This is a genomic window from Changpingibacter yushuensis (assembly GCF_014041995.1).
GTDB lineage: Bacteria > Actinomycetota > Actinomycetes > Actinomycetales > Actinomycetaceae > Changpingibacter > Changpingibacter yushuensis.
This window is the reverse complement of record NZ_CP059492.1, coordinates 2,247,598-2,362,940: the sequence shown is the minus strand read 5'-3', so window position 1 is coordinate 2,362,940 and position 115,343 is coordinate 2,247,598. Positions and strand designations below refer to the sequence as shown.

The 115,343-nt window shown below is 57.1% G+C and carries 85 protein-coding genes, 3 pseudogenes and 2 other annotated features (2 of these 90 only partly in view); of the genes and pseudogenes, 47 read left to right on the top strand and 41 right to left on the bottom strand.

Annotated elements, in window-relative coordinates:
* The 3 genes from H2O17_RS10235 to xylA all read left to right on the top strand — a co-directional run.
* A protein-coding gene (locus tag H2O17_RS10235; protein WP_182049576.1) for an ROK family transcriptional regulator crosses the window boundary here: on the top strand, positions 1-144 show its end. Its footprint begins 1,089 nt before the window's first position; the window shows 144 of its 1,233 coding nt (coding positions 1,090-1,233); its start codon lies off the left edge, out of view; it ends in the stop codon at positions 142-144.
* Positions 145-412: 268 nt separating this feature from the next.
* Positions 413-1,765 carry a xylulokinase gene (locus tag H2O17_RS10230; protein WP_182049575.1) on the top strand — a complete coding sequence of 451 codons (1,353 nt, stop codon included), beginning with the start codon at positions 413-415 and terminating at the stop codon, positions 1,763-1,765.
* A 124-nt stretch (positions 1,766-1,889) separates the two neighbouring features.
* Positions 1,890-3,236: a xylose isomerase gene (xylA, locus tag H2O17_RS10225; RefSeq protein WP_182049574.1), complete on the top strand. Its 1,347-nt coding sequence runs from the start codon at positions 1,890-1,892 to the stop codon at positions 3,234-3,236.
* A 186-nt stretch (positions 3,237-3,422) separates the two neighbouring features.
* Here xylA and H2O17_RS11850 read toward each other — a convergent pair whose 3' ends face one another.
* Together H2O17_RS11850 and H2O17_RS10215 are read right to left on the bottom strand one after the other, a co-directional pair.
* Positions 3,423-3,668 (bottom strand): substrate-binding domain-containing protein, encoded by a 246-nt coding sequence (locus H2O17_RS11850; RefSeq protein ID WP_182049573.1) that lies wholly within the window; start codon positions 3,666-3,668, stop codon positions 3,423-3,425.
* 45 nt (positions 3,669-3,713) lie between these two features.
* Positions 3,714-4,625: pseudogene (locus H2O17_RS10215) on the bottom strand (IS110 family RNA-guided transposase); the annotation flags it as partial.
* 468 nt (positions 4,626-5,093) lie between these two features.
* Between H2O17_RS10215 and H2O17_RS10210 the strand changes: the two are divergent.
* A pseudogene (locus tag H2O17_RS10210) lies at positions 5,094-6,316 on the top strand (IS3 family transposase).
* Positions 5,366-5,495, top strand: a sequence feature (AL1L pseudoknot). (Overlaps the previous pseudogene by 130 nt.)
* A gap of 556 nt (positions 6,317-6,872) precedes the next feature.
* Here the strand turns inward: H2O17_RS10210 and H2O17_RS10205 are convergent.
* A complete protein-coding gene (locus H2O17_RS10205; RefSeq protein WP_220456765.1) occupies positions 6,873-8,144 on the bottom strand; it encodes an IS3 family transposase in 1,272 nt (423 codons plus the stop codon).
* A 217-nt stretch (positions 8,145-8,361) separates the two neighbouring features.
* On the opposite strand from H2O17_RS10205, the gene H2O17_RS10200 reads away from it, so the two are divergent.
* The 9 genes and pseudogenes from H2O17_RS10200 to H2O17_RS11845 all read left to right on the top strand — a co-directional run.
* Positions 8,362-9,753 carry a cation:proton antiporter gene (locus H2O17_RS10200; RefSeq protein WP_281363050.1) on the top strand — a complete coding sequence of 464 codons (1,392 nt, stop codon included), beginning with the start codon at positions 8,362-8,364 and terminating at the stop codon, positions 9,751-9,753.
* Positions 9,754-10,676: 923 nt separating this feature from the next.
* Positions 10,677-11,780 (top strand): substrate-binding domain-containing protein, encoded by a 1,104-nt coding sequence (locus H2O17_RS10195; protein WP_220456764.1) that lies wholly within the window; start codon positions 10,677-10,679, stop codon positions 11,778-11,780.
* 5 nt (positions 11,781-11,785) lie between these two features.
* A complete protein-coding gene (locus H2O17_RS10190; protein WP_220456763.1) occupies positions 11,786-13,363 on the top strand; it encodes a sugar ABC transporter ATP-binding protein in 1,578 nt (525 codons plus the stop codon).
* Entirely contained in the window at positions 13,360-14,301 is a 942-nt protein-coding gene (locus H2O17_RS10185) for an ABC transporter permease (RefSeq protein ID WP_182049569.1), read from the top strand. Before H2O17_RS10190 ends, H2O17_RS10185 begins: the two co-directional genes overlap by 4 nt.
* A gap of 79 nt (positions 14,302-14,380) precedes the next feature.
* Positions 14,381-16,477: an alpha-amylase family protein gene (locus tag H2O17_RS10180; protein ID WP_182049568.1), complete on the top strand. Its 2,097-nt coding sequence runs from the start codon at positions 14,381-14,383 to the stop codon at positions 16,475-16,477.
* Between the two features lie 43 nt (positions 16,478-16,520).
* Positions 16,521-17,279 carry a hypothetical protein gene (locus H2O17_RS10175; protein ID WP_182049567.1) on the top strand — a complete coding sequence of 253 codons (759 nt, stop codon included), beginning with the start codon at positions 16,521-16,523 and terminating at the stop codon, positions 17,277-17,279.
* A 200-nt stretch (positions 17,280-17,479) separates the two neighbouring features.
* Entirely contained in the window at positions 17,480-18,493 is a 1,014-nt protein-coding gene (locus tag H2O17_RS10170; protein ID WP_182049566.1) for a LacI family DNA-binding transcriptional regulator, read from the top strand.
* A 134-nt stretch (positions 18,494-18,627) separates the two neighbouring features.
* A complete protein-coding gene (locus H2O17_RS10165; protein ID WP_182049565.1) occupies positions 18,628-18,939 on the top strand; it encodes a transposase in 312 nt (103 codons plus the stop codon).
* Positions 18,900-19,029, top strand: a sequence feature (AL1L pseudoknot). Its footprint overlaps the gene before it by 40 nt.
* Positions 18,939-19,448: pseudogene (locus tag H2O17_RS11845) on the top strand (IS3 family transposase); the annotation flags it as partial. Its footprint overlaps the feature before it by 91 nt. The gene H2O17_RS10165 and the pseudogene H2O17_RS11845, both read left to right, overlap by 1 nt.
* 102 nt (positions 19,449-19,550) lie before the next feature.
* On the opposite strand, the gene H2O17_RS10160 reads toward H2O17_RS11845, so the two are convergent.
* From H2O17_RS10160 to H2O17_RS10135, 5 genes are all read right to left on the bottom strand, one after another.
* On the bottom strand, positions 19,551-20,621 hold the full coding sequence (locus tag H2O17_RS10160) for an acetylxylan esterase (protein WP_246311237.1): 1,071 nt from the start codon (positions 20,619-20,621) through the stop codon (positions 19,551-19,553).
* Between the two features lie 81 nt (positions 20,622-20,702).
* The gene (locus H2O17_RS11560; RefSeq protein WP_220456762.1) at positions 20,703-23,903 is read right to left on the bottom strand and encodes a beta-L-arabinofuranosidase domain-containing protein; all 3,201 of its coding nucleotides are present in this window, start codon (positions 23,901-23,903) and stop codon (positions 20,703-20,705) included.
* Positions 23,904-23,908: 5 nt separating this feature from the next.
* A complete protein-coding gene (locus H2O17_RS10145) occupies positions 23,909-24,721 on the bottom strand; it encodes a carbohydrate ABC transporter permease (protein WP_182049564.1) in 813 nt (270 codons plus the stop codon).
* 3 nt (positions 24,722-24,724) lie between these two features.
* On the bottom strand, positions 24,725-25,753 hold the full coding sequence (locus tag H2O17_RS10140) for a carbohydrate ABC transporter permease (RefSeq protein WP_182049563.1): 1,029 nt from the start codon (positions 25,751-25,753) through the stop codon (positions 24,725-24,727).
* Positions 25,754-25,870: 117 nt separating this feature from the next.
* On the bottom strand, positions 25,871-27,163 hold the full coding sequence (locus H2O17_RS10135) for an ABC transporter substrate-binding protein (RefSeq protein ID WP_182049562.1): 1,293 nt from the start codon (positions 27,161-27,163) through the stop codon (positions 25,871-25,873).
* Between the two features lie 528 nt (positions 27,164-27,691).
* On the opposite strand from H2O17_RS10135, the gene H2O17_RS10130 reads away from it, so the two are divergent.
* Positions 27,692-34,057: an Ig-like domain-containing protein gene (locus tag H2O17_RS10130; protein ID WP_182049561.1), complete on the top strand. Its 6,366-nt coding sequence runs from the start codon at positions 27,692-27,694 to the stop codon at positions 34,055-34,057.
* A gap of 67 nt (positions 34,058-34,124) precedes the next feature.
* The gene (locus H2O17_RS10125) at positions 34,125-37,712 is read left to right on the top strand and encodes a family 43 glycosylhydrolase (RefSeq protein ID WP_182049560.1); all 3,588 of its coding nucleotides are present in this window, start codon (positions 34,125-34,127) and stop codon (positions 37,710-37,712) included.
* A 251-nt stretch (positions 37,713-37,963) separates the two neighbouring features.
* On the opposite strand, the gene H2O17_RS10120 is transcribed toward H2O17_RS10125, so the two are convergent.
* From H2O17_RS10120 to H2O17_RS10100, 5 genes are all read right to left on the bottom strand, one after another.
* Positions 37,964-38,293, bottom strand: coding sequence for a hypothetical protein (locus H2O17_RS10120; protein ID WP_182049559.1), 330 nt, complete (start codon positions 38,291-38,293; stop codon positions 37,964-37,966).
* Between the two features lie 45 nt (positions 38,294-38,338).
* Entirely contained in the window at positions 38,339-38,923 is a 585-nt protein-coding gene (locus tag H2O17_RS10115; protein WP_182049558.1) for a hypothetical protein, read from the bottom strand.
* A 283-nt stretch (positions 38,924-39,206) separates the two neighbouring features.
* On the bottom strand, positions 39,207-39,911 hold the full coding sequence (locus tag H2O17_RS10110) for a hypothetical protein (RefSeq protein WP_182049557.1): 705 nt from the start codon (positions 39,909-39,911) through the stop codon (positions 39,207-39,209).
* A gap of 87 nt (positions 39,912-39,998) precedes the next feature.
* Positions 39,999-41,780, bottom strand: coding sequence for an immunoglobulin-like domain-containing protein (locus H2O17_RS10105; RefSeq protein WP_182049556.1), 1,782 nt, complete (start codon positions 41,778-41,780; stop codon positions 39,999-40,001).
* Between the two features lie 192 nt (positions 41,781-41,972).
* Positions 41,973-42,995: a LacI family DNA-binding transcriptional regulator gene (locus H2O17_RS10100; protein ID WP_182049555.1), complete on the bottom strand. Its 1,023-nt coding sequence runs from the start codon at positions 42,993-42,995 to the stop codon at positions 41,973-41,975.
* 319 nt (positions 42,996-43,314) lie between these two features.
* Here H2O17_RS10100 and H2O17_RS10095 point away from each other — a divergent pair, with 319 nt between their 5' ends.
* The 5 genes from H2O17_RS10095 to H2O17_RS10075 all read left to right on the top strand — a co-directional run bounded on the left by H2O17_RS10095 (position 43,315) and on the right by H2O17_RS10075 (position 48,743).
* Positions 43,315-44,322 (top strand): alcohol dehydrogenase catalytic domain-containing protein, encoded by a 1,008-nt coding sequence (locus tag H2O17_RS10095; RefSeq protein ID WP_182049554.1) that lies wholly within the window; start codon positions 43,315-43,317, stop codon positions 44,320-44,322.
* 28 nt (positions 44,323-44,350) lie between these two features.
* Complete coding sequence (locus H2O17_RS10090; RefSeq protein WP_182049553.1) at positions 44,351-45,220, top strand: transketolase; 870 nt, start codon at positions 44,351-44,353, stop codon at positions 45,218-45,220.
* On the top strand, positions 45,220-46,173 hold the full coding sequence (locus tag H2O17_RS10085; RefSeq protein ID WP_182049552.1) for a transketolase family protein: 954 nt from the start codon (positions 45,220-45,222) through the stop codon (positions 46,171-46,173). The genes H2O17_RS10090 and H2O17_RS10085 overlap by 1 nt, the downstream gene beginning before the upstream one ends.
* 77 nt (positions 46,174-46,250) lie before the next feature.
* Complete coding sequence (locus H2O17_RS10080; protein ID WP_182049551.1) at positions 46,251-47,654, top strand: MFS transporter; 1,404 nt, start codon at positions 46,251-46,253, stop codon at positions 47,652-47,654.
* A gap of 33 nt (positions 47,655-47,687) precedes the next feature.
* A complete protein-coding gene (locus H2O17_RS10075) occupies positions 47,688-48,743 on the top strand; it encodes a zinc-dependent alcohol dehydrogenase (protein ID WP_182049550.1) in 1,056 nt (351 codons plus the stop codon).
* Between the two features lie 123 nt (positions 48,744-48,866).
* On the opposite strand, the gene H2O17_RS10070 is transcribed toward H2O17_RS10075, so the two are convergent.
* From H2O17_RS10070 to H2O17_RS10035, 8 genes are all read right to left on the bottom strand, one after another.
* Positions 48,867-49,790: a ribokinase gene (locus H2O17_RS10070; protein WP_182049549.1), complete on the bottom strand. Its 924-nt coding sequence runs from the start codon at positions 49,788-49,790 to the stop codon at positions 48,867-48,869.
* Between the two features lie 148 nt (positions 49,791-49,938).
* Positions 49,939-51,084 carry an ABC transporter permease gene (locus H2O17_RS10065; protein WP_182049548.1) on the bottom strand — a complete coding sequence of 382 codons (1,146 nt, stop codon included), beginning with the start codon at positions 51,082-51,084 and terminating at the stop codon, positions 49,939-49,941.
* Positions 51,081-52,127 (bottom strand): ABC transporter permease, encoded by a 1,047-nt coding sequence (locus tag H2O17_RS10060; RefSeq protein WP_182049547.1) that lies wholly within the window; start codon positions 52,125-52,127, stop codon positions 51,081-51,083. The genes H2O17_RS10065 and H2O17_RS10060 overlap by 4 nt, the downstream gene beginning before the upstream one ends.
* Positions 52,124-53,737, bottom strand: a complete 1,614-nt coding sequence (locus H2O17_RS10055; protein ID WP_220456761.1) for a sugar ABC transporter ATP-binding protein — start codon at positions 53,735-53,737, stop codon at positions 52,124-52,126. Before H2O17_RS10055 ends, H2O17_RS10060 begins: the two co-directional genes overlap by 4 nt.
* 120 nt (positions 53,738-53,857) lie before the next feature.
* Entirely contained in the window at positions 53,858-54,871 is a 1,014-nt protein-coding gene (locus tag H2O17_RS10050) for an ABC transporter substrate-binding protein (protein ID WP_220456760.1), read from the bottom strand.
* 137 nt (positions 54,872-55,008) lie between these two features.
* Entirely contained in the window at positions 55,009-56,517 is a 1,509-nt protein-coding gene (araA, locus tag H2O17_RS10045) for an L-arabinose isomerase (protein ID WP_182049546.1), read from the bottom strand.
* Positions 56,518-56,555: 38 nt separating this feature from the next.
* The gene (locus tag H2O17_RS10040; RefSeq protein WP_220456759.1) at positions 56,556-57,263 is read right to left on the bottom strand and encodes an L-ribulose-5-phosphate 4-epimerase; all 708 of its coding nucleotides are present in this window, start codon (positions 57,261-57,263) and stop codon (positions 56,556-56,558) included.
* Positions 57,264-57,585: 322 nt separating this feature from the next.
* Positions 57,586-58,599 (bottom strand): LacI family DNA-binding transcriptional regulator, encoded by a 1,014-nt coding sequence (locus tag H2O17_RS10035; RefSeq protein WP_182049544.1) that lies wholly within the window; start codon positions 58,597-58,599, stop codon positions 57,586-57,588.
* 394 nt (positions 58,600-58,993) lie between these two features.
* Between H2O17_RS10035 and ptsP the strand changes: the two genes are divergently transcribed.
* From ptsP to H2O17_RS10000, 7 genes are all read left to right on the top strand, one after another.
* Positions 58,994-60,697, top strand: a complete 1,704-nt coding sequence (gene ptsP / locus H2O17_RS10030; RefSeq protein WP_182049543.1) for a phosphoenolpyruvate--protein phosphotransferase — start codon at positions 58,994-58,996, stop codon at positions 60,695-60,697.
* Between the two features lie 201 nt (positions 60,698-60,898).
* Complete coding sequence (locus H2O17_RS10025) at positions 60,899-62,572, top strand: formate--tetrahydrofolate ligase (protein WP_182049542.1); 1,674 nt, start codon at positions 60,899-60,901, stop codon at positions 62,570-62,572.
* A gap of 323 nt (positions 62,573-62,895) precedes the next feature.
* Positions 62,896-65,610: a pyruvate, phosphate dikinase gene (gene ppdK / locus H2O17_RS10020; protein WP_182049541.1), complete on the top strand. Its 2,715-nt coding sequence runs from the start codon at positions 62,896-62,898 to the stop codon at positions 65,608-65,610.
* Between the two features lie 358 nt (positions 65,611-65,968).
* The gene (locus H2O17_RS10015) at positions 65,969-66,193 is read left to right on the top strand and encodes a FeoA family protein (protein ID WP_182049540.1); all 225 of its coding nucleotides are present in this window, start codon (positions 65,969-65,971) and stop codon (positions 66,191-66,193) included.
* Positions 66,190-68,415: a ferrous iron transport protein B gene (gene feoB, locus H2O17_RS10010; RefSeq protein WP_182049539.1), complete on the top strand. Its 2,226-nt coding sequence runs from the start codon at positions 66,190-66,192 to the stop codon at positions 68,413-68,415. Before H2O17_RS10015 ends, feoB begins: the two co-directional genes overlap by 4 nt.
* A gap of 509 nt (positions 68,416-68,924) precedes the next feature.
* Positions 68,925-71,825 carry an FAD-binding and (Fe-S)-binding domain-containing protein gene (locus tag H2O17_RS10005; protein ID WP_182049538.1) on the top strand — a complete coding sequence of 967 codons (2,901 nt, stop codon included), beginning with the start codon at positions 68,925-68,927 and terminating at the stop codon, positions 71,823-71,825.
* A 153-nt stretch (positions 71,826-71,978) separates the two neighbouring features.
* Positions 71,979-73,472: a hypothetical protein gene (locus tag H2O17_RS10000; protein ID WP_182049537.1), complete on the top strand. Its 1,494-nt coding sequence runs from the start codon at positions 71,979-71,981 to the stop codon at positions 73,470-73,472.
* On the opposite strand, the gene H2O17_RS09995 is transcribed toward H2O17_RS10000, so the two are convergent.
* From H2O17_RS09995 to H2O17_RS09985, 3 genes are read right to left on the bottom strand one after another with little or no spacing between them, the layout of a single operon-like run.
* Positions 73,458-74,492: an alpha/beta fold hydrolase gene (locus H2O17_RS09995; RefSeq protein ID WP_182049536.1), complete on the bottom strand. Its 1,035-nt coding sequence runs from the start codon at positions 74,490-74,492 to the stop codon at positions 73,458-73,460. The genes H2O17_RS10000 and H2O17_RS09995 overlap by 15 nt on opposite strands.
* Positions 74,493-74,528: 36 nt before the next feature.
* Entirely contained in the window at positions 74,529-75,752 is a 1,224-nt protein-coding gene (gene metX / locus H2O17_RS09990) for a homoserine O-acetyltransferase MetX (protein ID WP_246311236.1), read from the bottom strand.
* 57 nt (positions 75,753-75,809) lie between these two features.
* Positions 75,810-77,114 carry an O-acetylhomoserine aminocarboxypropyltransferase/cysteine synthase family protein gene (locus H2O17_RS09985; RefSeq protein WP_182049534.1) on the bottom strand — a complete coding sequence of 435 codons (1,305 nt, stop codon included), beginning with the start codon at positions 77,112-77,114 and terminating at the stop codon, positions 75,810-75,812.
* 590 nt (positions 77,115-77,704) lie between these two features.
* On the opposite strand from H2O17_RS09985, the gene H2O17_RS09980 reads away from it, so the two are divergent.
* Positions 77,705-79,084 (top strand): C40 family peptidase, encoded by a 1,380-nt coding sequence (locus tag H2O17_RS09980; protein ID WP_182049533.1) that lies wholly within the window; start codon positions 77,705-77,707, stop codon positions 79,082-79,084.
* Positions 79,085-79,392: 308 nt separating this feature from the next.
* On the opposite strand, the gene H2O17_RS09975 is transcribed toward H2O17_RS09980, so the two are convergent.
* Entirely contained in the window at positions 79,393-79,896 is a 504-nt protein-coding gene (locus H2O17_RS09975) for an inorganic diphosphatase (protein ID WP_182051037.1), read from the bottom strand.
* Positions 79,897-79,975: 79 nt separating this feature from the next.
* Between H2O17_RS09975 and H2O17_RS09970 the strand changes: the two genes are divergently transcribed.
* The 16 genes from H2O17_RS09970 to lysS all read left to right on the top strand — a co-directional run bounded on the left by H2O17_RS09970 (position 79,976) and on the right by lysS (position 95,698).
* Positions 79,976-81,340 carry a D-alanyl-D-alanine carboxypeptidase/D-alanyl-D-alanine-endopeptidase gene (locus tag H2O17_RS09970; RefSeq protein ID WP_182049532.1) on the top strand — a complete coding sequence of 455 codons (1,365 nt, stop codon included), beginning with the start codon at positions 79,976-79,978 and terminating at the stop codon, positions 81,338-81,340.
* An 83-nt stretch (positions 81,341-81,423) separates the two neighbouring features.
* On the top strand, positions 81,424-82,353 hold the full coding sequence (locus tag H2O17_RS09965) for a zinc-dependent metalloprotease (RefSeq protein ID WP_182049531.1): 930 nt from the start codon (positions 81,424-81,426) through the stop codon (positions 82,351-82,353).
* A gap of 9 nt (positions 82,354-82,362) precedes the next feature.
* Positions 82,363-83,412 (top strand): tRNA lysidine(34) synthetase TilS, encoded by a 1,050-nt coding sequence (tilS, locus tag H2O17_RS09960; RefSeq protein ID WP_182049530.1) that lies wholly within the window; start codon positions 82,363-82,365, stop codon positions 83,410-83,412.
* A gap of 17 nt (positions 83,413-83,429) precedes the next feature.
* A complete protein-coding gene (gene hpt / locus H2O17_RS09955) occupies positions 83,430-83,984 on the top strand; it encodes a hypoxanthine phosphoribosyltransferase (RefSeq protein WP_182049529.1) in 555 nt (184 codons plus the stop codon).
* Positions 83,985-86,093 (top strand): ATP-dependent zinc metalloprotease FtsH, encoded by a 2,109-nt coding sequence (ftsH, locus tag H2O17_RS09950; RefSeq protein WP_182049528.1) that lies wholly within the window; start codon positions 83,985-83,987, stop codon positions 86,091-86,093.
* The gene (gene folE / locus H2O17_RS09945; RefSeq protein ID WP_182049527.1) at positions 86,086-86,676 is read left to right on the top strand and encodes a GTP cyclohydrolase I FolE; all 591 of its coding nucleotides are present in this window, start codon (positions 86,086-86,088) and stop codon (positions 86,674-86,676) included. The genes ftsH and folE overlap by 8 nt, the downstream gene beginning before the upstream one ends.
* A 10-nt stretch (positions 86,677-86,686) precedes the next feature.
* Positions 86,687-87,553, top strand: a complete 867-nt coding sequence (gene folP / locus H2O17_RS09940) for a dihydropteroate synthase (RefSeq protein WP_246311235.1) — start codon at positions 86,687-86,689, stop codon at positions 87,551-87,553.
* Positions 87,550-88,404 (top strand): 2-amino-4-hydroxy-6-hydroxymethyldihydropteridine diphosphokinase, encoded by an 855-nt coding sequence (gene folK, locus H2O17_RS09935; protein WP_182049526.1) that lies wholly within the window; start codon positions 87,550-87,552, stop codon positions 88,402-88,404. The genes folP and folK overlap by 4 nt, the downstream gene beginning before the upstream one ends.
* A complete protein-coding gene (locus tag H2O17_RS09930; protein WP_182049525.1) occupies positions 88,404-88,943 on the top strand; it encodes a DUF3180 family protein in 540 nt (179 codons plus the stop codon). Before folK ends, H2O17_RS09930 begins: the two co-directional genes overlap by 1 nt.
* Positions 88,944-88,952: 9 nt before the next feature.
* Complete coding sequence (locus H2O17_RS09925; protein ID WP_182049524.1) at positions 88,953-89,441, top strand: PH domain-containing protein; 489 nt, start codon at positions 88,953-88,955, stop codon at positions 89,439-89,441.
* Positions 89,438-90,934, top strand: a complete 1,497-nt coding sequence (locus H2O17_RS09920; RefSeq protein WP_182049523.1) for a PH domain-containing protein — start codon at positions 89,438-89,440, stop codon at positions 90,932-90,934. Before H2O17_RS09925 ends, H2O17_RS09920 begins: the two co-directional genes overlap by 4 nt.
* Positions 90,935-91,009: 75 nt before the next feature.
* A complete protein-coding gene (locus tag H2O17_RS09915; protein WP_182049522.1) occupies positions 91,010-91,522 on the top strand; it encodes a glutathione peroxidase in 513 nt (170 codons plus the stop codon).
* A gap of 105 nt (positions 91,523-91,627) precedes the next feature.
* Complete coding sequence (locus H2O17_RS09910; RefSeq protein WP_182049521.1) at positions 91,628-92,569, top strand: Rossmann-like and DUF2520 domain-containing protein; 942 nt, start codon at positions 91,628-91,630, stop codon at positions 92,567-92,569.
* 105 nt (positions 92,570-92,674) lie between these two features.
* Positions 92,675-93,520 carry a pantoate--beta-alanine ligase gene (gene panC, locus H2O17_RS09905; protein WP_182049520.1) on the top strand — a complete coding sequence of 282 codons (846 nt, stop codon included), beginning with the start codon at positions 92,675-92,677 and terminating at the stop codon, positions 93,518-93,520.
* Entirely contained in the window at positions 93,513-93,971 is a 459-nt protein-coding gene (gene panD / locus H2O17_RS09900) for an aspartate 1-decarboxylase (protein ID WP_246311234.1), read from the top strand. Before panC ends, panD begins: the two co-directional genes overlap by 8 nt.
* Positions 93,972-94,171: 200 nt before the next feature.
* Positions 94,172-95,698 (top strand): lysine--tRNA ligase, encoded by a 1,527-nt coding sequence (gene lysS / locus H2O17_RS09895; protein ID WP_182049519.1) that lies wholly within the window; start codon positions 94,172-94,174, stop codon positions 95,696-95,698.
* Positions 95,699-95,813: 115 nt separating this feature from the next.
* Here lysS and H2O17_RS09890 read toward each other — a convergent pair whose 3' ends face one another.
* The 11 genes from H2O17_RS09890 to glpA all read right to left on the bottom strand — a co-directional run bounded on the left by H2O17_RS09890 (position 95,814) and on the right by glpA (position 108,632).
* Positions 95,814-96,443 carry a uridine kinase family protein gene (locus H2O17_RS09890; RefSeq protein ID WP_246311232.1) on the bottom strand — a complete coding sequence of 210 codons (630 nt, stop codon included), beginning with the start codon at positions 96,441-96,443 and terminating at the stop codon, positions 95,814-95,816.
* Positions 96,444-96,450: 7 nt separating this feature from the next.
* Entirely contained in the window at positions 96,451-97,287 is an 837-nt protein-coding gene (locus tag H2O17_RS09885) for an SMP-30/gluconolactonase/LRE family protein (protein ID WP_182049518.1), read from the bottom strand.
* Positions 97,277-97,903 carry a LutC/YkgG family protein gene (locus tag H2O17_RS09880; RefSeq protein WP_182049517.1) on the bottom strand — a complete coding sequence of 209 codons (627 nt, stop codon included), beginning with the start codon at positions 97,901-97,903 and terminating at the stop codon, positions 97,277-97,279. Before H2O17_RS09880 ends, H2O17_RS09885 begins: the two co-directional genes overlap by 11 nt.
* Positions 97,903-99,450, bottom strand: a complete 1,548-nt coding sequence (locus H2O17_RS09875) for a LutB/LldF family L-lactate oxidation iron-sulfur protein (protein ID WP_182049516.1) — start codon at positions 99,448-99,450, stop codon at positions 97,903-97,905. Before H2O17_RS09875 ends, H2O17_RS09880 begins: the two co-directional genes overlap by 1 nt.
* Before the next feature lie 2 nt (positions 99,451-99,452).
* Positions 99,453-100,238 carry a (Fe-S)-binding protein gene (locus tag H2O17_RS09870; protein ID WP_182049515.1) on the bottom strand — a complete coding sequence of 262 codons (786 nt, stop codon included), beginning with the start codon at positions 100,236-100,238 and terminating at the stop codon, positions 99,453-99,455.
* 14 nt (positions 100,239-100,252) lie between these two features.
* Positions 100,253-101,926 carry an L-lactate permease gene (locus H2O17_RS09865; RefSeq protein WP_182049514.1) on the bottom strand — a complete coding sequence of 558 codons (1,674 nt, stop codon included), beginning with the start codon at positions 101,924-101,926 and terminating at the stop codon, positions 100,253-100,255.
* 230 nt (positions 101,927-102,156) lie between these two features.
* The gene (glpK, locus tag H2O17_RS09860; RefSeq protein ID WP_182049513.1) at positions 102,157-103,680 is read right to left on the bottom strand and encodes a glycerol kinase GlpK; all 1,524 of its coding nucleotides are present in this window, start codon (positions 103,678-103,680) and stop codon (positions 102,157-102,159) included.
* Between the two features lie 64 nt (positions 103,681-103,744).
* On the bottom strand, positions 103,745-104,482 hold the full coding sequence (locus tag H2O17_RS09855; RefSeq protein WP_220456758.1) for an MIP/aquaporin family protein: 738 nt from the start codon (positions 104,480-104,482) through the stop codon (positions 103,745-103,747).
* Positions 104,483-104,569: 87 nt separating this feature from the next.
* A complete protein-coding gene (locus tag H2O17_RS09850) occupies positions 104,570-105,835 on the bottom strand; it encodes an anaerobic glycerol-3-phosphate dehydrogenase subunit C (RefSeq protein WP_182049512.1) in 1,266 nt (421 codons plus the stop codon).
* The gene (gene glpB, locus H2O17_RS09845) at positions 105,832-107,007 is read right to left on the bottom strand and encodes a glycerol-3-phosphate dehydrogenase subunit GlpB (protein WP_182049511.1); all 1,176 of its coding nucleotides are present in this window, start codon (positions 107,005-107,007) and stop codon (positions 105,832-105,834) included. The genes H2O17_RS09850 and glpB overlap by 4 nt, the downstream gene beginning before the upstream one ends.
* Positions 107,004-108,632 (bottom strand): anaerobic glycerol-3-phosphate dehydrogenase subunit GlpA, encoded by a 1,629-nt coding sequence (gene glpA, locus H2O17_RS09840; protein ID WP_182049510.1) that lies wholly within the window; start codon positions 108,630-108,632, stop codon positions 107,004-107,006. Before glpA ends, glpB begins: the two co-directional genes overlap by 4 nt.
* A gap of 97 nt (positions 108,633-108,729) precedes the next feature.
* Between glpA and H2O17_RS09835 the strand changes: the two genes are divergently transcribed.
* Both H2O17_RS09835 and H2O17_RS09830 read left to right on the top strand, forming a co-directional pair.
* On the top strand, positions 108,730-109,734 hold the full coding sequence (locus H2O17_RS09835) for a sugar-binding transcriptional regulator (protein ID WP_246311231.1): 1,005 nt from the start codon (positions 108,730-108,732) through the stop codon (positions 109,732-109,734).
* Positions 109,731-110,231: an amino-acid N-acetyltransferase gene (locus H2O17_RS09830; RefSeq protein ID WP_182049509.1), complete on the top strand. Its 501-nt coding sequence runs from the start codon at positions 109,731-109,733 to the stop codon at positions 110,229-110,231. The genes H2O17_RS09835 and H2O17_RS09830 overlap by 4 nt, the downstream gene beginning before the upstream one ends.
* A gap of 65 nt (positions 110,232-110,296) precedes the next feature.
* Here H2O17_RS09830 and H2O17_RS09825 read toward each other — a convergent pair whose 3' ends face one another.
* The gene (locus H2O17_RS09825) at positions 110,297-110,716 is read right to left on the bottom strand and encodes a hypothetical protein (RefSeq protein WP_182049508.1); all 420 of its coding nucleotides are present in this window, start codon (positions 110,714-110,716) and stop codon (positions 110,297-110,299) included.
* Positions 110,717-110,720: 4 nt separating this feature from the next.
* Complete coding sequence (locus tag H2O17_RS09820; RefSeq protein ID WP_246311230.1) at positions 110,721-111,563, bottom strand: HhH-GPD family protein; 843 nt, start codon at positions 111,561-111,563, stop codon at positions 110,721-110,723.
* A 130-nt stretch (positions 111,564-111,693) separates the two neighbouring features.
* Here H2O17_RS09820 and H2O17_RS09815 point away from each other — a divergent pair, with 130 nt between their 5' ends.
* Positions 111,694-112,635 (top strand): hypothetical protein, encoded by a 942-nt coding sequence (locus H2O17_RS09815; protein WP_182049506.1) that lies wholly within the window; start codon positions 111,694-111,696, stop codon positions 112,633-112,635.
* Positions 112,636-112,792: 157 nt separating this feature from the next.
* Here H2O17_RS09815 and radA read toward each other — a convergent pair whose 3' ends face one another.
* The 3 genes from radA to H2O17_RS09800 form a co-directional block, all read right to left on the bottom strand.
* On the bottom strand, positions 112,793-114,169 hold the full coding sequence (gene radA / locus H2O17_RS09810) for a DNA repair protein RadA (protein WP_182049505.1): 1,377 nt from the start codon (positions 114,167-114,169) through the stop codon (positions 112,793-112,795).
* A 177-nt stretch (positions 114,170-114,346) separates the two neighbouring features.
* Positions 114,347-115,006 carry a potassium channel family protein gene (locus H2O17_RS09805; RefSeq protein ID WP_182049504.1) on the bottom strand — a complete coding sequence of 220 codons (660 nt, stop codon included), beginning with the start codon at positions 115,004-115,006 and terminating at the stop codon, positions 114,347-114,349.
* A 64-nt stretch (positions 115,007-115,070) separates the two neighbouring features.
* A protein-coding gene (locus H2O17_RS09800; protein WP_246311229.1) for a TrkH family potassium uptake protein crosses the window boundary here: on the bottom strand, positions 115,071-115,343 show its end. The gene runs 1,137 nt beyond the window's last position; only the last 273 of its 1,410 coding nucleotides appear in the window; the start codon falls outside the window, past its right edge — the gene reads right to left on this strand; the stop codon is at positions 115,071-115,073.

Genomic DNA, 115,343 nt, shown 5'->3' with positions numbered 1-115,343 from the left:
GTCATTGAGAGAGAGTTGGATCGGCGGATCGTTGGGCGGACGAGCAACGACATCAGGCTCCTGGCGGCGCCGGTTGAGGCGTATCCAACCGCAAAGGGCGGAGCGCTGAAGGCGTTGCAAACTGTTCTGGAGATGCATGCCTGAGAAATCTGTGATTTCTCGGTATTTCTGAGGGTGGCACACACGCCCAAAGGTGACGTAGGTTACAGTCAGTGTCTCGTTTGTGCGCAGCCTCGAAGAGATGAAACGTACTGGTCCTGTTCTTTAGTTGTTGACACGGAGCTCGCTGCATCATAGTTTTGTTGTGTAGCAAAACAAAGACCCGAGGGAGTGGGGCTCTGTGGAAGAGTCCACATGGATCTATGTGCGAAATTCCCGGTCTTTTTCATCATCAGCTCAATGAGGAGTAATCATGAACCAGCATCGCCCATTCGTCGCGGGTGTAGACTCTTCGACCCAGTCTTGCAAGGTCGTCATTGTTGATCCGTCAACCGGATCTATTGTTAGGCAAGGCAAGGCATCGCATCCAGACGGCACTGAGATCGATCCGAAGTACTGGTGGGATGCGTTCCTTTTGGCGGTCGAAGAAGCCGGTGGGCTCGACGACGTCGCAGCCATATCGGTTGGGGGGCAACAACATGGAATGGTCTGCCTGGACGAGTTAGGTGAAGTCATTCGGCCTGCCCTCCTGTGGAACGACACGCGATCCGGCGGATCCGCCAAGGACCTGATTGTGGAACTTGGTGAAGGAGATGTGGAACTAGGAGCTGCTCGATGGGCAGAGCGGACCGGATCAGTTCCTGTTGCGTCTCTTACGGTCACAAAACTGCGTTGGTTGGCCGATCACGAGCCGGAGAATGCCAAGAGAATAGCTGCTGTTTGCCTGCCGCATGATTGGCTTACATGGAAGATCATGGGGGCGACGTCGCTGGGGGATCTCGTGACAGATCGTTCGGATGCTTCGGGAACAGGCTACATGAGCAACACTGCGCCAGAGTACTCTCAGGACTTGCTGGGCCTGGCTTTGCATCGTGATGTTGCCGATGTTGCAGGCATTGCTTTGCCGCGCATTCTCGGGCCGTGGGAAACGGCTGGATGTGGGGATCCCGCGCGAGGCTGGGAATCAATTCTTGTCTGTCCCGGGTGTGGTGACAACGCTGGTGCAGCTCTGGGACTTGATCTCAAACCCGGAGAAGCGATGCTTTCACTTGGCACGTCAGGGGTGGTAGCTGTGATCAGCGACCACCCGGTTTCTGATCCAACTGGGCTGGTAACTGGATTCTCAGATGCCACTGGGAATTGGCTGCCCTTGGCATGCACACTCAACGCATCCCGCATCATAGATGCGATGGCACGCATGATCGGAGTGGATTACAAGGAATTTGACGAGCTGGCATTGTCGGTTCCTGACGCTGCTGGTCTCAGTTTGCTGCCGTATTTCGAAGGTGAGCGCACGCCCAACCTACCTGATGCAACCGCGACGCTTTCCGGGATGACGTTGGCAAATACGGATCCGGCCCATGTCGCGAGGGCTGGTGTTGAAGGCCTGCTCAACCTTATGCGTGGCGCCTTGGACGCCGTAGGCAACCTAGACGTGCGTGTCGAGACGGTCCATCTGGTTGGCGGCGGCGCGAAATCTTCCGCAGTCCAAGAGTTGGCGGAGTCCATGTTGGATGCGCGGGTGACTTTGCCTGAGGCAGCTGAGTACGTGGCGTTGGGGGCGGCGCGCCAAGCGGGTGAGGTCTTGAAGGCTTCCGGCCGCTGATCGCAGTGTGGATTGCTTGCGCAGGGGTTTGCAGGAATCAAAGTACTGCTATATTGTTTTATTAGGAAACAAAATATGAAACACGACGCGAAAGCGGCGTTAATGCACATGGAGGTGCAAGAAGATGAGTGATCTGTGGAATGTTGACGCCATCCCATTTGTTGGCAAGGCATCAAAAGTTCAGGGATTAGGTTTCCGATACTACGAGCCAGAGCGGATCGTTGCTGGAAAACCAATGAAGGACTGGCTGCGTTTTGCGGTGGCATACTGGCATACGTTCGACCAGCGGTTGGTTGATCCCTTTGGTGACGGCACCGCCCAGCGTCCATACGACCGTTTCACAGATCCGATGGATCAGGCGCTCGCGAAGGTTGATTACACCTTCGAGTTCTACCGCAAGCTCAATGTGAAGTACTTCTGCTTCCATGATCGTGATCTGGCCCCAGAAGGGGACACTCTGCGCGAAACCAACGCAAAGCTCGATCGCGTGGTGGATCGGATTGCAGAGCTACAAGCAGAGACCGGTATTACGCCACTTTGGAATACCAGCAGCCTCTTTACCAACCCGCGGTTTGTTTCAGGTGCAGGCACATCACCGTATGCAAAGGTATTTACATACTCAGCTGGGCAGCTTAAACACAGCCTGGAGATTGCTAAGCGGCTCGGGTCAGAAAACTATGTGTTCTGGGGTGGACGTGAGGGCTATGAAAACCTGTGGAACACGGATCTTCGCCGCGAGCAGGAGCACATGGCACGCCTGTTGCAGATGTCCGTGGACTATGCAAAGGAAATCGGACTGGATGCGCAGTTCTTGATCGAGCCCAAGCCAAAGGAGCCAACCACACATCAGTACGACTTCGATGCGGCCACCACGATTGCCTTCCTCAAGACCCATGGACTAGATGACCACTTCAAGTTGAATCTTGAAGGCAACCATGCAAATCTTGCTGGTCACACCTACCAACACGAGATTCGTGTGGCACGCGTAGCGGGGATGCTCGGTTCACTCGATGCAAACCAAGGCGACAAACTCATTGGTTGGGACATGGATGAGTTCCCGTCAGACCTGTACGAGACCACTGCTGTGATGTGGGAAGTTCTTGACGAGGGGCAAATAGGCCCTCATGGAGGGTTGAACTTCGACTCCAAGCCTCGCAGGACATCCTTCACTGCGGAAGATCTGTTCCGCGGGCACGTGGTGGGCATGGACACTTATGCAGCTGGCTTGCTAGTGGCTGCCCAGATGCATGAAGATCGCTTTATTGAGGATCTCGTTGGTGAGCGGTACAGTTCCTTCGATGAAGGTGTTGGTGTGAGTATCGAAAATGGTGATGCGAACCTGAGCACACTGGAAGAACTGGCATTGGATGTTCCACAGTCTGAACTCCTTGCTGCAACGCACTCCGACCATTTGGAATCGGTCAAGGGGACAATTAACAACTACATCGTCGATACACTCGGTCAAGCGTAACAATTGTGGGCGAGGTGTGTTTCTCGCTCGCAGCCTAAATCTTGTGGCAACTTTCTGTCAGCCGCACGCAACACATCAGCGTGCGGCTGACATTTTTTGTGGCGCGGACGGGCCATTACTTGGGAGCGGGGCCAGTGGAGCCACGTATGATGAGGTACGTCTCGAGCTTCATTGGAGCTGTGGGCATTATGCCGCGCGACGGTCGGCAAGAGTCCTAATTGCGGCCGACCCCATGTCTCTCAGCGGCTGATGAATGGAGGTGAGTCGTGGAGCAGATGATTTAGCCAGAGCGGTGTCGTCAAAACCCACAACCGATATGTCCTCTGGGAAACGAAGCACCTTCTCACGGACACCTGCTAGAACGCCCATTGCGGACCAATCCGAGCCGGCGAAGAAGGCCGTTGGGTGTTCATCGTCGGGGAGACTGAGCAATGTGCGTGCGGGTTAAAGGCCTGGGGGGTGTCCCTATGTTGTTTGTCAAGCGGCTAGGGCTGTGTCGGGGGTGTCGTAGAGGCTGCCGTCTCTGAGCATTGCGTAGAGGACGGTGAGTCTGCGGTGGGCTAGTGCGATGACGGCTTGGTTGTGGCGCTTTCCTTGGCTCCGTTTACGGTCGTAGTAGGTGCGACTGGTTGGATCTTTCCGGATGGCTGCGAATGCGGAGAGGAACAACGCGCGTTTGAGTCGTTTGTTTCCGGAATGACTTACACTCTCGGATTTGATGGATGTTCCTGATTGCCTAGTAGTGGGTGCTAGGCCGGCGTAGGAGGCGAGCGCGACAGAACTGGTAAAGGTTTTGCCTGCCAGCTCGGCAATGATAATTGAGGCGGTCCTGATCCCAATACCGGGCATCGAGGTCAGGACCAAGAAAAGAGGGTGATGAACAACGATCTGTTCAACTTCGCGGGCGACGTCAGCTCGTTGAGCATGCAAATGTGTCAGTTGGCGTGCCAGATGAGGTATCACAATGCCGGCGGCCTCGGTTCCTGTCACGGTGACTGTCTGCTTCGCTAAAGCAACGAGGATTTCTTCGGTCCACGCACTGTGGCGGCGGGCTCCGTGTTTCTTCAGCTTGACATCGATTCTGGCTCGCCCGGCCTTGCGAAGTCGGTCCGGAGTGGGCCACCTGGAGAGCATGTCAAGGATCGCATCATGCTCAAGACGCGGACCAAGCACCTGCTCCAGAGCCGGATGAATCTGAGTGAACAGGCCTCGGATCCGGTTGGAAACCTGATTGGCCTGACGAGACAGGTCCAGATCGAAACCGGTTAACATTCCCAGAGTGGCTTCATCAAGATCTGCTTCAGTGAGATCCCGGAGAGTGCGTGGCAGGCTGCGAGCAGCATCAGCGATGATGAACGCATCCTTCTCGTCAGTCTTCGCATCCCCTGGTTCACATTCAGTCGATCAGGTCCAGACAGTAAGCCTCACATCCACGTTAGGACAGGCATCCACACTGGTGCCAAGCCCCTTATCAGCGATCACCCACCGTCAATCGACTCTGGTGGCAACACCCCCGGGATCATTGAAGAGACAGGGGCACAACACCATGCCAGAGCGACTGACCGACAAGCCCAATCATTCCCAACGAAAGGACCCGTCAACAAGGTAACGGGTCAGGACTGTTTTCCGTATCTTTTCGGGAGGCTTGTATGAGGGTTGTGTATTCGGCTGAGCAGAAGCGTGTGGCTGTGGCGACGTTTCGTAGGTTGGGTTCGTATGTTAAGACGATCCGGAAGTTGGGGTATCCGTCTCGTCATGTGCTCCATGATTGGGTGCATCAGTCTCGTCGAGGTGAAATGTCTCTGGTTTGATAGAGGGTGAGCGGTTGATCCCGTATCAAGGATAGGACACTGAATTATGCCAGCATCATCGAAGTATCCTGAGGAGCTGCGTGTAAGGGCGACTCGGCTTGCTGTGGAGGCCCGGAAGGATCCCGATACCCGTAGCGGGGCGATCACGCGAATCGCGGAGCAGTGCGGGGTGCACAAGGAGACACTGCGAACCTGGGTCCGCAGGGCCGAAGAGAGCGAACTACCTATCGGTAGTGAGGACACGACTGCCAGGATTCGCCGGTTGGAAAAAGAGAACCGGGAACTACGCCGGTCTAATAGCATCCTCAAGTCCGCTGCGGCTTTTTTCGCGGCGGAGTTCGACCGCCCACAGAGCTAATCGTCCGTTTCATCGACGAGCACAAGCATCGCTGGGGAATCGAACCGATCTGCCGCGTCCTCACGGACGATTTCGGTGTCAAGATCGCCCCATCGACCTACTACGCCCACCTCTCACGGCCGCCATCGGCGCGGGCTGTGCGTGATGGGGAGTTGAAAGAGCAGATCATGACCATCCACGCTCATCCCCGTATGCGGGTGTACGGGATTCGCAAGATCCATGCCGAGTTGAATCGTCAGGGCACTGTCGTTGCACGGTGCACCATCGAGCGGCTATGTCGCGAGCTTGTCATCCGTGGTGTGGTGCGGGGAAAGTATCCCCGCACCACACGGCCAGCACCGGAAACACTACGGCCAGCCGACCTCGTCAAACGTGAATTCTGCGCTGATGGGCCCAATAGAATTTGGGTCGCAGATATAACCTATGTCCGAACGATGACAGGCTGGGTGTATGTCGCTTTCATCCTCGACGTGTTCTCTCGAATGATCGTTGGCTGGCAGACCTCAAAACGTATGTATACGGACTTGGCGCTCGATGCGTTGAAGATGGGACTGTTCGCCCGCCGTCGGGCAGGTCAGAACGTCACCGGGTTGACCCATCACAGCGACCGCGGAGTCCAATATCGAGCCGTGCGCTATACCCAAGAACTCGAACAAGCTCGCGCTGTGGCGTCCGTGGGGTCCAGCGACTCCTATGATAATGCGATGGCCGAGGCTCTGAACTCGTTGTACAAGGCGGAGTTGATCCATCTCGATGGTCCCTGGGAGGGTATCGATGACGTCGAGAAAGCAACCGCCGAATGGGTTGGATGGTTCAACAATGAGCGTATCCACTCCATGCTGAACTACAAGACACCCACCGAGATCGAAACCGAATACTGGACCACCCAGACCGCGAACCTCGCGGCCTAACAAACGATCACACGCCCACCCTCCACAAAACCCGAGACTTGACAGACTATTTCACAGAACGCACCTGGGCGAGAGACGTCCCTGCCGGCCAACGTCGGAAGAATCAAACATGGTGGTACACCCATGAACGTGACCGTAGAGTCTATCGTCGCTTAGCCTCCCTGTACGGCAAAGGTCACCTGTTTTCTTTCCTTGAATTCGAGCCAGCCCGGGAGCGGACCACCAACCCGTTCGAGTCTTTCAACAACAGTCTCCGACTCGTATTGCTCTATCACCGGGGACTATCCCAGCCCCACATGATCGCTGCGATCGATTGGTATTGCTACCACCACAGCGAATTCCCTACGCCTGCGCGCCAGATACTGACTGATTGGGATCAAGCCGGAAGACCCCAACGACAAGTCATCCCCGAAAAGACACCACCAGCCACACCCGACGGACCGCAACGCTACGGCACCGCCCTCACCGCCGAAGAAGGCCTCTGGGCCCGAAAAGGATGGGCCGGCAGATCAAAATAACACCCACAACACGCCCAGACATTACACACTTTTGGGGGTCAGGACTGTTTTCTGGATGGTTCTGGTTTCTCCATTTTGTCACGGTTTTCTTGGATGGTGCCTCCAAGGGATGTTTTCAAGCGCTCTGTGTTATAGAAGATAAGGTAATCATTGATTGCCGTCTCGAGCTGTGCGGCACTGGTCCAGGTGTGACCGTAGAACATTTCCGTTTTCATACGTCCGAAGAATCCTTCACAGGCCGCGTTATCGGGACTACATCCCTTCCTTCCCATCGAGCGGGTGATCCCAGCAGCCTTCGTGGTCTCGATCCATTCAGCGCTCCGGTAATGTCCACCACGATCGCTATGAATAATCAGTGGGATAGCTTCCTTATCATCACGTAAAGCGTCGTGGCGCTCGGTAGGCAAACTCGCGATCGCAGCTTCCAGCATCGACTGCGTCATCACCTTGTCCGGTCGTCGACTCGTCTGCCACGCCACCACTTTCCCATCACAGCAATCAATCATCGGGCTGAGATAGACCTTGGCGTCCGAAGCAGCAAACTCACTGACATCAGTGAGCCATAGTCTGTCAGGCTCATCAGCATGAAAATTCCTCTTGACGTGATCATCTGGGGCCGGGCTTGTCTCTCCCTCATAACTGGAATAGCGACGCTTGCGGTGAGCGTAATAAACCGGGATCTGATGTTCTTTCATCAAGCGACGAACAACCTTCTCAGAAACAGTCACCCCAAGACGCTTGAGTTTGAGCCAGACCCGTGCAGAACCATACGTAAAGCCCGAATCGCCAGCAATCTTCTCAATCCTGCCAGCGAGCTCGCCATACTTGTCGGGACGTTCAAGCACACCCCGACAATAGTGGTAGCTACTGGCCGAGATCGCGCACGCCTCCAGCAGCATCACGAAAGGAAGACGAGCACGCAACCGGTCAATGATGCGTGTCTTGTTCAGGTTCGACAGTTGTCCCGGGATGACGCCCCCGTCTTTTTTTACCAGATCAAGCTCGTGTTCCAACACATGCTTTTCCACTAGAAGCCTGGCCGCCAAACGACGCAACTCGTCAGGATCATCCGGCAATGACTTCTCTAGTTGAGCTCGAGTGGCTAACCCATCAGCCTCGCGTTTCTCACGTCTAGTCATCAGGGCCCGCTCACCTTCTTGGTTCCATAGCCGCATCCACTTATACAACAGCATATGGTTAACAATGCCGAGATCCCCAGCAATGTCTTTAACTGATTGGCCAGCATTCATCCGCTCCACGGCGCTCAACTTAACAGTCCATGGATAGTGGCGGGCAGGCTGCCTCTTCACGACCGGTTTGCGACCTCGACGAGACTGATGCACCCAATCATGGAGCACATGACGAGACGGATACCCCAACTTCCGGATCGTCTTGACATACGAACCCAACCTACGGAACGTCGCCACAGCCACACGCTTCTGCTCAGCTGAATACACAACCCTCATACAAGCCTCCCGAAAAGATACGGAAAACAGTCCAGACCCCCTTTAGGCCTTTAACCCGATCGTGTTGGGTGCCGTCTTGAGCCCAACCGATGCGGTTGCGACGTCCATCGTCAAATCCACGGGGGTCTCACCGCGAATAGTTGCCATCCTTGAGGGTGAAGGGCTTCTCAATGATGCGACTGCATTGGTCATGCTTCGTACGGCAATTACTGCTGCCGCGACCGCCTTCAGCTTGTGGGGCGTGGTCGGGATGGTCGTCTACTCTGTTGTGATGGCCGCAGCGATCGGCTACGTCGTCGGGCGATTGAATCTGTGTGTGCGGCGAAACCGGACAAATACGATTGCGACGACGACGCTCTCCCTCGTCGTTCCGTTTGTTGCGATGGTACCGGCCGAGCAATTGGAAGCGTCGGGCTTGGTGGCGGCAGTAGTTGCGGGGCTAGTAAGTGGACAAGGCGCTGCAAAGCACTTTTCTCCGCAGCAACGTACCTCAGATGCCCAAACCTGGGCAACCATCGAATTCATTCTTGAGGGCGTTGTCTTCCTGACGATGGGGCTCCAGTTCCACACGCTTCTAGAGGATTTACCCACCCACAACTTGGAAGTAGTCGGCAGGGCCGTCGCGATTGCATTGATCGCTCTTGTGGGTAGTTTGGCTATTCGTGCGTTGTTTGTTGCGCCTTTGTTGGCAATACTCCGGCGGCGCTCACTGCGTCAATCCAAGATGAAGCCAAAGCTGGAGCTCTTCCAAGAGGTTCTTGCTGGCGACGGTGTGAAGGAGGCCCTTGAGAGCGTCAGACAGACGGGGGAGCTTCCTGACGGCGCAGTGACGAACCAGCAACGTGCTCAGCTTGAGGAGCACCTGCCAGGGCGATACACAATACGCCGGCGATGGTTAACTCGAACGCGCAAGCGAACTTTGACCATTGGGCAGTTACGGAGCCGATTGACCCGCACGCTGGCCGATACTGAGTACTTCTTGGCTTCACCGCTAACGGAGCGCGACGGCGCCGTCGTCGTATGGGCGGGTATGCGCGGCGCGATAACGGTCGCGGCGGCACAGAGCCTTCCGGCCAATACACCTCAACGGTCCTACCTTGTTCTCATTGCGTTTCTCGTAGCAGGATTCTCGCTCCTCATTCAAGGCGGGACACTCAAGCAATTCGTGGTATGGGTGAAACCCACGCCAGGATCTTCTCCAGAGCAAGTCCAAGCAGATGCAGACGACCTTCAATCTCTTCTCGACGCCGCTGCTGAGGAATACATGGAACGGGCACAGCCCAAGGATGACACTGAGCTGGGTACGATTGTTGCTCGACGAACCCAACTACTTCATATCCGCGACGATCACACCTTTGAGGCGTCATTACTGCAGAGCGCCCTAGCGAACCTGGATGCGCAGCAAATAGTGCTCGAAATGCAGCAGGCACCATTCCTCAACGCCGGTGACTAGTGGATACAGTTCTTATGGGTGACGGTCGTGCTATTCGTAATGCCGCCGTGGTGAAGAGTTGGGCGATATACGAGGTTGTGGTGGCCTAGTAGATTGTTGCTGGGCTATATCCACGGCGCTACTGTCTGGTTACTCGCGTGTCTGCCAAGCAGTGATCTGCTTCGGCAACCATTGCGCGAGGAGTTTGGCTCGACTCTTTTCAAACGGTTGTGTTATCGTGTCGATTTTCGCGGGTTTCGGGTGGGCAAGGCTCGCGCTCGAGCGCTTGCTTGGTGTGGTTGGTATTAGCTGGTGTCAGGGAGTTCTGGTTCGCGGTGATCTCGCGGCCGGACATCGGGCATTGCGTCCCGCCCGCTGGGCGATGGTGCGTAGTGAGCCGTAGGTTCGTACCTCAACACGATCACTGTGCGTTCTTTCTGATTTAGGTAGTGACTGCTGATCTATTCCGGGATAGCCATGTATTCATGGAAACAGTCGTTAGCGGCTGTGTCGTTCCTACGGATGGCGAACGTGCGGACCAACGGATCATAAACGTGCGGACCAACGGATCATAGATGAGCGCAGGATTCCCTCATGGCATGCACAGATGAGTGAAAGCGCAGGGATGTTGTCATGCTCAGCCACGAATTCCAGTTCGGAGTCAAGTAATTCCTCTTCTCCACGCGATTGCCGACCAAGTGTGAGCCTACTCACACCCATCCATTCGGAGATTGTTGGTGTGTAAAATCATATCCACAGTCATGAAAACCTTTTCATCGGGTCTTATAAGTGACTGTGCGGATAGTGACAACAGTGAACGTTGTTAAGCGCTGAGTGTTCTTTTCAGTATTGCTCGGCGAGATTTAAGGAGTTATGCAATGGGGCATTTTCGGAAAATCAGACCTTTGACGGCCATAGTATGTGGCACAACAATAGTGATGAGCATGGCAGCTTGTTCTGGCGGGGGAACGACTTCGTCGAGCGCAGATTCTTCAGAAGTTAGCGCGCAGGCTCTCGAGGTTGCCGAGCGGGCAGTTGAAGGCAAAGTGATGTCAACGGGTGCAAATGGTGAAGAAGCGGCTTCTGCGGATGTGGCGGATCTTACCGACGACGAAATCCAGCAGATTAAGGATGCTGGGCTTACTGCGGCACTTGTTTTTCACTATGATGGCAACGATTGGTATAACGCACAGGTTGCCGGCATTGAAGCAGAGGCAGAGAAGCTCGGCATCGAAATCATCTCGATAACTGGTGCTGATTTCAAGCCAGACAAGCAAGTTACCAACCTTGAGACTGTCCTCGCGCAGGATCCGGACATTATCTTGTCGATTCCCACTGATGCAACCGCCACGGCAGATGAATACAAGAAGGTTGCCGAATCTGGCACGACTTTGGTCTTTATGGATCAGCCAGCAAACGGCCTAGTCGCTGGTGAAGATTATGTGTCGGTGGTTTCAGCGGACAATTACGGCAACGGTGTAGCGTCCGCTCACATCCTTGCCGAATCTATCGGTGGAGAGGGCCAGATTGCGGCGATTTATCATGACGCAGACTTCTTCGTGACCGAGCAACGCTACGAAGGATTCAAGAAGACTATTGAGGAGGATTATCCCAATATCGAGATTGTTGCCGCTAAGGGAGACGATGGAACGGTCGACAATGCTCAGCAGGACGCTGCGGCGATCATCCAACAGAATCCTAATCTTAAGGGATTCTGGGCTCCATGGGACGTACCAGCTGAGGGTGTTATGGCCGCAGCGCGGGAATCCGGGCGCACCGATCTCATGATTTCAACTATTGACCTCGGTAACTCTATGGCTGTAGCTATGGCCCAGAATCAGCTTATCGTTGGAACGTCTGCACAGAGGCCGTACGACCAAGGAGTTACGGAGCTGGCAATCGCTGCTGGTTCGCGCGTGTTAGGCAAGGAATACCCATCGTATGTGGCACTACAAGCCCTTCCTGTGACTAGCACCAATCTTGCTGACGCGTGGCAAACGATCTACCATGCAGATCTTCCGGATGATGTTGCGGATTTGATGAAGTAGCTGATATGGAACGACGAGCAAAGACGGCAGATGCTAAAGACGACTCTGCGTCAATTCTGCCAATTGTGGATATGCGCCATATTTGCAAGCAGTTCGCAGGCGTATCTGTTTTGGACGACGTCTTCTTTGATGTGTTTCCCGGAGAAGTCCATGCCCTCGCGGGAGGCAACGGTGCAGGAAAATCTACGTTAATGAAGATTCTGCGAGGTGTCTACTCGCGGGATGCGGGAACGGTGCAAGTTGATGGTCAAGAATATGATTCTCTGACCATCGAGGCAGCGCGCACGGCTGGGGTTGGGATGGTTTTCCAAGAATTCTCGCTGGTGCCGACCATGACTGTAGCGGAGAACATCTTCATGGGTGCGGAAACGTTAGACCATTCTGTCTTCCTAGACAAAAGAGCGATGATTGCACGATCACAGGAACTACTCGAGCGACTAGGCGTAGATGTTGAACCAACCACAGAAGTAGGCACTCTCTCAACCGGATACTGGCAATTGACGGAGATCGCCAAGGCGATCAGAGCCAATACTAAAGTGCTGATACTAGATGAACCGACAGCGGCACTCTCAACGGCCGAAATTCGAAAGCTATTTGACATCATTGAGAATCTCAAGACTCAGGGTATCGCTGTTATCTACATATCTCATCGTATGGATGAGATACGGCAGATTGCGGACCGTATTACTATCCTCCGCAACGGCAAGAACTACAAGACTCGGTTACTAGCCTCAATTACCGATGAAGAGATCATAAGGGGGATTGCCGGAAATCGCGCGTCAGTTCTCGCGAAACGCGAATCTATCAGCGGAAAATCAGGTCTCTTACTCGATATGTGTGACGTTAGTACGGACCATATCTCCAACGTCACCTTGCATATTAACGAGGGCGAAGTTGTCGGACTTGCGGGGCTGATGGGCTCAGGAAGAACTGAGGTTACGCGCGCACTTTTTGGAATCGACAAGATTACTAAGGGCACTGTCAAATTGAAGGAGATGAAGTATAGTCCGTCAGATCCTCAAGCATCTATCAATTCAGGAGTTGCTCTTGTCCCGGAAGACCGACGCAAGCAAGGGCTGATTGTTAGCCACTCAGTCCAGGAGAATCTGACGCTGAATCGCCTACGAGAGAGCCGTTCATATGGATTGTTGTCCAATAAGAAGATCAAAGCAATGGCTGAAAGCCTTATGGATAGATTCGCAATCAAAGCTGACCGTGCCACTGGTCCGGTGTCCCGGCTTTCAGGAGGTAATCAACAGAAAGTGGTGATCGCTAAGTGGCTTGGTCGAGAGCCGGATCTCCTCATTATGGATGAGCCAACTGCGGGCGTCGACATCGGTACTAAGACCGAGGTGCTGAAAGAAGTTGTTGGATACGCGGATCAAGGAAAGGGAGTGCTATTCATTTCATCAGAATTTCCAGAGATGATTTCCGTATGTGATCGCTACTACATCATGAAGGCTGGGACCGTGGTGGGTTCTGTCGATGCAAATGAAATTGATACTGAAGAAGATTTAATGCTTGCGATCACACATGCGGGTTTAAAGACTGGAACGGGTATTGGTAGTGAGGACGAGCTATGATAACGACACTCAAGAAGTTCGACTTCCGAAAGAATATCGTATATGTCGGTGTTGTATTGATCTTCATCTTCTTCTCGATCTTCCTGTCAAGTAAAGGATTCACCAGCGGTTCGAATCTTCTAAATATTTTGCGTCAATCTTCCATTATCGTAGTGATGGCGATGGCCATGACGTTCGTTATTGGCGCTGCGGAGATAGATCTATCAGTTGGTTCCATTGCCGGCCTCTCATCTGTCTGTACCGCAATGGCCATTGCGAATTACGGGATAATTCCAGGTGTTCTAGCGGGTCTCGCGGTTGGCATTATGTGTGGTTTCGTTAATGGATTTCTCGTTGCGTTCGCGAGAATTCCGTCGTTTCTCGTGACGCTTGCGATGATGGGTGTAGCAGTCGGAATTGCGCAATGGATAACCGCTTCTGCTCCGCAACCTATTCTCAACCAAAGCTACAACTTCATATTCGGTGGAGGGGATATCGGGGAGTTCCCTGTGTTGATTATTTGGGCCCTCGTCTTCCTGGTATTTGGTGTTTTGGTCCTGAGCAGAACACGGTTTGGCAAGTATACGCTCGCCGTGGGGGCCAACCCGATTGCTGCGAACTATTCCGGGATTAAGGTACCCCGAATTCGATTCGCTGTGATGATGGCATCATCGGTCTGCGCGGCCATAGCGGGAATGCTTTACGCAGGGCGCTTGCAGTCTGGCCGGTATCAGTGGGGCAACGGGGATGAGATGAATGTCATCGCGGCTGTCATTTTGGGCGGTACTGCATTGTCGGGTGGTCGAGGTTCGGCCGCTGGGGCTGCCGCTGGTGCAGTCCTGATGGCGATGATCAACAACGGCCTTGTCTTGGCCGGACTATCGAGTCCGCAACAACAAGTGGTTCGCGGCATCATCATTGTGCTAGCCGTCGTCCTGGCCAAACGAAGTGACGACTAGACGTGCTTGATCTCGCACACATGCAGACCATTTAAGGTTCGAGTTCAAAAATGAGTTATTACACTGTGAAAGGATTCTCATGACGATATGTAACGATAGAGTCGTTCAAATCAGCAATTCAGCACTCTGTGTCAACGGTGAAGAAAAGGAAATGTACGGTGGCGCTGTTCACTACTGGCGCCTCGATCGAGACAAATGGGAGAAGATTCTCCAAAATGTAGTTGACTTGGGGTTCACGATGGTCTCGATCTATATTCCATGGGAAGCCCATGAGATCTCGCGTGGAGTCTTTGATTTCGGTAATGTTGACGCCCGCACAGATATTGATGCTTTCTTGACTCTTTGCGAGTCTAAGGGACTGAATATCGTAGTACGTCCTGGACCGCAGATCAATTCAGAAATGACTTGGTTCGGATATCCAAAGCGAATTTTGGAGGACCAACGATTTATTGCTCGTAATGCTAGTGGTGCACGAGCTGTTCTGAATCAGGTTCCTAAACCCATTCCGGCTCTCTCGTATGCGGTCGATGAATTCTACGATGAAGTCGCACTCTGGTATGACGCGATTTGTCCGATCCTCGAGCGGCATGCTGTTAACAATGGAGGAGGCGTTGTTGCTTGTCAGGTCGACAATGAAATGGCGTTCTTCTTTGGAATAAACGCCTATTCGGGCGACTATTCTGATGCCTCACTAAAGATGTACAGGAAGTTCCTTCTCAGCAAGTATGGGTCGGTTGAGCGTGTCGAACGGGCATACGGCGTGGAGGAACTTGATGACCTAACGGACTTCGACCCTCCACGTCGTTTTGAACGTTCGGATCGTAAGGCAATAGCATGGTATTCGGATTGGGCCGAGTATCGGGAGACCTATCTCGTCGATGCGATGGCGCGGTTGGCTGACATGCTAAGGAGCCGCGGTCTTGACCAGATCGCTCTCTTTCATAATTACCCTCATCCACTGGGTCCAGGTGGGGCAGCGTCAGGATTCACACATCCGTTCAACATGCCGAAGCTTGAAGAGAAGCTCGATTTTGTGGGGTTTGACATATACTCCCGCAAGCACCTCTATAACCATATAAAGACAGTGGCGTCTTATACTGTCGGCACATCTCGATTCCCCTACATCCCTGAGTTTATTGCAGGTGTTTGGGCTTGGTACCTGCATCCAGGGGATGAATCGGACGAGGAGTTTGTCACGAAGGCTGCCCTGATGCAAGGTATAAAAGGATTCTCGCGCTACATGCTGGTTGAACGCGACAAATGGCTCTTCTCCCCAATTCGTCGCGACGGCACGGTACGGCCAATGGCACATATGCATACAAAGATGAACGAAGTCCTGAAAGGGCTCCAGTTTTCTCAACTGAAGCGACGGTCTGATGTTTTACTGCTCGCCAACAGGGAATACGACCGTTTGGAGGCATCATCGGTACTGGTCTCTTTTCCGGGTGACTTCTTGGAGACCCCGTCAGGATTCTCCGAGTATCCGAATCGACTCACAACGGCTGATGAGAAGTTCGGATTCGACAGCTATCCGCTGCGCGAAAAGAACGAGTACTTTGGAGCTTTCCATGAGTCGCTATTGGAAAACGGAGTCGGGTACCTGATCTCAGATACCGATCTCAACTCTAATAGGTGGAGTTCATACGCCGCAGTTGTTCTAACCACAGAGGATTGGCTTGATGCTGAGACTCAGAGGGCACTTGCTCAGTATGTAAAGCGCGGTGGGACAATTGTTATCGGCCCGAAGGTGCCCGGACTCGGCCATGATCAAGAGAAGTGCACGGTCCTGGCCGAAGAACTTGGTTTGAGTGTGGGACGGGTCCAAGAAACCGCGACCATCAAGGTGGAAGAGGGACACGTCATCCTCGTCGGCTCGGTCGAACAGGCAGAGAAAGTTGGTGAGCTGATTGGTCAGACAGTACCAGTAGCTCAGTTCTTTAGCACTGATAGGAGTCTTGACGTCGTTGTCCACGATAACGAGACCGCGCCGAATCGGAAAATTGTGTTCGTGTGTAATCCAACGAGTCGGAGCGTTAGCGCACGAATTGGAATCCAAGACACAATAAGGTCTGCCGAGGAAGCATGGGATCACAAGTCACTTCTTGTGACAAATGGCGAACTTGACCTTAAGTTGGATCCGTATACTATTCAAATCTGCGATTGTACGGTTGCCTGATCAAAATAGAAAGGGAAATGCCTTGCTAGCACAAAATGTTCTCATGGAGGATATTGACAAGGACCAATGGGCACATGCCCAAGATCTTTTGCTTGAATCCTCGAAAGAAAAAACTCGCATCATCGTTCTACACGATAATGGCGTTATCCGTAAGATTGAGCGTACAGACGCAAAAACAATCGTCAATGCGCCAAGTCTGATTTCCGATGCGAACGCGCAGGCTCGGACCCTGTATGAAGCCAATCGTGATGGGCTCGATTTCGTCGCTATATTCGAACGCCATGCTTTTGACGAGTACTTCTCACGAATGCAAGACTCATGGTTGGCCGATGAACCTCTGGATTCATTTGTGAGTAGGCAATACAAACTGCTCGACGAATATCCGGAGACCATGGTGACATATCCTGGCCCAGCCAAGCACCAGATGGGTTTGCAGTTTCGACTTGGAGTAGGTCGAAATGAGGCGATCGTCCTCATTAACAAGTGGGTAGCCCCAAACACATCTGTTCTTCTTGGGATATATGACCAAGGTGCTCTGTGGGCCAGCATTGTGTTATCGTTTGACGAGACCTTGAACATTTCTGTGTTGACTACAGTGGACGCAGAAAGGGTAGATATCGTGGGTGATATGACGTCGGTGGCTACTAATGCGATGGACTGGCTTACGAGTACATACAGTTCGCGCGCTACAGCATTGATCTGGACGAGGGATGCCTTCGAGCGGTTTCGACACGCAGATGACAAAGAGAGTGTAGTTAGGAAATCGCTTTCTGATGATACGGCGATTTTTCTGAAGTGTTAATAATGGCGCGTGGTGGTGCTTCGCTTGATTTGTTGTGAGGTACCACCACGATGCCTTTTGCCTTTTGTCACCCAACACCTACATATTCATTTACTTTTGCAACAAGGACACAGCGCCTTCAAAACTGATAGATCTAGCGCCACAGTACAGCAAAAACGACTGCGTCATGTTTGACTGTGGTGCCTTATAAGAGGAATAAAATGCCGAGAAGCGAGGACGCGGTTGGTGGTGTGATTGGGGTGGCAAAATTGGCGGGGGTTTCGCCATCCACTGTATCGAGAGTTCTCTCAGGATCAACTAACGTTAAAGCCGCAACACGTGTCAAAGTGGAAAACGCGATTGATGAGTTGGGATACCAGCCGAATCGGTTCGCTCAAGCATTGATTACGCATAAGTCGGGAATCATCGGAGTTATGGTTGACGATTCAATCCGTTACGCTACGTCCAATGTACTGGTCCAAATAGAGTCACATGCGTCTCGGATGGGATATGTGACTGTCGTACAAACAATAAGTTTTCCTTTTGCTGGCAAAGTTGCTGAGATCATGGGCAGATTTGAATCTGTGATGATCGAAGGCCTGATCGTTATTGCTCCACGGGCTGGACTTAGTAACATACTTCAGCCATACGCGACGCAGCTTCCGATGGTTCTTATAACTACGGAAGAAACTACGTCCATTCCGACTGTGTGTGAGGACCAGTATCAAGGGACACGTCAGCTAATGAAGATGCTTTACGACGCTGGGCATCGGTCGATCTGGCATGTTGCCGGGTCCCAAGACTGGTTTGATGAACAGGTGCGTCGCCGTGCGTGGGAAGACTTTGTCGCCGAAGAAGAGCTAAGCGACAATTCGCGGCTTATACAATGTACTTGGGATGCGCAGAGCGCGTACGATGCTATCTTGGTTGAAGACATGAGCAATCGCCCAGATGCGATCTTTGCTGCATCGGATAATTTGGCTGTGGCGGTGTTGGCTGCTCTCAGGGTGCGTGGTCTGAAAGTGCCATGGGATGTTGCCATTGTCGGTTTTGACGACAATGATTTTTCGGCATATGTAGCTCCAGGATTTACGACGGTAGTTCAAGATCTAAGTCGTGTGGCCCAAGAGTGCGTTCGCATCTTGCTTATGCGGATTGATGGTCAACAGGTAGCGAGAAAGACCCTCTTGGGAACGACAGTCAGGGTACGTGGATCACACATTTCTGCGGCATAGATTTGCAATAGTTTCTTATTGCCATGGAACGAGCTGTGCTAGTCGAATGATACCGTTTTTCATGATGAGTGAAATGTCTCTGGTTTGATAGAGGGTGAGCGGTTGATCCCGTATCAAGGATAGGACACTGAATTATGCCAGCATCATCGAAGTATCCTGAGGAGCTGCGTGTAAGGGCGACTCGGCTTGCTGTGGAGGCCCGGAAGGATCCCGATACCCGTAGCGGGGCGATCACGCGAATCGCGGAGCAGTGCGGGGTGCACAAGGAGACACTGCGAACCTGGGTCCGCAGGGCCGAAGAGAGCGAACTACCTATCGGTAGTGAGGACACGACTGCCAGGATTCGCCGGTTGGAAAAAGAGAACCGGGAACTACGCCGGTCTAATAGCATCCTCAAGTCCGCTGCGGCTTTTTTCGCGGCGGAGTTCGACCGCCCACAGAGCTAATCGTCCGTTTCATCGACGAGCACAAGCATCGCTGGGGAATCGAACCGATCTGCCGCGTCCTCACGGACGATTTCGGTGTCAAGATCGCCCCATCGACCTACTACGCCCACCTCTCACGGCCGCCATCGGCGCGGGCTGTGCGTGATGGGGAGTTGAAAGAGCAGATCATGACCATCCACGCTCATCCCCGTATGCGGGTGTACGGGATTCGCAAGATCCATGCCGAGTTGAATCGGCAGGGCACTGTCGTTGCACGGTGCACCATCGAGCGGCTATGTCGCGAGCTTGTCATCCGTGGTGTGGTGCGGGGAAACTATCCCCGCACCACACGGCCAGCACCGGAAACACTACGGCCAGCCGACCTCGTCAAACGTGAATTCTGCGCTGATGGGCCCAATAGAATTTGGGTCGCAGATATAACCTATGTCCGAACGATGACAGGCTGGGTGTATGTCGCTTTCATCCTCGACGTGTTCTCTCGAATGATCGTTGGCTGGCAGACCTCAAAACGTATGTATAAAGATACGGAAAACAGTCCTGACCCCCGATCGTCCTATAAGCCCCACTCTATTGCTCTTGCTGAATCTCCACATCTCCTGTTGAGGCTATGGTCAGGCGCGATCTTTCCAGAGATTGTTCAACCACTCGACTTGCTTGAGCCAGTGGTAAAGCTGGCCGCCTTCGTGTCCGTTGAACTCATAGACCGAAATGGCTTTGTTGGATCCTGCCCATGAGTTGAAGGCAGTGAACACAGTCGAAGGATGCACTGTCTCATCGCGGAGTCCCACGGAGAACAACGCTGGCACCCGGGCGCGCTTCGCGAAGTTCACGGCATCGAAATAGGAGAGTGTCGCAAATGTCTGCGCCACTTCGCCGCGGTGAATACTCAGGTAATCCGCAACTTCGTTGTAAGGAATCCCAGTTTCTAGTTCCACAGACCTTCTGAAATGACAAAGAAATGGAACGTCCGGCATCACTGCAGCCACTTTGCTCCCAGACAAGCTGGCCGCTGCGATGGCGATTCCGCCACCTTGGCTTTCTCCGGATACACAGACTCGCTGTTCGTCTACGTATGGCAGGTCGGCAACAACATCGACGAGCCTTACTGCGTCTGCGAAGACCCTACGGTAGTAATAATTCTCAGGAGAGTCGATCCCGCGAGTTACAAAACCACCCAGAGATGGACCGCTTCCGTGGTTGTCCGGAGTGACGCCTGGTGCGCTGCCCCAGCCGCTTCCTTGCCCACGAGTATCCATGACCACATGTGCATATCCGCACGAAGCCCAGTGAAGGTGTTCCGCAGCTGCGCCACGGCCGCGACCATAGCCTGCAAACTCAATGATCGCGGGAAGGTGGTCTCGATCATGAGGGCGTATGATCCAAGCGCGAATCGGTTCGCCACCGAAGCCTCTGAATTCAAGATCCTCAACAATCAGTTCTTCTATGGGCCCGGCGACGGGCTTTGCCGTCGCATGTTGTGAAAATGAGTATGCAGAGGTGAGTGTGGATTCCCAAAACGCATCGAATCCTGCTGGCTCTGCCACTTGCGGACAGTAGGTCCGCAGATCCTCGAGTGGAATGTCGGAAAACGGCACTATTCTTCCCTTCTCATAGCTGTCATCGCCCCGGCGATGTGCACGATCCGTGAGGCCTTTGGCTTCGTATCGAACCACTCGTCTCATCGTCTCCTATCATCGCATTGGATAAGAGCGTTCATACGGAATGTTCAACAGGAGAACGGCTTTGCCGAGGTGGCTGCGGGGCTACGCCACTGTGGAACCGCGCACAACCAGCTGGCTGGGCAGTACTTCGATGCCTTCACTCTTGTGCCCTTCAATTGCCCGCAGCAGCAGGTTGGCTGCGTGGCGGCCCAGGTTTTCCAGATTCATGTCGATGCTTGTGAGGGGCGGGCGTGCCCCGTCGGCAACGCTTTCCCAGTTGTCGTGGCCCACAACGGCAACGCAGTCGGGCACCGATATTCCAAGGTCCCGCAGTGCGTCTAGGCAGCCGCGGGCAATCTGGTCCGAGCCGCAGATGATCGCGTCGATGCCTTCGTCGGAGCTCTTTGACGATCCTGGTCTCCTCGAGATGCCGTGTTGCTCCATGAGTGCGCGGGTTGCACCCCGACCCCAGCTTTCGGTCCATGCTCCGTATATGGCCTGACCGCCTACGATGCTGAGCCCGGCATTGGCCAAGGCTGCGGCCGCTCCCGTGACGCGATCCACTGCGGCGCCGTATCCCGAATCTCCTGAAATTACGGCGATGCGGCGGCGTCCGCATTCAAGAAGGTGCTCCACCGCGAGCCTTCCTGAGACGCGGTTGTCCACAGTGACCGACATGTCGTGTGGGTCATCCGAAGGTGCATATGCATAGACCACGGGAACCGAGAGCTGGCCAAGTGAAGAACGCGGGTCCGGCCGAGCGCCCACGACTATCAGGCCATCCACCCGATGCCCGAGCAAAGCGTTGATGTGGTATTGCTCGCGGATGGCGTCGCCACGAGAATTGCACAGCAGCACCGAGACGCGCCCCACACCAAAGGCGTCCTCAGCACCCATCATGATGGGGTTTGCGAAGCGCCCCTCAAGATCATGCGTAATCATTCCAACGGTGCCGGACTGTCCAAGTGCCAGACTCTGAGCTTGTCGATTTGGGTGAAAGTCGAGTTCCGAAGCTGCAGCAAGCACTTTCGTCTTCGTGGCATCGCTAACGGCCTGCCGCCCGGAAAGTGCCTTCGACGCGGTGGAAATGGAGACCCCCGCAAGTGCGGCGACTGCTTCCAGCGTTACGCGGTTTGAGGGTTTTGTGTTGTTATCGCTCGTCAAACGCCCACGCCTCTCCTGACCCATCGCTGTTCTCCATTTCTTTTCTATGCTGGCAGGGCATGGTGTGCTCTGCCTTCCTGGGCTCTGATCATGGTGTTCGGTACCGTTTATGGCTGTGGTACCAACCATAATGAGATTGGCCAGTTCGAATTGTTGCAATTGTTGGAATTGCAACGACTTTGTGGTTGGGACCCAGACTCTCATTGTGGTGGAGCCACTGTTTGCCCACGCCCAATACGGCGAGAAGACAACCTCTGCATGCCGCAGTTCCACGTGTGGAACTTCCCGCGAATATGCGCCTCGTTGGGCCGGGGGACCTCCCGCGATCAAGCCGTGAGCAACGAGGAACTCATTCTCAGGCCTCACCTCCTGCGAGGGATCGACGTACAAGTGTGCCACGTCCGTCCCGCTAGGTTGTTCGACCGACTGAACGCACATCACCAACGGCCCACGTTCGAGTGCCACACAGCCCCGAACTGCGTCAATGCGCGGATCGGGATAGGTGAACCGTGCAGTGATCGGAATGTCGAGCACCACGGAATCACCCGTACGCAGATTCCCGATGACGTGCGCCGGCCCAGCCGCCAAACCGCTTTCAGACGTTCCATCCGAGTGGGAAATGGCGACGCTTGCGCTCTCGGCCCAACGGGGGATACGCAACGTGAGGTTCCACGGCTGTGAAGGCGCATCCACAACGTGGATCCTGATGGATGAATCATTCGGATAATCGGTTTCCACGCGCAACGCCACAATGCCACCACTGGGCAGTGGCATCCGGATGTTGCCACTCATGTACTGGATTATCTGGATTCCATTGTCCGACGACGTCGCCACGTAGCTGGCGAGTTGTGCGAGGGTCCGGGATACATTTGGCGGGCAGCAGGAGACTTCAAACCATGCGGAGCGTTGTGCGTTTGCTGCGCGTGGGCTCCATTCTTCCGGATCCGTCGGGTGGTTTGGTTCGCGCTGGTGGAGCGTGTTTGCGTAGAAGAATGACCGGCCATCACCCGATGGGGACGTGGCAACAATGTTGTACAGCACCCGCTCAATCACATCGCCCCATTCCAAGTTTCCTGTGGCAAGCAGTAGCCTCCACGCGACCATGATTGAACCCACCCCGGCGCAGGTCTCGCAGTAGGCACGATCGGCTGGAAGCTCGAAATCATCTCCGAAGGCCTCATCCTGATGGTGTGAACCCATTCCTCCGGTAATGTAGGTGCGCCGCGCCAGTGCCCATTCGTACTGGCGTGTGACAGCCTGCAACAGCTCGGAATCGCCCGTCTCAATGGCGGTGTCGATTGCTCCGGCAGCCAAGTAGAGTGCGCGCACGGCATGCCCCTCAAGGGAATGCATGTCACGAACTGGTGTTTCGTCTTGAAAATAGGTTCGCCCGAATTCGATGTCAGGGAGTGTGTGGTGGCCGCGGCGCTCGATGAAGAGGTTGGCCTGACCGAGATACCTTTCCTCTCCAGTCGCGCGGTAGAGCTCGACCAGTGCCACTTCGATCTCAGGGTGGCCACACACAAGCTGGAGGCCGGATTCGCCGAACGTGGCGCACACGTGGTCGGCCACCTTGATCGCAAGTGCTGCCAGCGGATCGGATGCCGTATGGCCTGTTCTCAGCCGTGCCACCCCTGCCTGGATGAGGTGCCCGTAACAGTAAAGTTCGTGACCCCACTCCATGTCCGAGTATCGCGGCGCCTCACCGGGGTGACCGTACTTGGTGCTCAGGTATCCATCTGGTTCAAGAGCGGGAAGGACCCTGCCAAGCAAGGCGTTGATGGTCTGCTCGATCTCGTCGCTCGGTTCGCGTCCGGATTCCCAAGCGAGTGCTTCGAGCACTTTGTAGACGTCGGAATCGGCGAATTCCCTGCCAACGCGGGATTGGGCCACTGTTCCGGCCACGACGGCGTCGAAGTTGGACAGCGTGCCGAACTTTTCCAACCACTTGACCTCGTGGGGAAGAGTGACTGTGCGATTGAGGGACTGCCGTTTTCCCCAGAAGCCACCGTCGATTTTGATGGAGTTCATGCTACCTGGACGCAGAGGAGTGGCCGCGATGGGGTCAACTGGGGTTGCCGCCTGAGTGTTTCCTCGCGCAGGTACCTGGCTGGTTCTGGTCGTTGTGTTGTCGATCATGGGTGTCAGCCTTTAACCGCGCCGGAAGTGAAGCCCTTGACGTAATACTTCTGCAAGGACAGGAACAAGATCATCGCGGGAATCGTCAGCACGACAACTCCAGCAGTGGTGACGCCGTAGTCGATCACGCCCATGACCTGCTGACGCATGTTCACCATGGCAAGCGGCAGTGGGGCTTTATCGGAGCTAAGGAGGTAAAGGGAGACCATAAAATCGTTCCAGGCGAAGAGGAATGTCAGCAGGCCAACGCTCACGAGTGCGGGCCGCACAGCGGGCACGGCGACCTTCCAGAAGGCCCGGAATGGCCCACAACCATCGACCATTGCGGCTTCTTCAAGTTCCCGTGGCACTCCGGAGAACGCGTTGCGCATCATGAATGTGCCGAAGGGTAACTGGAAAAGAGCGAGGATGATGCCCACTCCGATGAGTGAGTTCTGCATGTTGATGTCCTTCATCCACACGATGAGTGGTATGAGGAGTGCCGCGTAGGGAACCATCATGACGGAGAGCACCAGGAGGAAGCTCGCGTTCTTGCCTTTGAAGTTGTATCGGGCGAAGGCGTAGCCACCCGTCGTCGTCGCAATCAACACGGCTAGGACGGCAACCACCGAAACTGCCAGAGAATTTCCAATGTAGGTCCAGATGCCCGAGCCGTAGTTGGCCAACGTGGAGTAATTGGCGAATCCAAACCCGTCGGTTTGAGCCGTGCCCGGGTTGGGTGCGACCGAGTTGTACAGCGCCCACGCAAGCGGTGCGATAAAGGTGAGGATGAGGAGGGTAGTGAGAAGATAGTAGAAGCTCTTCTTTGCATTTTTCATCTCTTAGTCCTCCTCGTCGTTGACGCCCATGGATTTGAGCATGAAGAAGTTGATGACCACCAGGGCCACGAGGACGATGACCGAGAGCGCTGCGGCCATACCCAGATCCTTCTTCGTCTCGAATGCGTACTTGTAGATGAGCTGAACCACAGTGACTGTCGAGTTATTGGGCCCACCCTTCGTCAGTACGTAGAACTGATCGAATGCCAGCAACGAACCCGTGATGGACATGATCCACGTCATCGCCAGGGTGGGTTTGAGGAGAGGCAGCGTGATATTCATAAAGGATTGGAAGCGGTTGGCCCCGTCAATCTTGGCAGCCTCGTAGACGTCGGGTGGTATCGCTTGGAGGCCAACCATAGTCAGCAGCATGTAATAGCCCGAGAATCGCCACACCACGAGGAAAACCGTTGCCCACAAGGCTCCATTGGGAGAGCCCAGCAGCGACGCGTTTTGTTCCATGAGTCCAAGCTTGGCCAGAATCGAATTGAGCGGGCCCACCTGGGGCGAGTAGAGGGCGTAGAACAAGAGCGACGACGACGCAATACCAAGAGCCGACGGCAGGAGAATTGCCGTGCGGATGATGTTGTTCCAGCGCCGCGATTCTTGAACTAACATCGCCAGCCCCAGTGCGATGGGCATGATGATGAAGGTGGTTGCAAACGTGTATTTCAGTGTGAACCAGGCCGAGTCCATGAGCAGTGGGTCAGCAAAGACTTTGTGGAAGTTCTCCGGAAAGTTGACGTCCTGCTGGCCTCCCATCAACGTCCACTTGGTGGCTGCCATGACAAAGACGAGCACAATCGGCGCGATGAACAGTAGCGCAATGATGAGGAGCGTGGGTGAGACAAAGGTCCAGCCGAGCCGGTTGCCAAGCACTTCGGATCGGGAGGGTCCTTTCACGATGCCCTGATGGCCCCGAGATGCGCGCACATCCTCATGTTCCTTGACTGCGTTGGGTACGCGCCTGGGTGGGGCCAGCCGCTCGCGCAGCCCTTGTCCCTCCGTACCCGATGGGCTCTTTCTTACCATGATGTCGTCCATGTCTGTCATGAGCTGCGCCGGAGGTTGTCCTCCGGCGCAGCTCCTTGGGGATGGTGTGCCGACACGCCATGCAGGAGGATACAGGCGTGCTGGCGTTTGGTGCGGCTACTGGCCGAGTATTGCCGTAATTGCGGCGTTGTCGTCTGTCAACGAGTCATCGTCGCCCCACACTGCATTCTGAATAAGTAGTTGCCACGGGCTACCTGCGGCGTTGAAGGCTTCGTTGAAGTTGACCGAGGCCGGCGTGCGTCCGTTTTCGATCACAGCGTTGGCAATCTGTGTGCGAGGATCGGCGTCGGCGTATCCGTTCTTGAGGACGGATAGGTTGGCCGCGGTGTCATTGTTGTCGGCAAAGACTTCCTGCTGGGCGTCATCGGTCATGAGCCATGAAAGGAAGTCCCAAGCACCGTCAACGTTCTGGCAAGAGGATGAGATGCCGATTGCGTCGCCACCGAGGAAGGTTGACGAGCCACCGGTGGAGCCGGGAATGCCCGAAACGCCGATCTCGAAGTCTGCGGTATCGAAGAGTCCCGATACGGAAGTGAACGGGTAGGGCATGACGCCCACGTTGCCTTCCGCGAACGGGGCAGTCCATGTTGCACCCGTTTCTTCTTGCGAACCTGCGCCCAAACCGTTGGTGGTCTCGGCGAGCTCGCGGTAAGCGTCAAAGACTGCTGCTGCGGAATCCGAGTCAAGGAGTGCTTCAGTGCCGTCAGCGTTCATGACTTCTTCGCCGTCGGCCCAGACCGAGGGGAAGAGTGTGAAGACCAATGCGCCACCTGACTGCCCGGACAAGTACGAACCCGAGACGCCGTCCTTGTTGAGTGCCGCCACGGCCTCGGCCTGATCAACAAACTCATCAAGGTTGGTGGGGCCCTTCTCCGGATCGAGGCCGGCCTCCTGGTAGAGATCCTTGTTCCAGACGAGCACCGAGATGTCCTGAACGAACGGCAAGGTGTACTTGGAGCCTTCGTAGGTTCCTGCTTCGATATGGCCGACCGCGAGGTCGTCGAGGTTCTCGAGGCTATCGATCTTGTCGGTGATGTCTGCGAAGACGCCCTGTTGGGTCCAGTAGGGAACGCGTACGACGTCGCCGGCAAGCAGACATGGCAACGTGTCGGTCTGGACAGCGGCGCCCACCTTTCCTTCGACGTCGTCGTTCGGAAGAATCTCAAGCTTGATCTGTGTATCGTGGTTTGCGTTGTAGGCGTCTACGGCATTCGTGGCTTGACGCTCTAGCGGAGCGCGGCTCCACATCGTGACTTCTCCGGAATCTCCGGATGTTGCGTTTGCTCCATCAGAATTATCGTCTGAACCGCATGCAGCCAGACCAGTGACCATGAGCGCAGCGACAGCTGCGACGGCGGCACCTCGCCGTGTCGGCCGAATGTATGTCATTTCTGCTCCTCAAACTTCTTTGTTTTGTCCAAGCAGTGCCGTGCGTGACCCGGCGGTTGTGTGCGGGGAGCAACGTTGCTCGATTACGATCACTACTTGCGAAAGAACGAAAGCGCTTTCGTTACGAAACTTACACGATTATCGTGCCGATTCAACCGAGTATCGCAGCATTGAGTTTTCTGGATTTCTACCAGTTTCTGAGGCGTGTGCAGCATGTTTTTAGGTCCGCGTTCTATAACGGCGGCGCTTTCGCACCGGGCTGTGGTGCGCTAAGGGCGTGCGGGGTAGTGTGCACCACTTGTCCTGAAAACGAGGTGTTTGAGCCATTGGTGACGCGTGCGGCGAACCTTTTTCCGCCGAGGAAAACGTTTTCCAGTGAAGTGGCATGAAAAGATCTGTGAAATCAATAGGTGATATGACATGGGGAAACGAGTTTCGAAAATGCAGAAAACGCTTTCGCACAAAAGCTAGCTGTGTTCCAATGTATCGCGACCGATGGGGTTCGACTTTCAGAGTGGAGAGAAGACAGTGACATCAGGCGGAAAGCAGTGGCTCAGGCGAACGGTGGGTGTGGGACTTGCCGCACTCGTCGCGCTGGGCGCTACAAGCCCAATAGCAAGTGCAGTTCCCGACGACGAGAAGCCGCAGAGTTCTCTGGGGTACCCAACATTTACAGGTGACGCTAACCCTGTTCCTTCAACGGGTGTTCAGTACACCCCAGAATCCAGCTATCTCGGAGCCGTGTTCGATGAAGACGTGGCCAACGGAGCTGGTACCAGCACCGAAAAAGACTTTTGGATGGATCGGATGCTCGCTCGCACTGGTCCAATGTACGACTCCACCGAGAACGCCGTTGCGTTCACGAGAGGGCGAGCACTCTTCATGAAGACCCACAGACCCACCGCCCTTGGGTGGTCGGGAGATGTGGCCTATTGGGAGTCAGCCGGAAAGGGCGATGGCTTCACGATCACGGTCAAAGTGAATGGCGCCTCGGTAACGTTGAGTGAGAAATCCTCAGAGCGTAAGCAGACGCCCTCGTACTTCCACAGCGTGTTCGAGGGGAGCGGTCTGCGAATTGTCCAGAACAAGTTCATCACGGACCAGAACGTCATGGTGGCGAACTTGGAGATTTCTGGGTCTGCAGGAGCTGTGGTCACTCTTGAGGCCGCTTCGCCGCATGCAACCCAAACGGTGGGCGATGAACTGAAGGGACAGGAGCAGGCGCTCAATAACATCACCACCCTCTACCCGCAGTTCTCCGGTGACGGTTTTGCTCCATCGGGCGCAAAGCTAGCTGGAACCTTTGAGATTCCGGCATCCGGAAGTGTTTCCACCAAGCTTCAGTTGGGCTTCATAACGGAGGAGAACCCTGAGTCTCTGACTGAGTATGAAGAGGTTCGTGCTGCCACACCCGCCGCTGCCTACACGAATCACGTGACCACCTACAACGAGTGGTGGGCTGAGAACATCGTGTACTTGGAGACTCCTGAAGCAAACATTGATAAGACCTTGTTCTATCGGTGGTGGCTGCTGCGATACAACACGTTGGATGCAGACGTATCTGGCAACGACTACCAGTTTCCTACAACGATGGAAGGCGTCCTGGGATACAACAATGCCATTGTCTTGACAGCCGGGATGTTCATTGACGATCTCAAGTACTTACGTAGTCCCGAGTACTCTCTCGGTACGGCGCTCTCTGCAGGCGAGACCTCAAAGAGCTACAAGTTTGTTGATAATCCGGGAGACCCCGCCAACTGGTCCAACTCATACACTCAGTACATTACTGAGGCCGCGTGGCGGGCCTACGAAATGCATGGCGCTCCCGGCGAAGTGGGAGAGACCCTCGCCCGGCACTCAGAACATGACGTGACGGGATTGCTCGATGCTTACGACTCCAACGATAACGGGCTGATTGAGTACAGCTGGGGAGCCATGACAGGCAACGACGCCGACGCCGTCTCTTTCCACTGGCGGTCCGGTTCGATGGACCGAACTGAAAGTGCATACCTCTACTCAAATGCTTTGGCAGCTGCTGATTTCTACCGAATTGCTGGTGACACGGACGGTGAGGAACGCATGACGAACCTCGCGCAGCGCGTGCGCAGCGCCGTTCTAACCTACCTGTGGGAAGACGAGACGGATACGGCAGACGAAGTTGGACTAACGGGTAACCTGCTCAAACATCGCATGGTCTCTGACGGTGCGCTTAATCCATACAAGGAAACCAACAACTACTTTCCGTACGCTGTAGGTCTGATGCCGCAAAAGGGCGATGCTGATTACGACGAAAAGTATGTTGAAGCTCTGCGCCTGTTTGCGGATGCTGACCAATACCCGGTGTTCCCCTTTTTCACAGCGAACCAGGTGGACAAAGCGGTCTCCCCTGAGGAAGGGTCCAACAACTTCTCGGTTATTAACTCGACAGTCTTGTTCCGAATCATGGCGAGCGCATTGCGTGATTATGACTCGGACTACATCACACCCGAGATGTACAAACAGTTGCTCTACTGGAATGCCTGGGCACACTACCAAGATGGTGACAATCGTCTTCCAAATCAGAACGAGTTTTGGGCCAACGGAAGTGCTGAGGACGGCGGCAGTATCGGATACCGATCATGGATTCACCACACGATTCTTGGCACAACCAACTTCGCGATGATTGAGGGGCCAATTGGTTTCCAGGCGCGCGACGACGACATGCTGGAGCTTAACCCGATCGACATTGAGTGGGACTACTTCACTGCGAACAACATCAGGTACCACGATTCTGACGTGACCATTGTGTGGGATAAAGACGGATCGCACTATGGCGGGCCCGCCGGCTACTCGGCGTACATCGACGGTGAACGCGTATTCACTACGGACACCTTGACCGGACTGATCTATGACCCAGAATCTGGAACTGTTGAACTGAGTGATGATTCCACTGCGACCGTGACCTACGAAAAGGCAAGTGCTCTGTTGAGCGCCACAGAGGTCACCTACGATTCCGATTCACGGATCGTGGATGTTTTCGCTAAGGCTGGAGTGGCAATTGCGCCGGACACAGTTGGCTCGACAAATGTCGCACGTGGTGCCTCGGTCGAGGCGTCATTTGAAGCAACGGGTCGTGAGGCAGAAGCTGCAGTCAACGGCACAACAATCAATGAGCCATTCTGGGGAACCGCGGGAAGTCCAAACTCAGACGATAGTCTCGTAGTCGATTTCGGATCCACACAGGAAATCAACGAAACGAGGGTCTATTTCTACCGGACGTCGTCGTCGGCAACGGTATCTGGCTACGCTGCTCCGCAGTATTACCTCATTGAATACTGGAATGGCAGCGAATGGGTTGCTGTCCAGAACCAAGCGCGCACACCCGTGTACGCCACCGCAAACTACAATCGTGTTCAATTCACGCCGGTTGAGACGTCGAAGATCAGACTCACGGTCAAACATGCGGCTGGTAAGGCTACTGGCGTGAAGGAAATCCAGGCAATGAGCACTAGTGCTGAATTGCCAGAATCTACCAATGCGGCGCCAAAGGTCCAAGCATACGAGGACTCCACATACAGCGCTGCGAACAAGGCGCGGCTGGTGGGAACGGTTTCGGACGACGGCTTACCTTCCGGCACCTTGACGACCAAGTGGACGGTAGTCTCTGCACCGGTTGATGGTCAGGCAGTGTTTGCCAACAGCTCATCAGAAACGACGGATGTGCTGTTCACAGCTGAGGGTGATTACGTCCTGAGGCTCTCCGCAGATGATGGCGAGCAGACGAGTTCCGTTGACGTAGCCGTAACCAATGCGGGTGGCGAAGCTTCGAAGACCAATGTGGCTCCGGAAGCCACGGCGGCCGCTTCGAAAGTCACCGGCTGGAACAGCGTGGCGGCCGTCAACGACGGAAATACAACGTTCCCGGTGGCACAAGAGTCCGACGCCTGGGGAACATGGGGCATGACTGCGCCCTATTGGATGACCCTCACATGGGACAAGGAGCAACGAATTGACGAAACCGCAATTCTGTTCCACGACGATGGCGGCGGAGTGAGGACTCCGGCAAGCTGGAAGATCGAATACCTAGACTCGTCTGGTCAGTGGAAAGACGTCGGCAACGCAAGCGCGTACCCGAATGTTCATGGACAACTCAATCACGCGACCTTTGACGCCGTGAGTACCACCTCTTTGCGAGTGGCAATCACGAAGCACAACGATGGCTATCCCGGAATCGTCGAATGGGAAGCGTACGCACAAGAGCCAGTTTCGGTTCAATCGACGAACGTTCGTACGAGCATCGGGACTGAACCGGCCCTACCGAACACCGTGGAGGTCACTTATTCGGATGGCTCGTTGGTAAGCAGGCAGGTCAGCTGGCAGGAGATCAATGCTAACGATCTCGAACGAGAAGGCAACTTCGATGTGTACGGCTCTGTAGCGGGCACGTCAATCCTTGCGAAGGCCACGGTGTGGGTTCGCGCAACTGATGCCGTTCAGGTGAATGTTATTGACCCAACTGCAGTGACGACGAAGGTCGGCGTGGCTCCGGCAATGCCTCAGTCTGTGAATGTGCTCTACAACGACGGTTCCCGTGAGACTGTTGCGGTGGAGTGGGATGCCATCGACGCCGCTTCGTGGGCGAATGCCGGGGAGTTTGAAGTGCTCGGTTCAATTGCCGGTACTGACAAACGTGCTTCTGGCACCGTGACTGTGGTGGGCACTGCGGAACCAGTGGTGGATCTTTCGGCGTCGTCAGACCCGGGAGAATCCGGATGGTACGGCTCGAGCGTCGACGTCTCAGCAACGGCATCTGATCCAGAAGGTGCAGATCTTCACGTCCAAATTCAAGTTGGCGGTGTGTGGCAGGACTATGCCGGCCCTGTGACGATTTCTGCGCAAGGGCAGAATGAAGTACGCGCACGGGCCACTGCTGCCGATGGGCGTACATCCAAGGACGCAGTCCTGACAGTCTCAATCGATTCGGCGGCTCCCGTCGTGGCGCCAAGCTTCAATGAGACGACGCGGTATATGAGCATCTCGGCCACGGATTCAGCGTCCGGGGTTGACACAGTGGAATACCGCATCGGCGAGGGTGGAGACTGGGAGGCCTACGAGAAGCAGTTTGTGGTGGATCAGGCTGGCACCGTGTACTTCCGTGCATCGGATAAGGCGGGCAATACGAGTGATGTGACATCACTCGATGTTGGCGTGGCTCCAGATGGATGGCGTAAGAATGTCGCTCCCGACGCTGAACCTACCGTCTCTGCTGTCACTACGTGGAACTCCGCCGCCGGTTTGAACGACTTGCGCGATCTGACCAGCGGAGGACAAACAGGTGCGTGGGGAACGTGGGGATTGAGTGGAGATACACAAACTGCTCAGCTGACGTGGGACCAACCTCAAACGGTCGATACCACGAGGATTCAGTTCTTCGACGATGGCGGCGGTATGGATCTTCCCGCCAGTTGGAAGCTTGAGTACCTCGATTCATCAGGGGACTGGGCTGAGGTGCCGAATGTTTCAGGCTACCCAACTTCTGAGGATGAATACGTGGAGGTCACTCATGACCCGGTTACTACCACTGCGCTGCGGGCCGTGTTGACAAAGTCGAGCAGCGGTTACGTAGGCATCATCGAATGGGAGGTTTACGGTCCAAACGTCAATCCAACAATCTCCGTACCTGCTGCCAATCTCGCACCTAGTGATTCGTTCCAGGTTTCCATCGCACATGCCGTGCCAGATAGTACCTACGAACTGACCCTCCAGCCGGGCGCCTTCGATTTGGGAACGATCAAAGTCGAAGCGGACGGTGCTGGAAGTGCTCAAGTGCAGCTTCCAAGCTCGATAGCGGCAGGTGAGTATACGGTTCAAGCCAGTTCTGGTTCATCACTGCTGAAGGCTGGCATCAACGTTGTAGTTCCTGAAGAACCCAGCAATGATGCGTCACTGGCGTCGGTCACGGTGGCTGGCACAGTAGTGAATCTGGCTACGGAGGCTCTTTCGGTCGAGGTCCCAGATCCAAAGTCTGTGACATCGGAGGACGTGGTCGCTGTTGCGAACTCCCCTGAAGCCAGCGTGGGCGTTACCGTCAAGGAATCGGTAGTAACCATCGTTGTGACTTCTCAGAGCGGAAAGACCCAGACCTACACGATCACGTTGAAGAAGGCGAAACCAGTCGATCCGACAGACCCCGTGGACCAAACACCCGTGGTGGATCGCACGGCAAACGTGTTCTTCCAGGACTCGATCGTTCAGGGGATTGCGCGGACTGGTATGAGAGTCGCTCAAGCTGACCAGATCCTTGCCGGGGACTTCGATGGAGACGGTGTGGATACGCTCGTGGCTCGGAATGGACGTACATACACGTTCTTCGCGAGCAACCGGAGTGAATCACAGACCTATTCGATCATCTACGGAAAGTCCCTGAGTTCTCCTGTTGTTGGTGACTTCGATGGCGACGGACGTGACGATATAGCGGTGCGAAACCCTGGATCGGCCACCTTCCATGTGAAGTTCAACCACGACGGAAAACTGACAGGTGGTCAGTCTGACACAACGGTGACGTACGGACGATCAAGTGACGTGCCCGTGGCAGGTGATTGGGATGGAGATGGTACGGACACCATTGGGGTCAAGCGCGGAAACAAGTTCTATCTCCGCGATGAACTCAAGGGTGGTCAAGCAGACCGATCGTTCGTCTATGGACGTGCGACTGATACAGCAGTTGTGGGCGACTTCGATGGGGCCCACGGTGACTCCATCGCTGTCATCCGCGGTACCACTGTGTACGTCAAGAACACGCTGAGTGGTGGATCCGCTGATACCACGCAGGTTTACGGGCGTGCGGGCGACCTTCGCGTTGCCGGTGATTGGTTCGGAACCGGAACTGACACATTCGCTGCATTCCGCAAGTAACAGGGTTTGGGGGCACGACATCGCCGTCGTGCCCCCAAACTGCATCTAGGAGAACTGAGAGAACACAATGAAAAGAAGAAGCCTTGCGGCACTGACCGCAATGGCGTGTGCGGTGGCGGGCTTGATTCCTATGGGAGGTGCGCTCGCGGCCAGTGCCGATGAGCCACCGGCTCCCACCCGCACGATCACGTCCGATGGAAACCCGATTATCCGCGATGGTTCGCTGTATACAGCTGATGCGGCGATGCTGGCGGATGATGGAAAGCTCTACGTGTATGCCGGTCAAGATGGAGCCAGCCCAACCTACGGCGGTTTCGATATGTCCGAATATGCCGTTCTTGCCACCGACGCCGTCGCGGGAGGCAAATGGGAGGTCTGGGAAGGCAACCTCAATCCCGGCGAAGTATTTGATTGGGCTACCGGCAATGCCGCTTATGCTGGCCAAACCGTCAAGGGGATCGACGGGCGCTACTACTGGTACGTTCCGATCGAGAACAAAGATGCCTCATTGCCAAACCGTATGTCTATTGGCGTTGCAGTCTCTGATAATCCTGTGGGTCCGTGGAGCGACGCCATCGGGGAACCTCTTGTGACGTGGAGAGATGTGTTCGGTACGTCTACGAGTGGCCAAGAAGTCATCGATCCTCACGTGATGATCGACGACGACGGCACGGTATATCTGTATTGGGGCTCGTGGTACACAGCACGAGTGGTGGAACTCGAGCAGGACATGGTGACGTTAAAGGGCGATATCCAGCAGATGACAGGGCTGACGAACTTCTTTGAGGCACCATGGGTGACGAAGAAGGATGGCCTCTACTACCTTCTCTATGACTGGAAGAGTGGTGGATCCGACTGCACTCCATCGAATTACCAAGCGTGTATCGCTTATGCGACTTCGAGTTCACCAAAGGGGCCGTGGCAGTATCAGGGAGTAATTGTTGGCGGAACGTCGGCCACTACGATGCACCCTGCTCTTGTTGAGTTTGACGGCGAATGGTACGTCAGCTATCAAACGAAAGATGCCGAAGGTGGTGGGCATTTCCGCAGATCGGTTGCGATTGACAAGGTGGAGTGGGACGGATCCAAGATTCTGCCTGTGACCCCGACCCGGGCTGACGACCCGGCGTGGCGGCTGACGAACAATGTGGCGCCGGAAGCATCGGTTTCGGCCTCATTCACGGAACAACCTCCGATGCGGTTGGCTGCCCTGAATGACGGGCGGGCGCCTGCCGCGTTGCTTCCGCCGGATCAGTGGGGCAATTACCGCGGTACAACCAACACGGTGGCACGTGACTGGGTCATGTATGAGTGGGATGAACCGGTAGCTATCGACTCCATGGGACTGATGTTCCATCAGGATTCGAACTGGATTAGGCCGCCGGAGTCATGGGGCCTCCAATACCTGGGGACTGATGGAAACTGGCACGACGTCGCCACAAAGACGACGCCCACTAACACCAACACATGGTTACATGTGGACCTAGCAGAACCTGTGGTTGCAAGTGCCCTGCGGATGACCCTTGAGGGAAGGGCAGAGGGAGCTTACTACCATTCTGTTTCTATATCTGAATGGGAAGTATATGCAGTAGACGATGCGGTTCCTGCACTTACCCAAGTGTCAACGTCCATAGGTGTGGCGCCAGCGCTACCAGCTGCAGTACGGCTGACGTCTGCCTCTGGTTCCGTGTGGGCACCGGTTAATTGGCGGAGCGTCGATCCCGCCAGCTATGCCCAGGCCGGCGAGTTTACCGTAGAAGGTCGTGTGCTTGGATATGCCTCCGAGTATGTACATCTTCCGGTGGTTGTCTCTACGAACGGCTCCACAGAACCTAGCGAAGATACTAGTGCACCCGTGGCAAACATCGCTCTGGTGGGTTCGCACGGCGCAGATGATTGGTATTCCTCTAGCGTGACGGCGCAAGTCCGCGGCGACGACGACGCCGATTACGGCCTTACTATCTCCGCGAAGCTGGACGAGGGTGCGTGGACTACTGAGAGCAACGTGCGAAAGGTGGAGATCGCCGTCGACACAGAGGGTGAACACACCGTCTCAGGAAAAGCCGCAGACAAGGCAGGCAACGAGAGTGAGATGGTGACTCGTACGTTCAAGATCGACTCAACAGCTCCCGTGGTTACAACTGACCTGCAGGATCGGTCAGTAATCGTTGAGGCAACTGATGCATTATCCGGGATCAGCAGTTTCAGGTACAGGTTTGGCGCGGGTGCATGGGTATCCGGTTCATTGAACGAACCAATCTTGCCACCGGACGGGCTACCCAACACGCTCTACTTCAGCGTCACGGACAAAGCCGGGAATGCAGCAACAGGTAGCGTGGCGGTACCTCTAGACCCAACCGCCGAGCTCAGTGGAAACATCGCGCCGCTTGCGACTGCCTCGGCTTCCTACACGGCTGGGTGGAACAGCGTGACCGGACTCAATGACGGCACGCTTGAGCCGTTGGTACTTAGCGACTCCGGCCGAGGAGCTGAATGGGGTACGTGGCCGAAGGTCGGTGAGATAACTGCTCAGCTCACGTGGGACTTCGAGGTCTCGGTGGGAACTGTGGGGATCTGGTGGTTTGCCGATTCCCAAGACTCTGACAATGCGGGAATGATTCCTCCCAAATCGTGGGTGTTGCAGTACCTCGACGGTAATGATTGGAAGGATGTGAAACTCACTTCGGGCGACTACGGCCGAGTTCGGGATGAGTTCAACACTGTTGAATTTGAGGCAGTGAAGACCACCGCGCTGCGCATGGTGATGCAGTCATGGGGTTCTCAGGAGGCCGGAGGATCTCCGGGAATTTGGGAATGGCACGTGTTGTCGGGTGAGCCTGAGCCGACGCCGACGACGGAACCAACAATTGAGCCGACGCCGACGACGGAACCAACAATTGAGCCGACGACGGAACCGACTGCTGGGCCGTCTGGTGTGGTTCCTGTGGTGGATGGTTCTGTGGGTGTGAATGTGTTTTTCCAGGATTCGTTGGTTCGGACTGTGACGGAGTTTGCCGCGAAGATTGCCTCTGCTGATGAGGTGTTGTCGGGTGATTTTGATGGGGATGGGGTAGATACTCTGGTTCTTCGTACTGGTCGCACGTATACGTTCTTGGATGCGAACCGGTCGGGTGCGTCCAGTTATTCGATTGTGTATGGTCCGGCGGGCAGCATCCCTGTTGTGGGTGACTTTAATGGGGATGGGTCTGATGATGTGGCGGTCAAGGCTGCCTCGTCGAACAGGTTCTATGTGCGCTTCAGCGTGGATGGTCGTGTGCGTGGTGGGTCTGCTGATCTGAGTGTGGCCTACGGCAAGGCGTCTGATACTCCGCTTGCCGGTGATTGGGATGGTGATGGTGTTGCAGGCCTGGGTGTGCAGCGTGGGTCGCGGTTCTTGGTGAAGCAGGTTGCTTGTGGTGGGTCTGCTGATGTGGTGTTTACGTTTGGTCGGGTGTCGGATCGTGCGGTTGTGGGTGATTTTGATGGTGATGGGGCTGATTCGGTTTCGGTTGTTCGTGGGACGCGTGTGTTTGTGAATGATCGGTTGGCTGGTGGGTCTCGTCCAGGCTTTGTGTTTGGGCGTTCTTCTGATCAGCTTGTTGCTGGTGACTGGTTTGGTTCTGGTAGTGACACGTTAGCCGCCTACCGCAAGTAACTCCCATGTATGCCAGTAACACAGGTTCTACGTAGCTGATACGCCTAGTGTGATGCGCCGTGGCAACCAATAAGTGAGGGGATGCTCGGGACAATCCGTCCCGAGCATCCCCTCACAGCGTGTTGGGCCTCTACACCAAGCGTCACTCCTGAGTTCGCCGGAGTGTACTTCAGGAACCTAAGGAATGCGCCTATGACATTCTCATATGCGCGCCTTCGAGCAAGCAGCGGTTATAGATGATCAGTCAAGTGCTACTTGTTATGCGATACTGGCTCGCTCAACCCGTCTCTGCCTAAGGCAGAGCTACGGTACTGATCGTCTTCGCAGATTGTTGTGATCTGCTCTTTCACATAGTGAGCCACCAGAAGCACGACGAAAGCACCGATGGCAGTCACAAGGAGTGTTGTTGAACGGTTCGTATAGTTCAGAATGAATGCCGATGTCTCTTCGCTTGGTGGGAGACTGCTGAGAAAACTGTTGGCGTTGGAGAGGGAGTTTATTGAGCCAATCAACATTCCAAGAAAGACGACTAGCGTAATCCTCTCAATTGCAGCCATCGTTCGGCTAATGATATCTGCCAAGTTCGCCTGTTTCCTCAACATGTTCGATCAACTCACTATCTCGTGTTATTGGTGAATGCTATGGCACTGTTCACCAAGATAGACACCGTTTGAGAAGAGCCGAGCACACTGTACCCCTGCTCGTGCTGTAAAGGGAGCGGCAGAGTTGTACATCAACTTGGCCGAGCTACAACCTTTGTATGTGCTTGAGTAGCTTGAACTGTAGATCTTCGAGCCGCTGCGGTTCTGATAGACAACCTGATAGTTACACACTGAGGTGCTTGTTGACGCAAAGTAGACCTTTTCGCTGGTCACTCGGAGCCCTGATCCATTGATCTCATGGGTGAGCAGGATACGAGGAATACCAATTGGGACTCCACCAACCGAGATGGTAAATCGGCCAATAGACTGAGTTCCCGATGCATTGAGGGGTTGAATCATTCCTGCCTGTGGGCTGCCCGCGGCGGGAACATAGTCAAATCGAGTTGGATCTATTGACTGGGTTGTGCCGCCATAGATAACACCAACGGATCCGCTACCGGAAGCGACGTCGGACGTCTCATTGTCGGAGGCGAACGCCGGCCCGCCACTGAGAGCTGCTGTCAAGAATAAGGACGCAGCGCCTATTGCTATCTTTCTTCCAACTTTCATGGCGGAACCTCCAGAACTCATAGTGGATACGAGGTATCGTCCTTGAACTGCACTCTGATTCGATCGTAACATCTCAAATACGTGTTCCTGACGGCCTCGTAGCGCGAGCCTCCCAGAAGAATGGGCTTGATGATCAGCCATAATGCGATAGTGGGAGAAGTGGAATCTCTTAAGAACTGATGGATACGTCGTCATTTCCCGCCCCGCCTTCGGTTTCGCGCGTGGGTGAGCAGGATACGTGGAGTGTCAGTTTCGTGCGATTGTACCCATGCTTGGCTTTTGCTTACCCCTCAAGCGAGTACACGAAGCCGGTTGCTCCTGTCGATACGGCTGCCATTCCGGTTTCCACAGCTTGTTCTGCGTAGCGGGCAGCGTTTGTGAAGGTGGGAAGCTGATCGGCGAATACTACGCGGTCTTGGGCGCCGGGCCATACAACTGCCGTTACATTGTTGGTTGGCTCAGCCAGTTGCGTGCCGAGCATAAGGTAGTCCTGATCCAACCTGGCCGCTGAGGCCAAATCGAACTCTCCCGCCACTTCCGGACCCACTCCCACGATGACGTTGAAGATCCCTGACTCAGTATCATCGATAGATGACTGCGCATCCATTATGGTCACAGTGCTGTTGTGAGAACGCGCAAAGGTCTGAAGCGCCTGAACCACAGCGTCCGCCTCGGATCCATTCTGAGCGACGACGCCGATACTCCACCCACTCACGTTCGCATCGCTCGGCAGGTCGGACGTTATTACTGAACCGGGAGAGTATTGCGCTGCCTGGGGTGTGGAGGTAGCCGCCGATTCGGAGTTGTCAGCGGAGTTCTGTGGTTCTGTGATGCTGGCAGGACTACGGTTCGCTGAGCCATCGGTCGAGTTCGACTGAATAGAATGCTGCCCGGGCGAGTTGGACCCGGCAGATTCTGGCTCGGCTGAGCATGCCCCCAACAACAGGACCAGAAAAAGGCTGCCTGCCACGGCGAGTATGCGACGCATGGAGTATCCCTTCTCGGTACGGTGCCTCGGCAGTGGTGCCGGGGGCATCGTAACGGCAATGCTGCGCGATGGCGCTAAATCGTGGGCCTAAGCATCCTTACGGCCATGCCTAAAGCCAATCAGCACCGAACCGCCCAGCAGGAGCAGCACACTTGCAGCCACGAACATTGCGGTTGCGGAATCTCCGGTATCGGAGAGCTTTCCGTCGGCTGTCACCTTTGAGGCATCCGTGGCCGGCATGGTGGGTTGCGTGGTTGACGCGGCGCGTGCGTGGACTGCGACTGCCCGGACCGCCTCAGCGGTGTTCCCGGCTGAGTCGTGGACGCGGTAGGTCAAGGTGTACTCGTCCGGCGTCGTCGTATCAACCGATCCGCGGATCGTGACTGAACCTGCGAGGTCGCCGTCGACGTCGTCGTTGGCCGAAATACCTAACATCGGGTCGAATGAATCGCCCTCAGTAATGACGGAGTTTTCCGGAACGGTTAGTGTTGGAGCCGTGACATCCTCACGTTTGAGGGTCACCTTGTCCACCACGCTGTTCACGGGCTTCTTGTCGCCGAACGCCTGAGAGCGGAGTGTCCGGATGGTGATGGATGTATCGGTTACTTCGATACTGGTGTAGTTGCGAACCTTCTCTTGGTTGATGACTGAGCCATACCAAGCAGATGGATCTTTGACCTCGTAGTACTTCGAACCAGATGCGGAGTTAGCGGTGATGTAGAGGACCTCACCCTTCCCCGCGGTAACTTCGCTCTGGCCTGGAACTTCGGAGGCGTCAGCGAGCTTGCCATCCTTGATGAGGTAGGTACGCGTGTAACTGTGGTCATGCCCTTGAAGCACAAGATCGAATCCCAGATCGGAGATGGTTTCTGGAAGGGTAGCGCGCAAATCCTTGACCTGATCACTGGACACATGGGAAGCGACGGAGTAGATCGAGTGGTGGAAGGCGAGTACTTTCCATGTGGCATCCGCGCCGTGTTCTTTCACAACGTTGGTCATGAAGTCGATGTGCGAGGCGTAATCACTGCTGTTTGAGTTAAGCACTACGTAAAGAACATCTTTGTACTCGAACCAGTAATCCCCACCGGAAGCGGTCGAAGAACTCATCTTTCCTGCTTCGGGGTCAAGATTTGGCACGGTGTAGTGCTGCTCAAAAGCTTTCGAACCTACGTCGTGGTTTCCGGTGACCGGAACCGAAGGAAGGTTGGCCATCGCTGAAGGAGAGAGGTAGGTGGCGTATTCGGCTTCATTCGAGGCTGTGTTCACCTGATCGCCTGATGAGAAGATGAGTTCGGAGTCAGGGTAGGTCTCCAACGCCACGTCAATCGTGTCATTCCAACCGGCCTCATCGGAGGTCAGGTTGCCGGAAGCTCCCACCTGAGGATCACCGAAGAACAGGAAGCTATAGTCTCCCGTGAAGCTTCGCGTAGTGATCCTGTGGATATCGGACCAGCCGCCTTCCTCTGATCCCACTCGATACACGTAGGTTGAGTTCTCTGCGAGATTCTCAACTGTGGCGCGGCGGTTGTATTCGCCACTTGTGGTCTCCTCACCGGTGGCCGCCACAGTGGTGGTCTGCCCAGCCGGGAACGATATGCCAGAGATAGCTGGCGCGTATTGGAGTACCTGCTCGGTGTCCACCTTGGTGTACCACGTGAAGTTCCTGCTGGATTCGTCCGAGCCGATCGTCTGGACTAGATCTGTGTAGTTGTCCGAATAACGCCACACGGTATTCGAGGCGCCGATGAGAGAATCCGTCACAGGCTCGGCTTCCGCTGCCACAACGCTGGTGGCAGCGAAGCTGCTGGCGAGCAGCGATACGACGATGCCACGCCGGAGCGCAGCAGATAATGCTAGAGGCAAGGACATGTGTGAGTCAGCTCCAGATGCGCTTTAGGGGTGGACACGTCTAGCTGGGGGTGGAGGGTGACGGTGGTCGGAACTGTACCGAAAGCCGAGCTGAACAACGAGCCTTCTCAGTTCCGACCATCGAAGGATTGGGCGGAAACTACCGGATGTTTCTTAGAGTCTTGCACACATCATATGACGATATGGCCCTGATCACATTGCCTCGGCGTACCGCGGGGGAGCGCATGACGCCCGCTCAATGAGGGTGGTCGCCAGCTGGAATGTGTGAGTGTGGAGCCGTGTACCTTCGCGCAGACTCTGGATAGTTGATACTGCGACCCGGCCCATCGATGCCAAAGGTTGGCCGACCGTTGTGAGAGCGGGAGTGACCAGTTCGGAACCGGGCGAGTTATCGAAACCGACAATTGAAATGTCGCGAGGGACCTTCTTCCCCCGCGTCTCCAGTGCCCGGATGGCGCCGAGCGCCATGCGGTCGCTGAGCGCGAAGATGGCTGTGGGTGGGGAGGCGAGATCCAGCAACTTCTCGGCAGCGTCAAATCCCGACCCAAACGTGTAGGAGCCCTCAACCACCAATGATTGGTCCCATGAGATGGCATGGTCGTCAAGGGCCGTGCGATAGCCATACAGCCTTTCCACGCCAGGTACGAAGTGTGAAGGTCCAGCAATCACGCCAATTCGCCGGTGTCCAAGTTCGATGAGCATAGTGGTAGCATCGCGGCCTCCCTGCCAGTTCGTGGAGCTGATGCTGATATCACCTTGTTTCTCCATGGAGTAAGGGTCGATCACGATGACAGGCAGGCCACGGCGCCGCGCAACTTCATGGATTGGGCTACCTGACCGCAATACCACGATGACAATCCCAATAGTGCGGCTGGTCAGATGCAGGCGTTCCCATTCGTCCATCGAGGAAACGCTGGTTTCGGCAGTTTCGATGTGTGGAATAACGTCCACACCTTGCTTCTGACCTTCAGCTATCAGTCCACGAAGGACTTCCACGCCATAGTAAGGGTCCATTGCATCAATGAGAACGTTGATGACCGAGCGCTCGAGAATTGAGTTTGATGCGATTCTCGTGCCGTACCCCAGTGTGCGGGCAGCTCTGAGAACCCTGTCGCGGGTGTCTTCAGCCACGTCGCCGCGGCTGTTGAGCGCCTTTGATGCTGTTGCGTTTGAGACTCCCGCCTGGCGGGCCACATCTCTCAAGGTTACCTTCACACTTCTCCTCATCGAAAAGGTTTCGAAGGAAACGTAACACGATACGGTCGCAAATAGTCCGAAATCTGCCGAACTCATCGGGGAGCTGCGCTGGAGAATCAAGGATTCCAGCCTCACGCGAAGAAGTGGTCTGTGGAGCTCCCAAGAAACAGCTTGACAGCCAAAGCCTTTGGTCCTAACATCCTCGGGCCTTAGCGGCTTCGCTTCCGAAAATGTTGCGACGCAGGCCAGAGGCAAACGACCAACGACGATGTTGATCGGGTCTTCATTGGAGAAGACAGAGCAAGGAGGTCTGAGTAGGACAATGACAACGCCACAGATGAAATCATTCTATTTTTCGGCTCCACAGACTATGGAAGTCTTGGACGTCGATATCCCTAATCCGGGATACGGCGAGGTGAAGGTGAAAGTTGCCTATGCTTCGCTGTGCGCTACTGACGTGCATCAAGTGACGCAGGGTGTGCTTGGCGCAAAGCCGCCCATGGCACTTGGCCACGAAACGGCGGGAACCGTCGTGGGATTGGGTGAAGGTACTGAGAAGAGCGGTTTGTCACTTGGCGACAAGGTCACGGCTTTTCCTGTCTCCGTGTGTGGGCAATGCACGCGCTGTCAAGAGGGGCAGCAGCAATACTGCGTCAATGCGGCACCCTTTGGAGGTTTCAGCGAGTACTACGTCACCAGTGCAAGTAGCGTCTATCGTCTGCCAGCAGACGCAGACCTTCGCCACTTCACCATCGTGGAACCAACGGTATGTGCTGTCCGGGCACTTGACCTAGCTCCGATTCAGCCAGGCCAGACTGTAGCCATTTCCGGGACTGGAGGAATCGGGGCCATTCTGCTGAACCTTATCCTTCTCTCCGGTGGAGCGAAGGTTACAGTCATCGAGCCAGTGCAGGCCAAACGCGAAGCAGCCCTAGCGATGGGCGCAACTCACACCATCGATCCCTTCACGCAGGACGTGGAAACTGAGGCAACGCGCATTACGGGTGGCAAGGGCTTCGACGTCGTCTTTGAAGCCTCAGGTAATCCAAAGGCTGCGGAACCGGCGTTGGCCATTACAGGCAAGTGTGGCAGGACCGTGTACTTTGCCGTTTTTCCGCCGACGTACGCGATGCCGCTCAATCTCTACGATCTTTACAGCCGGGAAGGCTCAATCCTCACTGTCTTCACAAGCCCATCACTCTTCCCGCGCGCAATAGACCTGCTTCCCAGACTCGATTTCGATCGACTTCTGGGGCCCACGGTGCCGTTGACCAAGGCGCTACAAGCTGTGGAGATGTTCCATTCGGGCCAGTACCCAAAGATCATCTTGGACTGCACAAAGTAACCCATCGAGAGTCAAGGAGGACAACACGATGACAACAACAACGCAAGATATAGCCGTGCGAACGCAAGAGCTTGAGGAACAGGCCTTTGAGCTGCGCGAAAAGCTCATCCAACTGTGCGGCACCTACGAAGGCGCCGTTCACATTGGCGGAGACCTTTCAGCTGCCGACATATTCACGGTGCTCTACGAGTATGCGATGAACTTGGATCCGGACGATATCTCAATGCCAGAGCGGGACAGGTTTGTTCTGAGCAAGGGTCATGCAGCTGTGTGCATGTACATTGCAATGGCAATTAGAGGCTTCTTCGATTACGAGGAAATCGTTCGCACGTACGGCCAACTCGACAGCGCATTCGGAATGCACCCGTGCAAGGTGCAACTTCCAGGTGTTGAATGCTCCACGGGCTCACTTGGACACGGTCTGGGACTCGCGGTGGGCATGGCCACGTGGGCGCGCCAGCAGGGGAGGAGCCATCGTGTATTCACACTCGTCGGCGACGGTGAGTCAATTGAGGGCAGTATCTGGGAAGCGGCAATAGCTGGCGTGAGCCAGAGGCTCGGAAACCTCGTTGTGCTCGTCGATCGTAATCGCCAGTTCATGACATCGATGTCAGAAGAGCGCATCATCCTTGAGCCGTACGCGGACAAGTGGCGCGCATTTGGCTGGAATGTGGTCGAGGTTGATGGCCACAACATGGCTGAGCTTGTCACGGCTATGGACAACCTTCCGAGTGTCGATTCAAACGTCCCGACGGCGATCATCTGCCGCACCGTTAAGGGCAAGGGCGTCGATTTCATGGAAGCTGAAATTGGTTGGCACGCGGGTTCAGTCAACGCACAGGACCTCGAGCGCGCGCTCGCGTCACTGAAGGAATCACGAAAGGCAGCGGTGAAGTAATGCCAGTAACGTTCAATTTCAAGGACATGTTGTCCGCTCGCTCAGTCATGGGTGACACGCTTGATGAGCTTGGTTCCCAATATGACAACGTGTGGGCGCTGACTCCTGACATTGGTCAGTCCCTCAATGAGTTCAAGGCCCATCATCCCGATAGATTCGTCGACGTCGGCATAGCGGAACAGAACTGCATCACGCTGGCAGCAGGACTCGCATATGAGGGGGCCCGTCCGTTCGTCGTGGGGATGGGTATGTTCCTGACGATGCGAGCCTTTGAGCAATGCCGCACAGATGTGGGGTATCCCAATCTTCCCGTAACCATCATCGCCACCCACGCGGGAATGGTTTCGGAAGGCGGGGCAACTCACTACATGATCGAGGACGTTGCGCTGATGACGTCGATCGTCAACATGACAGTTGTTGCGATCAGTGATCCTGCCATGATCGGGGAAGTCCTGCGCCAAGCGATAGATCTGCGTGGCCCGCTTTACGTTCGAGTGTCACAAGGCAAGGCTGATCAGGTCCTTTATGAACCTGGTTCGCAGAGCTATCCCTTCGGAGGATCGATTGAAGCGCGATCTGGAGATGACGCAACGATTCTCACCTATGGTGTTCTGGTGGGCCAGGCACTTGAGGCAGCCGAAATCCTCGCGGCTGGGGGAGTCTCTGTTCGAGTGATTGACATGTACTCGCTCAAACCTGTGGATCAGTCCGCAATCCTTCGTGCTGCCACTGAGACGAAGAAGATTCTGGTGCTTGAGGATCACCTCAAGCATGGCGGCCTAGCAAGTATCGCGGCCGATACTCTCGTGGACCACGGCGTGAGCGTGGATGGTTTCCGCAGGCTCGGGGTCCCTCAGGTCTATGCCGGATTTGGCAAGCCCGATGAGTTGCGAGAGAAGCATGGATTCGGACTCGATGCGACCGTTGCCGCAGTTCGCAACTTAGTCGGATAAGCGCATGTTCTCTGTGGTGGTGGCCATCTAGCCATGGCCGCCACCACAGAGACTGGAATAGATAAAAGGAGTCAATGGTGACTGCTATTACCGAAGAACATACGAAACAGAACGAAGATGTTCAGTTTTCCATCCCGCAGCGGATCGGATACGCTGCCGGAGATTTTGCAAACAACATGAGTTGGGCCCTTGTAAGTGGCTACCTCATGTACTTCCTGACCGACGTTGCGTTACTCAACGCGACGGCCGTGGGTTTCATGCTCATGGTTCCCAAGCTATTTGATGCCGTGGTTGACCCGTTCATTGGTGATCTGGCCGACCGTACTGAGACTCGGTGGGGCCGATACCGCCCCTACATCCTCTTCGCATGCATCCCTATGCTCATTCTGAACATTCTGACGTTCTCCACTTTCCTGAGTTGGAGCGAAGGTGGGCGATTCGCGTGGGCGAGCGTCACCTACGTTCTCCTCGTGGTGGCGTACTCCCTCGTTAACATCCCATACAGTGCTATGCCGGCAGTGCTTACTCGGAACACCGAAGCTCGGTCGAGTTTGTCGTCCTATCGCATGACTGCTGCCTTCCTTTCCGCAACCCTTCTGGCGTTCTTCCTGCTGCGAATTGTTGATTGGGTTGGTGGAGGAGATGCTGCCGCAGGCTACCAGCGCGCAGCGATCATCTTCTCGTTGCTCGCACTGCCGTTCTACATTTGGTGCTTCGCCGCCAACAAAGAGGTAGTCAAGATTCCACATGTGAAGGTCTCTTACCGCAACCTGTTTGGCACGTTGGTGGGCAACGGGCCGGTATGGACCTTGGCTGGTGCGTTCTTCTGCTGGGGAATCCTCTTGGGTGCAACATCCATGCGCCTCTACTACTTCCGGTACAACGCTGATAACGAGCTGCTCTTTGCCAATAACACCACGATCCAGTCCGCACTCAGCATGGTGGGCGCAATTTCCATCACGTGGCTGGTGTTCAAGGTTCGCAATAAGAGCACACTCCCGCAGATCGGCTTCGTGGTGGCAGGGTTGGCATCTATCGCGTGCTTCTTTATTCCGATTCAGACGGACACGGGTGTTGTTCTCTACTACGCGATGAGTGTGCTCTTTGGAATTGGGCAGGGAATGATTCTGGCCAGCCTGTTTGGGATGGTGCCGGACACTACTGAGTACACGATCTGGCGCTACAGGATCTTGGCCGCCGGTTTCGTCTCTGCGTTTATTACCTTTGCAATGAAGGTTGGCACCGCGATTTCTACTGCTGGGGCGGGGTGGGTTCTGGGATGGATCGGATACGTACCCAATGAGCAGCAAAACGATACGACCTTGTTCTGGATCAACTTCTTCTGCCACGTCTTCATCGGCTCGCTCTGCCTAGTGGGAGCAATCTGCCTTCGGTTCTATCGCCTAGATAAGAAGTCGTACGCGAACATGGTCGCAGACATTTCGGCTAGGGGAGATGACCAGGTTGTCGAAAAGATGTGACCAATTAACGTCAGGGAATCACGAGGAGTCATTATGAAAGCAGTTGCAATAACCAAGATGGGAAAGCTCAATCACCAGGATCCTTCCTTGCGGGGAAGAATCGAAGTGATTGATATTCCCGAGCAGCAGGTGGGCGTCACTGACGTCAAGATTCGCGTGGCCTATGCTGCCATTTGTGGATCAGACCCTCACCTAGCCGAAGGTGCCTTCAGCTGGGACGTTCCGCAGCTGCTCGGTCACGAGATGTCAGGTGTGGTTGAGGAAGTTGGGGAAGAAGCGAAAGCTGCCGGAATCGCTGTTGGCGACCGCGTTGCGTGTAACTTCCTGTGGTTGTGCGGCGCGTGCGATGAGTGCCGGGCCGGCCGCCAGCAGTTCTGTTCTGCCCCCTTCCAATACCAACGCCCTGCGATGGCGGAGTACGTGGTGTGGCACTACGGTCAGGTCTATAAGCTCCCTAGCGATGTGAGCCTCCTCAAGGGTTGCTTGCTTGAACCGGTATCAGTAGGTGTTCGCGCGCTCGACAAACTGAGCATGCGCATCGGCGATACGGCACTTGTGTGCGGCGGAGGGCCCATTGGTCAGATTGCCACGCAGCTACTTGCCCGCGGCGGCGCAACAAAGCTGACCATGATCGAACCGATCGCCGAACGGCGTGAGCTGGCGCTTGCCATGGGAGCCAGGTACGTCATTGATCCTGTCACTGAGAACGTTGAAGAACGAGTTATGGAGATCACCGGGGGAGTTGGATTTGAAAAGGTTCTCGATGCTTCCGGTTCAACGAAGGCCGTGCCAACTTTGCCACCTTTGACGGCAAAGGGCGGAACACTCATTTTCGGTGCAATGTACCCGAACGAATATGAGATGCCTTTGAACATCGCCAAGTGGTGCTACTTCCATGAGCTGACGATCTCAGGGTTGTTCATTTCGCCTTACTCATTCCCGCGTGCGCTTCAGCTCCTGCCGGAACTAGACTTGGAGCCGTTTACTCAAAAGGTTGTTCCACTCAACGATGCGACTGAGGCTTTCGAGGTTCACTTGAGCGGCCAGTATCCGAAGGTCATCATCAAATGCAACTCTTTTGAGGAGTAGCAAACTAGCCGGGTGATCTGAAAGTTCGACCCGCGAGCAAAGGTGGGAGCCACGCAGTAACTCTGTGTGGCTCCCACCTTTGCTGTGCGGTCAGCACATCATGAGGCGTTCGGCTTCACGCGCCTATGCCATAAAGGCTTCTACCTGGCTACGTGTGGGCATGGCATCCTGTGCGCCCTTCCGCGTAGTGGAAAGGGACCCAGCGATACCAGCTAAGCTGACCGATTCGCGTGGATCAGTGCCGGCAGCGATGCACGCGGCGAGCACGCCAACAAACGTATCGCCAGCTCCCGTGCCATCAACTACCTCGACATCCGGAACTTCGAGATCAAGTGTGGAGATCGCGCCATCGATGTACAGTGCTGCCACGCACCCTTCCGCCCCCAGCGTCACGATCGTGGAGCACTGGTAGGCCGCCGAAAGCTCGGCAATCCGCTCCGTCAGCTCAGATCTACTGGAGAACTCGCCACCGATGTTGGGCACAATCTCACGTTCATTCACCACGAATACGTCGACGACGGCGAGAAGGTCACGCACATCGTCTGCTGGCGCGGCGTTGAGGATAGTGGTCATTCCGAGCTCGTGGCCGGCATTCAATGCCTCAGCAACTGTTTCACGTGGAATCTCGAGTTGGCACACCAGGACATCGTTGGGTCCGCAACCGGCATCCGTGAGTTCAGCAACATCTGAGCTACCCATACTCGAGTTGGCGCCGGAAACCACCACGATCGAGTTGTTCCCCTCGCGATCCACTGTGATAAGTGCCGTGCCAGTGGGCAATGAATCGGAGATTCGAACGTAGCGACGATTGACGCCGTCGTCGTCCAGGTTTGAAAGCAGACTCAGGCCAGCGGAATCTTTGCCTACGCGGCCAAAAAAGGAAACGTCGGCCCCAAAACGGGCAGCAGCGATCGCCTGATTAGATCCCTTTCCTCCTGGATAGAAGGAAACGGCGGATCCATGAACGGTCTCACCGGCCCTGGGGGCTCGGTCACAGGTGACAATCACGTCGTGATTGATAGAACCAAGTACGGCGACTTCTCCCATGTCAACTCCAGTCGTAAGGATTGCTACCTCCATGCTATAAGGCCGGGGAGCAGGTAAAACGCCAAGAAAGGAAATGGGTTGGGTCCAGAGCTTGACAACTCTGGACCCAACCCATCTCAACTAGTCAGGAGAAACTAGGTTATCTATGTCAAACAGCTGGGCTGGCTGACACCTTGGCGGATCCGGATTCGGCGGACTCCGACTCGGATAGTGGTAACGCTGTGGAGGAGGCGTCTGGAGGAGTGCCCCCGGCCGCTACATCCCGAGACTTGCGTTTGAATAGACCACCGCGGTTGCCGCTGACTGTGATCGCGCGCTGCAGGAGCACGAAGATCAGCAGGATAGCTCCCGTGATGATTGTGGTTGCTGCCGCTGGCACGTTGCCATCGCGGTTGATAAGGAGGTTGAGCGTTCCGAGCACGAACACACCGACTGCCGAACCAAGCACGTAACCGGCGCCGCCCGTGAGCAGCGTTCCACCGATCACTGTGGCAGCGATGGCATCGAGTTCCCAACCAGTACCCACGACGTTTGAGGCATTACCGATACGCGATGCGTACACCAAGCCGGCCAAGCCAGCGAGTGTGCCGGAAATGACGTACACCATGAGCTTTGCTCTGCCTGTGGGTAGGCCCATCAGCGATGCCGAGTTCTCCGAGCCGCCAATCGCGTAGACAGTGCGGCCAAAACGGGTGCGGTGAAGAATGATGAATCCAATGATGAGCACAACGATCGCGATGATGACGTTGAGCGAGATCTTGAAGTCCATGTTCTTCGGGCCGTCATACAGGATGACTTCAGTGGAGAGGCTCTTCATTGGCGAACCGTCAGGAATGCGTACGGGTTCGGTTGAGAGCATTGAGGCTAGACCACGTGCCAAGAACATTGTTGACAGCGTTGCAATAAATGGCTGGACATTGAAATATCTGACGAGGACGCCGGAGATCAGACCGAAGCCTGTTCCCATGAGCACCATGAGCACCATGACTAGGTAGGTGTTCCAGCCTGCTCCAACCAGCATGACGCCGGCGACCGAAGAGAAAGCGACGATGGCACCAACGGAGAGGTCGATTCCACCAGTGAGAATCGTGAACGTGAGGCCGACGGCCAGAATGAGGAGGTACGCGTAGTTCCTCAGCAGACTGGACATCGTGTTAGGAGCGAGGATCTTACCGTAGATGAGATGCCCACCCACGAGGAGAATGACCAGCAGCGCAACGGCTGCGATCGTGGTGTAAGTAGACCGCGCAATCTTCGGGCGCGCCTTCTTCTTGTCAAGACTGACCGAGCTCATGCTGCAACCACCTTTGGAGTCTCTTCTTTCTTTTCAACAACTCGGGATCTGGAGGGCGAAGAGAACCACCCGTGAATACGATCCGACTGTAGGAGGCAGATGCCGATGATGACGATTGCCTTGAAGGCGGGTACAGCTGCGGAGGAGATTCCCAAGTAGACGACCGTCTGATCCAGCGCCGTGATGACGAATGCGCCAAGCACTGTTCCACCTAGGTTGAACTTGCCGCCAGCGAGCGACGTACCTCCGATGACCACTGCCAAGATGGCGTCCATTTCCATCCCTGCACCAGTGCCGGTTGATGCGACTTCCACACGTCCGATGTATGCGACGGTCAGTACACCCGCAACTGCCGCAAGGAGACCGGAAAGGGTATAGACCATGAACTGGATTCGGTTGGAGCGAACACCGGCCATCTCGGCGGCGTCGGCGTTGATACCGACTGCTTCAACGGACATGCCGAGGGCGGTCTTGCGTACCAGAGCGGCCACCAGCAGAAGCACGATGATTGCGACGATGAACCGCAACGGGAAGCCGAGCACAGTGCCTTGAGCGATCTTATTGAAGCCTGAACTTCCGCCTTCAGTATTGCCGCCGCCGGTGATCATGTTCGCAATGCCGCGGCCAGCGAGCATCATGATCAAAGTGGTGATGAAGGGCTGAAGCTTGACTACAGAGACGAGGAATCCGGAGAAGGCGCCACACAGCAGTCCAACTGCCAGAGCGAGGATGAAAGCGATAGCAATTGTTGCCGGGCTGTTCGGGTTTGATGAACCGTGCAAGTACTGCATGGCAACTGCGCCGGCCACCGCCATGATCGATCCGACCGAAAGATCGATACCTGACGTGGCAATGACGAGCGTCATACCGATCGAGATCATGAGGATCGGTGGAGAGAAGATGAAGAGGTCGATAATGGGGCCGGTGAGGCGGCCATTAGAATAACCAATGGTGGCTGTACCGTTCTCCGTGATGTTGATAATCATCAGCACCACGAGGACCATAGCGGCCCAGAACAGTTGGTTCTTCAGCAAGTTCTTCATGCTGCCACACCTCCGGCGGCAATGACGTCAACGATGCTATCGGCTGTCACGCCTGGGCCGTTGACAAGTTCTGCGAGCGGGGCCCGGTCCTTAAGGACGAGGATGCGATCGCTGAGTCGGACAACTTCCTCCATCTCGGAGGAAATGAAGATGATGGTCATACCGGCCTTGGCGAGCTCCAGAACGATCTCCTGAATCTCTGCCTTGGCGCCCACGTCGATTCCGCGGGTGGGTTCGTCAAGAATGAGGATCTCTGGATTCGTTGCGAGCCAGCGAGCCAGAAGGACTTTCTGCTGGTTGCCACCGGAGAGATTCTTGACAAGCTTTTCGGGATCGGCTGGCTTGATGTTCAGCTTCTCAATGTATTCGGCGCACAGAGCATCCTGTTCCTTGCGGGGGATCGGATGTGTCCAGCCTCGAATGGCTTGAAGAGCCAGAATAATGTTCTCGCGAACAGTCAAGTCCCCGACGATGCCTTCGTCGCGGCGGTTCTCTGTGGAGTATGCGAGCTTGTTCTTGAGAGCTACAGCAGGGTTTGAAATCTTGATGTCTGATCCGCTGAGCTTGATATCGCCATCTGTGGCCTTGTCGGCACCATAGATAAGCTTGGCGAGCTCCGTGCGCCCGGAACCGAGAAGTCCAGCGAAGCCAATGATATTGCCCTTGTACATGTCAATACTGATAGGCTTGATCGTGCCGTTCTTTCCAAGTCCGTTCAGCTGAAGGACGGGTTGGCCTTCGTCTTTTGCGTACTTGCGACCGGCGGCATCGTCGAGGTCTGAGAGGGCCTCCATGTCCTTGCCGATCATCTTATTGATGAGGCTCTTGCGGTCAAGTTCTGCGGTCATGTATTCACCGACGAACTGCCCATTTCGCAGTACCGTTAGGCGATCTGTGATCTCGTAGATCTGATCCAAGAAGTGGGAGACGAAGAGGATTGCCACGCCTTCATCGCGCAGGCGACGGATGACGGTGAACAGGCCCTTAACCTCGTTCTCATCGAGGCTGGAGGTCGGTTCGTCAAGAATGAGGACCTTTGCATCTACTACCATGGCGCGGGAAATTGCCACCAACTGCTGCAACGCAATCGAGATGCTCGAAAGGGGAGCTCGCGGGTCAAGATCGAGGTCGAGGCGCGCGAGGGCATCCTTAGCCTCGTCGTTTGTCTTCTTCCAGTTGATGCCGAATGGGCCACGAGCCTCATGGCCAAGCATCACGTTTTCGCCGATTGTCAGGTTTGCACACAGGTTCACTTCCTGGTAAACCGTGGCCACGCCTGCGTTCTGAGCGTCGCTGGTACCGCCGAACTTCACCTGCTCACCCGATACATAAATACTGCCGTTGGCCAGCTTGTTTACGCCAGTCAAGGCTTTGATCAAGGTCGACTTGCCTGCGCCATTCTCGCCCATGAGTGCGTGAACTTCGCCGGGAAAGAGCCGAAAATCGACATCCTGCAAAGCCTTTACACCCGGGAACTCGACCGAGATATGCTCCATCTGGACTATTGGTTCCATTTGAGCCATCTTCTCCCACCAGTACTTTTCCTGTGAGCTACGCCGTTGTACTAGCTCATCTTGCGTGCCACGGCGCGCACATCGTTGCCGCACCATGAATCCTTGCAAAGTCTGGGGCCCACGGCTCCATCTGTTTGGATATGAAACCGTGGGCCCAGACTTTAGTTTTTATTCGGTTGTGATCGCCGTGCGGGTTATGTACGGCCGATCAGTTGATCAGTAAGCGCGAGTCGGAAGAGCTTCGTCTGCAGCCTCAGGGCTGTCGAAGATCTGGCTCTCGATCACGATGTTCTTTTCGACATCCTCGCCGCAGAGAATGCTGATGGAAGCATCGACTGCATCCTGACCGAAGATCGGGTTGTACTCGGCAACGAGGCTCAGCTGGCCAGCGGAGAGGGCTTCGAGGGCTGCCTTGGTGCCGTCAATGGTGATGATCTTGACGTCATCTCCAGGAACCAGACCTGCTTCTTCGACTGCCTGTGCAGCGCCGAGGCCCATTTCATCGTTCTGAGCGAAGATGAGCTGGATATCGTTGTTGTTGGACTTGAGCATGGTGGACGTGATGTCCTTGGCGTCTGCCGTGGACCAGCCAGCATCCTGGCTATCAACCTTGGTCAGGTTGTCGTTGATCGTGTCATCCCAACCAGCGTTGCGCTCGTTGACCACAGAGAGGCCAGCAGGTCCCTCGAGGACGGCGTAGTTCGCGCCATCCGGGAACTGCTCGTTTGCCCACTTGGCTGCATTGGACGAAATTGCGTAGTTGTCCGGGCCGAGGTGGGTGGCGTAGAGATCCTGGTTATCGGGCTCGATCATGCGGTCAAGCAGGATTACTGGGATTTCAGCGTCAGCTGCTTCCTGGAGGGTATCTTCCCAGCCAGTTGCTTCTGTTGCCGAAAGCAGGATGAGGTCAACGCCTTCGTCAATGAATGACTGCATCGACTGGATCTGGTTGGCCTGATCGTTGTCGGCGGTGCCGGCGTACTTGACGGTTGCGCCTGCATCTTCGAATGCGGTCTGCACGTCCTTCTCGTTTGCCTCGCGCCATGCGCCTTCAGGACCCACGGCCACGAAACCGACTGTGACGTCGGAGAGGTCGCTTGCACATTCGGAGCTGCTTGAGCCGCTTGTTTCCTCAGATGCACTGTCACCATTACCGCATGCGGTCAGGGTGGCCATCATTGTGAAGCCTGCAGTCACTGCAACAACGGAGTTGCGGATGTTCCTTTTCACTGTTTCTCCTCCTTGAGAATCGCGACAGCAACGTCGCTGTGGCCTAGTGGGCGGCCACCTATGAATATGTTAGCGCTAACACACTGCCTTGTAAAACAAGATGTTTATAACGGTTTGGACACAGATTGTTTTCGGCGTCACAAGCCCTGAGCGAGCTGGAAGTACGCCTTGTTCCACCGCAGTTCGTTCTTGAAAGAAGCGACATCGGTGGACTTGTCGATCACGGCAAGCTCGGTGTGTGCCATCTGTGCGAACATCCTGAAGATGTCCACGCCAATCGCATTGGTCATGACGGTGTGGTGTGCAGCCCCAGACTCCATCCAGCACTCGGCTGAGACACTGAGGGATGGCTGTGGCTTCCAAATCGCGTGCGCCACCGGAAGGTTCGGGAGCGGTTCGAGGGGTTCGACGACGTCGACCACGTTCGCGGTCAGGCGGAATCGATTGCCCATGTCGGCCATAGAGACAACGACTGCCTCGCTGGGATCCATAGAGAAGACCAAGCGCACCGGATCCTCGCGATCACCAATGCCGAGAGGATGAATCTCTGCGCGCGGCTTCTGAGTTGTCAGAGATGGGCAAATCTCGAGCATGTGCGCACCAAGAATGAGTTCTTGGCCTGGAACGAGGTTGTAGGTGTAGTCCTCCATCAAGGATGCGCCGCCGGGGAGCCCTTCGGACATTGCCTTGACAGTGCGGACCAGTACAGCAGTCTTCCAGTCGCCTTCGGCGCCAAATCCATAGCCATCAGCCATGAGGCGCTGTGCAGCGATACCCGGGAGCTGGCGCAGGGCGCCAAGATCTTCGAACGTATCAGTGAATGCAGACGCATTGCGCTCATCAAGGAAACGGCGCAGTGCGATCTCTTGGCGTGCTGCATAGCGCAATGATTCGTGGCGGTCGCCACCGCGGCGCAGTTCGGGTACTACTTCGTAGGAGTCCTCGTATACAGCAGCCAAAGCATCGATATCAGCATCTGCCACATCGTTGACGACCTCCACGAGATCGTTGACGCCCCACGTGTTCACGCTGACACCAAAGACCTTGAGTGCTTCGGTCTTGTCACCGTCGGTGACGGCGACGTTGCGCATGTTGTCACCAAAGCGCACGACGTTTAGATCGTGAATGGCGGCCCAGCCTGCGCAGGCGCGAACCCAGTTGGAAACGCGAGCGCGAACGGCCGGATCAGTAGCACTACCGATTACGGTTTCGCGGTCGATTCCGAGTCTGGACAGGATGTAGCCGAACTCGCGGTCTCCATGAGCAGACTGGTTGAGGTTCATGAAGTCCATGTCAATGGTTGCCCACGGCAAAACCACATTGTCCTGAGTGTTCAGGTGGAGTAGTGGCTTGTTGAGGACATTGAGTCCCGCGATCCACATCTTGGCTGGGCTGAATGTGTGCATCCACGCGACCACGCCGAGCACGTTGTCATTCGAGTTCGCGTCCAAGATTGCACGGCGGATGGAATCAGAATCGGTCAGAGTCGGCTTCCACACGATGTTGACTGGGATATCGCCGGACCGATTAAGGGTTTCAACGACGTTTTGTGACTGGTTGGCGACCTGCGCCAATGCGTCGTCGCCATAGAGGCCCTGACTGCCGGTGAGGAACCAAACCTCGCGGCCCTCAAAACTGCTCTTCATTGCTAATTCTCCTTTGAATGTTGTGGAAGATTTCCGACTCAGTGCTGGCCGTAGACGTTCTGATAACGCTCGTACAAAGAATCGACAAGCTTTGGATCGATTGCGATGGGATCGCCGAGCTGAAGTGCGATGAACATGGTTCGTGCAACTTCTTCGGTCATGGCTGCTGCCTTGACCGAGGCCTTGGCGTTCTTGCCAATGGTGAACGGGCCGTGGTTCTGCATGAGAACTGCTGGGCTACGCGATTCCTTGAGGGTTGCGACTATGCCGCGGCCAATCGAATCGTCACCGATGAGTGCGAAGGGTCCGATCGGAATCTCGCCGCCGAACTCGTCGCCCATCATTGTCAGGTGGCAAGGGATGGGCTTGCCTACCGCAGCGAATGCGGTGGCGTAGCTGGAATGGGTGTGCGTCACACCGCCCACTTCGGGCATGTGACGGTAGACGTAAGCGTGTGCGTCCGTGTCCGACGACGGCGCGTGGTCACCAAGGATGAGATTCCCATCCAGATCGCAAACCACCATGTCTGCGGGGGTCAGTTCGTCATAGGAGACACCTGACGGCTTGATGACGAGGACATCTTCGGAACCGTCTTCAGCTTCGCAGCGAACGCGCTGGGATACGTTTCCGGCGGTCCAGACCACCAGTCCCCACTTAATGAGCTCCGAATGAAGTCGGCAGACCTCAACACGAGCTTCCTGAATCTTCTCGGCCATTTGGGGTGACCATAGATTGGCGGCTGACATTGTTTTCTCCTTGGGCATCGAGTGCTCGGTGATGCTGCGTGAGCATGGCTGGATGCAAAGCTCGTTGTGTAGTTTTCCGCTCGGCTGCGATGCCGAAACGGACAACTCATGGGATCTCCAAACGCGCCTGCGAGTTCAGCCATCCCAATTGAGTTAGCGCTAACATTCTAAACCCAAGGGGGTACCTTTTGTACAGTCCAGACCTCCGTTAGGAACACCTTCAGCTCTGTTGAAGATATCTCCACCACAGATCGAGATGCCCGGGCGGGCGTACGGACCTTGCCGGTTTTCAGCGATGCTTCCGGCTCAGGCGGAGACGCCGTTAGGCTGAAGCGCGAACGCGTAATTCGGCCGGGAGCAGCTTGTTCTCCGCCTTCTGGCCATCGAACTGGCGGATGAGTGCATCCACAGCTTCATAGCCGAGCTGAGAGAAGTTTTGGCGAACAGTGGTCAGACTGGGGTAGAAGTAGGCGGAAGCGTCCTCGTCGTCGTACCCAACAAGGCGCACATCATCGGGAAGGCGGATGCCTTTTTGGGCAAAGGCTTGAAGAGTTCCCAAGGCCATCTGATCGTTGGCGGCGAAGATTGCGTCCGGCAGCTTACCGCGGGAAATCTCAGTTGCCATGGCGAAGCCAAATGCTGCGGTCCAATCACCACGGAAGATGGGGCCGGCGGTGAGCCCGAACTCTTCGATGGCTTCGTGCCAAGCGGCTTCGCGTTCAAGCGCATCAAACCACACACTCGGGCCTGCAAAATGGCTGACCACTTGGCAGCCCTGCTCCTTGAGATGAAGCATGGCGGCGCGAACTCCACCACGCTGCTCCACGCCAACGCGCGCAATAGTGGACTCTTCCGATACCCACGAGGAGGAGATTGCGATTGCCGGGACGGGAAGTGAGAACTTGTTAAGTTCGGTGGCGGCCTCTGTAACGGGAACGATCAAAACAATCCCTGCCACACCCTGACCCAGAAACTGCTCCAGCGCGCGCCGAAGATTGGCCGGTGAGAACTCCGGAAGCGCCGCCACACTAACCAGATAACCCTTGTCATTAGCCGCAAGTTGCACGGACATAAGTGTGGAAGCCGGGCCGTAGTGCTGGAAGGTAGGTGTGATGATCCCAATGACCCGACTGCGGGCAGTTGCCAGCGCACGTGCGGTCTCGTTTCTCCGGTACCCAATCTGCGCGATCGCTGCTAGTACGCGTTCACGAGTCTCCGGGCGCACCTTGCCGGTACTGTTGAGCACACGGGAAACGGTCTGGTGTGATACTCCGGCGATGGCCGCGACGTCTTCCATAGACGGCGGGCGGCGGTGCCGTGAGCTTGAGTCCTCCATTGGAGACTCCTTTGACGAGCATGAGAAATGGGATCGTGGAGGCGCATCAATCAGCAACGACGAGCGTTTTCCCTCCAGTCTGTGAGGATATTACATGTCAAGCCTTCACATCTGGCTTGTTCCAGTGAAATCTCTGGGAGTTTATCCGATGTGCACGCCATGAACACTGCGTGTGTTCGCGTACACACGCCAAAACACCCACGACCAACCTGTGGGAAGGAATCGCGAGAAGATGTTTGCTTCTTACCGCGTGTTGAAGTCCACGGAGTCGAGAAAGAGGTGCGTTGTGAACGTAATGCGGCGATAATTGTCGCATCGATGTTTTGTGGGTGCCGTTTGTTGATTCGGAGCAAATGTGCGCTAGAAATAGCGGTTTTATGGTGAGGAGATAGACATGACCAATGAAGACTCAACGGTGCATCCAAACACGGAAGCTTCCATAATATTTGGAACCCCCGTGGTCTCGGGGATGGCATACGCGCCAGTGATGTGGGCCGTACGTCCAAGTGCTCCTGCACTAACGGCCCCCGCGATTCCTGAGGACTCCCGTGAGGCGGAGTTCGCAGCTTACGAAGCGGCTGCTGCAACGGTGGCCGAACGCCTTCTGTCCCGTTCGAACAACACAATCGGTGCAGTATCTGACGTGCTCAAGATGTCGGCTGCGCTGGCAACTGACAAAGGCGTTCGCCGGGCAGTTCGCAGCGCCATTCTCAAAGAAGGCACTCCCGCGGTTCAGGCGTTGGTCCAAACAACCGAGACTTTCGTGGAGTTGTTCAAGAAGGCCGGCGGCCTCATGGCAGAACGCGTCACCGACCTGTTGGACGTGCGTGATCGAGTAGTCGCCCAGATCCAAGGACTACCAGAGCCCGGAGTTCCCACCCCGGAAGAACCCTCGGTGCTCTTTGCAACAGATCTCGCTCCAGCCGATACATCAGGGCTAGACCCCACACTTGTTATCGGTATAGCCACGGAACTCGGCGGCCCAACCAGCCACACAGCCATTATCTGCCGCCAGCTTGGTATTCCGTGCATCGTTGCGGTACGCGACCTCGAACAAATCCCTGCTGGCGAGCGGGTTCTCCTCGATGGTGCTGAAGGATCCATCCAGCCCAACCCAGACCCAGAACGCGCACGGATCGACGTCGAACGTGACGCGGCGTGGCGCGCATCTATCCTTCAATGGCAAGGGCCCGCCAAGACAACCGACGGTCACCATGTTGAACTCCTGTCCAATGTCCAGGACGGCACTACAGCCAAGAAGGCGGCAGACGGCCAATCCGAAGGTATCGGGCTTTTCCGCACGGAACTCAGCTTCCTCGAGGCGCAAGTTGAACCGACCATCGAAGAACAGGTGGCCATCTACAAGCCGGTTTTTGATGCATTCCCGCAGAACAAAGTAGTGGTGCGCACTCTGGATGCAGGTTCTGACAAGCCCATTGCCTACGCAAATATGGAGCACGAGGATAACCCCGCGCTCGGCGTACGCGGATTGAGAATCACTGGTCAGAATCCGCAGATTCTTTCCCACCAGCTCGACGCCGTCGCGCAAGCTAGCGCGGGACGCGTAGGCAAGACGTGGGTCATGGCACCGATGGTGGCAACGCTTCCCGAAGCCGAATGGTTCGCTAAGGAGGTCCACGATCGCGGCCTAACTGCAGGCATCATGGTTGAGGTTCCCGCTGTTGCAATTCTTGCGGAGCACTTCCTCACGTACGTGGACTTCGTCTCCATTGGCACAAACGATCTGACCCAATACACGATGGCAGCAGATCGCTTGTCCTCACATCTTGCGGAGTACACAGATCCGTGGCAGCCGGCTGTTCTCAAGTTGATTGACATCACGGCTCAGGCAGGAAAGAAGCTCAACAAACCAGTTGGTGTGTGCGGCGAAGCTGCGGCTGACCCCGTTCTGGCATGTGTCCTAGTGGGCATGGGCGTCACATCGCTATCGATGGCATCATCTGCCGTCTCTATGGTTGGTGCTCAAATCTCAGCTGTTTCGCTCGAACAATGTGAAGCGGCGGCCGTTGCGGTACGGGCAGCAAAGGAAGCCAAGGAGGCTCGTGCGCTGGCACGCCACGCGCTGGGCATACTCTGAGCTGCTGGGTGCATGTGACTGCGTGCTGTCAGTAACGCATAACAACGGGTACGCGTGGCAGCCGGTACGTGTAGGGGCTGGTATATGCGGCAGCCGCCCACATAGGCTCGCGCACAACAGGTAACGAACGCGGCCCACGATGAGTACATCCGAGGGGGAACTGGTGAATACCTTCGCCAGTTCCCCCTCGGATTCTCTAGCATGAGTGGTGTGTTGAATGCTTCGAGGAACAGTGCTCCGTCCGGTCTCCCTATCTCGCAGATTGCCGAAGGCCTCGGCATACCCCACTCAGCAGTGCTCCGCTACGGGCACGACAAGGCCAAGATCGATCTTCAGTACCTTGAGGGGCTTGAAAGAAACCCGCAGGCCAAGCTGGTTTTGGTGACCGCCATTTCGCCAACACCCGCAGGTGAAGGTAAGACCACCACCTCCATCGGTCTGGCAGATGGCCTCCGCCACATCGGGACCCGTTCAGTCCTCGCCCTCCGCGAGCCGTCCATGGGTCCCGTCTTTGGCATAAAAGGCGGCGCAACCGGCGGAGGCAAGGCTTCACTTATTCCTGACGCAGAGATAAACCTGCACTTCACCGGCGATTTCGCTGCGATTGCGGAGGCCAACAATCTTCTGGCCGCAATGGTGGACAACGCACTTCACTTCGCAACAGTTGACATCGATCCACGTACAGTCACGATTCGCCGCGCAATGGACGTCAATGACCGTGCGCTGCGCGACGTCGTCGTCGGATTGGGCGGACGCACCGGCGGAGTTCCTCGCGAATCAGGCTTCGATATCACCGCGGCTAGCCAAATCATGGCCACCTTCTGTATGGCGACGTCACTTGAGGATCTAGGGGAGCGCCTCAACCGCATCGTGGTGGGGCGTTCCAGCCAGAACACCCCTGTTACCGTGGCAGACCTAGAAGCGGGCGGCGCGTTGACGGTGGTGCTGCGTGATGCGCTCGCGCCCAACCTTGTGCAGACCCTGGAGGGCACCCCAGCCTTTGTCCATGGCGGTCCCTTTGCAAATATCGCCCACGGTGCCAACTCAGTGATCGCGACTGATGCGGCGCTCAAACTGGGCGATGTTGTGGTCACTGAAGCCGGTTTCGGAGCCGATCTGGGAGCCGAGAAGTTCGTGGATATCGTTTCACGCCAAACGGGCCTCGAGCCGGATCTGACCGTTATCGTTGCCACCGTCAGGGCGCTCAAGTACCACGGTGGAATGGCGCTGGAAGATCTTGGGACCCCAAACGTGGCTCGGCTCGAGGCCGGTTTAACCAACCTCGACCGCCACGTATCAAACCTTCAGAAGGTGTTTGGACAACACGTTCTGGTTGCGATCAACCAGTTCGCACAGGATTCGCCGGCGGAGATCGAAGCCATTGAGGCCGCGATGTTCAAACGCGGGGTCGATGTGGTTCTCTCCAACCATTTCGGACGTGGTGGTGAGGGGGCACAGGATTTGGCCCGCGCTGTTGTTTCAGCCCTAGAAGTCCCCAGCCACACCACGTATTGCTACGACGACGATGCGTCGCTAGCAGGCAAAGCGCAAGCTGTGGTGCAGCGGGTGTATGGGGGTTCCACGGTTTCCTTCACGGCAGCAGCCGCGCGCGAGTTGGCGCGGCTCGAGGCAGAAGGTTGGGGAAAGGCGCCCGTATGTATCGCGAAGACCCAGTACTCCTTCTCAACCGATGCCCGGGCACTTGGAGCTCCTGAGGACTTCGAGGTGAACATCCGCGAGGTGAGGCTCTCGGCTGGTGCGGGATTCGTTGTGCTTATTTCGGGTTCGATCATGACAATGCCTGGTTTGCCCAAGCGGCCATCGGCGTGCGACATCTCGGTCAGCGCCAATGGAGTGATATCAGGAATGCACTGATGTAGAGGTTGTCGCGCGGCGAGAAGGCTGCTGAGTTCGCCGGAGTTGGCACACCCGCACGTCATGCGGGTGTGCCAACTTTTTGCTGCAAGTAGCTAGATGAACGAGGTGAAGATGAGCAAGCGGGCCACCTGGAGGAGCAAGCGGGCCACCCAGAGGTATGGCTCGCCGGTCATGAGTTAAGACCTACGTGGGATGAGAGGCTGAAAGTCCATAGGCGAGAAGTGTAGTGATTGTCACGTGGGACCTAAGTGTGATGTTAGCCTTAGTGTTGGCCGCAGGCCGCAGACAGTACACAGCAGCTCCAATGGAGGACGCTTCACATGACTAAGTATGTCTATTCATTCCTCGAGGGTAACCGTGACATGAAGGACCTTCTCGGTGGCAAAGGTGCCAACTTGGCCGAGATGGTCCATCTAGGACTCCCTGTCCCTCCGGGGTTCACCATTACTACGGAAGCTTGCCGTGCATATCTCGAAGCAGGCGAAACCCCTGAGACTCTCGATGTAGAAGTGACAGCGCACCTTCGGAAAGTCGAAGCAGATATGGGTAAGCAGTTGGGCGATCCGACTGACCCACTTCTTGTTTCCGTACGTTCCGGTGCTAAGTTCTCGATGCCCGGAATGATGGAAACGGTGCTGAACATCGGTTTGAATGACCAGTCTGTTGAGGGCTTAGCCCAGCAATCTGGCAATGACCGGTTCGCGTGGGATTCCTACCGCCGGTTGATCCAGATGTTCGGCAAGACCGTGTTGGATATCGACGGCGATCTCTTTGCCGATGCGCTACATGGACTTCAGCAGAAGAACAACTACTCCGGTGACCTTGACATGACCACTGAGGATCTCAAGGCATTGGTGGTGGAGTACAAGCAGATTGTCAAGGATGCTACTGGCGAGGATTTCCCACAGGACCCTCGCAAGCAGATGGACCTTGCCGTTGAGGCTGTCTTCCGTTCATGGAACACAGATAGAGCGCGCATCTACCGCCGCCGCGAGCGCATTCCTCACGATTTGGGTACGGCCGTCAACATCTGCACCATGGTGTTCGGAAACATGGGGGACACGTCCGGCACAGGCGTGTGCTTCACACGTGATCCTTCCACGGGCCATTCGGGCGTGTACGGCGATTACTTGGTAAACGCGCAAGGCGAAGACGTGGTAGCCGGAATCCGTAACACGCTTTCGCTCGCTGATCTGCAGCGGCTTGACTCAACCTCCTACGACGAGCTTCGGGCAATCATGACCAAGTTGGAGACCCACTACCGCGATCTGTGCGATATCGAGTTCACGATCCAGCAAGGCAAGCTGTGGATGTTGCAGACGCGAGTGGGTAAGCGTACTCCGGCTGCGGCTTTCCGCGTGGCAGCACAGCTTGTAGACGAACGGCTCATCACCACGGATGAAGCGGTAACTCGCGTGACTGGCGAACAGCTCACGTCGCTGTTGTTCCCGCAGTTCGACCGCGATGCGCACAAGACGGTACTCACGCGCGGAATGCCAGCGTCTCCTGGCGCCGCCGTCGGCGAAATCGTGCTCAACAACCAACAAGCCCTAGAGCGTACACAGGCCGGTGCGAGCGTTATTCTGGTTCGCCGCGAAACCAACCCTGACGATCTGGCGGGCATGGTTGCCGCTGCGGGCGTCCTGACGGCGCGGGGCGGCAAGACCTCCCATGCAGCCGTTGTTGCACGTGGTATGGGTAGGTGCTGTGTGGTGGGTGCTGAAGACCTCATTGTGGATGAGGCTGCTGGCACTGTCCACGTGAAGTCGATCAACCGCACATTCACCGCAGGAACTGTCATCGCAATTGATGGCACCTCTGGTCAGGTCTTTGAAGGCGACGTCCCTGTGGTGGATTCGCCCGTCATGACCTACATTTCTCATGGACTCGAAGCGGGCCTTGCTGCCTCGATTGATGAGGACACCCAGGAACTGGTGAAGGCCGTGGACCGGATTCTCACCCATGCCGATTCCAAGCGCCGTTTGGATGTTCGTGCGAACGCGGACAACCCGGAGGACGCGGAACGCGCTCGCGACTTCGGCGCGCAGGGCATTGGGCTGTGCCGCACAGAACACATGTTCCTTGGTGACCGCCGCAAGCTCATTGAGGCAGTGATTTTGGCCGATACCGACGACGAGCGCCAGGAAGCGTTCGACGCATTGGTACCACTTCAGACGTCCGACTTCGTGGGAATTTTCAGCGCCATGGACGGCCTGCCTGTCACGGTGCGCCTCATTGATCCGCCCCTTCACGAGTTCCTGCCAGACCTGACCGAACTCACGGCGCAACTGGCAGTTAAGGAAGCTACAGGCGAAGAGGTCACGGCACATGACCGCAAGATCCTGGCGGCCGTCCGTGCCAATCATGAACAGAATCCGATGCTCGGGCTGCGTGGAGTGCGCCTTGGGTTGAAGATTCCGGGACTGTTCCAGCTTCAGATCCGGGCAATCGCTGAAGCATGCTTGGAATGCAAGCGGCAGGGACTAGACCCTAGGCCGGAAATCATGGTTCCACTCATCGGCTCAGTGCGTGAGTTGCAGATTGTTCGTGACGAAGCCGAACAGATCATCGCGGAGGTTTCGCAGGCCAGCGGCGTGGAACTCTCGCTTCCGATCGGCAACATGATCGAGCTGCCGCGTGCTGCGATGACGGCAGAGGATATCGCCGAAGAATCCGACTTCTTCTCATTTGGTACCAACGATCTGACCCAGACCACATGGGGATTCTCGCGAGACGACGTCGAGGCGTCCTTCTTCAACGAGTACTTCGACAACGCAATCTTCGGTGTTTCTCCATTTGAGACTATCGATATGCACGGAGTGGGGCAGCTCGTGGAGCTCGGGGTACAGAAGGGGCGTTCTACAAAACCCGATCTGCACTGCGGTGTGTGTGGTGAGCACGGCGGCGATCCGCTCTCCATCCACTTCTTCGACTCGGTGGGCATCGATTACGTCTCCTGCTCTCCGTTCCGAGTTCCGGTGGCTCGCCTGGAGGCTGGCCGCGCAGCGATCTCCAATGATGTAACCAATGCCTAGGGTTGCCGTCTAGGCGCGGTATTTCGCGGATATGCCATGCTGGGAGGGTTGGAACTGGAAGATTTCCAGTTCCAACCCTCCCAGCATGTGACACAAGTGTGGCGGAGTTAACTGTGTTGCGGCGAGGGGGTCTCCGGAGCTCCTTCGCCGCTGCTTTTTGGGTGCTTCGTTCTAGGGACAAAGTCCCGAATTGGCGGGGATAGCCACTTGATCTAGTCCAATGAGCCAATTTCGCAAGGTCCTCGGCGTGGAATTGGAGATAGATAAGGCTAACCTAACTTCTGTAGGACAAATGTGGTGCCCGTGCCAATGTGTTTCAGCGAGGCGCCATCACTTCCATTACTTCATTAGAGGACCCATGAAACTCAGCGAATGCCCTAAGCGGACGCGGTTACGCTTGACTCAGGTCAACCTTCCGGCCAAGAACCAGCTACGGATGCAGGAACTTGGCTTGCGGGCAGGCAACGAGGCCGTGGTGACGCAGAAGGCGGGCTTCGGTGGTGTTGTTCTTAATGTTGCAGGTTCCCGAGTCGCGGTGGATCATCGCTCGGCACGTCTCATCGAGGCGGAGGTTCTGGCATGAGTTGCCCCAACTGCGGCCCGTCTGGTGCTCCTCAAGTAGTTCTCAGCGAACGCGAGCGCTCCACGACTCCCACGATTCTGTTGGTAGGAAACCCGAACGTTGGTAAGTCCACGCTGTTTAACCGCGTGACCGGTGCTCGCCAACGCGTGATTAACGCGCCGGGAACCACTGTCCAGGTTATGTCGGGCCGGTGGAAGTCACTCGGCGCGCGCGTACTGGACCTGCCCGGTACCTACTCCCTAGTGGCCACCAGCCCAGATGAGCAGGTCGTGACGGACACAATGGCTGGCGCGCCCGGCAGCATGACGGACGAGGCTGCCGGAATTGGCATTGATCTCATCCTCGCCGTTCTCGATGGTGGGTCTATGACCCGCTCGCTATACCTGTTGGCGCAACTTGCGCAGACCGGTCAACCGGTGGCCGCCGTGGTCACCATGACTGACGTGGCCGCGCAGAATGGAGAGACGGTAGATATTGCCGCACTCGCGAGCGCGCTAGGTATCCCCGTTATGGCGATCGATCCGCGAAACACGTCCGATTACAGTGTTCTGGATCAGATGATTGCAGAGGCGCTCAACTCGCGTCCGCGCGTGCAGGGAATGGACCCGGATCCCACTGCGCCAGGCTACTCGCAGGCGGCCGCTACCGAAGCTAGGGCCCGATGCGCCGCAACAGTAGACACACGTGATCTCTTGTCGCAGAGTTCCTTGGGGGCCACCTCGTCCACGGGTGAAACAACTAGCTGTGGTTGTTGTGGTGGTGAGGATACGTGCTGTTCTGGCGAAGGCGAGGCTCCCGTAGCCGCACCAGCTGGCCCAGTTGAGCGGTCAAGCGAGCTTGAGATGGACCGCGCGGCGGTCTTGTTCAGTTGGGTCGACGAGGTCGAACGGGCCTGCAACACGCGCCAGTCTGAGCCAGATTTCCTCTCGCGTTCGGACAAAGTGGATCGCTTCCTCCTCAACCCTGTGCTCGGAACCGGAGTGTTCTTCACACTGTTGTGGCTGCTCTTCCAGATGGCTGGTTCGTGGGTCGGCCCGATTCAGGATTGGTTTGACGGCGTCTTCTCATCTACTGATGCGGGGGCGTTCTCGCTGGCCAATGGCATCATCTGGCTGTTGGGTGTTGCGAATCTCGACGGCACCTGGGTGGAGTCTTTGCTGGTTAACGGCCTAGCGACGGGCCTAGGAGTGGTGGCCAGCTTCTTCCCGCTCATGTTCGTTATTTACGCGGCCCTTTCGATTCTTGAGGATTCGGGCTACATGGCGCGCGTGGCTTTTCTAGGCGATCGCCTCATGCGCAAGATCGGCCTGGATGGCCGCGTTATCCTGCCTCTCATCATCGGCTTTGGTTGCAATGTTCCGTCGCTCGCTGCAGCCAGATCTGTTCCTTCGGCTAAGCAACGCCTTGTAACAGCGTTGATTACGCCGTACACCTCTTGTGCTGCGCGCCTGACGATCTACCTCATGATTGGCAAGATCTTCTTTGCTGGCAATGCCGGCACAGTTGTGTTTGCCATGTACGTGACTTCGATCCTCTTGATTGTTGGAGGTGCGTGGATCCTCAAGTTCTTCATCACGAAGGATGAGGTAGCGGCACCGCTCATGCTGGTGCTCCCCGCCTACCAAGTTCCCCGCCTCGCCGTAATGGCAAAGCTGACGTGGGGGCGCGCGTGGACCTTTGTGACCGGCGCAGGCAAGATCATCGTCATCATGACGATGGTGGTGTGGCTGATGGCGGCGATTCCCGTCAATTCGGATCATTCGTTCGCCGACCAGGAGCTGGCCATGGAGGATTCGCTCTACGGTGCAACAGCACAGGTGCTCGAGCCCGTCTTCGCTCCCACAGGCTTTGGTGAGTGGCACATGACCGGTGCACTCATGACCGGGTTCGTTGCAAAGGAGACCGTGGTTTCCTCAATCGTAACGTCCTTCAACCTTGACTCAGAGGCTGCTGGTGATGCCGAGGATAACGGCGATAACTTGGGAAAGCTGCCGCAGCTCCTGCGGACCTCACTGAGCACCTCCGCTGGCGAAGGATATGAGGCACTGGCGGCCCTTGCGTTCCTCGTGTTTGTTCTCAGCTATACGCCATGCATGGCAACCGTGGCGGAGCAAGCTAAGCTGATTGGCGGACGCTTCACCACGATAGCGGTCATCGCGCAATTGGCTGTGGCGTGGTTGCTGGCCGTTGGTGTATTCCAAATTGGAAAGCTCTTCTTGTGAGTGTGCAAACTCCCGTTCACCAATCCCTCACCGCCCGGGTGCTTGATGCACTCCGGGCGGGAGGGACCGTGCATTCTGTGGCAGTTAGTTGCCAGACGTCCGAGGTGTTCGTGCGGACAATGTTGGACCACTACGGGCGTTTAGGCCTACTGACTGAAGCGACAACCCTGTGTACCTCTGGGCTGGGTGCGTGTAGCACTCCCTCGGATGACCTGAGCGTTGAGGCTCGGATTCATTGTGCGGGTTGCCCGTTGACCGTTGGGTTAGGCAGGAAGTAGCTAGCCTTGCAGGGTCTTAGCTGCCTTGCTGGGTCCTAGCTGCCTTGCTGGGCGCCAGCCGCATGTTTGATCGCTCCCACCAGCAGCCCGCCGCGCTTCAACCGCGCCGTCTGCAGCGTTGATGGCAAGAACCTAATCTATGTCCGGGTATTGTGTCCGCCAGCCAAATGGTCCGCGCATCTGAGATCATCCACACGGCAGAATGAGGGTCACACCATCCGGGAGGTCTCAATGGAAACGCGTGAGGACGATCTGCTTTCACTGTTGCGGGAGAAGGTTCGCGGCGATGTCGACTCATCGGCGCGCAGGCGCGCCGAATACTCAACGGATGCCTCCAACTATCGGATCCCACCGCGCGTCGTCGTCGCTCCATTGGATGCGGCAGACGTTGAAGCCGTACTTGAAGTTTCGCGCGCCACGAAGGTTCCTGTGACCAGCCGAGGAGCAGGAACCTCGTGCGCCGGAAACGCGGTGGGCCCGGGAATCGTGCTGGACTTCTCCCGGTACATGAACACAATCATCGAAGTGGACCCACAGGCACGCACTGCTCGCGTGCAGCCGGGCGTCATTATGGCCGACCTCCAGAAGGTTGCGGGCCAGTTCGGCCTACGCTTCGGGCCGGATCCCTCCACCCAGAACAGAGCCACCTTTGGAGGCATGATCGGAAACAACGCGTGCGGCCCACACGCCGTTGCGTACGGCCGTACTGCTGACAACGTTGAGGAACTCACCGCTTTCTTGGCCGACGGCACTCAGATTGTCGCACATCAAGGTAGTAGCCAAGTGGCTGGCCTCTCAGAGATCGTCGATGAAAACCTCGCCGCAATTCGCACGGAAATGGGGCGCTTCAAAAGGCAGGTTTCGGGCTATTCCTTGGAACACTTGCTTCCTGAAAACGGCGTAGACCTCGCAAAATTCCTTGTGGGGAGCGAAGGCACGTTGGTGGTTGTCACCGAGGCCGTTCTCTCACTCGTTCCAATCGCAGCAAGCCCGGCATTGGTGGTGTTGGGATACCCAGACATGCCCGCCGCGGCCGACGACGTCCCCGCCCTCCTTACGTTCGATCCGTTAGCGGTTGAAGGCATCGATGCCCAGCTCGTCGATGTGGTGCGGCGGGCCAAAGGATCGGTGCCGGACTTACCGCCGGGTGGAGGGTGGTTGTTCATCGAAGTGGGGGCTCGCGAAGGTGAACTCCCAGAAGAGGTCATGGCGCGTGCCGAAGCGCTGGCCCACGCTGCGAATACCACAGCATTTCGTATCTGTGAGGCAGGCCCAGAGGCTACCGAACTATGGCGGATCCGCGCCGACGGAGCAGGACTTGGCGGGCGAACACCTGACGGGAGGGCAGCTTGGCCCGGCTGGGAGGATTCCGCGGTACCGCCAGAAGAACTCGGCTCATACGTGCGGGCTCTGCGCGAACTCATGGACAAGCTTGGGCTAGATGGCCTCATGTATGGGCATTTTGGCGATGGTTGCGTGCACGTACGCATCGACTTCCCGATTGAAGATGAGAATGGTACGGGGACGTTCCGCTCCTTCATGGAGCAAGGCGCTGATCTCGTGGCGCAGTACGGCGGCTCGCTCTCAGGCGAACACGGAGATGGCCGCGCCCGCTCCGAGCTGCTGGGACGGATGTACTCCGAGAAGATCATTGACGTGTTTGGCAAAGTGAAGGCCGTCTTTGATCCAGCCAACCTGCTCAACCCTGGCGTGTTAGTGAACCCTGATGTGGTGGACGCCCATTTGCGCCGCCCAGCAGCCAAAGTGATCGCCTATGGAGGCGGATTCCATTTCGAGGAAGATGGTGGCGACTTCTCGCGAGCCGTCCACCGCTGCACCGGTGTGGGCAATTGCCGGGCAGACCGGTTTGGTTCGGGCTTCTTCATGTGCCCGTCATATTCGGCAACCAAGGATGAAAAGGATGTGACCCGAGGACGTGCCCGCGTCCTTCAGGAAGTGGCGAATGGCCAGCTTGTGCACGGTTGGGATGCACCCGAGCTTCTGGAGTCGCTAGATTTGTGCCTCTCTTGCAAGGCCTGCTCGCGCGATTGCCCAACAGGGATCGATGTAGCCCGGTATCGCAGTGAAGTCCTCTATCGAGCCTACAAAGGCAAGCTCCGCCCCCGCACTCACTACACGTTGGGCAACCTTCCACTGCTGGCCGGGCTCGTTACCGTTGCCCCCGTGATTGCCTCCATCGCAAACGCGGTCATGTCGCTAGCTCCCATACGCAAGCTGGCATTCAGGTTAGCTGGGATTGATCCACGCCGTGACATGCCGTCCTTTTCCACGAAGCGTTTCTCACGTTCGGATCGGGTTCGTGAGATGAGGGCCGACGACGTCGCTGATCCCACGGTGCATGGCCTCTCGAAGGACCTGTTGGGGAAGCGATACGTGGTCCTGTGGGCCGATTCTTTCTCGGAGACCTTGGATTCGCGAGGAGCACTCGCCGAGGTGGAGGTTCTCCAGCGGGCTGGATACACGGTGCTGCTGCCCGAATCCGGTTTATGCTGCGGTCTGACGTCCATCTCCACAGGTCAGCTAACCCAAGCAAAGAAGAACCTCACTGCGTTACTGCAGGCACTTGCTCCATACGCGGCCTCCGGTATTCCTATCGTGGGAGTCGAACCGTCGTGTACGGCCGTGCTCCGTTCGGACGTACTGGATTTGCTGCCGGAGGATCCGCGGTCCCAACTCGTTTCACGCATGACGTTCACGTTGGCCGAGCTTCTGACCGCTCCGGCTCCCATTGGGCCCAGCGAGGATTTCGAGCTGCCCGACCTTAGCGGCGTGGAAATCGTGGCACAACCTCATTGCCACCATTACTCCGTCATGGGCTGGAATGCGGATGAACAACTGTTGCGCAGGGCTGGGGCCACCGTTACCAAGATTTCGGGGTGCTGTGGGTTGGCGGGAAACTTTGGCATGGAGCAAGGGCACTTTGACATTTCAGAGAAGATTGCCAAGCAACATCTAGTTCCGGCGCTCGAGCATGCGAGTCCGGATGCAGTGTTCCTTGCGGATGGATTCTCGTGCCGCACGCAAGCTGAGCAGTTTGCGGGCGCGCGTGGGGTGCATCTGGCGCAGTTGCTGCGCGACGGCACCCAAACCCCTCGCCAAGCTGGGAAATAGCTGAGTGTAAGCAACTACGCATAGCGGTAATGTGCGGCAAAGTGCGGAAGCTTCGTGGCCATGCGTCAAACGTTCCCGAATTTTCGACTAGTCTGGGTCAAGGATTGTTGTGTGTGGGCGGGGTGGATCTGCACATGTGAGGGGAGTGCTTAGATGGCGGTTTTCGCCTTGGAGGATGGGCATCTCATTCCTGCCCGGTTCATCGATCTGGCTGGTACCCAACTCGCTGAAAAATCCATAGCCGCGATCAGAGAACGGGTCATAGATATCCTCGACGTTCCCCTCTTTCCGATCGCGTGGCAGTCGGAAATGAGTGCTGGTGAGGCTCGCGAATCGCTCATTGCTCTTGACCCATCCGGCCAGATCACCACGATCGAAGTGCTTGAGCTTCTCAATAATGAGGAACTCCTTTCGGCACTCGCCCGCGCTGGTCGCCACGGGGAAATCAGCAGGCAGGGCCTAGCACGCATGTATGGTCCGGGCGCTAGATCGTTCCCAAGCAATTGGCAGACCTTCCTCAATACCTGCGAACCGCATCCTGCTCCCGGCCCGCGGCTCTTCCTCATCGTTCTTTCTATCGACGCCGCCGTTATGCCCGCAGTCCAAGCGCTTTCTGGAGCTGGGCTTAACGTGTCTCAAGCATCCATTCATGATGGCAATCAGATATTGGTTTCGCTCGAAGAGGTCAAGCCGCACGGTTCTGCTTTTGGATGGCTGGGTAGTGCGACGGGTGGGCGCACTGTTCTTGAGGCAAGTGCTGAACCTGTAGAGGCTCCATCCGCTGCTGGGGCTGCTGAGCCTCCAACGATGTTTGAGCCTGTTGCTTCCCAGAACGTGGAAGCCGCTGTGGAGCTCGATCCTCCAGCCGATCCGCCCCTCACCGCGCGCGTGCCAACCAGTGTCTCGGCAGATTCCGCACCGTCGGCATACTCGCCGGAGGAACCGGCCGCTGAGCCCGCGTTGCCCGCTGCGCCCGTTGCCGTGGAAGATGCGCCGAGGCAGCGGCGGCGAGCGCACAGATTCCTTGATTCCCTGCGTGGTCAGACTCCTGTCCCGGAGGGTGGAGCCCAAGCAGATCCCGCGACGGCCATCATTGAGCCAGGACGCCTGTCGCCTGCGCCTGAGCCAGATCCCGTGCCGTCTCCAGCTCCATCTCCGTCTCCAGCTTCATCTCACCACCCGTACGCACCTGCGCCCATTCGTGATCAGGCGGGCTCACAGCGCCCTACCACTTTGTATGAGCAGTCTCTACTGGCCCGCCGCCGCCTTGAACAAAGACTGTGGGAAGGATCCGCGCCACGGCACAGCGATGATTCGCCAGCACCGAGCTTCATCTCGGAATCCACCGCGGCTAGGACCTCAAGTGACGCAGTGGAAGAGGCAGCTGAGTTTCAAGCACGTTCCAGCAGTGATCGTCTTCTCGAGATTGCTCGCAGGTGCCGCGCGCCATTCGTCGTCGTCTGGCACCAGCGCCGTCGCGGTATCGAGTTCCGTGCGGAGGTGACGGGCTGGGGTACGCTCATGCTTTCCAACGGAGCGGTGTTTACGGATCCAACCATGGCAGCTAGGGCAGTCTCAGGGCTCTCAGATGTCGATGGCTGGAAGGTGTGGAAGACTACGTCTGGTCAGATGCTAGGCGAGCTGTAATACACTCGCATATACGAACCGATTGATGATGCGAAATGCTTCACGGCGAACACTCTCGCGTGAAAGTGTGACGTCGTGGATGGCGTCTGTGAGCTTGCACAGGGTGACGCATGATCCGAGTCCTGGTATTCGTTTCCAGATCTGTTGGACGTCCAACACGCCATCACCCGCGCGATAATCCTCAGACCACGTGGGGCGTGCCACCGATCGGTTGGATGTGAGCACAAGGATGGGGCACGTGATATCAAGACCCGCTGCCACGCGTGCCTGACCTGCCAAGATAGCCGACAACCACGCCACTCGCATAGAGGGTGACGGCATGGTCCGGAACCGCGGATCTGGCTGCCAGCCAGTTGTCCAGAACGGATCAGTGGTGCCATCGGGCGCCCCAGGGACTGCACGTTCCCCCTCCGAGAAGCCCGCCGTCAGGACCTTCTGATAGAAACCGTTATCCGAGATAGGGATAACCGACTTCGGTGCCAGCCGGGAGATCCGGTCAAGAATCGGTGCACTGAGTTGGCGGAAGGCGGTGTTCGCTTGCAGTTCCAGCCACGGCGAGTTCAGGATGAGCCCAGCAAGGGCACCTGGATGGCGATCTGCCCACAAAGTGGCAATGAGGCCACCTGTGGAGTGGCCATACAACACGAGCGGAATATCGGTGCCGAATTCTTGGACGATCACATCGGTGGCGGCATGGATGTCGTCGTCGTACATGTCGAGGTTGTCCGAGAATCCAAATGTCTGCCATTCGCGGTGGCTGCGCCCGTATTTGCGCAGGTCAAGTGCGAAGAAGGCGCCGCCGGCACCAGTGATGGATTCGGCGAGTTGCGTCTGATAGAAGTAGTCATTCCAGCCGTGGATGGCGAGAAATGCGAAGGCAGGCCGCGTTGAGCGGTCGCGTGTGGATATAGGCGCGTGCCTAACAATAGTCGTAACTACCGGGCCTTCGTCGTCGGGTTCAAGGTCGACGACGACGCACTGGTAGTCCGGACCCAACATGTCCTCTTGCCACTCAGTCATATATCTATCGTGCCACCCAAGGCGGGTGTTGCGGGTTTACGGGTGGGAAACAGACCGGGTGAAGTCTTCGGGTAGGTGCGCCGCGGCGCCTCCTAGACCGCGGAGGAAATGGGTGAGGATGTGGGTCACTTGGTCATTCTCAATGAGGAAGCCGTCGTGGCCATGACGGGAATGGACAGTCGCGATGCCTTTACAACCTGGCAGGGCATCGGCGAGTTCGCGCATTGAAGCCGGATAGAAGAGTCTGTCCGAATCTACTTCGGCAACGAGGGCCGGCATGGTGAGCGTGGGCAGAACGCTCTCAACCCCGCCGCGGCCGCGGCCAATGTCATGGGTCATGAAGGCCTGGGTGATGACCAGATACGAGTTGGCATCAAAGCGGGCTGCGAGCTTGTAGGCGTGGTAGTCGAGGTAGCTTTCCACCGCGTAGCGACCGCCGTGAAGGGGATCCTCACCATCCTGCGGAGTGCGGGCGAATCGGGTGTCCAGTTCGGGTGCACACCGATAACTCATGTGGGCAATCTTCCGGGCAAGGCCTAGACCTTCGGTGGGTCCTTGATCATCTCGGGCGTCGTAATAGTCGCCGCCGCGCCACTTGGGATCGTGGAGAATCGCTTCCTTCTGGAAGTGTGCGTATGCAATCTGTTCTGCCGTGCTCGCGGGGCCGGAGACCAGGACGGCGATCGCGCCCGTTCGCTCAGGGTAGGATGCTGCCCACTCCATGACGAGGTTCCCACCGAACGATGCGCCGGCGATAAGTGCCCATTTCTGGATGCCCAGAAGATCAGCCAGCTTGGCCTCTGCATTAACCATGTCGCGCATCGTCACCTCAGGGAAGCGCGATCCCCACGGCCTGCCGTCCGGCGCAGTGGAGGAAGGTCCGGTTGTGCCCTGACACCCGCCCAGAACATTCGGACACACGACGAAGTGTGTGGTGGTGTCCAGAGCCTTTCCGGGCCCCACGATATCCGCCCACCAGCCGCCTTGGTTGGAGCTGCTCGCCGCATGGGAGTCACCGGTTAGCGCGTGGCAGAGCAGGATGGCATTCGAGGCGTCTGAATTGAGAGTTCCCCAAGTCTCATAGGCCATGCGGACGTCAGGTAGGCGCCCGCCCAGCTCGAGCTCGATTCCGCCGAGGCCAAGGAACTGACGCTCACCGGGATCGTCGCCTTCGAACCATGCGCCGGAGGCGGGCAGATGCGGCGTGGGCGCTGGGCGGTACCCGGTGTCAAAGTCGCCGATCGGCTCTGCGTCAGTCACACGGTCCAGAGGAGCGTGCCCTACGAGAAACTTGGGGATCTCACAATCAGTCATGACTCAGGCCGCTGCCCGCGTGACGTTGGCTGCCGCTGCGAGGCCGCGCTCGAGATCGGCGACGATATCCTTGATGTCTTCGATCCCAACCGACAAACGGATCGTGCCGGCGTCAATACCGCTGGCTGCGAGTTCGTCGTCGTCCATCTGAGAATGGGTGGTCGAAGCCGGGTGAATAGCCAACGACTTCGCATCGCCGATGTTCGCGAGGTTGGAGAACAGCTGGAGAGCATCAATGAAGGCGATGCCGGCGTCGCGCCCACCGTCAAGGTTGAAGGTGAACACGGAGCCTGCTCCCTTCGGCGTGTACTTCTGTGCCAGTTCGTAGTACGGCGAGGAAACCAGACCCGAGTATTGGACGTGAGCTACGCCGGGGTGCTTGTCGAGGAACTCCGCTACGGCCTTGGCGTTGGTGAGATGCCGCTCCATCCGCAGCGAAAGCGTCTCTACTCCCAAGCCTACGAGGAACGCGTTGAATGGCGAGATAACGGCGCCCGTATCGCGCAGCAACGTGGCGCGGATGCGGGTAACGAACGCGCCAGGTCCGATGCGCGAGAATGCGAGTCCGTTGTAGCTTTCGTCCGGTTCGGAGAGCAGGGGGAACTTCCCGTTGTCCCAGTTGAAATCGCCCTTTTCCACGACGACGCCCGCAATTGAGGTTCCGTGACCGCCTAGGAACTTCGTGGCCGATTCCACCACGATGTCTGCTCCCCATTCGAGTGGGCGAACCGTGTATGGGGTGCCTACGGTGTTATCTACGACCAGCGGAATGCCGTTGGCGTGCGCGATGTCGGCTAGGGCCTCGAGGTCAAGGATGTCGCCCTTTGGGTTGGGAATGGATTCGCCGTACAGGGCGCGGGTGTTCTCATCTACAAGAGCACGCCAGTTCTCGGGATCGTCGGGATCTTCCACAAAGCGGGTTTCGATGCCGAACTGCTTGAGAGTTGTCTTCAATAGGTTGTACGTGCCGCCATATAGCGACGGCGAGGCGACAATATTGTGGCCTGCTTGGGCGAGGTTGACTAGGGTGTAGAACTCGGCGGCTTCGCCTGAGGCGAGCAGGAGGCCCGCTGCGCCACCCTCAAGGGCGGCAATGCGATCCTCGATTGCGCCCGAGGTGGGATTGGTGAGCCGGGTGTAGATCGGGCCGGCGTCCGTCAGTGCGAATCGGCCGGCGGCTTGCTCCGCATCCTTAAAGACGTAGGACGTTGTTTGGTAAATCGGCAGTGCACGTGCCCCGAAATCGGAATCTGGGGTGTGGCCTGCATGGATCTGAAGGGTATCGAAACCCCAGGTGTTGGTAGTCATTCTTTGCTCCTCTTACATGGGGGAGCGGGCGGCGGACACGCCTATGCTCATTTAGCGTCCCAACCAGCCCGCGCACAATTCTTGTGGTTCATAGGGCTGGAAGCGCACGACTCACGTCCGGGCGGACGGGGTGCGCTAGTTGGGCATTCGCAAGAACATGGCTAGAGCTTAGCTTCCGAACTTGGTGATGAGTCAAGTCCCGATCGTTTTGTCTCACAAGTCGAGACTTCGGCTGTAAGGGCCTCGAGGATGGGGCTTCGAGGGCGGGAGCCTCAAGGACGGGAGTCTCGAGTACTCACGTGAACGCGGGTGAATGACGGCATCGGTCAGTGGCATTGTTACGAGCTATGTGCGCAGTCAGGGAACTGGTGCGCGTATCTGTTGGGATGGTGAGAAAATGCTCGGATTGTAACGCGATGACAATGCGCCATATGAGGCGATTGTTAACTTTGTGATGGGTGTTAATCGTGATAACAGTTGTGAACGGTGTTCCAATTTGTGTCCATTTGTTATAAGTTCGTAATTGCACGTTGTACATGGGGAGGCTTCACCAAGCCGCCATTGCCAGGTTTGTAGCAGACGGAGAGATAGTGGCACATCAGAGTATTCGGCGTTGGGTGGCAGCCCTTGCAGTTTCAGCACTGACCGCTGGCGTTTTCGCGACTCCGGCCTTCGCTGACGATGCCAGCGAGGACCAACTCAACGAGGCAAAGACCGCGCAATCCCAAACAAGCCAATCGATTGCAGGTCTCGAAGTCAGCTTGGCTCAGCTTGCAGCGCAGAGCAATGAACTCGGCACCAAGGTTGCTCAGGCACAGGCCGCGTCGATCGCAGCCCAGCGTTCACTCACCGATGCGATTGGCGACGCCGCTGCGGCGCACGAAGCAGCCGAACAAGCCGCCGCCAAAGCCGATGCAGCTAAGGACGAACTGGGGCGCATCTCCACCGCGATGTACCGAGACGGCGCTGGTTCAATCTCTGGGGCGGCATATCTCTTGGGCGCTGATTCTCTCCAAGATGCAAACAACCGGGCGCGCGCTTATGGACTTGTTGGTGAGGATGCCAACAAGGCAGTGCAGCAGTATGAAGCCCTACAATCTGTGGCCGATACAATGCAAGCAGAGGCAGAGAAGAAGACCGCCGCACAGCAGAAAGCTGCAGATGCGGCCCAGTCAGCCGAAGATGCTGTGACCTCAGCAAAGAGCGATGTGGATTCTCAGGCTGCCGGTATCGCAAGCCAACGGTCAGACCTCATCGCACAGCTCGCTGTTCAAAAGGGGACCACTGAGGCCATTGAGACTCAGTTGCAGGAGCAGAAGGAAGCTTCCGCCAAGGCTGAAGCCAAAGTTGAGCAAGAAAAGATTGTTCAAGCAGCTGAGAAAGAAGCGACCCGGGATACGCCAAACTCGCCTAGCACTCCTGCGGCAACGCAACCCTCGACAACCACAACAACAAAAGCTCCTGCGCCGAGTTCATCAGCTACAACTCCAAAACCTGCAGCCACAACTCCAAAACCTGCAGCCACAACGCCTAGTCCAGCCGCTACCACTCCCAAGGCAACGGCTGCTCCGACTCCAACGGCTACCACCACCACACAACCTTCTGGTGGCACGAGTTCGGGTTCAGCAACCGGCAAGGCCATTGTGAACTTTGCGATGGGCTACGTTGGAGTGCCGTACGTGTGGGCGGGGACCACGCCCTCCGGGTGGGACTGCATTGGCTTTGTACGCTATGTCTACAAGCAGTTTGGTGTGAGCATTGGTGGCTACACCACATCGGTCCTATCGGTTGGCACAAGGGTCTCTTACGCCAACGTTCAGCCGGGAGACATCCTGTACTGGCCGGGTCACGTAGCTATCAGTATTGGTAACGGCCAAAACGTGGGAGCCTGGAACGAAAGCTGGGGAACCCGCGTGGGTAAGGACAGCTGGGTGGGATCAAACCCAATTGTGATTCGCGTGTTTAGGTGATTCGCGTATCTGAATGATCCGCGTATCTGAGTGATCTGCCCATTCGACTGATTGGACCTCGTGGAAAGAGAGCACCTGCGTGCCCTGAGGTCGTTGCTTCGACAAGGTCGGTGGCGCCTGTGCGCGCCCACGTGGAACTAGCGCGAACACGTCATCAGAATCGAGCCACGCCAATCACGCACTCATTATCGGCTCTTGATCTGCGTGGCTGCACAAAACTGCTCCTTGGAAGTCAGTACTGAATTTGCCAGTACTGACTTCCAAGGAGCAGTTGAGTTTTGGCTTTTCGGCCGGCAGTTGTGCACAGATCAGTGCTGCTGCTTCTCACCTTCGTGATCAATGAGGCGTTGGTAGGAGTTGCGGATCTCTTCCTCAGCATCCAGACGTCCCACCCAATGAGCACCTTCCACAGACTTGCCTGGTTCAAGATCCTTGTACACCTCGAAAAAGTGCTGGATCTCCAGACGGTGGAACTCGGAGACATCTTCGATCTCCGTACGCCACGAGGCGCGCTGATCCCCAGCGGGAACACACAGCACCTTGTCGTCGCCGCCATGTTCGTCGCGCATGCGGAACATACCGAGCGCTCGGCACTTGATCACGCAGCCAGGGAACGTTGGCTCCTCGAGAAGAACGAGCGCATCGAGAGGATCGCCGTCCTCACCGAGGGTGTTATCAATGAAGCCGTAGTCGTCAGGGTAGCGAGTTGATGTAAAAAGCATGCGGTCGAGCCGGATCCTGCCCGTCTCGTGATCGACTTCGTACTTGTTGCGATTGCCCTTGGGAATCTCGATGGTGACATCGAACTCCATCATGTGGGTTTCTCCTTCTCGATGGGTCACGGCGTCGCCGAGGCTTGATCTACCGGGCAAGCATGCGAAACTTGGTTCTGTGAAACGACGAACACAGGTGGCCATCTCGGCGATACTAGCGCTCGGTGGAATCTACCTCCTTGCGGATGCATTCGATCTTACCCCGGGTGTCCTCACAACGCGGCCCATTGTGGCCACGGCGGAAGCTTACCCAACTGTGCAAGCGCGGAGCGAAACCCAGGCCATTCTCCCGGAGTTCGATTCAGATGCGCAGATTCCCGATGCGGCGGCCGTCCAGAGTGCCATTGAAGCCTTTCAGGCTGACGATCAAGTGACTGGCGGTTCCTCCATCGAGTTTGTGGATACGGCAACAGGTGATGTGCTGGGATCTTCGAATGCCGATGTGGCTCGTACCCCGGCCTCTAACACGAAGCTTGCAACCGCCGTCGTCGCACTTGAGAAACTGGGCCCAGCCACCACGTTCCCGACCACAACCACCCTCTCCGGATCCACCCTGTATCTGGTGGGTGGCGGGGATACCCTGCTCGCTTCGGGCGCGGGCGATGAGACCGCGATTAAGGGACGGGCCGGCATAGGCGATTTGGCAGAAGCTACGGCAGCCAAGCTATCTGAACAGGGCGTCTCGGAAGTCTCGGTTGCCGTGGACTCGTCGCTCTTTTCTGGATCGCTGTACAGCTCTGAAGTTACGGGAGTAGATACCGGCTACATCATGGAAATGCGGCCATTGGCTATCATGCAGTCGCGCAACGCCAACAATCAGTACACCTCCAATCCCGATCTGCAGGCGGGTCAGGCGCTCGTGGATGCGCTGGTGGACCTGGGTATCTCGGCCACTCTGGACGGGAGAGCCACGTCGCCGTCGGACGCGAGCGAACTTGCCTCCGTGCACAGTGCCAGCGTTCGCGAACTGGTGGACTTCATGTTGACTGATTCGGACAACACAACTGCAGATGTGCTTGGGCACCTTGCCTCGATCGCCACAGGTGGTGAGGGAACATTCGAGAGTGCGGGGGCACAAACTGTAGCTTCTTTGGCCGATTTGGGTTACGACGTCGCGGGTGTCAGCCTCGTTGACAACTCTGGACTCTCGATTTCCAACAAGCTCACCACTACGATTCTCGTGCAGGTTTTTGACAACCTCTACACGTGCGACGGCTGCAACCTTGAAGCGATCGCCTCTGGAGTTCCGGTGATGGGTCTGAACGGCACGCTTTCGGATCGCTCGATCGGAACGGTCATCGCGGGTAAGGTGCACGCGAAAACGGGCACACTCGTGACCGCCAATGCACTCTCCGGTTATCTCCTGACCGCCAACGGCCGCCTCCTGACCTTCTCGATCCTCGTGGATGGCATCGAGGAAGGAACAACTGGCTTGGTGCGCCCGGTGATGGACGAACTCCTCACCACTGTGGCAGGTCTGTAAAGCCCTTCGAATGCGCCGCAGCGAAATGCGCCGTCAGCGCATCAATGTGTGCCCGGGCCGCAATCGGCGGCTACGGTAGAGCCATGGCGCTCATCAATTCCGATCTGACAGGGCGGGTATCGGCATTTCTGGCAGGTCCTGGACCCTCTATCGACCAGCGAACGGGCCACGGGGTGGTTGCGCAACTGCACGCCCAAGCCTTGCGAGCTCCCCACATTGTCAGCGATATAGCGCACCTTGATTCGGCGGCAAACCTTGACGTTCCTGTGCTCGTGGTCTCCCGGCAGAGTTGGTCGAAGGTGGTTGCAGACTCGTTTGAGGACCTGTTCGGTGGAGTAAGCGAACAGAATTGGCTCGAGGCGGCCGCGCTCTCCACGGGGCTGGGCGCCTCGTTGGCCGTGATGGCTAGGTCAACACTTGGCCAGTTCTTGCCGTTCGGCGGCGAATCGACCGACGGGGGCCGCGGGCGCCTCCTGTTGGTTGCGCCTAACATACTTGCCTTCCAACGCACATATGGTTTGGACCGCCGTGACTTGGCGCTCTGGGTCAGTGTGCACGAACTCACCCATGCCGCCCAGTTCGCGGCCGCTCCTTGGCTCGAAGGATTCATCGTCTCGCGCGCCCGTAGCTTGCTTCAGGCACAGCGGGACGGCGAGCAGATTGTGCTCACAGATGGCGCGGGCGGTGAGGTTTCTGCTGTGATGAGCCTCTTGGAAGGGCACGCCGAACACGTCATGAATGCGGTACCCATTGCGCAAATGCCCGGCAAGAACCGGCTCATTGCGGCGATCGGCCAGCGCCGTAGCTCGGGTGGAGCTCTCAAACGCGCCATCAACCGTTCGATGGGGCTTCAGGCGAAGTTGAGCCAGTACTCATCGGGGGCTACCTTTGTGGCGGAAGTTGTGAAAGCCGTGGGGTATGACGGCCTCAACGCAGTGTGGGAATCTCCGCTCAATGCGCCTTCCCTAGAGGAGATCGCAGCGCCACAGGCGTGGATCAATCGAATGAGGTGAGGAGAACCAGTGAGCGGACCCCACAAGGCCGTCGCTGCGGCACGCAATGCAGTAAAGGATGCCCTTGACCGCGCGGGATTGGGGCCTGGTGATCGCCTCGTTGTGGCCGTATCGGGTGGATCGGACTCGATGGCGTTGGCGCATGCGGCACTCTTCGTTGCCCGGCACGCTGGCCTGTTGGTGGCAACGGTGACGGTGGACCATGGGTTGCGCAGCGAGTCCGCAGATGAGGCCGAACACGTTCGTGCGCTCATGGAAGTGGCCGGGGCGGATCCTGCGGTTGCCGTCCATGTTGATGTGTCTGCCCCCACCATTTCGGCCGGCCCAGAGGGCGGCGCGCGATCTGCCCGATACGCTGCGTTGGCAGATACCGCCCGCCAGTTCACACGCGATGGCGCAAAAGTGGCTGTTCTGCTGGGGCACACTGCTGATGACCAAGCTGAGACGGTACTGCTCGGATTAGGACGCGGATCGGGGGCGCGATCGATCAGCGGAATGCGTGCGGTGGGCCCATTGCCCGAGTTCTCCGATGTCATGGCGTTGCGCCCATTCTTGAACATGCGTCGCGAAGAATTACGTGCTGCCTTGCGCTCCACGTCCACGCCGTGGGTGGAGGATCCCACCAACGCTCCAGACTCTGAATGGCGCGCTGCAGATGGCGCACTTCTTCGCCGCGCAGCCATTCGTCACGAAGCGCTGCCCGCACTAGAGAGGGCCGTGGGTTCCGGGGTAGTCCAAGCGCTCGCCCGCACAGCGCATCTTCTTCAGGCCGACGACGACGCATTGGAAGCGTGGGCTGGGCGTGAGCGAGAGGTTCTGGGGGAGCGTCCTTCGATTGCGAAGCTGAGAGAGCTTCCGGTGGCGGTGCGCACTCGCGTGATCCGGCACTTGGCTCTGGATGCGGGGGCTCGGTCTGGTGAGTTGACTGGATGGCATATCGATCACATTGATGAGCTGATTACAGGGCCGGGCGGTGGGCGCGGAGTGGACCTGCCAGGGATCCGAGTGGCGCAACAATCCGGGTGCATCGTGTTTGGCAGCGTAGGCTTGAACCATTAACCCAAGGAAGGACAACCATGGAAGCTCGTGACCTCAACGACGACCTTGACCAAGTACTTATCACCGCAGAGCAGATCGATTCTCGGCTAACGGAACTTGCTGCTCAAATTGATGGCGAGTACGAGGGTAAGGAGCCTCTACTCGTTGGTGTTTTACGTGGTGCGGCTATGGTGATGGCCAATCTTGCGCTGAAGATGCGCAGCCCAATTCAGATGGATTGGATGGCTGTTTCCTCCTACGGATCAGGCACGAAGTCTTCCGGAGTGGTGCGCATCCTCAAGGATTTGGATACTGACCTTGTGGGTCGCGACGTCATCATTGTGGAAGACATCATCGATTCGGGTCTGACTCTTTCTTGGCTGAAGGCAAACCTCGAATCCCGCGGGCCCAACTCCGTCAAGATCGTGACGCTCCTGCGTAAGCCGGACGCCGCAAAGGTCAAGCTCGACGTGGATTATGTGGGGTTCGATCTCCCCAATGAATTCTTAGTGGGCTACGGGCTCGACTACGCGGAGAGGTACAGGAATCTCGACTGCATCGGTACGCTCGCACCGCACGTCTATGGAGGGTGAATGAGCCTCGAATCGAGCGATACGACGCCCGTTGAACCGGCGCAGATCCAGCCGGCCGATGGACAGGAGCCTTCGGCACCTGATGACAATCCCCCTGCGAAGGGTGGAAAGAGTGGCGAGCCGAAGAATGGCAAGAAGTCACGATGGCGGTTGATCGCATGGGTGATTGCCGTTGTGGTCCTAGCGGCCACTCTTGTGACGTGGGCTCTGACATCCGCGGATCGTTTCACGACCATTCGTACTTCGGAAGGCATCGAACTCCTTCAGGGCTCCACAATCAAGCGTGCGGAAATAACTGAGGGCACGCAACGAGTTCGGCTTTGGCTCACCACACCGACCAAGTCGATGGACGATTCGGGAGAGCTTCATGACGCTGGTGAGAAGGTTCAGTTCCAGTACGTTGAAGCCCAGGCGCAGCAGGTAGCAGATCTCGTTGCTGATGCTAATCCTGCGCAAGGATATAACTCGCTGGTGCCGCAAGCCTCAGTATGGGATTCCATCCTTGTCATGGCGATTCCGATGCTCATCATCATCGCTTTCTTTATCTTCTTCCTACCTCGAATGCAGGGCGGCCCCGGGGGCTTCACTCGCCTGCGCGACCGCAGTCTGGAGGGTGACCGCCCCGACGTCACGTTTGACGATGTGGCGGGGGAGGTTGAGGCCGTCGAGGAGCTGCAGGAGATCACGCAGTTCCTGACCTCACCGGAACGCTTCCACGCACTCGGCGCTCGCATCCCCCGCGGAGTGCTCTTGTATGGCCCGCCCGGGACTGGCAAGACTCTGTTGGCGCGCGCCGTGGCTGGCGAAGCAGGCGTCCCGTTCTACTCGATATCTGCCTCCGAGTTTGTGGAGATGTATGTGGGCGTTGGCGCCTCCCGCGTGCGCAAGCTGTTCGAACAGGCAAAGCAGAACTCACCAGCCATCGTCTTTGTGGATGAGATCGATGCTGTGGGCCGTGGCCGCGGCGTGGGAATCGGTGGTGGAAACGATGAGCGCGAGCAGACGCTCAACCAGCTCCTGGTAGAACTCGACGGCTTCGATGATCGCACCAACGTCATCCTTATCGCTGCAACTAACAGACCAGACGTACTCGACCCGGCGCTGCTGCGCCCCGGACGCTTCGATCGCCAAGTTTCTGTGGATGCGCCGGATCTGCCTGGCCGCGAGGCTATCTTGAAGGTCCACGCCAAGGGGAAGCCATTGGCCGAAGAGGTTAGCCTACTTTCTGTTGCACGCCGAACTCCCGGTTTCACAGGTGCCGATCTCCAGAACATCCTGAACGAAGCGGCGCTCCTTGCCGCTCGTAATGGGTTGGAGACCATCGGCGAACACGAAGTGGATGAGGCAATCGACCGAGTGCTCGCGGGCCCGCAGAAGCAATCGCGCGTCATGAACGCCGAAGATAGGCGCATGACCGCGTATCACGAGGGAGGTCATGCGCTCGCGGCTGCCGCGCTGCACCACTCTGATCCGGTTACCAAGGTGACAATCCTGCCGCGCGGGCGGGCACTTGGATACACGATGGTCATGCCAACTGAAGACCGCTACTCCGTCTCACGCAACGAGCTTTTGGATCAACTGACATACGCCATGGGCGGGCGCGCGGCCGAGGAGGCCGTGTTTGGCGATCCGAGCGCTGGTGCATCAAATGACATTCAAAAGGCCACAGAAACGGCCCGGACGATGGTCACTGAGTACGGTATGAGTGCCAAGATCGGCGCGGTACGCCTCTCTGATTCTGATTCGGACCCGATGACGGGACGTGGCGGAGGAAGCAGCGGGCTCAGGCACTCAGACGCGCTGAGCGGAACTGTGGATGCCGAGGTACGCATACTCCTGGACGAGGCCTTCGCGGAGGCGTGGAAGATCGTCGTCGAGAATCGGGATGTACTTGATACCTTGGCAGCGCGGCTCTTGGAAACTGAGACGATCCTCGAAAACGAACTTCAGCACATTTTCTCCAACGTTCGAAAGGCACCCGAGCGCCCAGCTTGGCATCTTGCTGCCAACTTGCCAGCATCAACAATTCCGCCCATTCCCTTGCCTGCTAGCCCGGCCGAGGCTGCGCACGGCTCCGATAGTGATGCCGAGGAGGCATTCAATGACTGACAGACCGGATCTTTCCGCGCGCCCCTACGATGAAGAGGGCGTGCGCACAGCCGTCCGCGATCTTCTGGTGGCAGTTGGTGAAGATCCCGATCGTGACGGCCTCCGGGAGACCCCCGATCGCATGGCCCGCGCCTATCGCGAGATGTTTGCGGGCCTCCATGAGGATCCTCTCGAGGTCCTGAGCAAGACCTTCGATATTGGGCATCAGGAGCTTGTTCTGGTCAAGGACATCCCGCTGTATTCCATGTGTGAGCATCACCTGCTGCCGTTTCATGGAGTGGCCCACGTGGCCTACATTCCCAGCGAGGACGGGCGGGTGACAGGTCTTTCGAAGTTGGCTCGGCTGGTGGATGGTTATGCCCGCCGCCCACAGATTCAGGAGCGTCTGACCTCGCAGGTAGCAGATGGCCTCATGGAAGCGCTTGGTGCCCGCGGTGTCATCGTGGTGATGAAGGCCGAACACCTGTGCATGTCTATGCGCGGGGTGCGTAAGCCCGGGGCGTCCACTGTGACGTCCGCTGTTCGCGGCAGCATGCACAACCATGCAACTCGTGCAGAGGTCATGAGCCTCATTAACTCGTAAAGGAACGATCATGGCAGTCCCTCGTGTTCTTCGACATCTTGACCGAACTCTGGTGATGGGCATTCTCAACATCACGCCCGATTCGTTTTCCGACGGCGGCAGGTGGGTCAATACCGATACGGCCATCGCTCACGGCCATCGCCTCATCGAGCAGGGCGCCGACATTATTGATGTTGGAGGCGAGTCGTCCCGGCCGGGTGCCAGACCCCTGACTGCCGATGAGGAGTGGGACCGCGTTGGCGCCGTGATCAAGGCTCTGGCCCAAACTGCCACGCCGATCTCAGTGGATACCTACCACGCGGAGACTGCGCGCCGGGCTGTGGAGGCTGGCGCGGCAATCGTCAACGATGTGACAGGTGGTGCAGGTGATCCGGCCATGTTTTCAACTGTTTCCGCCCTCGGCTGCCCGTACATCTTGCAACACACTCGCGGTACTCCTAGTGAGATGAACTCGCGCGCACGCTACGCAAACGTCTCAGGGGAGGTTTCTGCGGAGCTACAGGAATCCATAGATAGGGCCGTGACACTCGGTGTCGCCCGCAGCAACATCATCATCGATCCGGGTTTCGGATTTGCCAAGAACGGCGAGCAGAACTGGGATCTTGCCGCCCATTTCGAGGACATTGAAGCACTGGGCATGCCGATCCTCATCGGAGTCTCGCGCAAGCATTTCCTAGCGGGAATGGCGCCGGGCCCGCAACCCGCTGATAGGGACGATCTCACTGCCGCCATGACCAGCTACTTTGCTCTTCGTGGCGTGTGGGCCGTGCGCGTGCATGAGGTCGCAGCATCCCATGCCGCCGTGCTCGCGGCGCAGCACCTGCGCCACGCGGGCATGCCCACGCCCAGCTGGGTGCCGAAAGGTGGCTCGAAATGAGCGATGTGGTTTCCATCTTCGGCGTTACGGCCGACGGTTGCCACGGCGTTCTCCCCGAAGAGCGCACCTACCTTCAACCTTTTGTGGCGGACATTGAGGTTGAGGTAGATACGCGCCAAGCTGCGATTTCCGACGACGTCGCCCAAACGATCTCGTACTCGGACGTTGCGAACGACGCGGTGCAGGTCATCACTGGCGAATCGGTGAACCTCATCGAAACGCTTGCTTCGCACATCGCGGATAAGGTGTTGGCACGCGGGGCGCTCTCCGTGACAGTCACGCTTCATAAGCCGAAAGCGCCGGTTCCGCTGCCGTTCTCAGACGCACAGGTGCGCATTCATCGGGACGGACCGTTGAAGGACTCGCAAGCCGGGCTGCGCCACGTCGTGCTGGCCTTAGGCGCCAATTTGGGAGATACACAGGGTTCGCTCGAGTGGGCAATCGGGCAGATTCGGCTGTTGGACGTAAATGTGGTTGCGGTCTCTAGCTTCCTGCGAACCGCTCCCGTGCTCGCAGAGGGGCAGGCACCCCAAGCCGATTACCTTAATGCGGTGATGTGCATCGATACCGCACTGGCGCCGCTGGACCTGCTTGCCGCGCTGGAACGAATCGAGGTTCGTGGCGGAAGGGTCCGCCACGAACGCTGGGGCGCCCGGCTGCTCGACATCGACATCATTGACGTGGAAGGCATTACTTCCACCTATTCGCATTTGCTGCTGCCACATCCGCGTGCAGCGGAACGGCTCTTCGTGCTGGTGCCGTGGCATCAGATCGAACCAGATGCCACTTTGCTGGGCCGCCCAATATCGGATCTGATTGACGATCTGGTGCGGTCAGGGAAGTCTCTCTGATGCACAGGACGCCGTGGTGGCTGATACTTGGCTGGATCGGTTTGGGTGTGTGCCTAGGAACCCTCGTGGGAGTGTTCGTACTGCGCGATGGCTCTGCACCGTTTCCTATCCCGCTGGCCACGAGCATACTGATCCTTCTGGTAGCGGCGTTCATTTTTTGGGGTGGCTGGCAGGTTCGCCGGATTCGAAAACGGCAGCCAGCCCGTATTGGCCCTCTTGCAGCTGCACGTGTGGCCGTATTGGCACAATCAGGTTCTCGCGGCGGATCTCTTCTGTTTGGTGCGTTCGCAATTCTGGCTGTGCTTTACAACCGGTCGGGAAGCTCAGACTACGTCACGGCTCACGTTCGTGCCGCAGCCGCCGCCGCGGTAGCTTCGGCAGTCCTTGCTCTTGTTGGGTACCTCGTTGAGTCGTGGTGCAATGTGAGTGGCGACGACGACGGCGGTGGCACCGATCCGATTCCACGTGAGCCCCATCCGGGCACCGCTGTTCGAGGTAAACCGAGCAAACAACTTGAGAACTTTCCGCTCGGTGGATAGCTTGGGGACATGTTCACCCCCTTGGCTCCTGGCCTAACGTTCAAACCGGTTGACCCCGCATTTGCACGAGTCAAACTCATATCCTCGTTCTTTCTGGGCGTACCAGCGCTGGTCGCTGCTGTGGTAGTCACCATTCTGACGTGGGAATCCTTCCGGTGGGCGGCCCTCGGAATCGTTGTGGTTGTGGGGTTGTGGCTCTGGTACGTGGTGCTCGTATGGAGGCGCGTGCGCGCGATGGGGTACGCAGAACTTGAGGAAGAGTTGGTACTTTGCCGTGGCATTATGTTCCGAGCTTTGGAGGTTATTCCATATGGCCGTATGCAGCAGGTGACGGTATCTTCCGGCCCACTTCTTAAACGGTACGGATTGGCATCTGTAACGCTCGTTACAGCAGCGGCAGGCACTAACGGCGTAATTCCCGGAGTTCCTCAAGCCGAGGCGGAGCGTTTGCGTACCAAGCTCACAGCACTCGGCACTGCGGAGATGGAGGGCCTGTGAGCCTCGAATCGGATCCCGCCCAGTTGGATCAGTCGGATGCGCCGCACAGTGCCGTGCCTGATACTCAGTGGCATCGCTTCACAAAGGCAACGGTTCTGGGTGATGCCCTCAAACTAGTGGGTTTTCTGGGCTTGGCTGTGTTCTATGGAGCAAAGCAGATCCTAGAGAACGACGGCATAGATGAGCTACGGGATTCCGTTTCGGGTATCAGTTCGTTCATTCTCATCATTCTGGCGGCAGTGGCGGCGTTCGTCCTGATTGTCACGGTGTTTTCTGCGATTACGTGGCGCTTCAAGAGGTTTGCCCTCGTTCCAGACGGTATTCACCTTCAGTCCGGAGTTTTCATCAAACAGCATGTTCATGTGCGCTGGGATCGGGTTCAGAGCGTCGATATCAGCCAAAACCTCGTTGCTCGGGTACTCAACCAAGGCAGCGTGGCAGTGGAGAGTGGCGCTGCCGGAACGGACGACGTCGAACTCGGTCTGCTCACGATGAAGCATTGTGAAGCGCTGCGCCAGGTCATCATGGAGGCATCCGCCGCGGCGCGGCTTGGAAAGGATCCAGAGTTCGGAGACTGGACCAAGGGTTCTGCCGTCACCGCGCAGGAGTTTCCTATCTACGCCTTGGAAACGCGCCGGTTAGTGCTCACAACGCTCTACTCCGTTTCAGGAATTGCGGGAATCTTCTCATTGGCTGGAACGTTGCTGGTGGGCCTTGTGCTGGATGGATTCGCATGGATTCCGTTCCTGTTCGTAGTGCTTGGCAGCGCATGGAGCTCCATCAAGAAGCTTGCGAAGACGTGGGGAACGAAGGTCTTCTTGGCCTCCAACGGTGTGCGGATTCGCTCGGGTCTGGTCTCTACCTTCGCTCAGACTGTCGCTCCGGGCCGAGTGCACGCGATCGAGATCAACCAACCTCGGATGTGGCGCCGATTGGGATGGTGGCGCCTGAGTGTTTTGACGTTGGCCACAGGCGAAGTGAACGACGACGCCGACGCGCTCGTTATTCCGGTGGGCACGCGCGAAGAGGTCGAGCGGATGCTGTGGGTCATTCTGCCGGACTTGGGTGTGGATGACGCCCAAGCATTCCTTGAGGAGGCCTTCGCTGGTTCTGGAGGATCGGTGGCCTTCACGCCGGCACCCGAACAGAGCAAGTGGCTCGATCCTGTGGGGTGGCGCTCCAACGCAATTGCGTTGACCCGCACAGTCGCAGTGTTGCGGTGGAGCGGCTTCTGGAGGCGCAGCACGAAGTTCGTGTTGCACGATCACTACCAGTCCTTAGCGCTGAGTCAGGGGCCGTTGGAGAGGCACCTAGAGCTGGCTTCCTTGCGCTTTTGTATGGTGAATGTGGCTGTTATTCCAATCCAATCGCACCTTCGGCTAGATGATGCCGTTCGGCTCATTGGAAATGAGAGCGTGGCGGGCAAGGTACGCCGGGCGGCGGCCGATCGCGAGAGTATCGAAGCGTGGCGCCTGAGGGTGGGCGTTCACTGAACATAGTGAAACAGTGGCCCCAGTTGCCTCACTCCACACCTTTTGGAAGGAACGCTCGGTTGGTAGGTTGGAGCCATGGAAAACGCCTCTCAGATTGCGGACATCAGAAACATCACCTTTCGTAATTCGAAGGGCGAGGAGACCGATCTCTCCGCGCTCGCGGATCAGGTGGTGCTCATAGTAAATGTGGCCTCCAAGTGTGGCCTCGCGCCGCAGTATGAGCAACTTGAGGACCTCCAGAAGACCTACGGGGACAAGGGCCTTCAGATCATAGGATTCCCCTGCAACCAGTTTCTTGGTCAGGAACCAGGTTCAATGGAAGAGATCCTTGAGTACTGCTCGGTGACGTGGGGTGTCACGTTCCCGATCATGGACAAGATTAGGGTGAACGGATCTCATGCGGCCCCCATGTACAAGGCGCTGAAAGACTTGGCCGAAGGCCCCGCCATGCGCGGACCCATCAAATGGAACTTTGAGAAGTTTGTGCTAACGCCTGATGATCACCTCTACCGATTCGCGCCAACAACCAAGCCCGATTCTCCTGAGGTTATGGAAGCCATCACGAGCCACCTTCCGCTCGCTGCCTGATCGGGTGTGCGGCTCATCGGTTTCGGTGACAGGGAGTGTGCGGCTCCTTGCTCGGATTCCCGTGGCCAGCCGGTGGGATTCGCTGCTCCGACTACAGTTGAACTTATGTCTGAGAACCTGAACCAAGGTCGCACAGCCGCATCTGGCGAACGCATGGTGCCTCACCGTGCGGGTAGGCTCCGCATCGGAATCATCTCCGCTGGCAGAGTAGGTGCGGCACTGGGATCTGGCCTGCGCGCCGCTGGCCACACCATCACGGGAGCGTATGCCTCCTCCGAGGCCAGTCGCGACCGCCTCGAAACTATGCTCCCCGGCATCCCGGCGATGCCTGTGCAGCAGATAATTGAGAACTCAGACCTCGTTCTCATTGCCATTCCCGACGACGAAATCGCTGGCCTTGCGGACGGAGCCGCCAAGCTAGGACTGTGGCGGCCCGGTCAACTCGTCATTCACGTGGCCGGCAGCCGCGGCACATCCATTCTGGCGCCCGCAGCAAAATCCGGTGCGCTCACCTTGGCCATCCATCCGGCGATGACGTTCACGGGTACGTCGCTAGACGTAGCGCGGCTCGTCGGCTGCCCCTTCGCTGTCACCGGCCCGGCAATGCTGCTCCCTATTGGTCAAGCGTTGGTGACGGAACTAGGTGGGCATCCCGTCGTCGTCGGCGAAGAAGATCGCGGTCTGTACCACGCGGCTTTGTCTCACGGAGCCAACCATCTTGTCACTCTTGTTGTCGAGGCAATGCGGATGCTTGAAGCTGTGGGTGTCGAGGATTCGGGTGCTTACCTAGCGCCGCTTCTCGAGGCATCGCTCGACGGAGCGTTGCGATCGGGAGAAGCGTTGCTCACAGGGCCTGTGGTGCGCGGTGATGTGGGGACGGTGGCGGAGCACGCTGCTGCGATCGATGCGCTCGCGGCCACAGGGGAATATGGGGACGTGCCGCCCGTGTACCGCGCACTTGCAACGGCAACTGCCCAGCGGGCACAAGAACGCAGGATTCTGCGCCCGGAACAGGCAGAAGCGATCCTCGCAGTACTCAAGCAATGACCAGATCGTTGGTACCTAAGCGAATCCTCGGTCAGTGACTAGTTGAACACCTCCGGGGGTGCCCACCGCCTAGGCCAACAAGTTACCGGACGGTAGGCTTGAGATGTGAAGTTGACGCAGACCAAAGAGGAACTCCGGAAGGCGTTGGGAGAGCTTGAGGGCTCCGTAGCGCTGGTCATGACGATGGGTGCGCTCCATGAGGGCCACCTGTCCTTGGTACGTGCGGCGCGCGCGAGCGCCCAGAACGTTGTTGTTTCGATTTTTGTCAATCCACTTCAGTTTGGCCCGGGCGAGGATTATGAGGCCTACCCACGCGACCTTGAAGCAGACATGGCATTGCTTGGCACGGTAGGTGTGGAGGTTGTGTTCGCGCCTGCGGCCGAGGAGCTGTATCCGCGTGAACCGCTCGTGCGGATTAATCCGGGTCCGGTCGCAGCTCTTTACGAAGGAAAGACGCGGCCAACACACTTCGCCGGGGTTTTGCAGGTAGTTAACAAGGTCCTCAACCTCGTGCACCCGGATGTGGCTTTCTTCGGACAGAAGGATGCCCAGCAACTGGCTCTCATCCGAACACTGGTTGCCGATCTGGACATACCGGTTGAGATTCGGTCAGTCCCGATCAAACGCGAGGAGTCCGGGCTGGCGTTGTCCTCGCGAAATGCCTATCTCAACGATGAAGAACGAATCGAAGCATTGGCGATCAGCCAAGCCCTCATTGTGGGGCGCGATGCGGCCGCCCGTGGGGGTGCGCCAGATTCGGTGCGCGCACTCGTCCAGCGGCACCTGGAGCAAGCTCCGGGTGTCACACTCGATTACCTCTCACTTGTGGATCCCGAAACCTTTGGAGAGATAGAATCCGGAACCGCGGCAACACGCGGCTTGCTCGTAACTGCCGCGTGGGTCGGGTCCACGCGACTCATCGACAACATGGAGGTGCTTTTCCATGAGTGACAATTACTCGGCAGCGCGGCTTCGCCGCATGATGACCGGAAAGATCCACCGCGTCACGGTAACCGGGGCTGATCTCAACTATGTTGGATCAGTGACGGTTGATGCCGACCTTCTTGACGCGGCTGACATTCTTGCCGGTCAAGAAGTGGACATCGTCGACGTGACGAATGGTGCGCGCCTAACCACGTACACTATCCCGGGTGAACGCGGTTCGGGCATCATTAACATTAATGGTGCAGCCGCCCACCTCATCAGCCAAGGTGACATCGCCATTCTCATCACGTACTCAATGCTTGATGAACTGACGGCGAGAACCTATGAACCCCACGTCGTGTTTGTGGATGAACACAACCACATCCTCGAGAGTTCGAACGAACCCGGACAGGTTCCCGATTCCCCTGATCTCATGTCTTCCGGAACCACGTTCTCCAGCTTCCGAGCAGGCGAATAGTCACTGTCTTGAGCCGGCGAACAATCGCCGTCTCGAGCAGGTGAATAGTCCCTACTGCGAGCGGGCGACCAATCGCTGAGCCTGTGGGCGCGCACAGCACACCTGTGCGCACCTTTTCTCTGACCTTTTTCGCCGGGTTATGGGCGAATGTCACGCCATTTCTTTTTTGGAACGCCGTGAAACACCGTTAGGCTTGTGGGGTGACTGATAACGTAACTTCCGCAGACGATACTCCCGAACAGATTCAGGTGCGTCTGGCCAAGCGCCAGAAGATGCTTGACGCGGGCATTGAGCCATACCCGGCAGAGTTGCCGGTGACTGCCACCATTGCGGAAGTTCGTGAGAAGTTCGAGGGCATTGAGCCCGGTGCTGAGCTCGTTGACGAACGCGTTGGCATCGCAGGCCGCATCATGCTCTCACGCACCGGCGGAAAGATCTGCTTCGCAACCATTCAGGACGGCGCGGGCACTCGCATCCAGATCATTCTCTCACTCGCAAACGTTGGTGAAGATGCGCTGGCTCGCTACAAGTCCGACGCCGACCTCGGCGACCACTTGTTTGTTGAAGGTTACGTAGGCGCCTCCAAGCGAGGCGAACTCTCCATCTTCGCAACCTCGTGGCAAATTGCTTCGAAGGCAATTCGTCCGCTTCCAAAGGTATACAAGAACGCTGATGGCAACGAGGTCTCCTTGTCCGAAGAGGCCCGGGTACGTTTGCGTCACCTTGACCTCATCATGCGTCCGGCTGCACGTGACATGGTTCGGTTGCGCGCTGGAGTCATGAAGTCGTTGCGGGCCAACTTTGATTCGCGCAGCTACATTGAGCTTGAGACACCGATGCTTCAGGTCATGCACGGCGGCGCTGCGGCGCGCCCTTTCAAGACTCACATCAATGCTTACGATGAAGATCTCTATTTGCGTATCGCAACTGAACTCCATCTCAAGCGCGCCGTGGTTGGCGGCGTTGATCGAGTCTTTGAGATCAACCGCAACTTCCGCAATGAAGGCGCAGATTCCACGCATTCCCCTGAGTTCACGGCGCTCGAGGCCTATCAGGCATATGGCACGTATGACACGATGGCGGAGCTGACTCAGAGCCTCATACAACAGGCGTGCCTCGATACCTTGGGTACCACTACGGTGACTTTGGCAGATGGGCAGGAATACGATCTGGGCGGCCAGTGGGCTGCGATCGATCTCTACGATTCTGTCTCGGAAGCTGTGGGCGAAGAAGTAACTGTTGAGACCTCGCGCGAACGCCTGGAGGCGCTTGCCGAAGCGCACGATATCGCAGTGGCGCCATTCTGGGTTAACGGGAAGATCGTGGAGGAAATCTTTGAGGAGTTGGTGGGCAGCAAGCTGTGGGCTCCGACTTTCGTTCGTGATTTCCCAGAGGACACCTCCCCGTTGACGCGCCCTCACCGCAGCAAGCCTGGTTTGACTGAGAAGTGGGATCTCTACGTGCGTGGCATGGAGCTGGGAACTGCTTACTCAGAACTGGCTGATCCGGTGATCCAACGCGAACGCCTGGTGGCTCAATCCCTTGAGGCAGCAAATGGTGATCCTGAGGCCATGCAGCTTGATGAGGAGTTCATTGAGGCGATGGAGCAAGGCTTCCCACCAACGGGTGGAATGGGCATGGGTATTGATCGTTTGTTGACGGCTATGACTGGTCTTGGAATCCGCGAGACGATCACGTTCCCATTCATCAAGCCACAAGGCAAGTGAGTTGTTGAGGGCGGTTCCAAGAACCGCCCTCAATCTCGTCTCACGTGGCGTTCGTCTGGTCGCAAGTGCCGTTCGTTTGGCGTGGCGAAGCGATGGTATGCCGCCTAGTGCCTGCCTACCGTGCGCGAGCCAAAAGGTTGGTCAGGGTCTCGTGGGCTTCCTCCCATGTGACAATTCGACAACCGTTCGCTTCTATCCGCCGGTACGTATCGGGCTCTGCAAAGAAATGAGAGATTCCGCGACGTATGAGGTTGATCGGAGGTTTGCGCCCCTCATCCAAATCGCGAGCCAGACGGAACCAGAAGGTCTGAGCGCGTGGGCGCTTCAGACAAATGGCGTCTGCCAAAATGCCCTCGCCGCGCACGTCACGCACAATTTCCGGTGCGAAGATACCTTCCACGAGGACAATTCTTGCGCCGTCCAACTCGACGTCGCGGACGCCGGTGCGCGAGTTTGTTGGAATATCGTAGATAGGAACCTCAGTGTGCCCCTCCGTGCACAACCGCACGAGAGCGGACAGCGCTCCCTCTCGATTCCACGTGAGAGGCGAATCCCAGTCCACCATCCCGTGGCGTTGGGGCATGCCCGGGTGGGTGCCCTCGAAGTAGAACTCATCGAGCGAAATAACGGGCAAACCCGATCGGGTGGTGAAGCGAGTTTTTCCGGTGCCTGAAGGGCCAGCAACCACCACAACTTTGGCGAGTGGCTGGCGCTCGGCAGGATTGATGTCGAAAAGCGGGTCCACGCGCAGCTCAGTACGCGTAGAGCTTTGTGGGCTGGCCAGCTACCTCAGCGCGCATATGGAACACTGCACCCGAGCCAGCAACATCAGCATTCTCCTTGGACGTAGTGACGAAGACGTCCTTGCCGTCTGCGCCGCCAAGCGTCACGGCAGTGACACCAGGGCAGGGGAGTTTCCACTGACCGAGGATTTCTGCTTGCGGGGAGTAGAGGCGAACAAGTCCAAGTCTGTTGATTGCGCACCACACATTGCCCTCTGAATCCACAGCAAGGCCATCTGGGCTGCCGCCGTCACCCTTGTGGAACAAACGTCGGTTGGAAAGGTTGCCGGCGGCGTCGACGTCGTACACATCGGTTTGCTTTGTGCCTGTGTCATTGTAATAGGCGAGCAAGCCATCGGCGGTGAACTCGATGCCATTGGATGTGGTGACGTGCTCTTCAATCACATCTATCTGCTGGCCCGCAATGCGGAACAGTTTGGCGCCCCCGGGGGTCTTGTCATATGGCATCCCTCCGGCGTAGAGGCGGCCCTGAGGGTCAATTCCACACTCATTCATTCGAACGTTCGGGTCAGACCACAGGGGTTCACTGTGTACGGGAATGCCGAACGGTGAATCGGATAGCGCAATCCCGCGCTCCACACCCACTACGTAACCGCCACTCGTGCGCGGACGCACAAATGCCGCGATCCTCGATCCGACCTCTAGACGGGACACAGCCCCGTCAGATCCGAGCGTGAGGAGTGCACCGGCGAGCATATCTACCCACCGAAGCCCTCCCCACGACTCGTGCCACACGGGGCCTTCGCCATGGAAGGCGACTTCATCAGTTATTTGTTCAAGACTCATCACTAACGATGATAACGCGCAACGTGCGTGGACCGTGTACACCATCTACCCGGACCAATTCGATGTCCGAGGTGGCAGATGGACCGGCAATCCACGTAGTTGGCGCAGTGGGGTTCTCACCCAAGATCGCAACTGCTTCTGGAACGGTGGCCTTGATATCCTTCGCGCGAAGCACAATGACGTGAGTATCAGGTACCAACGTGATCGCGCGGCGCCCTTGATCAGGTGAGCCGTCCAACATGATCGTTCCTGACAAGGAAACGGCTACGCGTGAACCTGTGACAACAGCATTGGTGGAATCCAGTTCGCCCTTGGAGAGTGCTGGTTCATCTATGCGCAGTTCGCGTCCGCGCCCCGCAGCTTCCTTCCATGATTCAGGAAGGCCCGCCGGAACTACCACGGATGCCTGATCCTGCAGAGCCGCATCGATGGCATCAGGGATTCCGTCCTCAGTGGAGTGGAACACGGTGGCAGTGTAATCGATAAGAGCTTGCTCCATCTCTTCAACTACGTCACCCTCAGCGCTCTTGCGGTACTCGCGGGGTATCGCAGGAACTTCGATTGGTCCAGCGGCCCGGATACGCCGCAGAATCTCATCCTTTGCGGAAGTAGCCATCACTTCTCTCCTTCACGATCGTTCCACCATTCCCGGAAACTCTGCGCCGGAGGAGCCGGAACGTCACGAACGAACGTCCAGTCCTTGGCGAGTGGAAGCGGAATATGGCCAATTCGGCGGCGGGGTCCGCCAATCACTCGAGCTGGGTGCAGCGCCTTACCAGCAACCTCCATAGCTTTTCCCTTACCCATGATCTTGGAGGTGGCGCCCATGCCCACGTCCCAGATGCTGGGAACTCCGCCGCGGTTCGCCTCGGTGTATCGATGGCGAAGGTGCACGAGGATCGTTGGGATATCGATCTTGACCGGGCAGGCGTCGTAGCACGCACCACACAGCGAAGACGCGAAGGGAAGTGTGGATGCCGGATCGTTGTGGTCAAACGAACCGAGAAGCTGTGGCGTGAGGATGGCACCGATCGGGCCAGGGTAGACCGAGTTGTACGCGTGCCCGCCCACGTGGCGGTACACGGGGCAGATGTTCATGCAAGCGCCGCAACGAATGCACTTGAGTGTCTCGCGCCCTACAGGATCGGCAAGCACGTCCGTACGGCCGTTGTCCATGAGGATGAGGTGGAACTCCTGAGGACCGTCTCCTGGCGTCACACCAGTCCAGAACGAGGTGTAGGGATTCATGCGCTCTCCCGTTGCAGAACGCGGCAGGAGCTGGCTGAACACCTCGATGTCCTCATAGCTGGGAACAAGTTTCTCAATGCCCATGATGGTGATGAGAGTCTCCGGAAGAGTCAGGCACATGCGGCCGTTGCCTTCCGACTCAAAGATCGCGAGCGTCCCAGATTCTGCGATGCCCATATTGGCACCGGAAATTGCCACCTTAGCTGAAAGGAACTTCTTTCGCAGATGGGCGCGAGCTGCCATCGCAAGTTCGCGAGGCTCGTTGCCCATGTTCTCTGGAGCATCGCCCATGCGTGCCTCAAAGATTGCCTTGACCTCGGCTCGGTTGCGATGAATCGCTGGAACCACAATGTGGGAAGGCATGTCATCAGCCAGTTGGACGATCATCTCCGCGAGGTCGGTCTCCCACGCTTGAACACCGCGCTCGGAAAGGTACTCGTTCAAGTTGATCTCCTGGGTGGCCATGGACTTAACCTTGACTACCTCGTCGACCTGCTTCTGCTTGATGATGGAGTACGCGATTTCGTTTGCTTCCTTGGCGTCACGCGCCCAGTGAACGATGCCTCCACGGGCGGTCACGTTCGCTTCGAACTGCTCGAGGAGTTCAGGCCATCGCGCCACAGTGTTGCGCTTGATGTTGGAACCGGCCTCGCGCAGGGCCTCCCAATCGGGCATCTCATCTACGCGAGTGTTGCGCTTTGTCCGGATCTTGTCCGTAGCGTAACCAAGGTTGCGCCGCATTTGGGTGTTCTGAAGGGTCTCCTTCGCTCCGTCGGGGAATCTTTGCCCCCACCGGAGTGGATCTTCGGGTTGCTCGTGACCGGGGTACCAACCCAGTTCAGAGGCTTCGATATCCTTTTCGGCCCAATCCCTAATCTTTAGCTTCTTGGCGAGATTCTCAATGGTGGAAGTCATGATTATCCAACCTTCGTTGTGGTTGCGGGGGCGGTCCACGGTTCTTCCTTGGTTCCGGCAAGGACTTCCGCGAGGTGCATGGAACGGACTCCGGAGCGGGTCCGGCTAAGTCCACCACCGATGTTCATGAGGCACGAGTAGTCGCCCGCGACCACTATTTCTGCCCCGGTTGAGACAATGTTGGCCATCTTGTCTGAAAGCATCGCTGCAGAAGTCTCAGGATTCTTCAGCGAGAACGTTCCGCCGAACCCGCAGCAGACGTCAGCCTCCGGCAGCGGAACGAAATCCAGCCCGTCTACATGGTTGAGCAGCCGGATAGGTGTATCGCCTATGCGTGCAATGCGCAGAGAATGGCACGTGGTGTGATAGGTGACGCGATGTGGGAAATATGCGCCAACATCTTCGAGTCCAAGCACATTGACGAGGAGTTCAGGAAGATCGTAGGTCTTCTTCGCGAGTTCAGCGGCGTAGGCGGCAACTTGCTCCTCACCCTGATCACGTGCAACCAGTTCTGCCTGATGGCGCAGGGAGCCAGTGCAGGAACCCGACGGAACCACAATGGCATCCCATTCGCCGTCCAGAACGGGCGCAAACGTCTTCACGTGATTGCGGATCAGCGGCATCGCCTCAGGGTAATACCCGGTGTTCGTGTGCATCTGACCGCAGCACCCTTGATCCTCGGGGAAGACCACTTCGTGGCCCAGCCTCTCCAAGAGGTGCACAGTTGCCTCCGCCGCCTGCGGGAACATGACGTCGGAGATACATGTGGCAAATAGTGCGATTCTCAACGGTGTCTCCTTTCTTAAGAAACAATGATGAAGCCGAGTACTCCGCGCGAGGCGAGGAATACGATGATGCCGAGTATCACTACCAACATCACAGAATATGGAAGGGCCTTGCGCAACAGGGTTGATTCGGAGCCGGGTTCCTTGATTGCTGAAGCAGCAATCGCGAGGTTCTGCGGGCTGATGATCTTGCCGATTCCGCCGCCAATCTCATTTGCGGCGAGCAGAAGCTGCGGGCTGAGGTGGGCCTGGCCGGCTGCCACTGCCTGCAGGTTTGCAAACAGTGCTGCTGCTGAGGTGGCCGATCCGGTAACCGCAGTTCCAATCCAACCGAGCACGGGAGCAAGGAATGCGAAGGCTGCGCCAGTGGCGGCGAGCCATGTGCCAATAGCAACGGTCTGGCCAGAGAAGTTCATAACGTAGGCAAGGGCCATGATCGAGCAGATCGTGAGGATGGTGATTCGCAGATCGTATGCCGTCTTAATCAAAGTACGGATTCCACGAGCGAAAGAGAAGGCGAATCGCCCTCCCGACGACGTCGTCCCGTAGGCTACCGAAACGATGAGTCCCGTTATGAGCAACATCGTTCCGGGTGAGGAAAGCCACTGGAAGTTGAAGATCGTGGAGGTGGATGCGGTGACTGTTCCGTCCGCCGCGACGGAGGCAAGATTTCCGTCCAAACCGGGCCAGTGAATCTTGATGTCCGTGGAAGAAAGCCAGGCCGGGATATCAATTCCGAGGGTCCACAGCTTCGCGATGCCGAAGATGACTACAACAAGCCAGTAGGGCAAGAGTCCGAGCGTGACTCGGGAAGCGGTCATGCCGGAAGAATTGGCAACTGAATGCTGCTCTTCGGGAGTAGCAGGCCGCCAAAAGTTGAGAAGAATGGCGAGCAACACGAAGGAAATCAACGAGGCGAACACCGCGGTGAGCTGATAGGGCAAGAAGGTGGAACCGATGACATGGCCGAACGCCATGCCGAAGCCGGCCACAATGGCCGCAGGCCACGCCTGACGCACGCCGCGGGCGCCGTCGACAATGGCCAGAAGAACCACGGGAATCCACACGAGGAAGAATGGCGTAATGCGGCCCATCGTGCCAGCCACGAGGTTGGCATCTACGCCGCCAAGCTGGCCCGCCGTGGTGACAGGAATCGCCATGGCTCCGAACCCAACGTTGAGGGCGTTGCCCACCATGGTCGCCAGAGCGGCCTTGATGGGTGGAATACCAATGGCAAGGAGCATGGCGCAGGCGATCGCAACAGGTGCTCCAAAACCCGCGAGCCCTTCCAGAAGTCCGCAGAAACAGAAACCTATGAGCAGTACCTGGATCCGCTTGTCTCCTTTGCCGACCATGGCAAACACAGCGCGAACATCCTCTGAGCGCCCGGAGCGTTCGGTGAGGTTGTACAGCCACACGGCCATGATGACGATATAGAGGATGGGGAAGAGCCCGAAAGCAATTCCTTGGGTTCCGGAAAGCAACGCCAAATGGGCGGGCATCTTGAAACCAAAGATGGCGACCACAAGGGCGGCGGCGAGTGAGCTCAGCGCGCACCAGTGAGTGGGAACGCGGAACACGCCCAGAAGCACAAAGAACAAAATGAGCGGAACAAGAGCCAGTAACGCAGTGAGCACGAGACTAGAACCGACCGTCGTCGTTGACGGAATAAAGGCAGCAGCAGTTGCCATATCGCTTCTCCTCCTTTGGAGATCGATCACGGGCAAGCCGGACGATGGCGCGAAGGGTTGGTGTTGGGAAAACGAGCCCCCACCGAGACGTGGTGAATTGTTTGTTCCGAACGGATCAAACAACGGCCCTTCGTCCTAGCACAAGGCTACCCTTGGCACGATAGCACCAAGGGTAGCCTTATGAGATATGCAAGAAATGCTGCGCGTAAAAGCTCAGCAACCCAATGTGTCTACAGCGTCACATCCTCATCAACCCAGTCAAGGGTCTTAGTAACGGCCTTCTTCCACTGGCGCAGCTGGCGATCGCGCTCGTCAGCATCCATGTTGGGCGACCAGCGCTTGGCTTCCGCCCAGTTGTTTGTAACGTCCTGTTCACCGTCCCAGAATCCGACTGCGATGCCTGCGGCGTATGCCGCACCCAACGCTGTGGTCTCTGCCACGACGGGCAGCACCACTTCGGTATCCAAGATGTCTGCCTGGAACTGCATAAGGAGGTTGTTGGCAGTCATGCCACCGTCCACACGCAGCTCTTCAAGCTGGACGCCCGAATCGGCTTCCATTGCATCGAGAACCTCACGAGTCTGGAACGCGGTTGCCTCGAGAGCTGCGCGAGCAATGTGTGCCTTCGTGTTGTACCGAGTCATACCCACGATTGCTCCACGAGCGTCGCCACGCCAGTGTGGTGCGAAAAGACCGGAGAACGCTGGGACGAAGTACACGCCGCCATTGTCATCCACGCTTGCTGCAAGAGACTCCACGTCGGGGGAAGTTGCCACAATCTCCAGGTTGTCACGCAGCCACTGGATGAGCGATCCGGTCACGGCAATAGAACCTTCGAGTGCGTACTTGGTTGGCTGATCGCCAATCTTGTAGCACACCGTAGTGATCAGGCCGTTCTCAGACATCTGCGCGTTTTCGCCGGTGTTCATCAGCATGAAGCAGCCAGTGCCGTAGGTGTTCTTGGCCATTCCAGGTTGGAAGCATGCCTGGCCAAAGGTGGCAGCCTGCTGATCGCCGAGGTCTCCGGCAATCGGGACACCCGGAAGCAGGCCCGACTCACGGCCGTACCCATAGACCTCAGAAGAGGACTTGATCTCTGGGAGCAGTGACATAGGGATACCCGCGATCTCGCAGATGTCCTCGCGCCACTGAAGCGTTTGCAGATCCATGAGCATGGTGCGCGAAGCATTTGTCACGTCGGTGATATGAAGGCCACCGTCCACACCACCCGTCATGTTCCAGATAAGCCACGAATCCGGGTTACCGAATGCGAGCTCGCCGCGTTCGGCGCGCTCGCGAACTCCTGGCACATTCTCCAGAATCCACATGATCTTCGTGAGTGATGCGTAGGTGGAGAGAGTCTCGCCAACAATCGGACGGAACTTGTCGGGTCCGCCGTCGGCCGCCAAACGGTCCACGATGTCCTGCGAACGCGTGTCCTGCCAGACGATGGCGTTGTAGACGGGCTCACCGGTTGTACGATCCCAAATGATGGTGGTCTCACGCTGGTTGGTAATACCAACGGCAACAACTTCGTGATGGTTGGACTGGGCTTGGGAGAGCGCGATGCCAACGGTCTGGCGCACGTTGTCCCAGATCTCAACCGCGTTGTGCTCAACCCAGCCAGCGTGCGGGAAGATCTGCTCGTGTTCGAGCTGACCCGATGCTACTGAGTGTCCGGTGTGATCAAAGAGGATGGTGCGGGACGACGTCGTCCCTTGGTCGATTGCCAGAACGTACTTCTTTTCAGCCATTGTCGACTGATCCTTTCGTTGTGATGAGGGGTTTCAGAGTTCCGTCGCTTTGCGATGATTCCGATTAGCCGATCATCGGAGGAATGATGAGCGCGGCGATTGCTGCGCCGATGAGTGGGCCAACCACGGGAACCCATGAGTAGCTCCAATCAGAGGAGCCCTTGTGAGGGATTGGCAGGATGGCATGCGCAATGCGTGGTCCGAGATCACGAGCTGGGTTGATGGCGTATCCGGTAGGCCCACCGAGCGAGGCGCCGATCGCGACGATGACCAGTGCGACTGCCAGCGGTCCGATCTCTGTTGGGCTGTTGCCTGAGACAAGAACAAACGCGATCAGCACGAAGGTACCGATGGCCTCAGTTGCGACGTTCCATCCGTATGAACGAACCGAAGGACCGGTTGAGAAGGTGCCAAGAATGGCTGCTGGGTCTTCTGTCTCATCAAACTGCTTCTTGAAAGCAACCCATGCGAGGATGGCGCCAACGATGGCACCTATGAGCTGAGCCACGATATACACGGCTACGTTGCCCACTGTGGCAGGTACGCCGGTCGCTAGGTCATTACCAGCAATGACCTGAGCTATCGTAACTGCGGGATTGAGGTGGCCGCCTGTGCGCCACGCGGCGTAAACGCCAACGAACACGGCCAGGCCCCACCCAAAGTTGATGAGCAGCCAGCCGCCGCCCTTACCCTTTGACTTGTTGAGGTTGACCGTTGCACATACGCCAGCACCGAGCAGGATCAGCAGTGCTGTTCCGGTGAACTCGGAGAGGAATATCTGGCCCATTGTGGGAGTGTCCATGTTCCGTCCTTATTGGATTAGGGGTGTTGGGATATAGAGGTGCAGTTCACCCCTTCAACAACGTCGTCGAGGGGATGACCTGCGGATTTAGGCCGAAGCCAATGTGCTTAGCTGGCCGTCTTTGGCCAGACCAAGCGCAGCATGGATGAGCTGAATCGGATGAATGACTTCAGCTCCTGAACCCTTGCGGATCTGCCACCGGCAGGTCTCCGTTTCGCATGCCGCAAGGTTCGGATTGGTGTCTTTGATCATGTCGAAGAGTGGTTGCCCCACCTTCTGAGCGATCGCATACTTTTCTTTCTTGAGACCATAGGTTCCAGCGATGCCGCAGCAGGCTTGGCCTGATTCGGTTACGGTGACGCCAGGAATTGACTCCATGAGCTCAATAGCTGGCTTGCCAATGCCTTGGGACTTCACCTGACAGGGCTGGTGATATGGGATAGAGAGATTCATCGGCCGGAGTGCCTCAATGGGGAACTCACCATTGTGAATGAGTTCGACCATGAACTCCGATGTCTCGACAGTTCGTGCAGCGACATCCAGAAGGGCCGGGTCATCGACCCCCATGATCTCGTGTGCCTCATGTCGTATCATACCTGCGCATGAACCTGAGGACGATACAATCGTAAGCTGTTTGCCTGCGCTTCTCAGTTGGTTCGCCAGCTTGACAACTAACTTCTCTGCGCCGTCAAACAGGCCATTTGACTGCTGAGCCAGTCCACAGCAACCTTGCTTTGGAACGATCACATCGTAGCCCAGATACTCGAGCACTTCGACGGTTGCTTTTGAGGTTTCCACTTCGAAGTAGCCACCCGCGCAACCGTGGAAGAAGACGATGGAGCCCCGGCTCGGGCCTATCGCTTTGATGTGTTCCTTGCGACGCTTGAACCAGCCTTGGAAGCTCTGGGAGTTAGCCTTTGGCATGGGGGCGTCTTCGTGAACACCTACGACGGCCTGTATGACCTTCCGGATCGGCTTCTGGCCGAGCGCCCAGTTGGCTACGGGCGCCACGGGGGTCATAACGCGGCCTTCGAGTTCGGTCTGGGTCATGAGGCGGTCACGCACCGGCATGTTATCAGCCTTCATAACTGCACGAGCTTGGCCGTTGATCTCGGCAATCTTCACGCCTTGTGGGCATACTGTGGTGCAGATGCCGCAGCCCGAACAGTAGTCCATTGAGTAGTCAACCGATTCTCCGTTGCGGAATCGCTCTGCCTGCGGACCAACATACTTCGGTCCAGGGAACAAGGGGGTCACTGCGGCAACTGGGCATTGCGTCTCGCAGATCGTACACTTCACGCACTGGTCGAGACTCGCCCTTGCCATGGAAGCCTTGGCAAATTCGATGCTCATGAATCACTCCTGAGAATTGCGTTAATTGCTTGCGCGGCGCTGCCGAGCGCAATGCCTTCGCCGGACTTCTCGTGGGCGCGCTGCGCGCCGGAAAGTAGCCCACCTACTGCATGTAGATTCTCAAAGACAGGTTTGCCCTCTGTGTCCACTGGCCGCATCGCAGAGTCAACCTTCAGGCCCGCGGCGAAGAGCGGTTGCTGGCTGCCCCAATAATCGCCATTGAGGATCTCCTCTTCAGCGAACACAGGTAAGCCAAAGACTGTTTCAGATAGAACTCGATGGGAATCAAGAAGGATTGCTCCCGATTCGATGCCACCTCCTGCGTAGACCACATGGTCTGCTGGAATGACCTTCACAGAGCCAGCCACTTGGACCTTGACTGCGCTGATTCTTCCATCAGCAGCGGTGAATCCAACAGCCTTCGAGTTCAGATGCATCCGAATCCGAGCCTCTGCGCACGCTTGGCGTGCCAGCTCGTTCATTTCCAATCCTGGAATGGACGGTGGTGGCAGCGGAATCTGAAACACCGGGTGGCCAGCGGCCTGCTGAATGCGCTCAAAGTCTGCTTCGTGGACGACCGCTGGAATACCGATGCGTTCGCCCTCGCGCGCCGCCTGAGCAAGCGCTCTCCCCAGATCTTCAGCAGCTCCAGGCAGAGCCAATGAGCGTGAGAACGCGAGCGCGGTATCTCCCTGTGCAGTCAACGTCACGGTGTGAGAACGAGCGTTAACGCCCTGATTGGCCAGGTTTTCTGCTGCCAATGCGGGATAGAAATCCTTGAGTCCGCTGAATCCCACCAGAAGGTAAGAAGCGCCGTCTTCAATGCGCCCGGCCGCCATGGAGTGGGGGTAAAGGCCAGTGCGGCGCAGTGATCCCAGTGCTGTTGGGAACACGGTGGATTCCTCCACGCTGCCATCTAGGGGAACGATCTTTCTAAAGGCTGATACACCTTCGTTGATCGATTCAGGCGTAATGGTCCGGTAAGGATGGTTCTCCGGAAGCGCTGCAATAGCGTTGAGAGGTTCGGGCGCGTCGAAGATATCAAGGGTTCCTTGGCCAAGCTGCAGCCCACCAAAACCCACCGTGATGACCGTGACGTCTGCGCCAGCTTCCTTTGCCATGAGCGCTGCGGTCAATCCTGAGATGCCGGCACCGATAATGACGGTTCTCATGCTTGGCCTCCTTCGGCCGGGAAACGAGTGGCAGAGGCAAGTTCAGACCCCAAAGGAAGCTCTGTAACAGGCAAATCTTCAAGGTCGAGTGTGCCCTTGTAGATCCACTCGTCAAGGGCAGCTTCGCGGGCCTGTGCACCATGCAGGATTGGGTACAAGCCGCCCCAGCGGTTCTTCATGAACAGCCTGAGAAGCTCCGTGCTCTGTGCGGCGCTCCAGTGGCCCTGTTCGTGGGCAATGCCCGCGGTGCGCGAGGCGCAGAAGCCCCCTTGGCAGGGGCCCATTCCGATGCGCAGCTGGCGGCGCAGATCGTCGAAGGTTGCTGTGGGTTGTTTCTCCAACAACTCCGTAATCATCGACTTTGTGACAAGTTCACATTCACAGACGATTGGATCGGGATCCGGATTTCCGTGGTGTGACTTCTTCATCTGCTCCACTTCGGCGAACCGATGGGTGACCACGTATGTGTGGCCGGTGGCCACGGGTTCGTCGGCGGTGTGGCACTCGCGAACCTCTCCTAGCTCCTCGCAGATGGCGTCAACAACGCGTGAGGCCATTAAGCGGTATGTGGTGAGCTTGCCACCGGCCACAGTGATGAGGCCCTGTACGTCATGTTTGACCACGCTCATGTTGCGTGACATATGGCGGGTATCGTCGGCGCTCACCCGCTTGTCCTGGAGAAGCGGGCGGGCGCCTGCCCACACATGCAGAGCGCGGGCGTCTCGGAAACCGGGAAGGAGTGCTTCACCGGCGTCGAACATCTTTTGAACTTCGTTCTGCTCGATGTCGAGATGGTCGGGATCAGTGGCCTTAACATCTGTGGTGCCGATAATCGAGACAGTGTGAACGGGGACGATGATGTCGCCGTCGGCGGGGTATACGCATCGGTTGATCACGCTGTTTACCAGGCGGTGGTTCATGGCGATCATGATGCCGCGGCCGGGGACTACATGGACGTCATGCTCACCTGCCATGGCGGCAATATGACCTGCCCACGGACCAGCGGCGTTCACCACGAACTGGCATTCGATGTGAACGGATTCGCCGGTCTTCTCGGAATAGCACACCACGCCGGTAACGTGGCCGTCGGTGACTTCGATGTCTGTGACGCGGTGATAGGTGAGGACGCGGCCACCGTGTTCCACAGCGTTGTCTGCCGCACCCCACACCATGCGCCATCCGTCTACCGTGCCATCGAGTACCTCAAAGGCGCGGGTGCTGCGCGGATTCAGACGTGGTTCGCGGCGCAGTGCTTCACGAATGGAGATCTCCGATGTGGGGACGCCGGTTTCGGCTGCGCCCTTCACGAACCGTTCCGGGTACTCTTCGTCGTCGCCCTCAAGCGCAACAAAAAGACCTCCGGTGGTTTCTACCGCATCGGGGTGAATCCTCGTGAGGATGGCGTTTTCTTCCGCGCATTCCGTCGCTGAGTGAGGGTCGGATACGACGTAGCGCCCACCGGAGTGGAGCAGCCCGTGGTAACGGCCTGTTGTTCCTTGACCAAGATCGACGCGTTCGACAAGCATGGTTGAGAAACCGCGCATTGCGGCATCGCGGAGGATGCCTACGCCGGTTGCACCGCCACCTATGACGACCACATCGCAGTTGAGCTTCGTTGCTGACACGTCCTTAACTGTAAACGTGTGGTGAGGCTAACGTTGACATGAGCAAATACGTGCATACGTGCACTACACTGATGGGAAAGTGTGCAAGATTGGATGTGTGGTGGATAGTTCAGAACGGCGCCGATTGGCGTACGAAGCAGCCCTTTTGTACTACATGGAAGACCAAACCATGGAGGCTATTGCGAACAGGATGGGGTTGTCTCGCTCCACAGTTTCGCGATTGGTCGCCTCAGCTCGTGAGGAGGGTCTTGTCCGTATCACCTTGCACGCTCCGCAAGAACCGGCGGCGACGACGGCGTCGCGGCTGGGGGCCATGTACGGGATCAACATCACCATCGTTCCCGTGACTAATCCAACCAGCGAACTCAGACGTTTGGAGCGGGTGGCGGCCATGGCTGGGGCGATGGTTTCCGAACTCGTGACAGATGGAACAACGATTGGTGTCGCTTGGGGAACCACGCTTTCCGCAGTCTCAGAGAGGTTAGTTCCCAAGCACCTAGAGCGGTCCACGGTGGTGCAACTTAATGGCGCCGCAAACCCCGCCACAACGGGGATTCCGTTTGTCGGAGAGCTGTTGGGGAACTTCTCGCGAGCCTACGATGCCAAAGTCATGAACTTCCCCGTTCCTGCGTTCTTTGATTACGCAACCACGCGTGCCGCCTTGTGGCGCGAACGCTCGATTTCGGCAGTGCGCGAGGTCGGGCGAAGCGTCGACGTGGCAGTGTTCGGCGTGGGCGCATTTGCCTCGCCAGTGGCATCTCATGTGTATGCTTCCGGATACCTGAGCAACGAGGAAGTCTTGCAGCTGCGCAAGGACGGCGTGGTGGGCGATTGCTGTACCGTACTTGTTCGCTCGGATGGAAGTTATGCAGACATAGAGATCAACTCTCGCGCTTCTGGCCCAACACCTGACGAACTCAAGAAGATTCCACGCCGCGTGTGTGTGGTTGCTGGTACTGCCAAGGTACCCGCGCTTATTGGGGTGTTGAACTCTGGAGCCGTCACCGATCTCATCATTGACGACGAATGCGCCGCGCGCACCCTTGAAGAAAGTGAACGCCAGTGGCGTGCTTCTGAGTCAGGTGCTGGAATAGGTCAGTGACCATTCAGCTTCGACCGGCAAAACCATCTGATGTTCGTAACCTCGCTTCGCTCATAGAACCCTACGCTGCTCGGCGCATCCTCATTTCCAAGGAACTCATCAGTTACTTTGAGGACGTCCAAGAGTTCACTGTGGCAGCTGATGGAGATCGGCTGGTGGGGTGCGGCGCTCTTCACGTCTTGTGGGATGACATCGCTGAGGTGCGGACTCTGGCTGTTTCGGGTGAGGTGCTCGGGACGGGTGTGGGCCACCAACTTCTTACGCGGCTTGAGGCCCGCGCGCGCGAGATGGGCCTCAAGAGGCTCTTCTGCCTGACCTTCGAGGTTGATTTCTTCACGCGTCACGGATTCCGCGTTATTGAGGGAACTCCCGTTGGAACCGACGTCTATCAGGAGCTTCTTCGTTCGCACGACGACGGCGTCGCCGAATTCCTGGACCTCGCTAAGGTCAAGCCGAACACGCTCGGAAACACGCGAATGTTGAAGGAACTCTATTAGGCCGTTGGAGTATTGAGAGGTTGCCGCGTGGGGGATGGAGAGGTTGACGCGGGTGGCTTTGCCCCTCATTCTTTCGAAGCTATCTCCGCCACGTGCGTGCTGATCATGTACGTGGCGATTGGCCCTTGTAGGCCAACGATTGCCACCAGAACTGTCTGTAGTGCGGAAGCGTCCCCGTTGATGAGGATGGCAGCCACAATAACGGCCACACCAGAGACAATTGCCGTCAAGGTGAGTACCTGCGACACGCGGGTGTAGGTGGGAACCCACGTGCGCGGATCAGATCGCAGTGCACAGAAGATGAGGTAACCAGCGCTCACCAGTAGGAGCACGCCGGGGACCAGCAAGATGATGGCAAGTCCACTGAACGTTCCGGTGCCATCCATCCACACCATGAGGGTTCCCAGAACCCCAAGTGCGAGCGCACCGAGAGCCATCGCAATACCCATGCGTGCAAGTCGTTGCATCTGGAGTGTTGGATTCATGGCTTCATTCTATGGGCAATTGGATTCCGCCTGGCGTTGCGGCTGCGAGGCCGTCAGCTAGGAGAGTTGTTAAGGCAGGTTCGAAGCGCACTTCGGGTAGGCCGGAACGCTCGCGCAGTTCCTCCACGCCGATGGGCGCATGCGCTGTTCGCAGAACTCGCATCACCTTTCCCCGAGCCTGGCGATGGGTGCCCTCGAATGCCTGCACTTTGCGTGGGGTTGCCGCCTCTGGCTTGCCTAACTTTAGCCACGCACAGTGCGGGGCGATTGGGCACTGTTCGCAGCGTGGATTGCGTGCAGTGCAGATGAGTGCCCCGAGTTCCATAATCGCCGCATTCCACTGGGAGGCAGCCTCACCGTCGTCCGGAACGAGGTGGGAGGCCCTTTCAACTTCCCACGCTTTGAGAGACGTAGGTGGTGCCGCTTCGCCGTAGATTCGTGCGAGCACTCGGCGCACGTTCACGTCCAGCACGGTAGTGCGCTCGCGGTAGGCGAATGCGATGATGGCGTCCGCTGTGTATGGCCCAATTCCGGGAAGCGAAAGAAGATCTTCTCGCGACCGGGGAAGCGTACCGTCCCATTTTTCGACGACGACGCCAGCGCATTCCTGTAGTCGCAGCGCCCGGCGAGGATATCCAAGCGTTCCCCACGCGATTATGACGTGTGCTGGGGAGGCCTCAGCGAGTGCCGTAGGATCGGGCCACCGTGCCATCCATTCCTCCCAAGCAGGCAACACCCGGGCAATGGGAGTCTGTTGACTCATGACCTCACACACGAGAATGGCCCACGGATCGGTCCCTGGGTCTCGCCACGGAAGTTGCCGGGCCGAGGTGTTGTACCAACTCATGAGCAGATTCTGCATCTCAACAGTCTGCCTCACGGCTCGGGAGTGAGGCCACCAGGGAGTGCAATAGAGCAGGAGATCAGCTCAAGCGAGTATTCAGCTGTGGTGCGATCCCAGATGGTACGGTGACCGCGTGAGAGAGTCCAAGGATCCCGCCAAGAATCGGCCCGGCACTGCCAAGAAGCCCACTAGAGCGTCCGATGCACAGAGAGAATCTGGCGGCGCTTCCGAAAAGCGGGTTGCTGGGACTGGCCAGGTTGGAACAACTGGAACGGTGCCTCGGAAGCAACCGCAGCGCAAGGTCACTCGGAACGCTGGTAGCACCTCTCAGACGGCAGGTAACCCGCGGGTCAAGCGCACGGATTCTGCGCATGGTGGAAGCGGCAGGCCAGCCAAGGTGAGGAAAGACTCCGCTGGTAGCCCCCGCAAGAGCCCAGAACGGCGGGCCGCAACGTCTACTACTCGCGCCGCCGCGGCCGACAACAGGGTGCAAGGCTCACGGCTCAAGCGCGCTGAGGAACGCAGAGTCCGTGCAGTGAAGGCTCGCCGCCGCAAGATTGGATTGATCTCCGCGGGGCTCTTAGTGGCAGTCATTTGTGTGGTCCTCGTGGGCAAGTTCGTGATTGGGCAGCTGCAGGATCGAAGTACTGCCACGGTTGTGAGTCCTACCTCGCAGTACACCCCTGTGGCCTGCACGTCATCTGACCTCGACGTGGCAATTGCGGTGACTGATTCGGTTGTGGCCGGTGGAGCTGCAAACTTCACCGTCACGCTCCATAACACATCTACCCAAAACCCGTGTTACATCGATGTTGGGTGGGGGAACATGACGGTCGGGGTCACGTCTGGATCTGCGGCGCTGGCATCAACTGCTGATTGCCAGAGTGGATCCGAGAGTAGTTTGAGGCTTCTGGATAGGGACATGGAAACCACTGTCTCCGTGCAGTGGAATGGTGGAATCGGCACGGGGTGTGTGGACGCGGCAACTAATCCATCGCAAGCAGGAACATACCAGGCCGCGCTGACCTTTGATGATTCGGATGCCACGGCAACCACCACGTTCCACGTCAACTGACGTGTGAGATCTGGGTGTTGCCGTGAACCCGCTAGCCCTACCGGTACTCGAGTGATCCGGTATTTGCTCACGTACTCCGATACTTTGCCGCAGCAGTCAGTTCAACGTTCCCAAGGGGAGCGCTGAGTTCCGGTGGACACTTTGAACGGTGAACGAGTCAGTTCAACGTGTCCAAAGGCAGAACGGCTTTCATCGCCGTGACGATGTCGCTGCAGGGGTGCACCACCATTCCCTCAGGTACCTTGAGGCCTTCGGTCTGTGGCGGAACGATGGCTGTGGTAAAGCCGAGCCTGCGCGCTTCGGCGAGGCGTTGCTGTAAGCCTGTGACAGGGCGGAGTTCGCCTGTCAGGGAGACCTCACCGATCGCAATGACGGCCGGGGCGAGCGGCAGGTCCAACTGCGCAGAGGCGAGGGCTAGCGCCACCGCGGCATCCGAAGCAGGCTCCTGAGCGCGCGCACCGCCCACGGTAGAGACGAAGATGTCCTTCCGATCCAGTTCAAATCCCAAACGTGACTGCAGCACCGCCACGGTCATGGCCACCCGGGAGGAATCAACGCCGCTTGTTGTGCGATGGGGAGAACCAGATGCCTGCACGATGAGGCCTTGGACTTCCACGGGCATGGGACGCCTGCCCTCAAGTGTCATAGTGGCGCAGGTGCCCGGAACGGTCACGTTCCGGGCAGAGAGGAACAAGCCGGAGGGGTCCGGAAGCCCTACGATCCCGGCATCAACCATTTCAAAGCAGCCGACTTCATCCGTTGGCCCGTACCTGTTCTTAACTGCGCGGACCATACGCAGAGGGGAATGCCGATCGCCTTCGAATTGGCAGACAACATCCACGAGGTGTTCCAGTACGCGAGGGCCGGCAATCGAACCATCCTTGGTTACGTGGCCAACCAATAGCACGGGTACTGAGCGGGACTTGGCAGCTGAGACTAGTGCCGCCGCCACTGCGCGCACCTGCGCCGTTCCACCCGCTATCCCGTCAACCGTTGAATCCGCGATGGTCTGAACAGAATCGATCACAACGAGGCTGGGATCGGTTCGCTGGATATGGCCTACGACCCGGGAAAGATCCGATTCCGCAGTCAGGTGCAAGTGTGGATGCATTGCCCCGATACGTTCGGCGCGCAGCCGCACCTGCGATGCCGATTCCTCGCCGGTCACGTAAAGAACCGGTGCCTGGCCGGACTCTTGCGCTTGTTCTGCTGCCTGAGCAGCCACGGCGAGCAGCAGTGTTGATTTGCCCACCCCGGGTTCACCTGCCATCAGCACCACAGCACCTGGAACTAGCCCGCCGCCCAACACCCGATCTAGCTCATCTACGCCAGTGGGGCGCTTGTGTGAGGCTGTGGTTGAAACCTCCGTGATGGGTTGGGCCGGACTGTGCGGTGCAAGTGCTACTGGCGCCCGGCTTTCACCTTCCTCAAGGCTTCCCCACGCTTGGCACTGCGGGCAGCGGCCCACCCACTTGCTGGTGGTCCATCCGCATTCTGTGCAACTGAAGGTGATCGCAGGCGCCTTGGGACTCATATCTCAAGCATAGAGTGCGTCACCGACACATAATCCGGCTCGCCCCCTGTTGCGCGCACGCACTGCGCGCACGCACTGAACCTGTGTATTAGACCCGCGCCGAACTCACGCCGAACCCACGCACTGCACCCGTGTATTAGACCCGCGCCAAACCCACGTTGAACCCACGCGCTGCACTTACCTGTTCGCGAAGCTCTCCAAGAGTTCCGAATCCCCAGAGACGATGATGATGTCCTCTGGCCCAACCCTGGTTTGGGGCGTGGTGTATTCGAACGGCTGGCCAGGTGCCTTCACACCGATGATGGTGACACCGAATCTCTCCCGAATCCTCGATTCACCTATCGTGAAGCCTTGGATATCCCGCGGAGGATGCATCTTGATGATGGAGAAGCCATCTTCCATCTCGATGTAGTCGAGCATCTTTCCCGTCACCATGTGCGCGACTCGGGCACCGGCGTCGAACTCCGGATAAACAACGTGGTCCGCACCAATACGCCGCAAGATTCGGCCATGGGAACGCGAGATCGCCTTTGCCCAAATCTGCTTCATTCCCAGATCAACTAGGTTAGCTGTCACCAGAACAGAGGACTCAAGTGCGGTTCCCACCCCAACCACCGCCACGGAAAACTCGCGTGCACCGGCTTGCTCAAGCGCGTCGACATTTGTGCCATCGGCTTCGACAATTCTGAATCGGTGAGACCAGCGTTGTGCGACGTCAGGATCCTTCTCGATTGCCATTACCTCGCGGCCGAGGTCGTCCAGCGTAGATGCGATCGCGGAACCGAACCGTCCGAGTCCAACTACTAGAACGGCGCCGTCGTCGATTTGCTTAGCCATGGGTCCTACCTTAATGGCGAAAAGAGTGAGATATGAGTGTCATGATGGTGCGGTTCAGCAGCTGTTAGCCCACAGTGGGGCGCTCCTCGGGTAGCCGAATGACTCGCCGACGCGAGCGCAACGCCAACGCGGCAGCCAGCGACATCGTTCCGGTGCGTCCGGCAAACATCAAAACGGAGAGGATAACCTTGGCGCTCGCGGGAAGGTCAGGGGTGATTCCAGTGGAGAGGCCGCACGTAGCGAACGCCGAGATCGCCTCAAAGAGCACATCGGAAAGCGGCAGATTAGTGAGCTGAAGCAGGGCGATAGTGCCAGCGCCCACCATTGTTGCTCCCAG

Excerpts from the sequence above, each read along its gene's own strand:
- folK (WP_182049526.1), top strand. The coding sequence starts at position 87,550 with ATGAGCGATGTGGTTTCCATCTTCGGCGTTACGGCCGACGGTTGCCAC.
- H2O17_RS09885 (WP_182049518.1), bottom strand. The coding sequence starts at position 97,287 with ATGAGTCTTGAACAAATAACTGATGAAGTCGCCTTCCATGGCGAAGGC.
- H2O17_RS10145 (WP_182049564.1), bottom strand. The coding sequence starts at position 24,721 with ATGAAAAATGCAAAGAAGAGCTTCTACTATCTTCTCACTACCCTCCTC.
- H2O17_RS09995 (WP_182049536.1), bottom strand. The coding sequence starts at position 74,492 with ATGACTGAGTGGCAAGAGGACATGTTGGGTCCGGACTACCAGTGCGTC.
- H2O17_RS10090 (WP_182049553.1), top strand. The coding sequence starts at position 44,351 with ATGACAACAACAACGCAAGATATAGCCGTGCGAACGCAAGAGCTTGAG.
- ppdK (WP_182049541.1), top strand. The coding sequence starts at position 62,896 with ATGACTAAGTATGTCTATTCATTCCTCGAGGGTAACCGTGACATGAAG.
- H2O17_RS10190 (WP_220456763.1), top strand. The coding sequence starts at position 11,786 with ATGGAACGACGAGCAAAGACGGCAGATGCTAAAGACGACTCTGCGTCA.
- folE (WP_182049527.1), top strand. The coding sequence starts at position 86,086 with ATGACTGACAGACCGGATCTTTCCGCGCGCCCCTACGATGAAGAGGGC.
- H2O17_RS09850 (WP_182049512.1), bottom strand. The coding sequence starts at position 105,835 with ATGAGCATCGAATTTGCCAAGGCTTCCATGGCAAGGGCGAGTCTCGAC.
- H2O17_RS10170 (WP_182049566.1), top strand. The coding sequence starts at position 17,480 with ATGCCGAGAAGCGAGGACGCGGTTGGTGGTGTGATTGGGGTGGCAAAA.
- H2O17_RS09975 (WP_182051037.1), bottom strand. The coding sequence starts at position 79,896 with ATGGAGTTCGATGTCACCATCGAGATTCCCAAGGGCAATCGCAACAAG.
- H2O17_RS09985 (WP_182049534.1), bottom strand. The coding sequence starts at position 77,114 with ATGACTACCAACACCTGGGGTTTCGATACCCTTCAGATCCATGCAGGC.
- H2O17_RS10015 (WP_182049540.1), top strand. The coding sequence starts at position 65,969 with ATGAAACTCAGCGAATGCCCTAAGCGGACGCGGTTACGCTTGACTCAG.
- H2O17_RS09825 (WP_182049508.1), bottom strand. The coding sequence starts at position 110,716 with ATGAATCCAACACTCCAGATGCAACGACTTGCACGCATGGGTATTGCG.
- H2O17_RS09805 (WP_182049504.1), bottom strand. The coding sequence starts at position 115,006 with ATGGCTAAGCAAATCGACGACGGCGCCGTTCTAGTAGTTGGACTCGGA.
- glpB (WP_182049511.1), bottom strand. The coding sequence starts at position 107,007 with ATGAGAACCGTCATTATCGGTGCCGGCATCTCAGGATTGACCGCAGCG.
- glpK (WP_182049513.1), bottom strand. The coding sequence starts at position 103,680 with ATGGCTGAAAAGAAGTACGTTCTGGCAATCGACCAAGGGACGACGTCG.
- xylA (WP_182049574.1), top strand. The coding sequence starts at position 1,890 with ATGAGTGATCTGTGGAATGTTGACGCCATCCCATTTGTTGGCAAGGCA.
- H2O17_RS10185 (WP_182049569.1), top strand. The coding sequence starts at position 13,360 with ATGATAACGACACTCAAGAAGTTCGACTTCCGAAAGAATATCGTATAT.
- H2O17_RS09965 (WP_182049531.1), top strand. The coding sequence starts at position 81,424 with ATGGCGCTCATCAATTCCGATCTGACAGGGCGGGTATCGGCATTTCTG.
- H2O17_RS10035 (WP_182049544.1), bottom strand. The coding sequence starts at position 58,599 with ATGGAGGACTCAAGCTCACGGCACCGCCGCCCGCCGTCTATGGAAGAC.
- panD (WP_246311234.1), top strand. The coding sequence starts at position 93,513 with ATGAGTGACAATTACTCGGCAGCGCGGCTTCGCCGCATGATGACCGGA.
- H2O17_RS10135 (WP_182049562.1), bottom strand. The coding sequence starts at position 27,163 with ATGACATACATTCGGCCGACACGGCGAGGTGCCGCCGTCGCAGCTGTC.
- ftsH (WP_182049528.1), top strand. The coding sequence starts at position 83,985 with ATGAGCCTCGAATCGAGCGATACGACGCCCGTTGAACCGGCGCAGATC.
- folP (WP_246311235.1), top strand. The coding sequence starts at position 86,687 with ATGGCAGTCCCTCGTGTTCTTCGACATCTTGACCGAACTCTGGTGATG.
- H2O17_RS10000 (WP_182049537.1), top strand. The coding sequence starts at position 71,979 with ATGGCGGTTTTCGCCTTGGAGGATGGGCATCTCATTCCTGCCCGGTTC.
- feoB (WP_182049539.1), top strand. The coding sequence starts at position 66,190 with ATGAGTTGCCCCAACTGCGGCCCGTCTGGTGCTCCTCAAGTAGTTCTC.
- H2O17_RS10230 (WP_182049575.1), top strand. The coding sequence starts at position 413 with ATGAACCAGCATCGCCCATTCGTCGCGGGTGTAGACTCTTCGACCCAG.
- H2O17_RS09855 (WP_220456758.1), bottom strand. The coding sequence starts at position 104,482 with ATGGACACTCCCACAATGGGCCAGATATTCCTCTCCGAGTTCACCGGA.
- ptsP (WP_182049543.1), top strand. The coding sequence starts at position 58,994 with ATGACCAATGAAGACTCAACGGTGCATCCAAACACGGAAGCTTCCATA.
- hpt (WP_182049529.1), top strand. The coding sequence starts at position 83,430 with ATGGAAGCTCGTGACCTCAACGACGACCTTGACCAAGTACTTATCACC.
- H2O17_RS09820 (WP_246311230.1), bottom strand. The coding sequence starts at position 111,563 with ATGAGTTGGTACAACACCTCGGCCCGGCAACTTCCGTGGCGAGACCCA.
- H2O17_RS09880 (WP_182049517.1), bottom strand. The coding sequence starts at position 97,903 with ATGGCTACTTCCGCAAAGGATGAGATTCTGCGGCGTATCCGGGCCGCT.
- H2O17_RS10110 (WP_182049557.1), bottom strand. The coding sequence starts at position 39,911 with ATGCGTCGCATACTCGCCGTGGCAGGCAGCCTTTTTCTGGTCCTGTTG.
- H2O17_RS09875 (WP_182049516.1), bottom strand. The coding sequence starts at position 99,450 with ATGACTTCCACCATTGAGAATCTCGCCAAGAAGCTAAAGATTAGGGAT.
- H2O17_RS10065 (WP_182049548.1), bottom strand. The coding sequence starts at position 51,084 with ATGAGCTCGGTCAGTCTTGACAAGAAGAAGGCGCGCCCGAAGATTGCG.
- H2O17_RS10105 (WP_182049556.1), bottom strand. The coding sequence starts at position 41,780 with ATGTCCTTGCCTCTAGCATTATCTGCTGCGCTCCGGCGTGGCATCGTC.
- H2O17_RS09925 (WP_182049524.1), top strand. The coding sequence starts at position 88,953 with ATGTTCACCCCCTTGGCTCCTGGCCTAACGTTCAAACCGGTTGACCCC.
- H2O17_RS11560 (WP_220456762.1), bottom strand. The coding sequence starts at position 23,903 with ATGATCGACAACACAACGACCAGAACCAGCCAGGTACCTGCGCGAGGA.
- H2O17_RS10025 (WP_182049542.1), top strand. The coding sequence starts at position 60,899 with ATGAGTGGTGTGTTGAATGCTTCGAGGAACAGTGCTCCGTCCGGTCTC.
- H2O17_RS10055 (WP_220456761.1), bottom strand. The coding sequence starts at position 53,737 with ATGGTGCGGCAACGATGTGCGCGCCGTGGCACGCAAGATGAGCTAGTA.
- H2O17_RS10070 (WP_182049549.1), bottom strand. The coding sequence starts at position 49,790 with ATGGGAGAAGTCGCCGTACTTGGTTCTATCAATCACGACGTGATTGTC.
- H2O17_RS10125 (WP_182049560.1), top strand. The coding sequence starts at position 34,125 with ATGAAAAGAAGAAGCCTTGCGGCACTGACCGCAATGGCGTGTGCGGTG.
- H2O17_RS10060 (WP_182049547.1), bottom strand. The coding sequence starts at position 52,127 with ATGAAGAACTTGCTGAAGAACCAACTGTTCTGGGCCGCTATGGTCCTC.
- H2O17_RS09910 (WP_182049521.1), top strand. The coding sequence starts at position 91,628 with ATGTCTGAGAACCTGAACCAAGGTCGCACAGCCGCATCTGGCGAACGC.
- H2O17_RS10195 (WP_220456764.1), top strand. The coding sequence starts at position 10,677 with ATGGCAGCTTGTTCTGGCGGGGGAACGACTTCGTCGAGCGCAGATTCT.
- H2O17_RS10115 (WP_182049558.1), bottom strand. The coding sequence starts at position 38,923 with ATGAAAGTTGGAAGAAAGATAGCAATAGGCGCTGCGTCCTTATTCTTG.
- H2O17_RS10175 (WP_182049567.1), top strand. The coding sequence starts at position 16,521 with ATGGAGGATATTGACAAGGACCAATGGGCACATGCCCAAGATCTTTTG.
- H2O17_RS10160 (WP_246311237.1), bottom strand. The coding sequence starts at position 20,621 with ATGAGACGAGTGGTTCGATACGAAGCCAAAGGCCTCACGGATCGTGCA.
- H2O17_RS10165 (WP_182049565.1), top strand. The coding sequence starts at position 18,628 with ATGCCAGCATCATCGAAGTATCCTGAGGAGCTGCGTGTAAGGGCGACT.
- H2O17_RS10095 (WP_182049554.1), top strand. The coding sequence starts at position 43,315 with ATGAAATCATTCTATTTTTCGGCTCCACAGACTATGGAAGTCTTGGAC.
- H2O17_RS10075 (WP_182049550.1), top strand. The coding sequence starts at position 47,688 with ATGAAAGCAGTTGCAATAACCAAGATGGGAAAGCTCAATCACCAGGAT.
- radA (WP_182049505.1), bottom strand. The coding sequence starts at position 114,169 with ATGAGTCCCAAGGCGCCTGCGATCACCTTCAGTTGCACAGAATGCGGA.
- H2O17_RS09915 (WP_182049522.1), top strand. The coding sequence starts at position 91,010 with ATGGAAAACGCCTCTCAGATTGCGGACATCAGAAACATCACCTTTCGT.
- H2O17_RS10040 (WP_220456759.1), bottom strand. The coding sequence starts at position 57,263 with ATGTCAGCCGCCAATCTATGGTCACCCCAAATGGCCGAGAAGATTCAG.
- H2O17_RS09865 (WP_182049514.1), bottom strand. The coding sequence starts at position 101,926 with ATGGCAACTGCTGCTGCCTTTATTCCGTCAACGACGACGGTCGGTTCT.
- H2O17_RS10085 (WP_182049552.1), top strand. The coding sequence starts at position 45,220 with ATGCCAGTAACGTTCAATTTCAAGGACATGTTGTCCGCTCGCTCAGTC.
- H2O17_RS10005 (WP_182049538.1), top strand. The coding sequence starts at position 68,925 with ATGGAAACGCGTGAGGACGATCTGCTTTCACTGTTGCGGGAGAAGGTT.
- araA (WP_182049546.1), bottom strand. The coding sequence starts at position 56,517 with ATGAAGAGCAGTTTTGAGGGCCGCGAGGTTTGGTTCCTCACCGGCAGT.
- H2O17_RS10180 (WP_182049568.1), top strand. The coding sequence starts at position 14,381 with ATGACGATATGTAACGATAGAGTCGTTCAAATCAGCAATTCAGCACTC.
- H2O17_RS09930 (WP_182049525.1), top strand. The coding sequence starts at position 88,404 with ATGCACAGGACGCCGTGGTGGCTGATACTTGGCTGGATCGGTTTGGGT.
- H2O17_RS10140 (WP_182049563.1), bottom strand. The coding sequence starts at position 25,753 with ATGGTAAGAAAGAGCCCATCGGGTACGGAGGGACAAGGGCTGCGCGAG.